Consider the following 115,343-nt stretch of genomic DNA (forward strand, 5'->3'; position numbering starts at 1 on the left):
CCAACTGCCAACTGCCAACTGCCAACTGCCAACTGCCAACTGCCAACTGCCAACTGCCAACTGCCAACTGCCAACTGACTCTTTACGTTGGGGCTAACTCTTTTTTTGTCAACTCGGTGTACCGAGCTACAATTTGGCGGAATTCGTCGCCGTCGATCGTTTCTTCATCCAACAGCGCTTCGACAAGTTTGTCTACCAAAGCGCGGTTGTCGCGGATAATTCGGCGAGCTTCTTCGTAGCACTCAAAGGCAATTTCCCGGACTTGGCGATCGATCTTGATTGCCATGTCTTCGGAATACTCACTTCGGGAATTCCAGTTCTGCCCCAAAAACACCTCATTGTTCTGACTTTCAAAAGCCACAGGCCCCAAATCCGACATTCCATAAAGCGTTACCATCTTCCTAGCGAGGCTGGTGACTTGTTTGATATCCTCGCTGGCACCGAGAGTTACTTCGGCAGCGCCGTAAATTTCAGCCTCCGCCGCCCTTCCCCCCAAAGCTACTGTAATCCGGCTTAACAGCCAAGCCCGACTCATCAAACCTTCGCTGTCGATCATTTCGTCGTCGTACACATAGCTAACAAAGCCTGCGATGCCGCCGGAACGGGGGATAATCGTCACTTTATCTATTGGGTCAGTATTTTTGAGCATCGTCCCGACTAGGGCGTGTCCGATTTCGTGGTATGCTACCATCCACTTTTTCTTGCTGTCCAGCAGCGGGTTAAGGGTAAGCCCGATCGTGATCCGGTCGATCGCGTCGTGAACTTCTAAGTTACTAATCGTGTCTTTGCGACGCCTCGCTGTGAGAATAGCTGCTTCGTTGAGCAAGTTGGCCAAGTCGGCGCCGGAAAAGCCGGGAGTGCGGCGGGCGATCGTGTCTAGGGCAACTTCTGGGTCGAGTTTTTTGTTGCGCGCGTGAACTTGCAAAATCCCCAAACGCCCTTTGTAACTGGGCAAATCTACCGTTACTTGTCGATCGAACCTGCCGGGCCGCAGCAGGGCGGTATCGAGCACGTCGGGCCGGTTAGTAGCTGCAATCACAATCACGCCGCTGTTACCCTCAAACCCGTCCATTTCTGTCAGCAACTGGTTGAGAGTTTGTTCGCGTTCGTCGTTGCCGCCGCCGATACCAGCGCCGCGCTGCCTTCCTACGGCGTCTATTTCGTCGATGAAGACGATGCAGGGCGAATTTTCTTTAGCTTTCTTGAACAAGTCGCGGACGCGGGAGGCGCCAACTCCGACAAACATTTCGACAAATTCGGAACCGGAGATGCTGAAGAAGGGGACGGCTGCTTCGCCTGCGATGGCTTTTGCCAGCATTGTTTTGCCGGTTCCTGGAGGCCCGATTAACAGAACTCCTCTAGGAATTTTGGCGCCGATGGCGTTGAAGCGTTCGGGTTTTTTGAGGAAGGTTACGACTTCTTGCAGTTCTTCTTTAGCTTCTTCGATGCCTGCTACGTCGTCGAACATCACGCCGGTTTTGGCTTCCATTTGGAAACGGGCTCTGGATTTGCCGAAGTTCATGGCATTTCCTTGAGATTGGGTCGATCGGCGCAGGATTGCCATCAGCACTGCCAACACTGCAAAAATCACTAGCAAGTTTACTACTAAACTGACTGCGGCGGCGTTGTCGGCTGTTTGTTTAACTTCAAAGTCAATTTTTTTGGCGCGGATTTGCGAGTACAGTTCTCGGTTGTTGTAGTCGAACAGACTAACTGATTGGGTTAGATCGCTTTTTTGATTTTTCAGCTTAACCTTGGCAGTTTTTTGAGTTTCGTCTACTTCGATTTTACTGACTTGCCCTTTTTCTATGTTGTCGATCAGTTGGCTGTAACTCATGGTGTTTGGCGCGCTGTCGGCAAACACCGGGGTCGAGAGCAATATTCCTTGAGAAATCACCAAACTGCCCAGGATGCGCCAAAGATTCCGTCCTGGAATTGATTTTTTAGGATTCTGGCTCGACTTGTCTTTGTTTACAGCTAGATGCCCCAGCCATGCGTGTTTCCAAGAATTTTTCATATTGCTTTGCCCAAGGTTGAAGACTGCCAAGATTGACCGCTTGTGGTTTGCTACGTTCATTTATTTTAACAAGATGGCGGGTGTTGAATGGGTTTATCTCTCGCGGGCATCTTAAGATGCCCCTCAAGAGGGGGGGTTTTGAATCCACGGCTTCCTCAAGAAACCGGGTTTTTTACGTAATCTGCGGGCTATAACCAAGGATTTTGCTCAAAAAACCCGGTTTCTGGGCCCCCTTCACTGAACTTACCCACGCATCCTCAAGAAACCGGGTTTTTTACGTAATCTGCGGGCTATAACCCAGGATTTTGCTCAAAAAACCCGGTTTCTCGGCTCCGTCGGTAAATCTCAAATCTCAAATCGATGGATTTTGCTCAAAAAACCAGGTTTCTGGGTTCCGTCCGTAAATCTAAAATCTAAAATCGATTGATTTTGCTCAAAAAACCCGGTTTCTCGGCTCCGTCGGTAAATCTAAAATCTAAAATCTAAAATCTAAAATCGATTGACAGTTGCCGATCGAACTTGCTATGTTAATCATACTCGTAATGAGTACGTTTTAGTAAAGTAGTTATTGTTTTTAAGCTTTATGGTAAAAATTGTCGGCATTGGTGGAAGTTTGCGGGCTGGCTCCTACAGCCAGTTAGCGTTGAAGGTGGCAGCAGAACGGGCCGAGGCCCTGGGCGCGGAAGTTGAAATATTCGATTTACGATCGCTCAATCTGCCCTTCTGCACTGGTGAGAATGATTATCTCGATTACCCGGATGTGGAAAAGCTGCAGAATGCGGTTAAGCAAGCCGACGGCTTGATTTTGGCAACGCCGGAGTATCACGGTAGCGTCAGCGGTGCCCTCAAGAATGCCCTGGATTTGATGAGTTTTGAGCATTTGGACGGGAAAGTTGCGGGTGCGATTAGCGTTTTGGGAGGGCAAGTTAACAGCAACGCACTCAACGATTTGCGCGTGATTTTGAGATGGGTGCACGCTTGGGTAATTCCCGAACAAATTGCGATCGGACAAGCTTGGAAAGCTTTTAGTCCTGATGGTAAATTATTGGATGAAAAACTGTCTGAAAGGTTCGACGAATTTGCTCGGAGTTTAGTAGAAAATACGCGGAAATTGCGAGGAATTCCGTAATTGTATTTCAGGAAAAACGCACTCTTGGACGCAACTGGCATATTATTCGGATGCGTCAGTTGCCATAATTGCTCGATTTGAAGAGGTTTTTTCTCTAGTAGAGCACCCTACAAGCTGTCATACTAACTGTTAACAGTCAACAGTCAACAGTCAACAGTCAACAGTCAACAGTCACCAGTCAACAGTCAACTGAGTTAAAATGGCATATCGATCATGTCTCCGAAAGGATGGGGTACGTCGATCGGCATTCTTCCGGGTTTTGACTCATATTTGTCTATCCACTTTTTGGCCAATTCCAAAGCTTCCTCCTCTGTCTTGGCATTTTGGACGGCGACGTGGCGGTTGCCGCGGCTATCCCAAACCTCGACGTAGAAGACTTTCTGGGATTGAATAATCCAACCTTTATAAGTGTCTGCTGGTTCCATAGTTAGAATCCTAAAATAATCGGGCGGGGAGTTCCACTGGCGAGCTAATTGTAAATATTGCCCTGCATAAAATGAATTTTACGGGGGTTTCTATAGTATTTTTGGAAAAAAGTCAGTTTTACGGTTAACCTCATGACCAGACACCTGAAGCAATTATTTAACTGGAGAAAATATCTCCAACCTTTAGCCGCGGCGATCGCGATCGTCCTAATCGCATCCCAGATGGCGGTATTGCCGGCATTGGCGACTGGCGTTTACGAAATACCGGTGTTGTCGGCGGGCGATCGAACTTGGGTGTTCGACAAAGGCGACGTGCTCAGCCGCAGCAGCGAAAGCAATATCAGCAGCGTGCTCGACAACCTGGAAAACAAAACAGGGAAACAAGTCCGATTTGTCACCATCCACCGCTTAGACTACGGCGAAACGACAGCCACTTTCACCGACCAACTGTTTGAACAGTGGTTTCCCGCAAAAGAAGACCAGACTAATCAAATTTTACTCGTTCTCGACACTGTTACCAACAGTGCGGCAATTCGGACGGGGGAAGGGGTGAAATCCCTGCTAACCGATGAAATTGCCCAGAGTGTGGCTGGGGAAACCGTGCAAGTGCCGCTGCGGGAAGCCAATAAATACAACGAGGCATTTGCGGCTGCAAGTACGCGCATTGCAACTGTTTTGTCGGGCGAGCCCGATCCGGGTCCTCCTGAAGTTGTTGACAACATTCAAGTTGAAGGCACGTTTAAAAAAGCTGAAGAAACAGACCAAGGTAATGCCACAGTTGTTGTGGTTGTGCTGTTGGTATTGGCGACAGTGATTCCGATGGTGACTTATTTCTGGTATCAAGGTTTTTCGTAATCGGTGCTGCTAAGTCCGATAAGTTGCCATTTTGTCCAGAAATTCTGGCAGGGCTGCACTAATCTTGAACGTATTCTCGATCGCTCAACAAAGCAATTTCTGCCCGTACAAATTCCCGTCCCAGATAAGCCGCGTGATCTAACATTGTCACCGGGCTGGGGCGGGTTTCTTCTAGAATTTTGACACAAAGTTCTTTGGCGGTTCTGCCGGTAAAAAGTGTGACTTCAGTGCGTTCTACTTTGCCGCGGGCGGGGATGGGTTTACCAGTTTCTGGATCGACGGCGAGGCCTCGATCGTCGATGATGTTGGTGAAATGTTTGGCACAGATTAAGCTAGTTTCGCGATCGAGATAAATGATGAAGTAGCCGCCCGGATCGAGATCCAGGTGGCGTTTGGATAGCTTGTCATCGATTGCGGTGAGATTTTCCAAGGTTTGACTCATGGTTGGTGAAAGGAAGTAAACAATAACTGTAATTTCTTCTGCTATTTCTAGTTTAGTCGGCTACGGGACAAGTTTGGCAGGTTGGTTGGTTGAATGCGGGGGAAGTTTCGGGCGATCGACATTCTATCCGATATCTGTGGGGACAGGGCATTGCCGTGTCCGGCGCTGGCTGCTGCGACTTTTAATGAGTGGTATAAGATTGAGGACTGTCACAAGACTGGTTGAACTTGATAGAATGAACCGCAGAGAACGCAGAAAACGCAGAGTGAAATAAGAGAGAGAAACAAAATATGTTATCACTGAGATATTGCACCATTTGCAATCAGCTTTTCAATGCCGGGTTGTCCTGCCCACCACCAGAAATTCACTCTTTGTGGAACAGGCATCTTGCCTGTTATTGAGAATAGTGCTCTTCGGTGAGTTATCATTGGGGTGAGTAATTTTGGGATTAAATTATAAATGAAATTTATAGATTTATTTTCAGGAATTGGAGGTTTCAGACAAGGGTTTGAAAAATTTGGCTTTGAATGCGTTTTTTCCTGCGAGATAAACAGCAAATGCCGACAAGTTTACACAGAAAATTTCGGTGAGGTTCCTTTTGCCGACATCAGTAACATCAATCCCACCGATTTAGCAGACTTTGATATTTTAGTCGCCGGGTTTCCGTGCCAACCTTTTAGCATCTGCGGCAAAAAGCTAGGTTTTGAAGATACTAGAGGCACGCTATTTTTCGAGATTTGTAAAATTATCACAATCAAGCAGCCTCAAGTTATCGTTCTCGAAAATGTCAAGCACTTAATCCATCACGACAAGGGAAATACATTAAAAGTAATTATTGCCAGTCTTGAAGATTTGGGATACAGCGTGAATTACAAAACGCTGAATGCTAAAGACTTTGGAATTCCTCAACATCGTGAAAGAATATTTATTATTGCAACTCAAGGTAAACCATTCAATTTTTCTCGGCTTAAAACCCAGTTGACTCCAAAACTCTGGGAATTTCTAGACGAGACAGGGGATTTTGAAATATTGGATAAATCCGAGTATACTTTAATTGAGTCTCCGAGAAAGCAAGATTCGGGACTTGTGTTTGTAGGTTACAGAAATAAAGGTACTTGGAAAACTGGCGTTAGGCCAAATACAGAACATTTGTCGAGAGTTCACAGACAGCCTAATCGCATTTATTCGGTAGATGGAGTGCATCCGACAATTCCTTCGCAAGAAACATCTGGCAGGTTTTTTATCTACATTCCTGAGCAAGATATGGTGAGAAAGTTGACGCTGAAGGAATGTTACCGTCTTATGGGTTTTCCTGAAGATTTTAAGAGTTATCCGAGTGCGGGGGAAAGTTACAAGCAAATTGGGAATTCGGTTTGTGTACCGGTGGTGGAGGCGATCGCCAAAGAAATACTGGGCGGTTGAAACCGCCCAGTATTATCAGGGGTTTTTAACCCGGATTTTATCGGACAACTTGCTAAGCTATGTTTGCGAAGGTTGCCATACCATGCTCGATCGCTCTGCTAACAAATCCGCCAATCTTTCAGCTCTGTCTCGGTCATCTTTCACGTGAGGTAAGCCGACAATCTGAGCGTGGGATGCTGAATCAGGTACTGCATCTAAACCTAATTCACGAATTTGTCCTACTTGCAGACTAGCAACTCCGTAACAATTGTTGAACTTTGCTGCACATTGTTCGGGGGAACAAACACTGGCAATTGTCACCGATAAACCCGGTTCATTCGCTCGCAGTAAATAAGCGGAAGATACAACTAAATTTGCTTCGTCAATCCATTGACGACGGAGTAAAGCTCTATAGACAATAGCACTGTCAGGTAAAGTATTGAATTGATATTTCGTACTCATAAGTTGTTCGTTATAACATATCATTCGGAGAGCAGAGCGGATAAAATCTGTCTACGAATAATAGATATTATAGCACTTTTTCACACTTATAAGAGTGTTTTACAAGAAATAGAGGAGCTACCTGGTATTTTACTTGCCACTGTAATGAATTATTAGATATTTATGACTACATCTGATTCCCTCCGAGAATATTTATCGGTCATACCTTATTAAACCACTCTAGCCAATGGGCTAAGGTTGCTGCTGAAGTAATATCTTCCGAGCCATACTCCTCACTGTTTTGATGATAAATGTAAGCTTTATCATCAGCATTATGCGGGCAGAACAAGCGTACTCTCCGATCGGCATTTACCTTTTGCCAAGCAAGTCTGATACTACCTAGCTCGTCTGTAGCAGTGGATGCTTTAGGAAAACTATCACCCAAAATATCATAGGCTTCTACAATCAATTTCATCGCTGTCCTAAAAGCATACTCAGTCGGTCTTAAAATTCCGTACTCATCCTCTTCTTCTAAATCTAAAAGCTCGATCAGACGTTCAACAGTAATTCTGAAATTCAATAAACCGCTATTGCTACTGCTCTCAGTAATCTTTTCTTTCGCTACAGTCATAAGATTCAATCCCTTTTAGGCGATCGCCAATTTCATTTTAACACAGCCTCATGCTGTGCAATTTGCACTCCAAACTCCGATCGTTGACCGTCGATCGATATTTGCAAGGACACAGCAGTTCGGTGTCCAAGTCCGAATAGGTCTGTAGGGATACAGCACTGCTGTGTCCGCGATATTTGCAAGGACACGGCAGTGCCGTGTCCCTACCGAAAACCACCATACAAGCATCTATCGGACGCAATCTTAATTCCCGACTGCCAACTTGTCTTAAGCTGGAACTTGGATTTTTTCGGTGCCGGCAAGTTCAAAGGCTGCGTGAATTGCCTTCAAAGCAGTTACGGCTTGTCCTTCATCCACAACGCAGCTAATTTTAATCTCGGAAGTGGCAATCATTTGAATGTTGATTTGCTGCCGGGAAAGCGCTTCAAACATCTTTGCCGCTACTCCTGGATGCGCTACCATCCCGGAACCGACAACGCTAACTTTGGCTATTTGTGTATCGACTGCTACTTCGCCCCATCCGAATTCTGGGGCGGCTTTTTCGAGGACTATTTTAGCAGATTCGGCGTCAATTTGTGCGACTGTAAATGCAATGTCGCGAGTTAATATGCCGTCGATATTGTGGCAGCGCTGCGACTGAATGATCGTGTCTACGCTGATATTTTCCTCGGCTAAAAGTCCGAACAGTTTTGCTGCTACTCCGGGTCGATCGGGCAATTGGCGAATTGCTAGACGCGCTTGATTGAGATCCAACGCAACGGCGCGGACTGCAGGCGGTTTGTGGGAGGATGAACGCAGCCCAATAGGGGAGTTGGCGACATCAAATGCTTTGCAGAGTTCAGCAACGGCCCGATCGCAATCTTCAGCATCGATCGCACAACTAACTTTCACCTCGGATGTGGAAATCATTTGAATGTTAATTCCCGCATCCGCTAAAGTCTTAAACATCTGCGCCGCTACCCTCGGACGACCGATCATTCCCGCACCCGCAATGCTAACTTTAGCTATTGGCCGCTCTTCTGCTTTCACTTCCGGTTCTCCCAATTCAGGGCGAGAATTCTTGCCGAGGGCGGGGATAATTGCATCTGCAACGGCAGTAGCTTGTTGCAGAGATTTTCGCGTCACTGTGAAGGCAATATCGTTAGTATTTCCTTCATGAATTGACTGAATAATTAAGTCTACATCGAGGTTTTGTTGGGCGATCGCACCAAACAACCGCGCTGCTACGCCGGGGCGATCGGGCAAACGCAGTAGCGACACCCCCGCCTGATCTAAGTCAAATTCCACCGCATCGACGGCTTTTGCGAGCTCCAAGCCCTCCAAAGGCCGGGGTTGCGGGGGTGGGGACACTACACGGGTACCGGGGGCGTCACTCCAGCTAGAAAGCACTACTAGGGGCACGCCGTAATTCTTGGCAATTTCTACCGCGCGCGGGTGGAGGACTTTTGCGCCCAAACTCGCCAATTCCAGCATTTCGTCGCAAGTGATTTCGTCCATCAATTGCGCGTCGGCAACCAAGCGCGGATCTGTAGTCAGAATTCCGGGCACGTCGGTATAAATTTCGCACCTGTCGGCCCGCAGCGCTGCAGCGAGGGCAACTGCTGTCGTGTCGGAACCGCCACGGCCCAAGGTGGTAATTTCCAATTCTCCGGCATCGGCTATGCCTTGGAAACCCGCAACCACAACGACTTTACCGCTTTTTAACTGGCTTTCAAGCCGATTCGGATCGATTCGCAAAATTCGGGCGCGGGTGTGGGCGGCTTCGGTGACAATGCCGACTTGGGCGCCGGTGAGGGAAATGGCGGGCTGTCCCATTTCCTGCAATGCCATGCTCAAAAGTGCGATCGAGACTTGTTCCCCAGTGGAGAGCAACATATCCATTTCCCGCTTGTTGGGATTTGCGGAAATTTCCTTGGCGAGTTTAACTAAACCGTCGGTGGTTTTGCCCATCGCCGAAAGTACGACAACCAGAGAGTTGCCGAGCTGTGCTGTTTTTACAACTCGTCGGGCTACTTCCAAAATGCGATCGACTGTACCAACCGAGGTTCCGCCATATTTCTGAACAATTAGTGCCATAGATTCTACACAAAGCTACAAAATACTTATCAAATAATACAAGCAGCTTCTGGATTAGAAGTGGTAATTTTTAAAATTCCCATACAACAAACCGGAGAAAAGAAAAAAATATCTGCGTAAACGATGAAAATATGTGGGTATGGGTGGGTTTTACCAGCCATTTAAGTCTCTCACACCAATATTTTAATAAACCCGCCCTCTTTATTCTGATTTTAGCCTCCTTCTAGCTCTCGCAAACGCGCTTCTAAAGCTTGAATTCGCTGCTCGGCTTCTATTCGCTTTTGCCGTTCTTGTTCTGCTTCTGACTGCGCTTGTTCGACTGCCAATTCCGCTTGTTCAACCCGTTCATCAGCGGCCAGCAGCCAATTCCCCTCAGCATCCCACCAGCGCATCCAAGGCAGTTCTACGCCCTGATAAACCCCTTGCCAAATGCCTAATTCCAATCCCATTGGCTCGATTTGGTAATGTCCGCGCTGATTTTCTGACATTAACTCAAATCTATCTTCTACCAAATGATAGCATTCTATTTTGGCTTTTTTAACTTCATAAATTCCGTAAAAAGCAGGTCGAATAATCCGCTCGTAAATCCAGAATTTGCCTTTTTTTGGAGTTTTATCTCTTTCTTCGCTGCCATCTCCAGAGACAAATTCTAGTATGATTAACGGCGGCATTAATTATTTCCACATTACATAGGAACGCCGCATATTTCCGTCGAGAGTTGGCGGCACGTCGGGGACGTAAAACCAATCGGGTGCTTCAGCTCCTCTGGCTAGGGGTTCTGGGGGTTGCGGGACTCGCCAATAAATGCCGGAATCTTGACCGATACAATATTGTCCGTCGGGATGAAGTTGGTCTAAAATGGGTCGAACAGATGTTGTTAACAGGATGCTTTGAGGGAGTTCTTGAAAGTTTTTTACAAAAGTACCGTCGGAATCTGGTAATTGAGTGTGGTCTGGGAAATCTGTAAAATCTGTTACTAGAAGTTCGGGTTTTTCGGTGACACTCATGTTGACCTCTTGAATGTTAAAAAATTATACTTATAATTGGTGAAGGAGAGATTAATTATGCTATTATGTCGTGGCAAACCTCCGATTGCTATATAGAATATTTTAAATAATATGAGTCAGTACAAGTTAATTGTTTTTGACTTCGACGGCACTTTGGCAATTACTCACAAAGCTATTGTATTTTGCTTTACCAAAACTTTTGAAAGTTACAATATTGCCCCGCCTGCTGCTGATACTATTATAGGTACGATCGGCATCAATTTACCAAATAGTTTTAAAATCCTCCATCCGGCGATCGCGGAAAGTGCAATTCCCGAATGGGTTGAAACTTACCGCTCTTATTATCGGACGGAAGGTGAAAAGCAGGTAGAGTTATTTACCGGGACAAAGCAAGTGTTGCAGTTGGCGCGTGAGTCGGGATTGAGCCTGGGAATTTTCAGCAATAAACACGTTAGTTTTGTGGATTTGTTACTGCAAAAACTGAAAATTCACAGTTTGTTTGATTTAATTTTAGGTGACAACGGAGAAATAATTATGAAACCAAACCCGGCTGTTTTTCACTCGATTATTAAACCGCTGTTCCCGGAGTTGGATAACAGTCAAATTTTAATGGTTGGCGATACAGCGATTGATTTGCTGTTTGCTAAAAATGCTGGGATAGATGTTTGTTGGGCGGCTTACGGATATGGCGATCGCGCTCAGTGTCTCGCCCTAGAACCGACTTTCGCGATCGACGATATTTCCGAACTTGCTGTGTTCGTTCAAAATTAATTTTTCCTCTGTTTGTTTTAGAGAAGAGTTTGACTCATTTAACTATAAAGTATTTAATTATTTTTTTTACTCAAGCCGGATAATGTAGTTTTTATTTAATTAAAAAAATAAGTGAACGAAATTGTAAGCCGCCCAAACTCGGCCAAGTAAACCATACCAGAGATAGAGTTATCGCTGGAACAACTATTATAAATTAACAACTAGGATTCCTTTGAAGGTAGAAGGCAGAAGGCAGAAGGCAGAAGGAAAAAAAACCGAGGGAAGCCAGATTTTATTTAGGTAGAATTTACCGCCCCAATTCTGCATGATAGCCTTTTAACTTCAGCCTTCGGAAAACAGACAATTTTGTTAAACTCTAGGGTGTGCTGGCAGTCGGTATCTACAATAAACTCAATTTATAGAAACTCATGCAGATAGATATAAGCATTCCTTCTGAAACGCTATCGCCGACTCGTACTGGCGGCACACCGAATTTAATAGAAGAAGTCTGGAGGCTGTACGATCGCGCCCTGGCAGCTACCAGCAACGGCATCGCGATCGCGGACGCTACCCGGCCGGACAAGCCTATAGTTTACTGCAACGGGGCTTTCGAGCGGATTACAGGCTACAATCGCAGCGAAATAATCGGGCAGAACTGCCGCTTCCTGCAAGGCCCGGATACCGATGGCGCTGCCGTCGATCAAATCCGCGTGGCCCTGAAAGAACAGCATGACTGCAAAGTAGTTCTGAAAAACTACCGCAAAGACGGCACCGCCTTCTGGAACGAACTCACCATCTCGCCGGTGCGCGACAGCAGCGGACTCGTTACCCACTTCATCGGCGTCCAATCTGATATCACCGATCGTAAACAAGCAGAAGAAGCCCTCAAACAAGCCGAGGCAAAATACCGCAGCATCTTTGAAAACGCCACCGAAGGCATATTTCAAACCGCCCCAGACGGGCGCTACCTCAGCGCCAACCAGGCACTCGCCCGAATGTACGGCTACGATTCCCCGTCAGAATTGATCGCAAAATGTTCGGCAAAAAACCTTTACACCGATCGCACCCGCCGCGCTTCCTTCATGGCAGAAATCAGCAAAAACGGCTCCCTGAAAGAGTTTGAGTCCTGCGTCCGCCGCCAAGACGGCAGCACTACCTGGATCTCGGAAAACGTGCGCGAAGTCCGCGGCGAAGACGGCGAAATCCTTTACTACGAAGGAACCGTCGCCGAAATCGCCGATCGCAAGCGCGCCGAAGCAGCCCTGCGAAATCAAGAATACTGGCTGAAAACCGCGATTAACGCCGTCCCCGACGCGATCAACCTCACAGACAGCGAGGGGCGCTGGCTGATTGCCAACGACTGCGCCCTTCAACTTTTGGGCTGGGAAACCGCAGACTACCAGGGTAAAACTACTGCCGAACTCGCTGCCACCGCCGATCCGAGAGTCAGAGAAATCCTGCTAACTTGGCAGGAAACCGACGAAACCACCTGGCAAGCAGGCACTCTTACCTCCAGCCGCCAAATTGTCCCCTTGCCCACAGGCGGCAGCAATTTGTTTGAAGTGCGAAAAGTGCCGCTGTTCAACCCCGACGGTTCGCGCAAAGGTTTGGCAGTCGCAGGGCGGGACATCACGCAGGAAGTGGCAGCGGATGCAGCTTTACGAGACAGCGAACAGCGGTTTCGGGCAATTTTTGAACGCGCTGCGATCGGCATGGTAGTCGCTACCCTCGAAGGTGTTGCGATCGCCACTAATCCGGCATTTCAAGCTATGCTGGGACGATCGGAAGCTCAACTGCGGGGTGTCGGCCTCGACGACTGCGCGCACCCGGAAGACGCACAAACTTCGCGTGAGTTGCGCCAACAGTTGGTCGCGGGTTCCCGCGAAGCATACCAAATCGAGAAGCGCTACCTCCGCCAAGACGGCAGCATCAGGTGGGGACGCCTCAGCACATCTGTCATCGACAGCAGTCAGGGAACCCCACAGTTTATTTTGCAAATGGTAGAGGATATTACCGATCGCAAACAAGCCGAGTCAGCTTTGTTCCAAAATGAGGCTAAGTGGCGATCGCTAATTCTCAACAGTTCCGACATCATTACTATTCTCGACGCCAGCGGTCGCATTGTTTACGAAAGCCCTTCTGTAGAAAGAGTTTTAGGCTACGAACCCGATGAAGTCGCCGGTCAAATTGCTCTCGATTTGATCCACCCTGACGACCTGCCCTCGGTGATTTCCGACGGCGAAAAACTGATCGCAAATCCAGGCGATCCGATCGCCCTAGAAGGTCGGTTCCGGCGCGCTGACGGTTCTTGGTGTTTTCTCGAAGGTGTCGGCATCAACTTGCTAGCAGACCCCGCTGTGAAAGGAATTGTGATCAACTCCCGCGACATGACGGCGCGCAGGCAAGCAGAGTACCGCCTCAGCAAAATCAACGAGTGCTTTTTGGGATTCACCACCGACGCCACTGATAACATCCAGCGCCTGACATCCTTAGCCGGCGAGCTTTTGGGCGGAAGCTGCGCCATCTACAGCCGCGTCGGTGACGGTCTGCTGCGCGCGATCGGGACTTGGCAAGCGCCGCCGGACTACCCGCTAGTCGATCGCGCCGAGGGTCACATCTGCACCGACGTATGCAGCAAAGGAAGCGATCGGGCTGTTGCCATTCCTGATTTGCAGAACACGATCTACGCCCAAACCGATCCCGCTGTCATCCGCTACCAACTGCGAAGCTATCTGGGACAAGCAGTGCGGCGGGGCGACGATTACGTGGGTGCGGTGTGCGTTGTCAACACTGAGTCGATCGCGCCCACAGAAGCCGACTGCAAGCTGATCGGAATTATTGCCGGGGCGATCGGAGTTGAGGAAGAACGGGCCGCCGCCGCCGATCGCGATCGGCAAAAATCCCAAGAATTGCAAACCGCTTTGAGCGACTTGCAGCAAACTCAAATGCAGTTAGTACAAACCGAAAAAATGTCTTCCCTCGGACAGGTGCTAGCAGGAATTGCCCACGAAATTAACAACCCAGTTGGCTTTGTCGCCGGCAACCTCTGCCACGTGCGAGGCTACGTTCTCGACTTGTTAGAAATCGTGCAAGTCTATCAAGAAGAGTACCCAAATCCCCCAGCAAAACTTCAGCAACAAGCCGAAGATATAGATTTAGAATTTCTAGCAGAAGACCTGCCCAAATTGCTCAATTCGATGCAGACCGGATGCGAGCGCATTGTAGAAATTATTCAAACTCTCCGAAATTTCTCGCGGGCGGACGAAGCGAAAATCAAGACTGCCGACATTCACGAAGGTTTAGAAAGTACCTTGTTAATGTTGAACACCCGGCTGAAAGCCAAGGCCAACTGGCAGGGCATTAAAGTGATTAAAGAATACGGAGAACTGCCCCAAATAAACTGTCATCCCGGACTCTTAAATCAGGTATTTATGAATGTATTGGCAAATGCGATCGACGCCTTAGAAGAAAGCTGCAGCCAAGCACAAGACACCGGAAATACTATCTTTCCTACTATTACCATTCAAACTGAAACGATTGATGACAAGAGCATTTTAATTCGGATTAAAGACAACGGTCAGGGCATTCCCGAAGATCAGATTGTGCGTTTGTTTGACCCATTTTTTACCACAAAACCCGTAGGTAAAGGCACAGGTTTGGGTTTATCAATTTCGCACCAAATTGTCGTTGAAAAACACAACGGCAAATTGCAGTGCCTCTCCGAACCCGGTAAAGGTAGTGAATTTATCATCGAAATTCCAATTAAGTAGAAGGAAAAAGGAACAGTGCTGGACGCAGTACGATATCCAGAAACCGGGTTTTTTGGAAAAACCCGGTTTCTTTTGGCTGCAACGTGGGTATCTTGTAGGGTGCGTCGCTACCAGATTTTCTATTTTAATTGCAGATGGGAGGGTAGCGACGCACCATACGGTATCTATTTATTCTGGAAATTAAAAACTAAACTGAGTCCGCAAATTCCCCACAAAAATTGTCGGGTTGTTATCGAAATTATTAGCATTCCAGATCGCATAAAATGCCGGTACGAGCGAAATATTCTCGGTGACAGGCAAATAATAAGTGGCTTCAATTTCGTACTGGTTGCCACCATTTCCCCCGCCCGAAACCAGAAACCTCCGACCGCCAGTAATGTCAAAAGGTACTAAAAATGAGGCTGTAAACACAGCTCCTTTTTTGAATAAATCAGGAAGTGCAAATCCTAACATATAAGATTGAGTTTTGATCGTGCCGTCGGGTCGGTCAGTCTTGGGAAATATATTGGTTTCGGCGTAGCCGTAGCGGCCGAAAAGACCGAAACGGCGGCTGAGCGACCAATCGAAATTAAAGCTATAAGTATTGGCAGTAGCATTGCCGAGACGGCCACCGAAACCGTCATCTGCCAAACCGTTAAGGGGCCTGCCATTCGGTGCTCCGATTAGCCCGCCAATTTGCTGGATGTTGGAACGGCTGTACAAAAACCGCAAATTTGCCCGATCGCTCGGACTGAATGTTAGTTCGGCGGTACTCGTATTTGTCCCACCAAACAAGCCTTGAGACGGATTGGAAGCGGAATTAAACACCGAACTGGGCAAAAATTCCATACTCTCGCCCAAATAGCCTAAACGCAGTTTCAATCGGCGGCTGATATCCCACAAAGCCAAAGCACCTGCGCCGCGTTTGGTAGCAGTTAACAAAGTGCTATTGTTAGAATTAAAACTGCTCGCACCGTCCACGAAAAAGCTAAAATTATTGTTGTCAAAGTAGCGGTAAAAATTAATTCTCGGGCCGATTACTAATTGCAACCTGTTGCTAACCGGGAACTGATAATAAAGTTCTCGCAGGATAACTTCATTGGGATTCACCCCAGCAGTCTGGTCGAGAAAAGGAGTGCCAAAGGTATTAAAAAGACCCGGAGAAGTATACTGATTTGCTGGTGAATTTCCGTTACCTACAGCTAGCTGTGTAACCAATTGGTCTTTGCCTGTAAAAGAAGTAGTGAGGGTTAACCAAATTAAGTGGCTGAAAGCAATTTCTGGGTCGTCCACTCTCTGCACGATCGGTCTGTTGGTGACAGGATCGCGTCCGGCTACTCGATCGAGCGGAGCAGCATTTCCATCTATTGCTTCAACTCGGACTCCCTCGCCCGCAAAAGCTCCACTCAGATTAAACCAAGCAAATCCGTTGAGTTTAGTAGTAGTTGAAAATTGGTTGGCCTCCAATTCGGCCGTGCGGGCTTCTAAAGCATCTACTCGACCGCGCAATGTAGCTAATTCTGCTGCAAATTCTTCTTGCAATCTTTGCAAAGCAAGTAAATCTTCTCGCTTGACTAGATTACCAGTAGAACCGCCAAGTTGTTTGGTAATTTGGTCTAAGCAAGCGTTTAATCCGGCGGCGAATTCATACCGAGTCATTGCGCGATTGCCTCGGAATGTGCCGTCTGGATATCCCGCAATGCAGCCGTATCTTTCTACTAGGGATTGCAAGGCTTGAAAAGCCCAATCTGTCGGCCGCACGTCGGAGAGTTGGGAAACAGAAGTGACTTGTGCTGCGTCTTCTTGTATGCTGAGGTCATCAGCGGTGCCCGTCTCGCTGCTGATGTCGGCAACTTTGCTGGCTTCAGCAACTTGTTGAGACTGAGGAGAGTTTGCAATTTCTAACTTCTGTGGAGGCAATTCGCGAATTGCCTCCGTTATTTCTGGGGTGGTTGTTGCACGATCGACTGTGGCTATATCTTGTTTGGGTAAAGCACGATTCACCCATGCTATATCTGTTTGAGGTAAAGCACGATCGACTGTTGCTGCATCTGTTTGGGGTAAAGCGCGATCGACTGTGGCTATATCTGTTTGGGGTAAAGCGCTATTTACCCATGCTGCATCTGTGTCGGGTAAAGCACGATTCACCCATGCTATATCTGTTTGAGGTAAAGCACGATCGACTGTTGCTGCATCTGTGTCGGGTAAAGCACGATCGACTGCTGAGTTAGTCTCTGCGGTAATCGCCGCTAACTGCGGTATCTCAATCTTACCTGCTGCCAGCGCTGCGTCTGGGGTAGCCGTAGGGACGGCACTCGCTTCTAGCGCAACTTCTGGAGTTGAGGTATCCTGAATTTGAGCTGTTGCGGAGATCGGCCCCAAAGGCACTGCCGCACCAGAAATCAAGAAAGACAGCCAAAAAGCTTTAACCGAGGTTGCATTATTCACCATAAAACTCACACCACTTGTTGAAAATTAAATCTGGCCAAGCTTAACCGATAAGCTTGCTTATAAATGTATTTTTTTTAACAAATTCTTATAAATAGTTAAAACTATTTTAGGAAGCGAGCGATTCCCAATCACTAATCACTGATGACTACTGACTCCTGACTAATTCCCCAAATGAAGTTTTTATTAGTTACAGATTTAGACAACACGCTAGTCGGAGATGACGAAGCAACTCAAGTTTTAAACCAGCGCTTGCAATCAAAATTGCGATCGCAAATTTGTTTGGTTTACGCTACCGGGCGTTCTTATGCTTCAACTTGCGAATTAATTGCCCAAAAGCAACTGCTAGCACCCGACTATTTGATCGCAGGTGTAGGCAGCGAAATTTACAAAGACGGCATCCTCGATTTAGATTGGGCGGAATATCTTTCTCAAGGCTGGGATAAAATGGCGATCGCCTCTTTAGCGCAGCAGTTTTCCCAGCTTAAACCCCAATCCCCAAAAGAACAAAATCCTTGGAAAATCAGTTATAGTCTGGAACCAGCAGCAGAAAATAGCTCGACTGTCCAGGCTTTGCAGGAAAAGTTAACTGAATCGGGACTGCCAGCTCAAATCATTTTTAGCAGCAATAGTAATGTAGATATTTTACCACAAACTAGCAATAAAGGCAATGCCCTTACTTATTTACAAAAGCGCCTACAAATTCCCTCTGAGGCAACATTAGTTTGCGGTGATTCTGGCAATGATATCAGTATGTTTGAACAGGATGTCCGGGGAGTAATCGTCGCTAATGCTCTGTCAGAACTCTTAGAATGGCATCGCGAATGCGGCACTGAAAATCATTATTTAGCTGGTTATGCTTGCGCTTGGGGAATCATGGAAGGAATGGCATATTTTTGGGAATTTTGATTGCCAAAAATTCCCTTTGGTTTGTAGTGAGCAGTCAAGTCCTCAGTACAAACGCACCCAAAGCACCCCAAGTCCTGCAAACCGTTAAAATCTGTTCAGGAATCTCAACCGCGTATCGATCGAACCTGCGAGTTGCGATACCATCACCCTGTACTGCTTGATCAAAACTAATCGAACTTAACTTTAGTTACCTCAAGCGAGTTGAAGTTTATTTCCTCGCCTGTTGGGTGGAACTGCTATGCAAATACTAGACAAGTCTAGACATTTGCTTCTTACTTCATCGGGAGCATGGGAGCGGCTATCCCTCGGTAAGCTTTCACGATTTAGCCAACCGTGATAACATTATCGCTGCGTTCAAATCTCTGTCCATCGAATGACCGCAACTTCCACAGTTATAAGTTCTTTCTTTCAGCGGCATATCTTGGATTAGTCCGCAATTTGAACAGGTTTTGGTTGACGAAAACCAGCGGTCGGCAACAATCACTTTACAACCAAACTTTTTAGCTTTGTATTCTAGCTGACGTTTGAATTCGTGGAATCCACAGTCAGCTATCACCATACCGCAAGTTTGTGGTTTTTTAGCATTCCACTGACATTCAAATCTTCTACTACTATCGTTGCGTGGTTTTTGCATAAGTAAGTAGTGATTTGATGGAGAGTATTCTTTCTGAGGTTAGCTATTTTTGCATGGTGCTTCGCTAGCTGAATTTTGGCTTTATGCCTATTGTTGGAGCCTTTTACTCTTCTAGCAAGAATTTTTGACAGTCTCTTGAGTTTTAGGATATGTGATTTGTAGTGCTTTGGGTTCGGAAATACTACGCCCGTTGAAAGTGTAGCCAACTCTTTGACGCCCAAGTCAACTCCTACAACCTCATGAGTTTTGATTGTCGGCTCATGACTTTGTTCGTAAGCGAACGCAATAAACCAACTATCGGCAGTGCGCGAAATAGTAATTGACTTGCAAGTTGTGTGAGGCAATCCTTCATGAGTTTTCACCCAGCCAATTGTCGGCAACTTTATAGACGTACCGCCCACAGGGATAGGCTTACCGCCTGCATCAACAGTAAAAGAGTCGTGATGCCCCTTCTTTTTGAACTTAGGATATCCACCTTTTTTTGAGAAAAATCTCGAGAACGAATCTCCAAGATTATCAAAGGCGTATTGAGTTATTTTCTGACAGATTCCCGTCTCTTTGATCCATGTCAATTCAGGCTTCACATGGTTGTTGAAGAATTTCTTGAGCAGATATTTGTTGGGCTTCAATCCATCTTGATAAAGGCTGTTCCAAGTAGCCAGTCCCCAATTGTAAGTAAACCTCGCTATACCAGCGTGTTTGCTCATAATTGTTGCTTGACTTTTGTTTAGCTTTAATTTTGTTTTGATGGACAAAAGCATTGTTCGACCTCAACACTGAATTTCTTTGTTGCCTGAGTTTGACAGATATTGTACGGGCTTGTCAATAGCATTTGTTAAATTATCTTTAATTTCTTTGGAATAGTTTCGTAGTCCATATAGGCGACAAGAGAAGCAGTGGATTATGGCCATTAAATCTTCCACTAATTCCTGCTGCGGAGACAGTGACTCCTGATTGGCGACGACAACTTCACATCCAACTGATGCAGCAAGTTCCTGGACGAACTCAAAGGCGAAGCGGCACATTCTATCCTTGTGTGCGATTACTATGGTTGATATTTCGCCTTTAAGCATTGACAACATAATTGCTAGAAACTTTTTTCGCTTGAAGTTCAGTCCGCCGCCGATTTCTGATATCCAGTCATCGACGACTAACCCTCTACCCAGACAGAAAGCTTCCATTGCCAGCATCTGATTTTTTAGTTCGGACCTTTGTCCGCTAGAAGAAACTCGACAGTAGACGATGACCTTCCTGTTGGCTTCTATGGGTCTGAGTCCGCTGGCTACTAGAAGGTCGTCTTCTGTGTAGAATCGATGACCTGACAAGGTGCGCTTAGCTGGTAGCTTCCCTGTTGCGTCCCAACGCTGGAGGGTTTTCACTGAAAGTCCAAGCTTTTTTGCAAATTCGTGGGGCTTAAACATGGTAGACTTGTCGTAGTTTGTCGATAAGTGTACCATTTTGTTGATTTAATCGCTAGCTAGGGTCAAGCTCACATCTTGCACCATTCTCAAGAAAAGGCTAATTGAGAATGGTGCAAGATGTGAGGTGGAACGTAGTGGAGGGAGTCGGCTATCCCAAGATAAGTCGCCTATTCCTCGATCGCCAAAGGTTCTATAGTTAAGTTGAGCGCCTAAACCTAAATTACTCTCTCTATAAAAACTTATCTTTCTAGATGAACAAGATGTAGGTTGAGTCAACTATTTGCCCCTTTAGTTCAGTTCGCCAACGCACCGCCACATGGAACAAAATACTTTACCCGTAGAGGTGATTCTCTCTCACCCCCGCCAATATTTAGGTAGCCTGCGGCTGGATTGGACGCCACAACCGGGGAACTATGTAGATTTAGAGGGACAAACCTACGCTGTTTTGGAACGCCACCACCGCTATCAACTCAAATCCGGCCGCTACCGACTGCAAAAAATTGCCCTGTACGTGCAGTCGGCCACACCGCCGACGGAAAGAACTTTTGTAAGCGGCATCTGGGTTATCGGAGATGCTAGCTGTCGCTTTAATGCTCGATCGGAAATTCTGCGCTGTGCTGTCAATCCCAATGGCCCGTGCAACGGCTGCTGCGATTACCAAAAGTCTTGAACCATCAAGTCAATCGATTTTAGATTTTAGATTTTAGATTTTAGATTTAAGCATTGACCCCACGGATAAATTCGGGGGCGCCTTTATCGGATACAGGTTTTTTATTTCACCGGTCCTGAGTCTGCTTTCGGAATGAATCCGGGGGCTTGTATCCTGGATGCTTTCGGTCAGTACACAATTCCACCTCGCCCAACCGAGAGAGCCGAGAATCTCGGCGTCTCCCTCAATTACAAGAAACTATTACAACCAACTAGCAACTCTGGAATCGAATTTAACTTCTTCAGGAACGCGGTAATCTATCTTCTGATAGCTGTGGAGCACGTCGCGAATGCCAGTATGAATCAAATTTTCTATGTGCAGCAACTGTTCTGAAGAACAGCGAACCTGAACTGTTTGGTTGGACACAGACTCGCCGGAGTCGATCGCAGTATATCTATTAGGAACTCGGCTGAGCACATAAGCAATTAAATCTTGTCTCAATCCCGAACACGAAAAAGCTTGTTGGTAGGGGTGCTTCGGATAAGACTCCAAGATTATTTCTACTTCCTCTGTGACTACAGCTAAGGTAATATTGACAAGATTTTTCTGCATTTTCCCTGTCCCCAAAGACTCGTTAACTAATATTTTTGTGGCCGTTCTCGCTCTCGTCTGATTTCTCATGAATTTTAACCCGCTAATACCGCCAATCGGTCTTCGGTCATCACCAGCTCGAACTCGGAACTTACCTCTTCTATAACCCGCAGCACGTAGCAGGGAATCTTGTCGGATAAAATAGCACTTGCCACCGTACCAGTGTGAATTTCTAAGACTGCTTCAGCAGGAGATTCAAACATCAGTCGCTGTCCCGGAAACATCACTCTTTCAAAGTACCAATTAGGAATGTTCCCAATCCGAACCACCTGAACTAGGTTGGTAACATTTGCGTAATAGCATAGAATCTGGTTGTTACCTTTATAAGATAGCTGATCGGACATTTAAAAAATCTCCACACTATTTCAAAAACTTACTGAGATTTGGCTTTGCCTGTTAGTGGCCATTGCGAGTTTGGCTCTTGATCAAACGACCGACTTATTTTTGGGGTGTTATTCGAGAGCGCGAATCACCTCTTCAGTTATTAATTTTTTTAGCATTGAGTTATCCTGCCAACACTGAGATGTCGGCCGCAGAATCCCCGTTTTTCCCGGTTAAAAAACCCGGTTTGTTTGGTATGCAGTGCGCCACTCCTGACTTATTTAGGTTAATTGTGCTGTGGCACGAGTTAATCGAAAGTACCGTCACTGCGCTGAACTCTCCTGACAACAGGTTGGCTCTTTGGCAGCGGAATGGTGCTGAGAGTGCGATCGACCTTGAGATCCAGAGCTAGGAGTAAACTTTATCTAAAAAATATGAGGAAATTATGAAGACCATCATTTTTTTTGATAAATATACTTTTGCTCAAGCAGGGATTACAACACTTAGGCAAAAACCGGGTTTTTTAGCCAAAAACTTGGCTGCATCTGTGCTCCGGGGTTAAAAAACCAGGTTTCTGAGGGAACTCGGCGTAAATCTTGGATTAGCAAGCTGAAACCGGGTTTTTTACCAAAAAACTTCGCTGCATCTGTGATCTCGGATTAAAAAAAATCGTTCTTGAGGCCCATCTGTGTAACTTCTGGAGGAGTTATTCTGCCTGTAAATATGGTATTAGCCGATCGGCTTTGCAGGTAACAAAAAACCCCGACTCCCTGAGATCATCTCTAGAACTTCTAGGGAATCAGAGTTTAAATTAACCAATCACCGATCCATCTCAAAGCTAAATCAAAAAAATGAGGAAATTATGAAAATAGCAGGAAAAACTAGAACTTTCCTGGACGCATAAACCCGGTTTAATAACATAATTGCGTGATTTTTGCAAGAATCAAGGGAATGAGAAAGGGGATTTTCGATCGTCATCCGGCTTTAATGCCCCTTTGATTCTGCCGTCGGGCTGGGCCGACTTTGTTTGTCTAGTAGCGGTTTCAAATGCCGAGTTTGATATCCTATCTGCGATCGCATTTTACCCAAGTTTAAAGCAACGGTTCCCAACCCAGAATTTCCGCCACTTGCTGTGCCAAACTCAAAGGATCGAAAGGCTTGGCAATCACCCCCGCTACCCCCAAATCAGCAAATTCGCTCAAATCCATCGCCTGCACCTTAGCCGTCAGGAAAATCACCGGAATCCCGCGAGTAGCCGCATTGTTTTGCAGCAAACCAAACAGAGTAAGTCCGTCCATATCCGGCATCATCACATCTAGCAGAATAGCGTCAGGGAGTTGAGTTTCAGCTAAAAGCAATCCTTGGCTGCCGTCGGGCGCGCTTAGTACCGTCCAGCCGCCTAAATGTTCCAGACACGCCTGAATCACGCTGCAGAGGTTTTTTTCATCATCGATTACCAGAATGCGCTTTGCTGACATAATTAAAACTCAAATTTTAAATTAATCATGGTAAACCGAAAAAAAACTTACGCACGCTGCCTCATCAACCGGGTTTCTTTACAGATATAGCAGAAGGAAGAAGCAATAAAATTAACAGTTTCAGCACTTAAAAACGTCCTAATCGTCGGGCGCGGTTGCTATATTATGCCGCTCACCTACTTAAACCGAGAACAGAAAAATCGATATATAGCCCTTGCAAACTCATTCTCCCCGCGTGCGTTGCGAGGAACGTTAGCTTTCGCGATGTCTTATGAAAGCAATCTCAAAACTCCAAACTTTTTCCCCCTTCGCCTTCCAACTGTGCGGGCACTGTGAAATAGAAACTGCTTCCTTCTGAGAGAACACTTTCGACCCAAATTCTGCCCCCGTGCTGCTGTACTATGCTGCGACAGATAGCCAAACCCAAACCCGTACCTCCTTTTTGGCGGGAGTCAGAAGCATCCACCTGTTGAAACCGTCCAAAGATAGTTTCTAGTTTATCAGCAGGAATCCCCCGCCCTCGATCTTTGACTTCAAATAAAACCCGTGAAGCGTAGCTATCCCGTAGGGAATCGCCCAAATCTTCAACCCTGACAGTTACTGTACTCCCTGGAGCCGAGAATTTAATCGCATTGCTCAACAAATTTACCAGGAGTTGAACGATTCTGTCGGGGTCAGCCCAAATTTTTGCTGTTTGGGGCAAAATCGACAAATCAATGTTATTTTCAGCAGCCAAAGAAAGTACAGATTCTGCAGACTTCCGCATCAAAACCTGGGCATCGCACCACTGCTTGACGAGGATAACTTGGCTTGATTCGAGCCGCTCTAAGTCTAGAATATCGTTTACCAAACGCACTAACCGTTCGGTATCGCTCGAAGCGATTTCTAACATCTGTTTGGCAGTTTCCGGTTTATTTTTTAGTACCCCAGCCGCCAGCAAACCTAAAGAACCGCGAATCGAGGCAAGCGGCGTTCTCAGTTCGTGGCTGACAATCGAAATAAACTCATTTTTCATTTTTTCAATTGCCCGACTTTCTGTGATATCTGTGACTGTGCCGACGTGACCAATTAGTTGATCTCTGTCGGAAAAAATCGGAGCTGTTTTAAGCCGACAAAACCGGATGGTTCCGTCTCGCTGGATGTGGCGGAATTCGCAGGAAAATTCCCCATCTAGCGATCGCGATTGGGGCCACTTAGACAGAATTAGTTTGAGGTCTTCGCGGTGAACAAACCGCATCCAGCCGTTTCCTAAAGCTGCTGCCGGTGTGAAGCCACCAATTGCTTGACAGCGAGGATTTGTATAGGTACATTTCCCCTCAGTATCGATTTTGAAAATACCCACGGGGGAACTCTCGCTCAGAGAGCGAAATAAAGCTTCGCTTTCCCGGAGTTCTGCTTGAGAGCTTTCTAGTTCTCTGGTTCGCTGCAAAACTCGCATTTCTAACTGTTCGTTGAGCTGTTGGAGGGCGGCTTCAGCAAATTTGCGATCGCTAATATCCCGGTGCACTGATACCCAGTGGGTAAACTCACCATTTTTGTCCGCTATGGGGACAATGCTCATTTCTACCCAAAATTCCGTCCCGTCTTTGCGGTAATTGATCGAGTCAACCCGCACCGGCTGCCAGGTTTTCAAAGCTGTCCGAACTCGATGGAGACTGGCGCGATCTGTTTTTTGTCCTTGCAAGATGCGCGGCGTTTTGCCCACAACTTCTTCTAGCGTATAGCCGGTCATCCGCGTGAAAGCTGGGTTGACATAAAGAATTCGCGGGCCCGGTTCCTCAATCGGTTCAGCTTCGGTAATTAACACGGCGTCGTTAGTGGTGGTGACTACTAATTCCAACAGGCGCAACTGTAATTCTCTAGCTTTGCGATCGGTAATTTCTGTAACTGTTCCCACCATCCGCACTGCATCGCCGGCTTCGTTGTAAAAAAACTTACCTTTCCCCTCCATCCAGTGAATGCTGCCGTCGGGCCAAACCACGCGGATTTCGTGACAGAAATCTCCTCGGTGGGCGATCGCCTGATTTATAGCATTCTCCATACTTTTTAAATCTTCTGGGTGAACGCAAGCTGCAAAACTTTGATAAGTTCCGGCAAAAGTGCCCGGGATCAACCCAAACAACTCTTCGTGTTCCCTCGACCAAACTATGCGATTTTTCTGCACGTCCCAGTCCCAAAATCCAATTTTGGTAGCCGACAAAGCTAAGCTGAGTTGCTCATTGGTTTTCCGCAACTCAATGCTAGTAATAGCAACTCGAAGTTCTCGGGCTATTTCGATTTCGCACGGCTGCCAAGGCAAAGATTTTGACCTCACAGTTTCTTGCCACAACTCAAAGGAAATGCGAGGAGACATCAATCGGCTGCCATCCGCTTTAAGTTCAATTTGCCCCTCTGGTGGACCTGCCCAGTTGACAGTTTGAAGTGCTTCGGGACGGAACCACAAAATGTAATAATTTTGCATCTCGGACATGGCAAGTACCAGCAAACCGCTAGCAACTTCTTTAAACTTCTCGGCGGGCGGATACAGTTTTGAGAGAGAATCTGTATAAAAAACCTCATTATTTATTTGAGTTTTTATCCAAGCAATTAAGTTTTCGATTTCTACCAATTCCGGGGTTTGCCCGATGGTTGTTAAACTTTCATTTGCACACACAACTCCACCAGTAGCACCCACTAAAGCCAGCAATTCATCTCGGTATGTTAGTAAACCTTCTACAAAGCAGTTTTTTTGATAAATTTCCGTAATAAATTTTTGGCAAAGTGCTTTTAAATAAATTGCATATTCCCGGTCTTCGCTATCTTTTTTGTAGCTGAGTTCTAGATTTACAAACTTGGCTAGCAGTTCGCAAGCGGTTCTTGTTTCGTAGTTGACATACTTTCGTGTTGGGTGGTGACAGGCGATCAATCCCCAGAGTTTTTTATCTTTGATTAATGTCACTGTCATGCTAGCGGCAACGTTCATATTTTTGAGATATTGAACGTGGCAAGGCGAAACTGTTCTCAACAAAGAGCCACCCATATCTAAAGGGCGACCCGTCAGCGGATTGCAGTGAGGAATTAGTTCTACAGGCTGACAGTTAATATCGGGAATAAACCGAATTAAATTCATGTGGAAGAGGTTTCTTGCCTGGGCGGGGATATCGGTAGCCGGATAGTGCAGTCCCAATAAAGGAGCCAAACTTTCTACTTTGTCTTCGGCTACAACTTGTCCCGCCCCGGTGGCATCAAATTGATAGACGATCGCTCGATCGAAACCGATGATCCTCCGCACTTCTTCAACTGCTGTCTGACACAGCACTTGCAGGTTTGGTGTTTTGTGGATTTTGTCGATCGGCTCTTGGACTAAATTATAACAATTGAAACAATCGCTCGTTTTTGGGGAAACCACCGACTCTAGTTCAACAATTAATGCTGAATTTGATTGATGTAGCGTCCCCTCAAAAAAAGACTGGCGGTCTTGACTTTTGAATGATAATCTGATACCGTTACGTTGTTGGTCGTTTTCAAATAAAGCTTTTTCAATAGCCTCAATTTCCTCAGTCTCGACAAATTCCTCTAAAAATTTATCCAAAAGTTGTTCGGGGTAAAGGCCCATCGCCTCAAAAGTATTGTTGCTAACTTGCAAAATTTTCAACGCCGGAGATTCCAGCACCAAAAGGATGCCGTGAGGTTGAATGGAACCCGGGGCGTAAATTAGTTCGCAGTCGCTGTTATTGAGAGTGCCTGTGTCTGAGGACAATACCATTGCTTTCATCTGATTAATACTTCTCTAAATTAGCCTGTGTTCTCGATCGGCGGGCAAGCATCAATCAACAGCACCGCGTCGCAATCACACAATCTAACAATCCCCAGTCTTGGCTAAGGCTTCCTGAGTTGTTTCGGACACGCACTGCATATTTGCTCCTAGTTATCCCATTAAAAAAAAAGAATACAAGTGTAGGTACGCGATCGAAACCCATATCTCATCAGTCATTCCCACTTCTTCAATTCTTTAATTCTTTAATTTTTTAAATCTAAAATGGGATTAGCGCTGTGCCTGAGCCAGTCTGTTTCTCAGTTGAGTCCGCTCCAAACGATTCAGGAGGCGAGCAATCAATTCCGGTTTCACGATCGGCTTGTTCACGTAGTCGTCAGCACCTGCGACAAACATTTGGCGCACTATTTCCGATTCGGAATGAGCTGTCAAAAATAGCACGGGGAGCTTGCTCCAGCGCAAATCGTTGCGAACTGCCAAACACAGCTCGATACCGCTGTAACCGGGCATCTCCACATCTAAAATTAGCAAATCGGGACAAGTCGTTTCGAGTACCTCCCAGAACTTTTCGGGATCGTCCAATGTTGTTACTTGAAATCCCCAAGGTTTTAGAATCACTTGCAGTGCAGCCAATAGATGCACGTCATCGTCTACCACCATAACTTTAGCTTCAGCAGGGCCGGTCTGGTCGAGAACTTGGGCGACTGCTTTGAGTATATCTGCTGGGGGCATAGATTTGTGTAAAAAGCCCGAAGCTCCCAAACGAGCAACTTCTATTCGATCGCTCAATTGATTGTGCCCGCTAAAAACCATCACCGGAATTTCGGGTTTTTCACGGAGGAGTTCGGCTAGGAGAGAAAGTCCGTTTTCCTGAGCTTTGGAAAATGTCAAATCCAGCAAAATCGCGTCGGGAGGCTGTTGAGAAATCGCATTTCTTGCCGCTTGCGGAGAGTTGGCGACTTCTATCTGGAAGCCGGAACCGGATGCTACTGTTTTGAGTCGATCGCTCCCAAAATTATCATCCTCAACAATCAGCATTCGGCGCTTTTGGGAAACCGCAGGAACCAAATCGCCTTCTGGTTCGGGCGACGGGCGATCGAATATCTGTTTGATCTGATGCAGAAAGCCTTCAATCTGCTGAGCCGTATCCGGTTTCCAGATGTTTTCAGGCTTGAACAAATGTTCTATCTGGCGCGCAACTTCCGAACCTTTCGGCAGCCCTAACGTTCCCAAAGAACCGACTAATTTGTGAGCTTGAGCCTGGGCTTCCTCGCGCACTTCGCCCTCCAAGCTTCCGTTTTTCAGTTGAGCGATCGCGCGATCGAATATCGCCACCTTTTCTATAAAATTAGCTTTTAAATTTTCCCGCATTTGGGCAATCGCATTCAAGACTTTGAGACGGCGCTCGTCTTTGTTTAATTCCTGGCTCGACTCGCTGGATTCAGGAGATAAAGTCTCTTGAGTCTTAGCAGTTTCTGCCGTTTCCTGCCCAACTTGTTGGCTCTCAATCTCCTCCGGCAGACTTTTGAGCCGATAGCCCAATCCGTACACTGTTTCCACTAAATCTACTGTCATCCCGGCTGCTTTCAGCTTCTGCCGCAGCCCCTTGATGTGAGCGGTAACGGCTTCTTCTTGAGGAAATTCGCCGGCCGACCAAATGCGATCGAGGATGGCGCTGCGACTGAAAATGCGCCGAGGATTTCTCAGGAAAAGTTCTAGCAAATTGTACTCTTTGGGAGTCAAGTGCAGCACTTTTTCGGCATAAGTTACTTCCGTAGTGTCCGGGTTGACTTGCAGTTTTTCCCATGTTAAATTTGTACTCGACAAAGTTGCCTTACCCCGGCGCAGCAAAGCCCGAATTCGAGCGATTAATTCTTCGAGATTAAAGGGTTTGACCACATAATCGTCTGCACCAGCCTCTAAACCTTGGACTCGATCGTTGCTGCTATCTAGCGCTGTCAGCAGTAAAATCGGCATTTGGCAGCCGGACGATCGCAATTTCCGACACAAACTAATGCCGTCGAGTTTAGGAATCAGCACATCCAAAACAATCAGGTCGTAATCGTATGCCTGCACCAAATGCAACGCTGTTTCACCGTCGGCTGCCGCATTCACATTGTAATTGTGAGACTCCAGCGCTTGAGTCAGCAAACTGACTGTAACTGTGTCATCTTCTACCAGCAGGATTTTCATAAACCTCACCTGTCATTCCAACTATTCTTAGAACTTTTTATCGGTTTTTGGGGCTAATTAAATAGCCTTTATACAACCCCCTTTAAAAATTCCCCACCTTCAGTATAACAAATAGTCTTTGACAAAGAGGATAATAGTCAATTATTATTTTTATTTTGTTTGTTTTCCTCTCCAAATATTTCATTAGATTCACGCTGGAATTTTATGGCTTTTTGGACTTCAGCGCCTGCTGAATCTTTTGAATCAGATATTGCGAGGAATCTTGATGTTTAACTAAGTCTTCCAACTCGGAAACCGTAACCTCGGCGTGTTCTGTCTCTCGAACTAAAGAATCAGCGGTAACACTTTTTATGCCTGCCAAAGGTTCTTGGATAGCGGTCAAGGAATTGAAATTTTTTTCCGCTATTAATTCTTCCAACTCTAACAGGGCCATTTCTGCGCGATCGATCTTGATCGTCACGGATTTAGCCACATTAGCACCCGCTCTTGCTGCCTCCGTGATTTCGTGAACTCGAAGTTTAAACCGGCTGGCAATTTGCTCCATTTGAGTCCCCAATTCAAAAGTTTTACTTGCCAGCCTGCCAATTTCTAGACTCACTTTGCTCAGACCGCTGGGCTGACTTCCCATTTGATTGGTCACTACAGCCACCTGTACTGCTAAATGCCTGACTTGTTCGATCGCCTCCCGGATGGTTCGGGAAGTGCGATTAACCGTTTCTAAATCATTAGCTATTGCTTTGCCCACGCCCAAAATTTTATCTGTATTGTTGCAAATAGAATTAGCGCCTTGAAAAGTAGCTTGAAATGCTTGGCGACCTTCGGAAGAAATCAGTTTCGCAATCCTCACAAATCGCTGATTCATTTGAGCAATTTCTTCAGCTTGTTTGACCAGTGCCACTTGCTGGGAACTGGGATTCGTATGCAATTTTTCTGTTTGACGTTGTTGGATTTTTAAAAGCTCATTATATTCGTGAACCTTAGCCTGTTCTTGTTGAAGTAGCGCCAAATACTTGTGTCTTTCTACTCGGTATTTTTGAATAACTTTGTTAGCTTGCGCTAAAAGTTTTGACTGGGCAATCACCAGAGTATGAACGTCCAAAAGGTGGTGGCTCTGGTCTTCCCTTACCACAATAATCGGTTCATAAATCAAGTCTTTGTGCCTGTGGAAAGACGCTTGGACGGCATCGTCAACTTTCCAGTTTTCCGAAAGCAGCAAAGGCGGAATTCTAATAAAATCTAACAAGGCTCGAATCGGGTGTGACCCGTAAAGTTCTACGCGATCGGGAAAACTCATTTGCTCTCGAAATTTGACGCGAGAAATCATGCCCAATACCTGTGATTCATGAGTAATAATGACTCCCGGCAGGTCTGGTTCTTGCTCAAATCTTTCAGCCACTACCTGTCCTAGAGTTGTAGCGCTCACTTGGAAGTCGTGACACGGCAGATGTCCGATCGTGAAATCGGGGGTGAGTTGAGTTGGATTGCTCATTTACCCGGATAGTGTTAAGTACAAGTTAACAAATTATATATTAATATTATACTGGAATAAGATTGTTGAAAGTAGTCAACGACCCAGCACGGAAGTGACTGGGCTTCGCGCCTAAAACTTCATTTTCAGTTGACCAGCCTGACAGTAATGACACCAAGCGGATACGTAGCTAGTCCCATGTTCTGTCGTTAAGGGTTAAACATTTTTATTTGGGTTAAGGACGTGCCATTAGCCGAATCAGCTCAGAAAACAAAGGCGCGTGCTAACTTCACCCCAGCAATGGGAGTGGAATTGCTTAGTTTCCATCAACAACCCAGTTCACAAACACAACCAGAAGCGATCGATTATACAGCCGTATCCCTTCCCCCCGTTTCCTCCTACCGCTTTCGCGCTCGTAAAGCGCTGAAGCGGGGGTCACTAGCCCAGAAGAAAGAGGACAACTAAGTAACCACACAAAATTAATTACATAAAGACTCCTTGCTAGGCAAGGGTTTCAGTAGAAATATTGTGTAATTAATTCGGAACTACTACTTATAGGGAGAAATTAGCTCTCGGACCCTGGGGCCTTCTATTACCTACTTTCTGACTACTGTCATCTCAACTTGTTGGATCGGCCACGCCTGTTGTGCCCCAGGTTCCGTCCTCACAACAGGGGCATTCAAATTTTGTTCTTTAACTGTCAACCGGGAAAATATTTAGATTGAAACCAAAAACCTTAAATCGGACTTTGCCGCTAGCAACCTTTGAGGCTGCTTACCAGTTGTTACAGCAAATGGCTGAAATCCCAGGGGCGATTTGGCTCACCGACGATGCGATGGCTGATTCTCAAAATCTGGAAAATTCGTCGGAAAGGTTTGCAGCAGTGGTATCAGAGCATTTTAGCGCCCTGCTGCGGGGCAATCTATTAGATGAGTTCGCAACCAACGGACACAAGCACAGCGAAAAAAATCTCCATTCGCAATTGAATGTGCAGTTGACTTTCGACCCCGGGGCGATCGCCAATTTCCTGTCTCCCCTCGCCGACAAACTCGCAGAAATAACGCCCGCACCCTCGTGGCAAATTGACATTCCCGCCCTCAAACAAGCAATTAAAAATATACAGCCCAACTCGGCAGTTCTCCAAAGCGAATTCACCCTAAATTTGCTGGATATTCTCGCTGCCAATGCCAGCCCAAATAATCGCCCGCCCCTACACAGCCAAACAGAAATAGAGGGAAAATCCGCACCCAAAGTTATAGATCCCGAAACACTACAAAGCCAGATTGCCGAAGCCGTCAATCAATTACAAATTGCCAGTCCCTGCATTTCATTTTGTCAGCCAGTGGAAGATGCTTTGCAGCAACAGCTTGAACAAGAGCGACTTTTGAATCAGGTGACAACTCAAATCCGCCAGAGTTTGGAATTGCCTGTAATTTTGTCAAAAGCAGTCGAGCAAGTGCGAGAGTTTTTGGAGGTCGATCGCCTGTTAATTTATCAATTTGAAAAAGTGTCCGCGCCGCACAAGGGCGAGTTAGCTAAAGAAATACCTGCGGCGGTTTCTGGACCTGGCGAACTCCAAGAAAATTCCGCGTCTTACTTGTATTTAGGTCGCGTTACCTACGAAGCTTTAGCCAACGATGCTATCTCGTCTGTACTGAATTTTACTGAAGACGCGCAGTGTTTTACCCAGGGAGTCATTGACCGAGAGAAATATCGCAAAGGTTTGGCTTTGTGCGTCGCGGATGTGGAAACAACTTACTCTTCACAGCCTTGTTTTTTAGAGTTGATGCGACGGGCGAAGGTGCGGGCAAAGTTGCTAGTGCCGATCGTAGTTCAAGACGACTTGTGGGGGCTGCTAATTGCCCACCAGTGTACTTTTTGGGAGTGGGAAGAAAGCAAAAAAACATTTTTGCGACAAATAGCAGAACATTTGGCGATCGCCATTTACCAAGCCGAACTTTATGCACAAGTCCAGCAGCAAAAGCGCACCTCAGAACAGCGCGTAATAGAGCGCACGCGAGAACTGCGCGATGCACTGGTTGCCGCCCAGTCTGCCAGCCTCGCCAAGAGCGAATTTTTGGCAGCTATGAGCCACGAATTGCGGACTCCTCTCACTTGCGTCATCGGCATTTCCGACACGCTGCTGCGGTGGTCTTACGGCAAAGTTGGCAGTAAAGAAGTGCCAGTGCAAAAGCAGCGGCAGTACCTGCAAACTATCCGAGACAGCGGCGACCACTTATTAGAATTAATCAACGATATTTTAGATTTATCGCAAGTAGAAGCGGGAAAAGCAGTATTAAAAATTAGTGAATTTTCACTTTCTAAATTAGCTTCTCAGAGCCTGCACGCCCTCAAAGAAAAAGCTGCGGCTAAAGGCGTGGAACTGCTGCAAGAACAGCGGATAAAACAAGAGTGCGATCGCTTCATCGCTGACCCGCGCCGCTTGAGACAAATTCTCTTCAATCTTTTAGGAAATGCGATTAAATTTACTCCCGAAGGCGGGCAAGTCATCCTGCGAGTTTGGGTGACAGAAGATAAAAATCGAACGCCTGCAGTGCGGCAGCCCGGTACGGCACCTGCTGGCAGCACCGCTGTTTTTCAAATCAAAGATACCGGCATTGGAATTCCCGAAAATCAGCGATCGCTGTTGTTTCAAAAATTCCAGCAGTTAGATTCTCCCTACCGCCGCGAATACGGCGGCACCGGTCTGGGATTGGCTTTAACTAAACAGTTAGTAGAGCTTCACGGCGGTGCGATCGAAGTTAACTCTACAGTTGATGTCGGCTCTACTTTTACCGTTTTTATACCAATCCAAACTCAAAGCAAAGATGAATCCACAAAATTTAAATATGAAAAATCGAATTCATCTTTACCGCTGCATTCTTCCTCCTTGCGGGGCAGCCTCGTGCTCGTCGAAGAAGATGAAGAAACTGCCATGCTGATTTGCGATATCCTGACAGTCGCAGGAATGCAAGTGGTGTGGATGATTGAAGGTTCGGCGGCGGTGGAACAAATTGAACTTTTGCAGCCCAATGCTGCGATCGTCGCTATGCGTTTGCCCGGTATGAATGGCTGCGAAATAATTCACCAACTGCGCGAAAAACCCGCTACTGAAAATATCAAAATTCTGGCCTTAAGCGCTAATGAAATCCCCGCCGATCAGATATCTTTCGTGACGGCGGGAGCTAACGATTGTTTGGCTAAACCGATTCACCCTGAGCAATTGCTGGACAAAATTATTTCTTTAATGGCTGGGATTGGTAATGGGTAATACAATTTTAGATTTTAGATTTTAGATTTTAGATTGGGGAATGACCACTAATTTCAAAGGTGGTACCCGCCACGTGATTTATCCGTGGAATCAATCCAAAACCGAAAATCGAAAATCACTTATTGCCCCCGCATTTATCCGTGGGGTCGCCTCTAAAATCTAAAATCTAAAATCTAAAATCGATTGACTCATTGGATATAGGTTGGGATATGGTCTACAGTTACATTCTTTTTTTGAACTGGTATAATTTGTAATTCCCAATTACCAATTCCCCATCCGCAATTCCCCATGATTAATTGTCAAATTCCTACAGGATTAATTGTTTCTTGTCAAGCACCTGCTGATTCGCCGCTGCACGATCCGATCGTAATTGCGGCAATGGCTCGAACCGCTATCAATCGAGGTGCATCGGGCGTGCGGATTGACACTCCGGCTCACATTGCAGCGGTGCGAAAACAGATATCCGCTCCCATAATTGGGATTTGGAAGCAGCAATTGCCGGGATGCGAGATTTACATTACTCCTCGGTTTGAAGACGCGCGGGCGATCGCCGCTTCTGGAGCCGATATTATCGCCGTTGATGCTACTCTGAGAAACCGTCCTGCTGGCGGCGAAGATTTAAAGACATTAATCGCGCAAATTCACAGCGAATTGGGTAAATTAGTGATGGCGGATGTAGATACAATAGAAGCTGCGATCGCGGCAGCCGAAGCTGGTGCAGATACTGTAGCAACTACTCTTTTTGGCTACACTGCCCAGACGGAAAATTTGTCGCCGCCGGGATTTGATTTGGTTGCGGAAATGGTAGAAAAGCTTAAGGTTCCCGTTATCTGCGAAGGCGGGATATCGGGGCCGGAAATGGCTAAAAAAGCCTTGGATTTAGGAGCGGTGGCTGTTGTTGTGGGGACAGATATTACTGGGATCGATCTTAAGGTGACAGCCTATAAGTCGCTGATGGGGAAGTAAGTTCGGCAACGGATTCGCTCGACGGATGTAACGGATGTAACCGATTGAAGGAAGTTCGGCAACGGATTGTTTAACGGATGTAACGGATTGAAGGAAGTTCGGCAACGGATTCGCTCGACGGATGTAACGGATGTAACGGATTGAAGGAAGAAGGGAGAAGAAATATTCAGCGATAGAAATCGGTTGTAGGCACAGGAAACGCGCCAGCTAAGGGTGGGAAATATCGGGCGATTTCAATCGCCCTTTATCCGGGGAAGTTGCTAAATCAGTGCGCCGTTGATAAAGCTGCTAACTACAGCTAAGGCGATCGCCCCCAGTACCGCGCTCCAAAGACCCATCCGCAAGCTAAATCCTTCAACTAGCTTCGCAGCCGAGGCAAAAACAATCACGTTTATTACAAAAGCAAACGCGCCAGAAAGCAATCCCAGCGTCAGCAAGTTCGGCACGAAAAAAACTGCTTTCAGAATTGGCAAAATTAAAACATTCAACATTCCCAAAACCGCAGCGGAAATTACTGCTTTCGGTGTGCTGTCAATTTCTACGCCGATCGGGAGTTGAGAAATTAGCAGCAAGCTGCTGCCCGTCACCAGCCAAGCAATCAAAAAATCGATCGGTTCCACAGCGCCCCTACCTCCTTAACAGTTGAATTGTCAGAAAAACCTGATATTTAACATATATCTTATATACCTTAATTAAACAATCCGGCTGATTCGTCTGCCAATCGACAGAATTTATGTCTGTTACTAAAGAGTTAGAAGTTATAATCCCTGTAATCATCTGCCCAATCATCCGGATGGGGCCCGTATCAACCTGTTAGTTGAATAAAAAGAGCAGATTAATTAATATGGCTGGCGATTTTTCTTTTAACTCTAAAGTCCGATTCGACAAAAATGGCTTGGACAATGCTTCACGGCAACGCAGCCGATCGCTCCAAGTTATGATTTTTATGCTGCTCGTCACTACCTTGATGGCGCTACCAATATTTCGTCTAGCCGAATTGCAACTGGTACAGGGAGCCTACAACCGACAGCGGGCGGAAAATAACCGCATTCGCCCTGTTTCAGTCCCAGCGACTCGCGGTCAAATTTTAGACCGCAACGGCAAAATTTTTGCGGCCAGCCGCGTATCTCGATCGGTCTATGTGTGGCCAAAAGAGCGATCGGCCAAGGAGTGGCAAGAGATCGCCGCTACACTGGGCCCGATCGTCAAACTTCCGGCAGCCGAAATTATCAAAAAAATCGATGCCGCTGGCTACAGATCGGCCCTGCCAGTGCGAATTAGTAAGGATATCGATGTCGGTACTTTCGTCGCGTTGGGAGAACAAGCTAATACTTTGCGGGGAGTTGAAATTCGCGTAGAATCGAGCCGAGACAATCCCAACCAGCAATTAGCAGCTCACCTTTTGGGGTACGTCGGCGAAGCTAGTTTAGATCAATTAAAAGCTAATCCTGCATATCCTATGGGAATGATCGTCGGTCAAATGGGAGTGGAAAAATTAGCCAATTCAACTTTAGAGGGCGTTTGGGGAAACCGTTTAATCGAGGTGAATGCTAAGGGCGAAGAAATCCAAGATTTAGGTGTCAAAGACCCTATTCCCGGCAAACCGGTGCAGCTAACTTTAGATTTAGATATGCAGAAAACTGCGGAAAAAGCTTTGGGCGATCGCCTGGGTGCAGTTGTCGCGATCGACGTAAAAACCGGAGCTCTTTTAACAATGGCTAGTTGGCCGACATTTGACCCCAATATTTTCACCCGCAAGGTGACTCAAACAGAATGGGATCGACTGCAAGGGCCAGAAAAACCGTTTTTAAATCGAGCCGTTCAAGGTTATCCAGTCGGTAGCACTTTTAAAATTGTCACTGCTATAGCGGGGATGGAGTCGGGCAAGTTTTCTCCTGACTCGACTTTGGCCACTTCTTCTTCAATTAACATCGGCGGAATTTCTTTTAACGAACACAGTGGCGGTTACGGCGTTATCGGTTTCCGCGATGCTTTAGCCTACAGCAGCAATACGTTTTTCTATCAAGTAGGTATGGCTGCAGGTCCCGAACAAATGGCGAAATGGGCTAAAGCGATGGGCATTGGCGGTACTATTAATTTAGACCTTTTGGGGTTGGAATCCGCCAATCACGGTCAAGTTCCGATACCAGCAGAGAAACAGAAAATGTATGGTGAAGATTGGTACGTTGGCGATACAGTAACAATGTCGATCGGTCAAGGTTTGGTACTTTGTACTCCCCTAGAATTGGCTGTGATGGTGTCAACTGTTGCTAATGGCGGTTATCGAGTTCAGCCGCATTTATTGGCTTCTCAAACCAACACTCCTATTACCAAAAAAGTTCCCACAGGTATTAAGCCTGCAACTTTGAATGTTGTTCGCCAGGGATTGATTGACGTGGTGAAAAAAGGTACTGGCAAACGCCTGAATGATGGTACTATTCCTTTAAGTGCTGGTAAGACTGGGACGGTGGAAATGCCCGGTCATCCTGACAATTCTATGTATGTGGGTTTTGCTCCCGCTGACAAACCGGAAGTGGCGATCGCAGTTATAGTTGAAGGCGGCGGATTTGGTTCTGTATCGGCGGCACCAATTGCTCAAGAGGTATTCCGAACCTATTTTCAAAAGCAGGGCTTTAAGCCTACTAATAAGCCTCTCTAGTCATTAGTTAATTGTTGACTGTTGGCTGTTGACTGTTGACTATTGACTGTTGGCTGTTGGCTGTTGACTGTTCTCAGTTTGTCCCATACTTCGATCGCACTATCCTTGATATCTTGGGAAAGTGCGATCGATCAAAAGTTTTCCCCTACCAATCGTCTCACTTCCACGGTTGATAAATTCATCATTTGCGCTACCTGTTCCAGACTCATTCCAGAATTTAAGAGTTGAGTTACGAGGGGGGAAACGGCATTGTCGTGTCCGGCTCTTGGGATGCCAACGAAAGATAATTTGTATAAAATTGATAATTGTAGCAAGACTTTTCAAGATTGGCCTAATACAAGCAGAGGCGCGATCGCTCCTGCGTGAATAAAGTATGATGGATAGTGTAAACATAAAAGACGTTTACTAGGATAGTTATGGACGCTGAAGAATTGCTCAGACGCTATGCCGATGGCGAGAGAGATTTCTCGGGAATCAGCTTAGTCGATGCCAATCTAGCAAACATGAACTTAAGTGGCATCGCTCTCAGTGGCGCTGATTTGAGAGGTGCTAATTTGAGAGAAACCAATCTCAGCGGAGCCAATCTAGCTCAAGCTAACCTGAGCACTGCTAATCTCAGTCGCGCTAACTTAAGTAATGCTTGCTTAGAAGAAGCTGACCTCAGTGATGCTGACTTACTAGAGGTTGACTTGGAGGGTGCTAATCTGGCTCGCGCTAATTTGTGGGGAGCTGATTTGAGTGATGTTCAGTTGATTGATGCTAATTGTACATCGGCAAATTTTAGCATAACATTCTTGGTTGACGCGAATATTGAAGGTGCTAACTTTCAGGGAGCGCAGATAGATACCGCTATTTTCCAAATGCAAAGGATTCTGTTTACAGATATCATCAATCGTTATGCGGCTGGGGAAAGAAATTTCAGCGGCTTGATAGTAGAGAGTCCCAATTGCAGCCGGGAACGCAGGTCTTGGGATCTCGGACAATTAAAAGGATTGGATTTGAGCGGTATTATTTTGCGTAATAGTAGTATCCTAGAGCTCGGACCCTACATGAATGGAGTGATTTTGCGGGGGGCTGACTTGACTAGGGTTGATTTCGATCAAAGCAATTTTGAAGGAGCAGATTTGAGCAATGCTATTTTGCGGGAAACCCGTTTCTTCCAATCAGTTTTTGCCCATGCCAATTTGAGCGGAGCCGACTTGACGGGAGCTGGGTTCTCTGAGGGGAGTTTTTGGTGTGCCGATTTCAGTAGAGCCAAATTTAATAAGGCAAGAATAGGCAGTTTCAGCTTTATCTGCAATAATTTGACGGAGGCAACCTTCAAGAAAGCTAGATTGCACAGTGTTTATTTTGAAAAAGCCAAGTTGACCAGAACTGACTTCCGGGAAGCCGATTTTGGTGTGAAAGATAGTGTTTTCGGGGGCGACTTCCGAGATTGCTATTTTGAGGAAACCCTGATGCCCGATGGCAGCGTGCGAAACAATAGCTAAAGTAAATAGACTTCTCCTCAAACGTGAGTTCGACGGTCAATCCGACGGGAATTGCGATTTCAACAAAGTCTATTTCAGCCAGCAGGTGAGCTATTGTGGAAGAACCTTCTGCACTTTCTTGAGCTGTAGGGTGCGTCGCCACCCTTAAATTTTAAATAATATCCACAATCTTTGAGCGACGCACCTTACCGGAAGCGTGAGCGTAAACAAACCAAAAACTCATAATAGTTGCAAGAGTTTGGAGAATTGGTATAAGTATTTGCTGTTTTTCAAAGATTGAGCTATTTTAGTAATATCAACATTTTTATTCTCAACAGATTCTAGAAATAAAGTCATGAACGAAGAAGAAGCAGAATGGATGAGAATATGCAACAGTAGAAAACAGTTGTGGTTGGAAGAAGTGCTGAGGCGCTATGAGGCAGGGGAGAGAGACTTTTCTCTGATTCAAGTGAAGTTGAGCCACGAGCAGTCTAATGAGCGCTACTTAAGTGGAGTGAACTTGAGTGGAGCTAACTTCAGGGAAAGTGACTTGGAAGCCCTGGTTTTTTACGGACAAGGAATCAATTTTAGTGGCTCAGATTTGAGCGACCTTGACTTGGCCTACGCACATTTTGAAGATGCGGATTCGAGTGGGGCTAACCTGAGCGGAGCTTGTCTGTGGCGGGCTAACTTTCGCAGAGCGGATTTGACTGGGGCAAATTTCAGCAGAAGTGACTTACAGGAGACTGGTTTTCACATGACTAATTTGAGTAGATGCAAATTTAGTGGAGCCGAAATGATTGACACCGGGTTTGGTTTTTGTGACTTAATTGATAGTGATTTTAAGGATGCTAAGTTTCAAAAGGGGGTGGGTTTTTATAAGTGTGACTTGACGAGAGCTAACTTCTTTGGCACTGACTTTGAAATAAGTGAAGTTAACGATCACAAACCTGGAAGGGTTGTTTTCAAAGACGTTTACTTTAAAGATACCATCATGCCTGATGGGGCTATTTGGAACAGTGAAGACTAATTCATAGCTACTATAGCACGTCAAAAGGGCGATCGACTAATATTGCTCTTTAGTAAATGCAGTATTAATGAAGATGAAGATTAGTTCAATTTTATTAAAAGTCAAGAGCCTGGTAGGCCTAGCAAGTTTTCCCGCCTACGTTGGTTGATTTAATAATATAAAGAAAGTTCACGAGCCGCTGTAACAGGGGCTCCAAGTGAATTAAGAGACACAAATACCTAGACGTTGGCACCCATCATTCCTCTCACTGCCATCGGGCATAATAGTGTGGCAGAAAATACATTCTTGTTCCAGCCAGTATTCGATGTCTACACCAGAAGCACCGAACAAATTACAGCGATACAAGTTGGTCTTCTCCACCAGGGTTTCATCTAACTCGGCACGTACCAACCTAGCATGGGTCAAGTCAGCTCCACTGAGGATCGATTGAGCGAGGGTAGCTCCATCCAGGCGAGTATGTTGCAGGATGGCGTCCTCCAGAGACACTTCAGCCAATTCGGCTCCAATCAGGTAACTTCGAGTGAAGTCAGTTCCAATCATCGAACCCTCCAGAAAAGCCCCGCAAAAATTGGCATTGCTCAAGATGGCTCCTTCCAAATATATGAACGCACTAACACGAATCCCAGCAAAGTTTCGATCCCCAGCAGCATAACGATCGAGCAATTCGGAGGCACTCATTTCTCTCCAGAATAGTCCTGGCATAGGTCGTCTTCTCCTAAATCTCAATTACTAAAAAATAAGTAAAGTAGTAGGGTGCGTCAGCTTAGATGATTTTGGATGCCCATTGAATCGCTACAAACTGACGCACCTTACTGTTAAAGGAACTGTAATGTGTTGAATATTTAGATATGTGCCAACCTATTTCATAATAGTTCTGCTAATATTAACTAATATTTCCTATGGAAAAAAACAGTGGTGGACGAAAAAGAGTCAACGAGAATCTACGACCTGCGAGAATTACGGAGACGGTATATAGCTGGAGAGAGAAATTTTTCGGGTTTCGATCTGAATAATTTTCATCTCTCCGAGTTTTTCCTGGTTGATATCAACTTGATCGGTGCTAATCTGGAAGACGCTAGTTTGGGGGGGGCTAATTTAATTAATTCTAACTTGAGCCATGCTAACTTAGAAAGAGTATGGCTGGATCAATCCTTACTGATTAAGGCAAAATTGAGCAATGCCAATCTCAGGAATGCTAAATTGGTTAATGTTGACTTGACTGGTGCCGACTTAACAGGTGCCGACTTGACGGGTACCGACTTGACGGGTGCTGTGCTGATTGACACTAATTTGACTGATGCCAATTTGACGGATATTAAAACAACAGAGCAGACTATTTTTCATCAAGTGACTATGCCTGACGGCAGGATTCAAAACGATTTAAACAGAACGTTGTCTGCTGAAGAATTGCTCCGGCGCTATGGCGAAGGCGAGCGAATTTTTCAGGATAAAATATTGCATCGTGTAGATTTGAGCGGTGCTGACTTGCGTGATATTGACCTGAGTCGTTCTCGCTTAAGCTATGTCAACTTTAGTTGTGCTTGTTTGGAAAATGTTGGCTTGGGAATGGCTATATTTTCTGATTTCAGAAATGCTCGATTTAGTCGGGATGAAGATTGGTTGGGTGTCTATTTTTTTTATTGCGATTTGAGAGAGGCTAATTTATCAGGAGTTGACATGAGTTATTCTCAATTCATAGGAAGCAACTTTTCGGGAGCTAAAAATTGTCTTTCTGGTGGTCTCCAAGGAGATGTATTCTTTTACCAGACTACTTGGACAGATGGAGAATTTATCCAGGGTCCAACGAGTGCTACTTACCACTGGCGTGGTGAGATTAGGGAGGGTGAATTTTAAATTGTAATAATTAGTCGTAGGAGTTACATCTGTTTCAAAAAACAGGACTTACGCAGAGCATTGAGAAAATTGTAATGTTTTGAACATTTAGATATCTCCCCAACCTATTTCATAATAGTTCTGCGTAAATCCTGAGCAAGTCGGACTTAGGGAGGTGGTGGAAACGAGAAATCGCTCTGTTGTTTAATTCGATTGCGAACATCTTCAGGAAGATTTGACAAAAAGTTAAAAACCGTGTCAGAACCCTGAGTATTCAGAAGATTTTCAAGCTGATCGATAGAAATCTTCCATGTATTAGGTCTTCGCCATTGTTCAGCACTTGTTATAGGCTCGCGGTTTTCACCTAACAGTTGATTAAGTGGGTTCGGGACTGCTGGTTGCCCGTTCCAGTCCGTGTAAGGTTCTGGTATATTGGGCGTAATGTATGTGTAACTGCCAAGAACATCTTGTACCCCAAAACTTGATTGATTGGAAACTAAGATTGTTTTCCATGCCCACCCAGGAATGCGAATTCCGTTAGCTTCTAAATTTGTAGGATCTGTATTTCCTTGATTGGGCGCTTCCGTAAGTAATTCAGGTGCTCTAGTTTTTGGCTGGATAGACCAATTCTGTTCTTTAGTATCAAAAACACCAGCAGTAATATCAAGTTTTTTGTTGTAATCAAAGATTAGCTGCTCAACTAATTTTGATTCAATTCTAGACCATGCAGGCGAAATATCTGGGTCTAATCTACCTCTGTTATTGGGGAAAAGTCGGTTATTGTCGAGCGCTTGCGGGATTAAGTTTGTGCTTAGGTAGGTAGCCTGAGCATCTTTCTCATTTCTGTTTCTATCTTGGTTAGGGATAAGATGACCTCTATCCAAACCCGTTCCTGTATACATTATCCCATCAATTCTAGGCCAGCTCGGAACTTGAGGACTACCAGGCAAGCCTGGATCGGTTATGAATGGAGTATTTGTTCTTCCCTCAACTCGATTTCTCCAAGAGCTGTCAACTTTCCAACTTACCCAGTTAGGAAGCCCAGTAACGGCATTATAAGATGAGGAATACTGAGGTTTTTCAAGCAACAAATTGGTTTGATATGGATTTTGCTCCGGGGCTTTAATATCCCATCTTGCTTCAGTTGGATTTCCCAATCTCAGGTGGTCGCTCTTAAAGAAGACATTATCTATGAAAACATGGTCTCCTCCTTCTAATTCAAACTTCAAAGTAGCTGGTTGCCCTCGGTAAAGCTGTGTCACTTCATCAGGAGTTTGCAAGTTAAGCTGGAAAGTTTCAAAACCTTCTCCACCAAATCCAATCTTATTAGCATTACCTAAGTAGATATTAGTAGCCAGATCGAGCTTTTCTGGGGTATTGACATTTTCGTTGCGGTTGAAAGGGAGTTTTTGCAAATTGCTTTTCAGGTCTATTGTGGTTTTTGCGATCTCTGTACCTGTTGTCGTTTCCAACGTGACCTTCAGGTTTCCTTTTTTGACAGGAGCATGAACATCAAAGCGTAAATTTCCCCAATCGGGAACAACAAACCGATTGTGAACAATTTCTTTGACTCCGTTGGCTCCTAGTTTAAAGGCATAGTCTGTTTCGCTTTTTCCTTTAATGGACTTTACGTCCTCCAAATTTTGAACCAAATCAATATTTGGATTTTGTTGACCGTTGTGGAATGACCACCCAGGTAGCGCGTTAGAAATAGTTCTGCGAACCTGGCTCAAATTCCCCCCAAACGGATCGGTAACAGCATCAAAATTGCCATTAAAAAGAGTCGGAACACTAGCATCGCCGCGCATTCTGGTGCTGTAAGTATTGTCAAAACTTAGCGGCACTCGCGGCTGCGTTTCTGGCCGCAAACGTTCACCGCCACCATTTATAGAATAAAACCATCCAGTCCCAATTCCTTCCCAAGGAGCCTCAGCGCTACCTTGGACAAAGTTTGCTGCTGTATGATCTGGGGTGTACCAAGGATTGACGCGGTTGGGATTGGTATCGTAGAAGTCGGCATCGAACAACACCTCGTAACCTCCATCGCTGCGGCGGCGGTAAACTGGATCTTTGAGCCAATCCACCGCATAGCTGGGTTGCGACTCCGTTAAACCCAGATTCGCACTGCCGGAATACCAATTGAGAACTCGTCCGTGAGTAGCGCCTAAGCCACCCCCAATTACCGGAATAGCATCGGTTTGTCGGCTGAAGCCAGCCCGACTCTCAGCATAGTCCGTTTCCCTAGAACGAGTTCCCAGAAATTCGACTACATCGGGGACACCGAGGAGATTGCCATTTGCATCTTTGGGAAACTGAAGTCCGGGTTGATTGCTAGTATCTTCTGGTGGCAGAAGGTCAGGAATATTTCGACCGTTCGGAGTAAACGACCCCAAACCACTCGGATCGGCTGTAGTTTGGTAGTAATTATCGGCAAATGTAATGCCTTCCCAAGTCTGCACCTTGGGTTCGTAGAAGTTCCTAAACCCTCCAATCCCCACCAGCGAAAGACTCTCCTGATCGAAGTCGTGGGGGTCGATTGTTGTCACTTGAAAATCACGGCCGAATTGATTTGTTCCGCCTGCATTGGGGAATGCTGTCAGCAAGCGCTGCACAATTTCACTATTAACAACTGTGCCCCGACTGAAGCCAATAAAGTGCATGGGGGAACTCAACAAGTCTCCTTGGTTGCGAATTAGATTGCCTTTGCTGTCGTAAAGACTCACCAGATTCCCTTGAGAGTCGCGCTGTCCAATACTTCCTCCCAAAGCCTGGTCTAGCTGTACTAACGATGCGTAGAAAGCATCTGCTGCACCTTCTGTAAAACCAGAATCAGGAACACTTGACTCATTGTTTTGAGCCCAATCAGGCAGCAGCACTAAAGATTTGTCGCTGTAATTGTCAGATATGTAAGTAGCTAATTGTTCGAGGTAATTTGTTGTGGTTTCTGGATTTTGACCTGCGGGGAAGTCTTGCATCACAGCCCCATATTTATCCACAGGAACCCAGAAACCTGTACCCTTATCGTAGCGAATAATCAAACCCCCACCCCCTGCATCCGCGATGTTGTTTGCGATGTCAAAAAAGTTAGCGGGAATTACTGCTTCTGTAACTATCGGAGGTGTAAAACCGTGAGTGAGAACAGTGACGCTTCTGAACGGAGAAAGAGAGCTTTCTAGTTGTGTATTAAACTCCCCAAAATCAAGATTGCGCTCTCCCTCAGCGTTTATTGCTTCGACAGCCCAATAATAGGTTTGACCTGCTGTAAGAGTCCGGTCTGGATCGAGGGTAAAATTGTTGTTATCTCCAAACCTGTCACCTCCATTCCAAACCCAGCCACCCGAAGGCTTCCAAGTTGCTGTTAGAATGCGGTTGGGATTAAAGTCATCAAACTCTTGCCACGGAGAACTCAAAAATTGTCTTTTTTCCTCTTGAGTTAGGTTGGAATTGGGCAGCACTTCCGATAAATTGACAACTTGGTCCCAAGGCAACAGACCCTCACCTTCTGGGAAGGTACTTACAAACAAATTAACTTCGCGTATTTGGGAATCAGGAATGCTGAAGTTCCAGTCAAAAGTCGGAGTCAAGTCATTTATTGTATTCTCACCTGGCCCAATTAAATCCAACCAATCCAGCGGTGTCGCAGCCAAACCGCGAGAGTTAGTCGCAGAAACAGGAGCTCGCTTGCTACCAGGCGGCACGCCGTAAGTATACTGGCTGTTCGCATCAATCAGAATCTGGAAGTCAGCAGCAACACTAACCGCTGGGTTAATATTATCAATGGGCACTGTGGAAAGGTCAGCAACCGTAGCAGTTCGTGCGGTAGTGCTGTCGAACAAAGGCAGCCCGACACCCCGACCTTTAGCATCAATTTGAAATTGACCGGGGTTGGTCACTGTTTTCACGAATTCTTCAGTGTCAAAGACATACACCTTGCCATTAGCACCGCTCAAATTGGGATAGGAAGCATAGAGGTACTTGCTATTACCTGAAAGCGCTAAATCAGTAGCAAATCCGTCGGGAATTGGTCTTGTTCCCGCCACTAATTGCGGATTGGTCAGCGGGTCTTTGATAATGCCGATATTGCTACCGGCCCGCGGGTCTCCATCCACGCTGGGCAATTCCTGACCGAAAAATTTCGTGTCCGCATTGCGACCCACAACAAACGCATAGCTAGCATCCGGTAAAACCGTTACCGAAACTCCCTCATTCACATCAAAGTAATCAAAACTGGAACCCAGCCCTAAACTTGCATATCGGGTGGTAGCAGCAAAACTCACCGGGTCATTATTAGTAATGTCCAATACCCCAAATCCGTTGCTATCTTTGCCGCTGTTCGTAAAGGTCATGGCTAAGGGATTGACGGTGCTTGCTATTCCTTCTACTCCTTCATCGGCTGTGATACTTCCGATTAATTGATTCCACTTTTTGGGGTTCTGACTGGGGTCGCTGGGTCGGTCTTTGGGGTCGATGTTAACAGCGTAAATTTTGCTGTTCGAGCCGTTTGGTGCGGTAACAAACAGCTTTTTGCCGTCGCTGCTAATGGCTATTTGTCGCAAACCGTTCGGGGCTGTACCGACTGGGATGGTTTGGGTGACTTGGTGATAGGTTGAGGAAAACGGGTTGATATCGAGAACGTAGATGGAGTTGCTGCCGATTTTTCCGTCTGCGATGTAAGCGTATTGGTCGCGGGGGTCTATGACTATGGATCGAGGTTCTGCACCGCTGGGCAAATTTATCGGGTTAATACCAGCGGTATTCGGCTGAGTGTCTACCTGTTGCCTGGTCATCGGATCGACTAAAGCAATGCGCCCGGAACGATCCATCGCTACATAAGCACGGTTGCCGTCACTGGTTACAGTTAGTTCTCGCGGTCGATCGAGTATACCATCCGTGCCTACAGAAACGCTGGCAATCGACAAGTCGCTGCTATTAGTAGCTGTGACGACTGATTCGGGATTTGCACCGTTAATAATTGCGATTTTATCTGTTGTCCACTGCGCGCCAAAGATGTATTCTGTATTGTTTTCTATTCGGTAAGGACTGCTATCGTATTTAACTTCTTTGGCTGGTTCTGAGGGATTTGGGCTAACTTTTTCGTTTTGCTTGCGGCTGATGACGATGCGGGATTCACCTAACGGTAAGGTGTTGGGAACTTGAACGGCGATTTCAAATTGATTGTTTGCCAATTTGCGACTTTTGTCTGTCAAAACTGTTCCTTCGTAAGCTTGTCTGCCTACGATAAATTTAACGGTTAAGTCGCTGAATCGGCTGCCTAACGGGTCGCTCAAGTTATCTACTAATACATTAGTACCCGTGATGAAGAGAACGGGTTGATTGTTGGGAAAAGATTGATTGTTGCTGTCTGTAAACTTAAGTTCGGCACTTTGGATGATGGGAGGTGCTTTGGGATTAGAAGCTGTTGGTGCGAGTTGGGATGCGCGTCTTTCGCCGATTAAAGCATCTTTGTCTGAGTAGTCGAGATCCCTTTCACCTATAAGTTCCCCAGTCAGAGCATCCAGTGCGCTATTTTTTGCGGGGGGGGGTAAAATCTGTGTTGGGGAAGCTCTGACTCAAACTGAGGGAGTTGGAAAAGCTGGCGATGTCTTCAGCGCTATTGTTGTCAGCCGCCCGAAGTGGAGGGAGTGTTTTTTCTGAGATGTTGCTGGCGTAAGCTTGACTATTGAGTAAGTTTTTGGTATCAATCTCGAATTCTGGGGCGAGGAAATTCTGAAACGGATCTTGAGAGTTAAAAGGTGAATCTTTAACAAGTTTCATGTTTAATTTCCGTAGATGCGAGTGAGCTGTTTGCTTGTGATAGTTTCAAACTAACTAATTGATGCGCTTCACCCTTCATTCAAGAAGAATGTGTGGATTCGGACTTAATCAAGTTTTTAGTGCGTGATTTTTAGTGAGCTGCCAAGCTTTTATTAAGAATAATGTTCCCGTATTTTCGGCAGCAAGTCAATCACGGAAATTACTGATATTTTCCGTCGGGTACTGGAAAACTGGCAGTGTCCGCAACAACTTAATAGCAGAGCATATGTGAAGGTTGCTGCGCTAGTTAGTTTGTTTGACTGATAAATTGTGATTGAATTGTTAAATTTTTACAGATTCTTTATCAAAGTAATGTACGTTACTCAGCCAAAATACTTAGATTGTTGTAGGCTCGCATTTCAAGCCTACTTAAATTTACTGACTGGAAATTACGGAACAACGGGAGCATCTCTCTTTGGCTTTTATAGTGCGAGATATTCAATAGTTCGCACTGTAAAAAAAAATGCTTTTTGCAAAAATGAAATGCTCCCTGTTGTTCCCTTGTTCATAATAAATGAAAGAATTAGCTGACACGTAAACATCAGAACGTTCTTGAAAGTAAAGCTTGACAGCTTGGGAGCATCTCACCTTTGCAGCCCTCCGCTAGAAATTGGAGTTTTGAGGCAGGAGGCAGGAGGCAGGAGGCAGAAGGAAAGAGGAACAAGGAAAGAGGAACAAGGAAGGAGCCAGAAGAAGGAAGGAGCCAGAAGAAGTATTTTTACAAATACAAATATGAGATGCTCCCAACAGCTTCAACGCTGTAAGTCATGTAATCGCGCGTGATGTCGCTTTCAGCCATCCGCTCTCCGTCGCTCCTGGGATATTGAATTTCTAATTGTTCGGCTTGAGTTAAAATTGTCATTTTTCAATTTTCCTCAAACTTAATTAATTTAATGCCAGCATTCTGTAGGAGTTGGGAAAAGTTCGATATTCCTCAAAAACATCAACAGCCGTAAGGTACGCAGGCATCACGCTACATAATTATGTTATGCGTCCTGGACTTTAAGGCTGGTAAGATGGTGTACAGATACAGACTCTTTAAATTCTAATTAATCCCTCTCTCTAAAATAATCATTTCCGAACCAACAACCGGACTTCTAGCTATTAACTTGCCTTCCATATTCGCAATTTCTAACTTGCTGAAATCGAGTGAGTTAGCCTCCTTCCACATCTTCGTTGCTAGTTGATTTTGCTCAAGTTCGCTGAGTTTGTACCAATCTTCAGCGACTTTTACTGTCAAAATGCTGCTGGCAAAATTAGCTTGAACAGACTCAACTAAGCCGCCTCCCAGTCGATTCTTAATGTCAGTAACTTGATTTTGAATCGCAGCAATCAGAGACTGTTCGGGCGTCAGCGGTGGCGGTGGGATAATTTCTACTGGTTGCGGTTTTTCCGGCGTCACTAAATCGGGCAACTTGCTTTTGAATTTAGCAGAGATTTGCCCAGACGGTACGATCGCCTCTGGGGATTTCGGCGTTCCCGATGCCAGAAAATCATCAAAAGTTTGCGGCGACTGCTGCGCTGCTGGCAAAGGCACTTTTGCTACTTTCTCCGGCGGTTTTGGGGAGAAACTGTTGAGAGTTAAACCGACTGCAACGATTAGAATTGCTGCTATGGCGGCGTTTAAAATTGGATCGGACAGCTTCTGGTTCGTAGATGGTGGCAGTAGCGATCGCACTAGGCGCACAATACTTTGCCAAAGTATACCGACGTTCTGTAAAAAGCTCCCTTCCCTGCGTTGGGATACAGGCTTTTTATCAACTTTTACAGCAACTTTTGGTGGCACGCTGTTAACTTCCGCAGCAACAGCCGCAGGAGTTACTGTTGCTGAGTCAGAAGCGGTGGGCGCGATCGGCTTTTCTTGCTGCAACGCGGGTTCGGCTGGTAATTTTTGGCCTTTTTTTCCCAGATTCCCAATCGATGCCATCAAAGTTTTGATTCTCTGATTTTTGGGAACCGCGCTGCTGGCCTTTTGAGTTTTGCTGCCAGTGGGGGCAGACTTTGCGGCCGAATCAACCGCCGGTGTCGGAGATTGAGAGGGTTCTGGAGTTGACTGGTTTAGTTGTTCTTCTGACATTTTCTCTGCCTTGGGGCGTTGCAAATATATCTAAAAGCGATAAATTTTTAGTTGAGCCATCTCAACCTTAATTTATCATTTCATTAGTTGTAACTGAATCAAAATGAGCATCAAACGCCGTCACTTTCTAATTTTAGGCAGTCTCAGCAGCTTAGGTTTTGCCGGAGTCTGGAAAATGTTTCAGCTTCGGACTGCCTGGGGTACAGATGCCAACGCTGCTGTCCCTTCTAACGTTGAGGCAGAAAGGGCGATCGTCCCTTTGCCGGCCTCACCGCCTATTTTACGCTTTATTTCGGTAGCCGACACCGGTACCGGGGCTGAAGGTCAGTATGCTGTCGCTGAGGCGATGGCGCAATATCACCGGGAAAACCCTTTTAATGTTACTGTTCTCGCCGGCGACAATATCTACAATAACGGCGAAATTGAAAAAATTAATGCTGTTTTCGAGCGACCTTATCAGCCCTTATTACAGCAAGGTGTAAAATTTTATGCTTGTCTGGGAAATCACGATATCCGCACTGCTAACGGCGATCCGCAAGTTAAATATGCGGGTTTTAATATGCAAGGTCGCTACTATACTTTTCGGCGCGATCCGGTACAGTTTTTTGCTTTAGATACCAATCACAATGCGGATTGGAAAAATCAGCTTGTTTGGCTGGAAAAAGAGTTGAGTCAGAGCACCGCACCTTGGAAAGTTGTGTTCGGCCACCACCCGATTTATTCCTCTGGCGTCTACGGATCTAATCAATCTTTTATTAAGACTTTCGCGCCTTTGTTTCAAAAGTACGGCGTGCAGCTTTATATCAACGGACACGAGCACAGTTACGAACGCACTCGCTCGATTAACGGTACGACTTATTTAATTTGTGGGGCCGGCGCGGGCACTCGTCCGGTGGGGCGTTCTGAGTGGACGGAGTATTCTGCTAGCCGCCTAAGTTTTGCGACGTTTGATGTCTATGAAGACCGGATGTTTGTCAGTTCTATCGGTACTGACAAACGGGTTTTTGATAGAGGGGTGATTCAAGTGCGATCGGCTTAATTCAAATTATATTCAGGAGGAAACAAAATGAATAGGGGTTTTAGAGCCAATAAAACTGGTTTTGTTTTAGAAACAACTGTAGAAGGTACGTTGAGAGGCCACGGATATCTCGAAATATGCCCCCAGTTGCCGAAAAAGCGCAAGCGAGATTGGCTCTTAATCTCTACTGAAAATCCCAAGCGATATGCTAAACAGGTTTATATCGGGTCTAGTATCTATGAAACTGAAATAAATGTCGATTTTTATATTGTTGGTTGCGGTTTATTTCCTCTGGGTCTAATTGTTGAGTGCAAGTGGCAAGAAGACAAAGGTTCAGTAGACGAGAAGTATCCTTACCTCAATTTAAATATAAAAAATTGCTATCGGGTTCCTACTATTGTTATAGTGGGCGGTGATGGTATGAGACAAGGTTCGATCGACTGGTTTAAAAAACAAATTCCTGACAATCAAAATCTGTTGGCAGTTCACAAGCTAGAAGGTTTTATTACCTGGGCTAACAAATATCTGTAACAGAAATTACGCAACTTTGCCGCGTCTGGCGAAACTAGGTATTGCTCCTACAAAATATGCTTAGGATCGCGAATTAAATAATTTACACTCTTGAAAGTGGGGAGTAGGGTTGGGCTTATAGCCCGCCCTTTCTGGACGGGCGGGACGCCCATCCCACAAGAACCATCACGCATTGTAAGTTATTTAATTCTCATTCCTTAATTATAGACTTGGCTTAAATAATATTTAAAATGAACGTATTAATAATTCCTTGATTTTCCCGCGCTTCAAACTATTAGAATTAATTCCCCTAGATGCTGAGATTTCAATGAGTTTTGGCAGAGATTTATTTGGGAAAGCTTGAGTATCGCGGTAGATTTTTTCGATAAAATCGCAGTTGGAATTAGACAGCATAACTTTCACGCCCCGTTCTGCAAGTTGGGCAAAAATATCTCTCAGTTTAAGCTGTTCCGATTCTTTGAAATTATCCCGGCTGTAAGTGGTGAAGTTACTGGTGGCACTGATTGGATAATAAGGCGGGTCAAAATAAACAAAGTCTTCGCGGCTGGTAGCAAAATCCAAAATTTCATCGAATTTTCTGACTTCAATTTGAGCGGGCGCGAGTAAAGATGAGACCGATCGCAGTAAATCGGCTTGACAAATGTTAGGATTTTTGTATCGACCTATGGGAACATTAAATTCACCTTTTGAGTTTTCTCTGTAGAGGCCGTTGTAACAAGTTTTATTTAGGTAAATCAGGCGTGCTGCTTTTTCTGTATCTGTTGTGTAGGAGCGCGATCGCACCGAGTAATAATAATCTTTATTGTCCTTGCTGTGTTCTGACTGGTGATCGAACAAAAGCTCAATTAGCTCCTCAACTTTATCCCTGACACAGCGATAAGCATTAATCAACTCAGGATTAATATCTGTTAAAACAGCTTGCAAACCAGGGTGCTGCTGTGCTAAGTAAAAAAATACAGCTCCGCCGCCCAAAAAAGGCTCGTAGTAAGTTGTGAACTTTTCAGGAAAATAAGGTTGATATTGTCCAATCAACCGAGTTTTGCCTCCTGCCCATTTCAGAAAGGGACGTGGCAAGACGAAAGAAGGTGCGGCAGCAGACATTTATCTAGAAATAACGGCCCTCTAATATTTATCACAACTAGAACTCAATAGAAATACTTCTGAAGTTCTTACCGGAGGTCGCGTGGCATTAAACAGACAGTGCCGGAGCGATCGGCGAAAAGTTTTCGTTAGAATTATATATGTCAGCTAAGCCTAGGCAAAAATGCCCGAGCGCCCGATCGGCAGATTTAGCTCCGGCTGTGCCAAAATTGTCTAACTCGCTCACAAGTGTTACCAGTCAAAGATTGTGCTGTAACACTTTACCCCACCAAGCTCATGCAAGATTTTATTAATAACGTCTCTCGCTACCCGCGCTTTTTCATTACGATATGTCTGGGAATTTTCTTTTTCCTGTTCGAGCGACTCAAGCCCCTGCTCGATCGACCGGCAACTGCGATCGCCCTGATTAGTTCGATTGTAGCGACTTTTGTCTTTCTAACTTTTACACTGCGGGCTATGTTAGGCCTGAGTTCGGTTTAAAGCCTGCGCTTGAACGCAAACACCAACGGCAAATTCAGTTAACACACTAATTCCCCAAGTAACTGCCAACTCTTGCAGGCGATCGCACACTTGACAATAGTCGTTGCGATACATTGGAAGAGGAAAAAAATTGCGCTAGTTACGCCCGCGCTGCTCAACCAAGGGGCAGGCAAACATTACCGAAGTGCAGGACAAGCGTTTGGGGCTATCAACATTCACTGGGGAAATACTGCACCTCTGTTTCCCCGGTGTCCCACTTAATCATTAGGAAGCGGCACACCCCGCCCCGCTTTCCTCTCCCGTTAACCTGACGGTATCACGAGAGTTTCCAGCGGACAAGACAGATGAAGTTTGAACATATCTATCAATTTTTTCAAGACCCCCCTCCTGTTTATCTAAACAAGGAATTAGCTGTGTGTTACATTCTCTCCGTGTTATTGCGCGGAGATTCCTACGGTACAGAACTGATTGGCCAACTAGAGAGGGAATTCCCCATCTACCGACTTTCTGATACCGTTCTCTACAGCGCTCTGAAATTCCTCGAAGATGAAGCCGTAATCACCGGTTACTGGAAAAAAGTAGAAGGACGCGGCCGCCCCCGCCGGATGTATCAAATCCTCCCTGAGTGGCGGCACCAAGCTCAAGACCTCGCTCGTCTCTGGCACGAGTACATTGGTCAGGGAAACGGCGCGTCCGAGCGTCGTTCCCGCGCCTTAGAAACTGGTCAGACGGGTTAGCCGAGTTGGAATCGGATGCCTAAACCCTGGAGATGCTGGCGCTACTTGCAAAGCGATTTGCCTGATTGCCTTCGCTTTGCTCGATCGCCCGCCGCACACCGATTAAAGCAGCTACACAACGTCAGGACTTACGCACGGTCACTTGAGAATTAGGGATGATGGGGAGATAGGGGAATTGGGTGATGGAGAGCAAAACGCCTTGCAGAAGAAGCTTTCTGCGAATTTTGATAACAAAGTGTCTGCGTAAGTCCTCGATCGCTTTCGTATGTAAAGTTCTGTAAAGTAATAGTAGATCATTTAAATTACACAAACTTCTACCGATGGATACTGCTGTTCTTCCTTCTACCTTTGTGCTAACGCTACTGCTGGCTGTTGGCTTGTTTTTCTTCATCAAGGCTTCAGTCAAAGATCGAATCGAACAAGTCAAGCTGGCTTCCGAGAGCGCCCAAGAGTCACTGTTAACCGAGCTACAACAGTATTTTGCCCAGAGAGCTTACCGAGTTGCAGCCGTCGATGCCCCCAACTATAAAGTCACGTTTGAGGGTTTTGTGCGGCCGAGTTGGTTTCTAGCTATTTTTCTAACTCTGCTGAGTGCAGGCGGCGCTCTGTGCTTGGGACTGGTTTTGGGAATGCTAGTTCCCCAACAAGGTCAAATTTTCCTAGCTTTGGTACTGCTGTCCCCGCTGGCGGGGGTATTTTACTGGAAAAAAGCTGGACGCTCTGAGCAAGTCTCGCTCAAACTCGAATCAGTTGCTGAGTCGGGAAGCCCAACCAAGAGCTTTGTTACTGTCAGAGCTCACCGGGATGAACTAGCAGCCATGCAAAAAGCTTTAGATTTGAAACCGATCGATTAAAAGTTTGACGCGGAACGTTTTTTGATATGCTAGATGCCGTAGTTAGACTTCTAGCTGACAAACCGATGGCTCAAGAGCGGCTTTCTCGTTGATAAACCCGTGGCTGTTTTTTTGATCCACTTGTTTGATCGACAAATTTGATCGACAAAACCGTCAAAAAAAAACCATTATCGTGAAAGTGCCAATTGTGGCGATCGCCCTTGGGCTGCGATCGAGCCTGTTGCGATGGCTCCTTATACCCTAATTTCTAAGGACTTTTCGCATAAATTTCAGTTGGCACTCTCCAGACAATGAGAAATCTCGCGCTTTTGTTAAAAGAGTTAGAAAAACATTGCTGTCACTGTTTTGAGCTAAACCTTTTGAGCTATGCGCGGCTGGCTGACACCACAGGAATTTTTTCCGTGGTAGCTTCCAACATCACCTTTAAGCTGGGAAACAAGAAATGGTTTTCTTCTACGTATTGGGCTCCAAATAAACCTTTTTCAGCCCAGAAGTATCTGTCAGTGGTATGCTCGTTACGCTTGACTAACAGCAAAGCTGGGGGAGCAATGCCTTCTGCATGGATGAACTTGCGAGCCGCTGTTACGGGTTTATCTTCGCCGCTCTCGATGCTATATTGAGGCACACACTCTAAAATTCTGCGTCCTTCTTGTCGGCGGCGACTCTTGCGTTTGCGTCTCCTGGCCAATTTCTTTACCTCCTCTGTGAGCAGACAGTATGAGCAGACAGGTTGTAATGATAGCTACCAAATCCGAGGCCAGTATATCCGTTCTAGCTCAAAAAATCAACTGTTTTTAATATATCGACATAATCTTAACATTCGTGCCGATCGACAAAACTGTAGCGGTTGTGGTATGGTTGGCCGCAAGTTCCGGCAAGAGCCAAGCTTGGGGATCGGTGGAAGCTGCGCCGACGGCGAGGCGGGGCAATTTTGGTTCATGAAAGCCCCATGCCTTCAACATAGCTGTCTTCTATCAAAGGGAATAAATCTGAAATCTAGAAGTCTCTCATCAGTAATCGGTGGCCGATCATTTGTAATTTACTTAGAATTCCGTTAGATATCTTAATGATGTGGCGCTCATGTTAATGCCAGCCAGTTCAGAATTTGTCAAACTTTGCCGCTCGCAGGTAGCCATCGCCGTTAGTTTGGGAGCGAAATTCAGCGCGGTATACCTGACACAAGAGCTCGTAGAAGGCAGCGAAGCAAAGTTGGTGCCGATCTCCGTTTACCCAGAAACCTCAGCCGAATCGGAAGAAAATCAGGGGTTGAGGTTGCAATCTTCCGAAAGCTCGACAGTGAAACCGGTACCGCGACTGCTGGCGCCGCCTGTTGGGCCTGGGGAAGAATCAACGGTAGGGGCGATCGCACCCGATCGACTTCCGGGTAAGGAGCGCACTTCCCATCAGTGCCAAGGCCCGGAGAATGTGTGGCAGCAGCGGATGCAAATTGTGACGCCTCTGATACACGAGGGAGCTGTAATGGGACTTCTAGTCAGCGGTAGGCAAGACAGGCCTTGGAACGAGCGAGAGGAGGCTCAAATACAACAAATTGCTCGCACCTTAGCCCTAGCCTGCATTTTAGACCAGCGATCGCAGTGGATGCAGCAGGAATTGGGTACGAGTCGGCAAATCCAGGCTCAGGTTTACGACACGATGCACAATTTGCTGCATCAGTTCAAAAGTCCGCTGACAGCGTTGCGAACTTTTGGCAAGCTGTTAGCGCGGCGGCTGGTACCGGAAGACAAAAACCGCAATGTGGCTTTTAGTATTGTCCGAGAGAGCGATCGGCTGCAAGAGTTGCTCAGCCAGTTCGATCGAACTGTTGACACCGGCGAAGCACATCTAAAACTGCGATCGGGCACTTCAGAAAAAGCAATGTCCAATGTCGAATCAATCCGGCATTCTCCCCTGTCGCTGTCACCTGCGGCCAATTTGCAGGAATCCTGTTGTTTTGTGGCAGAAGTCTTAAAACCGCTGTTAATTTCCGCCGAGGCGATCGCATCTGAAAGGAATCTGAAATTGGTAGCCGACATCGAGGCGGATTTGCCACCAGTCTCCGCGAACGATCGAGCTTTGCGCGAAGTTTTGAGCAATTTAATTGACAATGCTTTGAAATATACCCCTGCAGGTCGCCAAATTTATATTAAAGTAAGGTACAAAGCAGCGGATGGCGATCGGGAAGGATACAGCCAATTGCCAGCCATAGCAGTTGCCGTCAGCGACACAGGTTCCGGCATTCCCCCCCAAGATTTAGAGCATTTATTTGAGCGGCACTACCGGGGAGAAAAAGCGCAGACCGAAATTCCCGGCACAGGATTGGGTTTGGCGATCGCCCGCGATTTAGTCCGCCAAATGCAAGGAGAAATAGAAGTATTTTCCCCAGTCAATCCTGAATGGCTGCCCTCGGCGGAAACTCATTTATATCCAACCAATCGCGGCACTACCTTTGTGGTTTGGCTACCCGTGAATAAGTAACGAACTCTATTGCTTAGAGACATTTTTTATGAAGCCTCTACCTTTATTTGATAAAAATTCCAAGTTTTCAAAATCTTTAAAAGTTTTCAAGAAGAACCTTTTGGGTGTACCGTTTTTAGCTACTTTTAACATTCTGACTGTTCTGATTTTGGGCGCGCTGAGCGTATACGCCAAACTCTACAACCAGGGAGACGGAGTTGAACGCCTGTTTAGCGATCCTTTTAATTTCTGGTTCCCTTACGAAGGCATTCTCACCGGAGTTTCCGAAGTCCTATGGTGCATCCCAGTCGCAATTTGTGCATTTACTTTCGGAGTGGTGCGCCAAAAAGACCCGCGGAGTCGATCGGCGATCTTCTTATTTTTTAGTGCTTTACTACTCGGAGTCTTTTTCCTGGATGACAGGTTTCGGATGACTTTGATTCTTTCTCGATTGGGAATATCTAGCAAATTAATTAATTTATGTTATGGTAGTGCTGTTTTCCTTTACGGAGTTAAGTTTTGGCGATACATCAAAACCACTCCTTACCTGCCATTAGTCGCAGCATTCCTCTTGTTTGCTATCTCGCGGTTTGCGGATCCTTTACACTTGCGAAATCAAGGAGTACACGCGATGTTAGAAGATGGCACTAAATTATTAGCTCTTCTGAATTTAGCCCTGTATTTTTGGTACGTCTGTCATCATGAAGTTTGGCGGCATTTGCAGCAGAGGGAAGAACGTTGAGCGCCTCGATGATATTACAAAAAAAGGCCTGGCTGAATTAGGGTATCACTAAGCAACGCCGGCGATCGCCTAAAAGCCAAATAATTTATTTTATTTTGATATGGAATTGAAAGAGCGGCAGATTTTAGATAGTGAATTAAAAATCGAAGGGAATGTCTTAGCAACAAGTTGCCTGAGTGAGAATAACAAATATTTTTTGGTTTCACACGAGCTAAATAATGTCTTAACCTTGTATTTTCGCCCTCAACTCTTGTGATACAGCATATTCCATGTAGATGTAGATCGCGAGAAACCGGGTTTCGAGCAACAGAATCAGTAATGATACGAGAACTGTAAAGAAACCCGGTTTCTGGGGTGCACTTCATAAACCTAGAATACGCTGTATATGGAATAAGCTGTCGCGCATTTAAACTGTATATTCAGGGCGGGCGGGACGCCCAACCCCTACTCCCCACAAGACTTTAAATTTTTTTGACATACAATTTAAAGGCAGAACAGCTTATGCTGTATTTTTACGACACAGTTGGTAACGTCTGCGAACATATTGTTAAGAAATATAGCGGTTCTCAAGCGTTGTGAGGTATGGGGGCGAGTCCTATGCCCTATGCCCTATGCCCTATGCCCTATGCCCTATGCCCGCGTGAGCAGCTCATGTTACTGAGAAAGGCTATATATTGAAAACCAATACAATTACAGCGTATCCCAGCTTTATGAAGTGCAGCTTTAGACACGGCAATGCCATTCCCCTACGGGGATTGAGCCATCAGGGGTTTACTTCATAAACCTGTAATCTGCTCTAAGTTAGAAGAATGTGGCTAAAGCCCCAGCGGCTATCCCGACCCCAGAAGGGGGGGACTTGCTGCGGGGAAAAATTCAGTCATAATTTTGATTAATGAGCAATTACCAATTAGCAATTACCCTATTCTCATGCAACTGAAAAACGGTATACGATCAATTCAGCCCGATGAGTTTTCTAGGCATTCGCTAGGGCGGCGATGTTAGTGCATTTACAGATAGTCGGCAGCTCAATAATAAACTGCGTGCCCTGCTCTGGCTGAGAAATACACTCCAATTGACCACAGTGCTTTTCTATTAGAATTTTTCGGCTAATTGACAATCCCATGCCTGTACCTTTTCCTATGGGCTTAGTAGTAAAAAAGGGAGTGAAAAGTTTAGCACGAACTGTTTCTGTCATGCCCAAACCATTATCAGCAATTGTTATCAGGATGCGGGAATCCGAGCTAATGTTGTCATGGGAATTGCCTGGTACAACTTCAGTCCGAATCAAAATCTGGGGGTGAAAAGCTGCACCATCTTCTCTTTCTCTACTTAGCCGCTCTTCTAAAGCATCTATAGCATTCGCTAAAAGGTTCATAAACACCTGATTGAGCTGACCGGCATAACAGTTCACCAGCGGCAATGCACCATAGTCTTTGATCACATTAATAGCAGGGCGATCGGACTTAGCCTTTAGTCGGTGCTGTAAGATCATCAAAGTGCTATTAATGCCTTCGTGGATATCGACTGATTTAATTTCAGTTTCATCCAACCGAGAAAAATTGCGTAGAGAGTGAACAATATTGCGAATGCGTTCGATCCCTAACTGCATGGAAGAAAGCAATTTTGGTAAATCATCTATGATAAATGGCAACTCTCCATCTTCTATTTCATGGATAATTTCTGCTTCGGGTTGCGGGTAATACCTTTGGTAAAGATTCACCATATTAATGAGTTCTTTAATATAGTCGTTGGCGTGGGAGAGATTGCCGTAAATAAAGTTAACCGGATTGTTAATTTCATGAGCCACACCTGCAACTAATTGACCGAGACTAGACATTTTTTCACTTTGAACTAGCTGGAGTTGTGTTTCTTGGAGTTCTTTGACAAAATGATCTAAGGCAACAGATTTTTGGTGCTCTTTTTCTTCACTGAGACGGAGTGCTTTCTCTACTTGTTCGCGTCGCTCTATTTCAGCCTGCAAACTCTGACTCAGAGAAAAACTTCTCAAAGCTGTTAGAATCGTAGTGTATAGCTTTGATGTCGTTAATTCAGTTTTAGTTTTATAGTCATTAATATCGTAATTGATAATAATGCTTTTTTCAGGTACTTGTCCGGGTTGACCCGTGCGTAAAATAATTCGCACTAAATGATTGCCTAAAACTTCTCGGACATATTTAACAAAGTTTAAGCCAGCATCATCTGTTTCCATAATTACATCAAGTAAGATGATGGCAACATCAGGATTTTCTTGGATTAGCTGTTTAGCTTCACGAGCGGAGTAAGCATTAATGAAGGTTAAAGATTTATTTTCAAAGACAAACTTCCTTAGTGAAATTTCGGTAGCGGTGTGAACTTGAGCCTCATCATCTACAACTAAAATTTTCCAGCTTTCACTCAGTTTTTCTTCTGTGGTTTCATCTGCAAATAATATCTCGTCATCCGAGTCCATTACTTCGGCAAAGTATACTGTTTCTGGAGATGGTGGAGTTAAGAAATCGTCAAAATCACTTTTCATTGCTGTACACCTTTATTTTTTACTAATGTGTAGGTTTGAAGTTAGAAAACCTGTTAAGCAAAAGGCAGAAGGGAGAAGAGTTAGACAGCAACCTTTTCAGTCATCCTTATTTTACTTTTAATGAGGTGAACTTACTTAGTTATCTTGGCCAGGAAATCGGAATTGTAACTCTACATTGGTGAATCAAGTTGCATCGGTAATTTAATAATAAACTTGGTTCCTCTTCCCACCTCACTTAGACATTCAATTTCACCTTTTAGTTTTTGGGTGACTAAATTGTAAACAATATGTAACCCTAACCCACTGCCACCTTGACCACGCTTAGTGGTAAAGAATGGATCAAAAATTTTACTTAAGTTTTCTGGGGGAATACCTTTACCTTCATCGGCGTATTCAAACCTTAGCCGATTGCCTTCTTGCTCCCAAGCAAAGATTAGTTCCCCAGAAATCCCTGGTTCGTAGGCATGAATCAGAGAATTGATTAGCAAGTTTGTCACAACTTGGGACAAGGCTCCTGGATAAGAATCTATAGCAATTTTGCTATCTCCCTTAATTTTAAGCGAATGTGGGCTATTTTTCAACTTTGGTTTTAATTGTAATAAAATTTCATCAAGATAAGGTCTGATCTGGAAAGTACGCCGTTCTTCGCTAGAGCGATCTACTGCTACTTGCTTAAAGCTTTGAATCAAGGCTGCCGCGCGCTCTAGGTTAATTAGAAGTGCCTTACTGCTTTGGGTAGCAATATCGACAAATTCTTCTAAATCCGATCGCTTCATTTTGCCACTTTTATAAAGAGAGGCAAATTCTGTGGTATTTTCTGCCAAAGCTGAAGCAACCGTGACACCCACTCCGATGGGAGTATTAATTTCATGGGCAACACCAGCAACTAATCCTCCCAGAGATGCCATTTTTTCAGATTCGACTAGCTGAGTTTGGGTGGCTTTTAAAGCCTCTAGGGTGTTCGATAATTGTTGAGTCCGATCGCTCACTAATTGCTCTAAGTTTTGATTAAACTCCTGTAAATTTTTGTAAAGTTGAGCATTCTCAATGGAAATAGCAATTTGGGCCGATAAAAGTTTTAACAATTCTAGGCGATCGGTAGTAAAAGCCCCTTCAGTCAGGTTATTTTCCAAATAAAGAATGCCTGTCAGCTTACCTTGGTGCAGCAGAGGAGTGCAAAGAATAGATTTCGGTTGAGTGGCTGCAATATAAGGATCGCGGGTAAATTGTCCCTCTTGGGCCGCATTATTTAACACCACATTTTCCTGAGTGCGAATCACATAATTGGCGATCGCACAAGCCAGCAAAGGAGTTCCCCCAGAAGCTGCTATCGGATTGAGAGGAAGCGATTGCAGCACACTAACTTCATCCTCCTGCACCGAACCTTCCGCCTCTAGCGCCCAGTTTCCCGCTTTTTCTAAAATCAAAAAACCTTTTTGCGCCCCCGCATTCTCGATCGCAATTTTCATCAATCTTTCCAGCAACCTACTCAAAACTATTTCACCCGAAATCGCTTGAGAAGCTTTCATCACCGTAGCTAAATCTAGCGTCTCACCCAAATTGCTGCTAGTAGTCGCCGTCGTTGTGCGGTTAACCTTTGTTTGAGTAGTTGTCTTCCCTGAAGTTCTCACTATTAATTGGGGATATTTTTCCTCCAAACTCTCAACTTTACGTTTAGCCCCCCAGTATTGGTAGCCATAGTGGGCTTTAGTCAAGTAGATGTGGGCAAATTCTTCTTTATCTTTCCCCAACCAGAACTTAGCAGCCAGTTCCGCCGCCAGCGCTTCATTCTGAATAAAATCATGCTCTCTAGCCTCAGCTATCGCGCGATCGTACAAATCCATCGCCTCCAAATCTCGACCTGAAATTCTCGCCATTTCTGCCGCCACCAGCGAGAACTTATGTGCAAAACTTTCCGAGCAGTTGTCCGCCCAAACTTTGATTTGTTTCTGATTAGCTTCTAATTGCTGCCAGTAATCTTTTCGCTCCGATTCAGAAACCTCTGAATACAGAGCAGTTAAAATCAGACAACGGTAAAAATAATGATGAGCACTAGAAATATGACCCATCAAATAATCGATCAGCTCTGCCGCGCGTTCAGATGCTTCTAGCGCCTCACTATACTGTTCGTAAAGATATAAAGTCTGCGCTTTTAAAACATAAAACTCGCACAGCGCTGCCATGCTTTTACGGCCCTGAAAATTTTCTAAATGCTGTTTTTCGCTAACTTCATCCTCTTCGCCCATCAAATTTAAAATTGCTATCTTATTAGCAATAATAATATCAATAGCCCACAAATTTTTAGTATGATAGCAGAAATGGAGCGACTTGCCAATATCTTCCAAAAGGTTATTCAAATTCATGCCTTGGAAGAAATAGGTAATAGTTTGAAACATCCGGTTATAACCCGTCCATTGCAAATTACCAGATTGCAAGCCAACTTTATAACCTTCGTTATTAATTTCCGCCGTAGTTTTGAGCGGTCTCACCCAGCAGTTTAAGTAATTGGCAAAAATCACACTATCTTGGCAGTTTTGAGACAAGTTATTTGAATTTTCGCTGAGAGTCAGAGCGAGTCTGCCAAACTCATAAGCCGATTGGTAATCCCCTAAAATTGAATTCAGGATAATTCCATAACATGAATAGCAGTAAGACCCTCCCGCTACAAAACCGTACTTGAGAGAAAGGTTAATCGCTTTGATCACAGTCAACTTCCACAGTTCTTGAGATGAAAAGAACGTTAGCGGCCCCATGTTACCCAATAATTTCATAGCCATTTGTTGAGCCGGCTCTTTCATCTTTTCGGCATTAATTAATGCAGCAATTTCTTGGTTAGCCAAGTTGGCTTTAGCTGCCGCCATTTCCGCATTAACCGCCTCGCTTAAATTATCTTCATCCAAGTCTATGCCCAGCAATTGAAGGGCTTTTAATCCAGATTGAATTGCTTCTTGATATTTACTTAGCAGAGTGTACTGCACGATCAAAATGTTGTAAATTTCGGCTTTTTCTAGCTCTGATTTAGCCTGGGCAAATGCCACTTCTATTAAAGCTTCTGATTCTTCAAAATTGCCGTTTAAATATTCGGCTTCGGCTAGCTCCTTATGAAAGGTAAAAGCTAGTTCGTAGGATTCTTGCCAAATATCGCCCGGTAAAATTTCTAGACCGAATTTTAAGTAATCTCTGGCAGCAGCATAAGCCGTTGCATCTTTGGCTTTGCGAGCGGCTGTTAAATTTAAAATAGCTAGTTCAGTTTTCTCGCGTTCATCAATGATTAAATTCCGACCCGAATTTAAATGATCGGCAATTTCAAAAATTCTTTCGGCGCGTCGCTCAGGAGAAATATTTGCCAGTAACAGACGACCAATTTGTAGGTGAATTGCTGTTTGCAGTTTTGAGTCAATCAAAGCGTAACCTGACTGCTGCACGCGGTCGTGCAAAAATCTATAAGTAGTAATTACCAAGTCGGAGTTAATTATTTCTGATTCGGTAGCACCTAACTCAGAAGTAGTTAAGATTAATCCCTCTTGGATGGCTGGCAATAGTTCTTGAAACGTGGCTCCCCAAGATTTCTCATTAATAATTGAAAGAGTGTTTAAGTCAAAACTATTACCCACGCAAGCAGCCAACCGCAAAACTTGCTGAGTTGATGCGGGCAGTCTTTTCAATTTCCCAATCATCAATTCAATGACGTTATCAGTAATACCTACGGATTCAATTTCGGAAATATTCCAATCCCAGTTTCTTTCATGAAAATTGAATCTCAGCAGGTTTTCTTGATAGAGAGTTTTGAGAAACTGATTGACAAAAAAAGGATTGCCTTGAGTTTTACTGACCACTAACTCGGCGAGGGGGAGCGCTGATTTTTGGTCTTTACGCACGGTATCAGTAATTAAGTTAACTATGTGGTGAAGGTGTAAGGGAGCTAAAGTAATTCGCTCGATGCTTGCACCTTCATTTTGCAGCTCGTCCAAAGTCATCATTAAAGGATGAGATGGGTTGACTTCGTTGTCTCGATAAGCACCAATTAGAAAGAGATAGTTGGTTTGCTCATCGGCGAGCATTACTTGTAGCAATTTCAATGTAGCGGCATCAGCCCATTGTAAATCGTCGAGAAAGATGACTAAGGGATAGTCAACTGAACAAAAGACGCGGATGAATTTTTGAAATACTAAATTAAAGCGGTTTTGTGCTTCTGTAGCGCCTAATTCTTGTACGGCGGGCTGTGGGCCAATGATTAATTCTACTTCAGGAATGACATCGACAATGATTTGACTATTAGCGCCAACAGCAGCTAATATTTTTTCTTTCCAGGTATTGAGTTGATTTTGGCTTTCTGTTAAGAGTTGCTTGACTAATGATTGAAATGCTTTGACAACGGCGGCGTAAGGGATATTTCGTTGAAATTGGTCGAATTTTCCGGCAATAAAATAACCTCTGGCTTTAGTAATTGGTTTATAAACTTCTTGTACTAAGGCGGATTTACCAATGCCAGAGTAACCGGATACTAGCATCATTTCGGTGCTGCCTCTGCTGACTCGCTCAAAGGCTGCTAATAAGGTTTCAACTTCTGTTTCTCTGCCGTAAAGTTTTTGAGGTATTTGAAACTTATCTGTAATATCTTTTTGGGCGATGGCAAAATCTGCAATTCCTCCCGTAGTTTTTAATTGTTCTAGGCATTCTTCTAAGTCAGCGATAATTCCCCAAGGGCTTTGATATCTGGCTTCAGCGGTTTTCGCTAATAGCTTCATCACAATATTAGAAACAGCTTTAGGAATTTCTAGATTGATTTGGTGGGGCGGTACTGCCTGTTTGGCAATGTGACAGTGGATTAATTCCATTGCATCGCTGTAATCCCAGGGCACTTGCCCCGTTAGCATTTCGTAAAAAGTTACTCCTAATGAGTAAAAATCAGTGCGGTAGTCTATCGCTCGGTTCATTCTGCCTGTTTGTTCCGGCGATATATAGCTCAGAGTGCCTTCTAAAACATTAGGATTTTTCAGGCTAGGATTTTCGCGCTTTAAAACAGTAGAGATGCCAAAATCTATAATTTGAACTCGCCCTGTGCTTGAGTTGATAATAATATTGCTGGGATTGATATCTTTATGAATAATTTTATGTCGATGAATTTCACCTAAAGCCCTGGTTGTTTTAATAGCTGTTAATAAAAACTCTTCTAAGGTAAGTTGGTGAGAAGCCAACCAGAGCTTTAATGAGTCTCCACCACAATCCTCGAAAATGATAGCCAAACTGTTATGGTATCTTTCTAAGCTGTAGGTTTGAGGGACACTTTCTAGGTTAAGATTGTGTGTGATTTCGTATTCCTGCTTGTATCTGACTAACGAAGCTGGCATCGGATAATCTTGTTTGAGAAATTTGATAATTACCGGTTTTTTGTCTTGCTTCCTCAGTCCCCGGTAAACTAAAGAATTATTACTTTCATGGATTTGGTTGGTAATGTCGTAGCCCGATAAGTTAATCATTCTTACATCCTCTTGTCAGTATTAATACTCAATTATTTTTTAGCAATTGTTAATTAATTAAGTAAATGTATCCTCTAATACATAATAATATCCGAAAATTTAAGAAAAACTTCAGTGTAAAAAGAAAAGTTATTTTTTATTAACATTTCTTAAAAATAAGAGGGCTAAACATTCCGGTCAGGAGTCCGATCGCTCCACAGTTTCGTGTAAAATTCGGCAAAACAGAGTGAAGTGCGATCGCCGTTAGTCTTCATAGGAGATTTGGGCCTTGCATAATTAGAGTATAAATAGGGGGAATCACCATACAATGAAAGCGAGTGCAAATTAACCCATATCCGTAAAAACACTAAGAAAAAAGGAAAACAGAACCACATTTGTGTCAAATGTAGCTGTCAATCGATCGCTGATTATGAGTCCCACGCCTTGTTACAGCAAGACTGTGAAACCGGAATGCCTAAAAATGTATGTCAATCGTATAGGTTTTCGGGCAATTAACGAATCAAGGTAGTTCACTACACCACCCTAATAAATTCGGTAACACTTGTGGGAAAACTATTAGGATGTCATAGTTTCGAGACATTTGAGAGGGTTTCCGGTTGCATCTGAGATATTGCACCCTTCTCAATTAGGTTTTTAGGAACAGGCAAGATGCCTGTTCCACAAAAGATCAATTTTCTTGTGGAACAGGCCGGAAAGCCTGTTGCTGACAATGGTGCCTGTTCCACAAAAGATAAATTTTCTTGTGGAACAGGCCGGAAAGCCTGTTGCTGACAATGGTGCGCCTCTTTTTCCTTCTTCATTCAACATCCCATTACCAAGGATTGCCAATCATTGTAAAGGCGGCCCAATAATAAGGATGCGAAAGCACTCGATCGCCCCGCGCCGCAATTTCTGGAGGCAAAATTAGATCCCCAGAAAGCCCTTCGACTCGCAACATCCCGTCTTGAATCCGCACGCGCCCCCGCAGCATCTCCAATTGCGCGCGGCGCAAAGCCTCCGCTTTAATCATCAAATTGCCACCGCCTCTGGGGGCCCGCAACTGCCGATAAAACTCAGTCATCAGCCCCAAAGTCCCATCATCGCTGACTTCCCACAAACTCGCTAAAGCGGATCTAGCACCGCTAGCTACCGCCAAACCCGCAAACCCCAACTCCGCCTCTTCGTCGCCCAAAGCGGTACTGCACGCGCTTAAAACTAACAGATTCACCGGCGGTTCATTCCACCGCAACTGTGCCATTTGATCGATACGTAATTTAGTATCCCACAACTGAATGTAAGAATTTTTCGGTTCCCCAGGCAGGAATTCGCTGTGAGTTGCTAAGTGAATGATTCCAAAAGGCCGATTTGCCCGCTGAGCTTGCAAATTTCCCAGAGTAAAATCTTGATTCAAAAATAATTTTCCTTCACTTGGCGGCGCGATCGACTCTAACTCCACCGGTACCGCTGGTAATGGCGCTTTATCTTCAAATACCGACGCCCCCATTGCCAAAACTTCATCATCAGCAATATTGTCGTAGCCGATATCAGTCAAACTCAGACTCGGCATCACGCTAATACTGTATTGCTCAACTAAAAATTGTTTGCCATTGTGAAGAGCAGCAAAGGGCACACTCCGCAAACCTGCTGCCGGAATTACAATTAAATTGTCAATCTTTAAAGCGGCCAATTCTGGGGCCATTGGCGCAATTAACCAGCGATAAAGTTTTTGAGCCGAATCCAAATAACTAATGCTGCTTCTTCTTCTGGGATTAGTTATTTCGGTTTGCAGGGCATCCGCCAATTGCAACACCTGCCACCGCGTTGTCGCCGGAACTACAACGCGCATCGGTTGAGCGTTAGCTGTGACTAACACTAATTCTAAAAGCTCCCCGTTAGGAACATCGGGAATTTCTTGGCTCAGTGGCGACAACCTCTGGGCCAACTTATCTTCTAAGGGGCGATGGGGCCCGGAGGTGAGGTTATTTCTCACAGGCAATAGATTAGATAAATCCTGACTTGCCACCAGCACAGAACCATTTTCTTTGGCTGCGGCTGCATCCGATCTCCTGAGCCAATTCATATAAATAATTGCAGATTTTATCCCACTAATTTGTTCGTTTTTGCGAAGGGTTTCGTAAATCACCGAGAGATTAGTAATCGGCTTTCTTGGGGGCAAATCTAGATATTTTTCGTACTCGCGAGTAAAGGTTTGTTCAAATTCTAAAACTCCCGAACCTGCCGCATCTAATCTGCGAGAAGGAGCGAAAATATCCTGGCTAATTGGGGAATTTCGGTCTCGATTGGGCGATCGCAATTCTACTTGCAAAGATGCAGGAAATGACTGCTCCGGATCGGGATTTACGGACTCTAGAGGCGGTGAGGGAATTGGTGAGGGAATTGGTGAGGGAATTGGTGAGGGAACTGGTGAGGGAATTGGTGAGGGAATTGGTGAGGGAATTGGTGAGGGAATTGGTGCAGGAGTAGAGGGCGCGGCCGGTGTAATTAGGGAAATCTGATTTGGTAAACTTCCCTGGGTGTAAGTTTGCCCGAAGGAAAAGCTGGGCAAAATGGCGTTTCCCGCCCCAGCATTAATGCTTCCTCTGGTTCCATTGTCGATCGCGCCGCCAACTACAAACGGTCGATCGATACCGCCTCCGTGGCGAATTGCGATCCTCCCCGCCCCCGCACCTCCGGTAGTAGAAATACTGGAAACATTGCCCGATATATCATCGTTGAAAACATTGTTCGATCGAAACAAACCGAGGGTTCTCACATCAACGCTGCCGCCAGTACCACCAGTGCCGCCTCTAGCGTTGATAAAGCCCAACTGAATGTCAGCAGTCGCGTTCAGGGAGACGCCCCCGCCGTTGCCGTTTGAAGTGCCGCTGGAGTTGAGATCGAGAGCGGAAATCCCCGCTCCCGAAGTAAGGGCAATATTTCCGCCGATCGCCCCCGAAGCGTTCAAAGCTCCCGCAGTTAAAGGGCCAGCATTGGTTTGGAGAGCGATCGCGCCTCCTGTGCCCGCCGATGACGAGTCGATCGCACCTGCAGCAACAGTATTTCCCTCAACCCGAATCCTCCCACCGTTCGAGGTAATATTGCCCGTCCGAACCTCGCCGCTTCCTTGCAGGTTCACGCTGCCACCATCCGTCCTTAAATTACCCCCTAGGAGGACGTTTTCTGCCTTGATATCGGCTCCCAAAGCGGCCGTGCTGTCCCCCCCGAAGCGAGCGGAATCTCGCGCGTTAACGCTCAAACTGCGCGCTGTAATTGTGGAAGCAGCCGTCACGCTAGCAGCGTCAGCCGAGAGCTGGCCCAACCTCTGAGTTTGACCGACTAGGCCGTCAAAAGTAATGTTGCCGCCAGCGCGCAGCGTCAAATTATTAGCCCGGCCCGGCGTGCTGTCGAGGGTATTGGCAAAAGTGATATTGCCGATAGTGGCGGCTAGGGCGGCGGTGCGATCGACTGTAACGTTACTATTGAAAGTCATGTCGCCAGATGTCGCCATATTGCCCGATACCTGGGTACTGCGGGCGTTGACAGTTAAACTCGCCAGCGGTGCAGCTTGACCGACTTTAGCGCCGAACAGCACTCGCCCAGCGTCTAGTCTCAGGGCGTGAGATCCGTCTAGGCTACCGGAGAACAGAATGTTGCCGGTAGCTTCCGTGCTCAAAGCTACGTCAGCATTGAGGGATGCGTTTCCTGTAAAAGTGAGATCGCCGCCGGATGTCGCAATGTTGGCGTTGAGATCAGTTTGGGGCGCGTCGAGAGTCAAGCTAGCGCTGCCGCTTGTATTCAGGGGATTGTCGATCCTGATCGATCTGCCTTGAAGTGTCAGCGGGCTGTTGAAGGTAATGGGTGCGACGATCGCGATCGACGAGGTGCTACCGTTTTCGCGCCCGATCGCGATCGAGCCGAAATCCCCCGCCAAAGCGCCGAGATCCGTTGCCGTCAAGTCTAAAAGGCCCAAAATATCGCCGGTGCCACCGATTTGAATTCGTCGGTTGTCGTTGGGCTGCAAGCGAATTGTTCCCCCCGCACTGCTGACAGAATTGCTGCCGCCTCTGAAGTCAATGCCGCTAGCAGTGAGAGCGATATTGCCGCTGTTAGCATTGAGTCCGCCCAGAGAGATGCTGCTGGCGAAAATGTTGATGTTGCCACCTTGAGTCTCGATTACATCCTTGGGGTCATTGACAACAAACACTCCGCCGGATCTAAAGGTTACGGTGTCTCCCGTTCTTGCTTGCAGGGAAAGTTTGTTATCGGGCAAGTCTTGGACGGTGATATAGCCGGGGGTATCTAGAACCACGTTGCTGCCGGCTGTCATCTGTTCCAACTGCACTTCTGAGATCGATGTTTCGTTGGGTTCTGGTGCCGGTTCGAGTTCCCCGCCAGTCGAACCCCCGCTGCTGGAGCCGTTACCGCTGACGATCGTAATATTTGCCGGATCGAGCCACAAATTGCCGATCGCACCGTTAGTCGCGCGGGTATCGACCTCTCCTTGGAAAGTTAAAGCATTTTTGCCGGAAACTTCTACTCTGCCGCCGTTACCTGCGGCAGTGCCCCCGCGAGCACTAATATTGCCCAAGAAGCGAGTTATATTGTCTGACCAAATTACCGCAGTGCCGCCATTGCCGCGGTCGATCGCGTTTGCTGCGATCGTAGAATCAGGACTAACATAAGTTACCTGGGCGTTTGGCACTGGTTCCATCCCCTGGAAACCGCCTCCGACGCGCACAGTACCTCCGCCGTCCGTCCCGGAAGCATCGATATTTGCGCCGAAGAGTCCGACTTTTTCCCCTAAAATATTGACTGTGCCACCAGCATTTCCAGAAGGGCCAAATACATTTACAGAACCGGAGACGATCGCACTTCCGGCAACTGCGGGCACAGTTTGCCCGCCAGTCAGTACCAATTGACCTTGTTCGTTAGTGGTTAAACCTGTGGCTGACACTACGCCGGAGCCCGTCAGCAACTGAGGCAAAGAAACCGGGGCGATCGCCGAGTTTTCTGACTGCAAAGACGGAGTAATTTCTAAACTTAATAAATTGCCAACTTGACTGATGCGAACTGCATTTTGTCCCGGAACAGCAGCCACAGTAATTTGACCGTTGGGAGCGGATAATTGTCCTGTATTAATAACGGTTCCACCGAGCAAAGTTAAACTTTGCCCGCTGCCAACTGCCAAGTTTCCGGCATTGACAATTGCACCGAGTTGTGAGTTATTAAAATTAAATTGATTGGGATTTCCCAGTAAAGCTTTGTAATCATTAATTCCGGCCGAATTGAACCAGCGATCGCCGAAACCAATACCTGTAGCAGTTGTCGCGAAAAAAGACCCCGGCACGTTTAATCTAGCATTTTGACCGAAGACAATTCCCGCCGGATTCATTAAGAATAAATTTGAGTTGCCGCCGCTTACAGAAATCAGACCGTTAATGATGGAAACATTGTTGCCGGAAATCCGCCCTAAAATATTTTGAATATTTGGATTAGTTAGAAAATTAGCGATTTGACCTTCGCTGAGATTAAATTGGCTGAAGCTGTGAAACAGATTGGCGCCGTTCCCTGACAGTTGTCCGCCACTAATGTCTGTGCGGTTTTGCTCGGAGTTAACAACAGTATTAGTGCCGTCATTTGCAGGAACGACAGATTGCGATCGAACTGCTAGCGGTAGCAGCCAAAAACCTAATGTCAAAATTAGAGCAGAACGAAAATAGGTCATTAGTCAGTTGTCAGTTGTCAGTTGTCAGTTGTCAATAGTCATTACTCAATAGTCATTAGTTAGTGGTTATTTTTCTTATATTTGTTGTTATTTGTTGGTTCCAATGACCAATGCCCCATGCCCCATGCCCCATGCCCCATGCCCCATTCTAATCTCTTATCGTTTTGATTTTTTTTGAGCTGTAATGTTCCGCCAAAGTGCCAATAAACTTAAAAAGGTCGATCGAACACTACCACCGCCGGGGTCGATCGCACTCCCAAACCACCCGTTGCCAGAATGTCGGAAATACAATGCAGATTTTATATCGATCTGTAACGAGTGTATTGACAAAATCCCCCCAGAGTCCTAGGATTGGAGCACTGATTGGGTGGGAAAGTAAAAACCCACACAATAACTGGCTCCTCTAATAAAGTTAAAAGCAAAATATTGATGCTTTTAGAGACCAACCATGCAAACTCAAACTTCCTCATTTCTAACTGAACAAATAGTAGAGCAGATATTTTCTTCAGGCGAACTGACTCGCGAGGACAGACAGCGAATTCAGTCAATGCTCTTAAATGAGTCTATCGGAGAAAACGAATTGAGCTTAATTGAAAGAGTCATGGAAGGCGTAGTCAAGGGAATACTTGACGTGCTCGATTAGTTTAGAAATGGCGCTAACCTATCTAAATGTAGGGTGCGCCGGGCCGCGCACCTTACCCTAATTTTAAATATAGCAACCGCCAAGAGGGTTAGGACATTCTTAATCGCTGAAACCCTAGCTATTACTGCTTTTTCCTTCTTCCTTCTTCCGACTTCCATCGGACTTCTTCCGACTTCCATCGGACTTCTTCCTTCTGCTATAAAATCGAAAATCGAAAATTCTGTCACCGTTCTAAAAATCATCATCGGGGCCCTCATCCGGGCCGTCATCCGAGCTCTGATCGCGACGCACAAGTTCAGAAGGAGGCCTATCGTTACTCCAGGCCCACCACACGCCGCCGCACTGGCAGCGGTAAAATTCTTGCCACTTGCGGCGGTTGAACTCGGTGTAGACTGGCGATCGGCGATTAATCCAGACCTCAGCGGCATCCGTGCAACTAGCGCCACACTTGGGGCAGCAAAACTCATTAGCGTGAACCGCCGTCGCAGTCCATTCAGGAGGATGTGGAGCAAAAGCTTCCATGTGTTAGAGTTTCTATCTAAACTGCTGGTAATTACGGCAAATCAAGGGTTGCTAAAGATCCGCAGAGTTCGGAATGACCTAAGCAATGACATAAGTACGCTGTTGAGTGCGTAATTCATCGGCCCGTTATTTTTTTTAGCATTTGCCGTCAGATGAATAGTATAACTGATGTGGTGCAAGCCGTCGATCGGCATTCTTAAGTATTTCAAGGACTAGGCTCATGTCTATCTACAATCTTATCTCGTTTCTGGGCATTTTTGGCTTATGTGCGATCGCCTGGATTTTTTCCGAAAACCGACAGTCCAAGTATATTCCCTGGCGCGTCATCATCTGGGGCATTGGTCTACAATTAGTCTTAGGATTTTTAGTATTCCTGTTCCCCCCAACTCGCATCGCCCTAGAGTGGTTTACAGGCTTACTGGATGGAGTATTTACCGCTGCTGACGCTGGAGCGAGGTTTGTATTCGGTAAAAACATTGTTCCAATACCCGGTCAAGACCCCCCAGTTAATTTAGGATATATTTTTGCCTTTCGAGCTTTACCGACAGTCATCTTTTTTTCTGGCCTCATGGCTTTGCTTTACAACATCGGTGTGATTCAAATTATCACCGAAGTTTTTGCCAAAATCTTTTATATGACAATGCGGTTGAGCGGCGCCGAAGCCCTCAGCGGCGCTGCTAATATTTTCGTAGGAATTGAAGCGGCAATTGTTGTCAAGCCTTATTTGCCGAAAATGACTCGTTCGGAACTTTGTGCAATCCTCTCTTGCTGTTTTGGGACTGCCGCTTCTTCAACTTTAGCAATTTATGTGAGTTTTCTCAAGCCAGTTTTTCCCAATATTTTAGGGCATTTAGTTTCCGCCTCAATTATCGCCATTCCCGCTTGTTTTGTCCTCTCCAAAATCTTAGTACCAGAAACAGACAAACCCCTGACAATGGGTGGCATTCCCAAGGAAGAACGGAAGCCTAAAGGCCGCGAGTTTGTGGGCGAAGAAATTTCGGACATGGATCGCGAAGAATTCAAACAAGAGACTGTTGGGGGAGAACCCATCGAACGAGTCAGCCCTCTCGATGCAGCGATTATTGGTGCATTGGACGGTGTAAAAATGGCTGTGGCCATTGCCGCTGTTTTGATTTTAATCTTAGGCTTAGTTTCGTTAATTAATCAATTCTTTGGTTGGCTGGCAATTTTGCCCGGCCCCATTGGTGGTTTTTTCAAAGTTGTCACCTTAGCCAACATTATGGGATTTTTATTTTATCCCCTGACGCTATTAACAGGAGTCTCCATTGACGACTCTTGGCAAGCATCAGTAATTATCGGTCGCAGGCTATTAGAAACAGCCATTCCGCCCTATCAAAGTTTAGCAGAAGCATCGGCAAAAGGACTGGTGAGCGATCGTACAGTTTTGATTGTCAGTTACGCCCTTTCCGGCTTTGCCCACTTAGCCTCCGTCGGCATATTTGTCGGCGGCACAATCGCCCTAATTCCATCCCGCCGTAAAGACATTTCCGAACTCGGTTGGAAAGCATTATTTGTCGGCACTTTAGCGACAATGATGATCGCTTGCATCGCGGGCACTTTCGACACAGGAGACGCCAGCATTTTAGGCGCTAAAACAGCCCCTGCTGCCCCGTTAACAGCCCCTGATTCTCCGAAACCGCTGCCATCCCCAGCCGCGAATTCAAAGCCGTCAGTTGCCCCAGCAATTGCCAGTCCGAAGCCTTCGGCTAACACCGAAAAAGCGTCTCCCAGAGCTCAAGAATCTCCCTCTCCCGCATCCAAGAAAAACCCTTAATTATATTCTATTGACTTGTAGGGGCGGGTTTTTCCAAGAATATTTAACTCCCGTTAAAAATCTACATAAACCCGCCCGCACACAACCAATAACCTACCTCAACTTTGCTTTCGATAAAACAAGTTAGGAACGGACTCTGACCCAAGAAACCGGGTTTTTCACCAAATCTGTGGCTGTAACGCATCTTCTCAGCAAAAAACCCGGTTTCTGGCTACCCGTGCATCAGTCCTAAGATTGTCAATTATCGACAAATATTGTAGGTAAAACTAGCCCTTGGGTGGGGGCGGGTTTACGAGATTGTAGGTTTTAGGCAATTATTGTAGGTAAAACCCGCCCCTACGAAGCCGTGACCGATATTATTGTTTTTTATCCAGATGTAATTACCCCTTACCAATTATCAATTACCCTAAAATTTATGAATCCCGAACCAGAAATTCGCCGCCTGTTAGATGTGATGCCCGCTTCCGGCCGCATGATGTGTAAAATTATTAATAAGCCACAACAATCAACGGTAATTGACTGCGATTTTCCTTTGCCTTGGAATCAATCTCGCCCGATTTATATTAATTTTGATTTGTGGCGGCTGCTATCTAAGCCGCAGCGGGATTTACTGCTATTGCGGAATGTAAGTTTTCTGTGCAATTTTAAGTGGTTTAAACCGGATATTTATCAAGGTGCAGCTCTGGCGGGAATTGTCGGGACTGTTGTAGAATTGTTGCAAGGAGATGCGATCGGCACTGCGATCGCGGGCGGTTTGACGGGACTGGCGATGACTCGAATTTGGCGCGACAACCGCAGTTCCCAAGTAGAGTTAGATGCTGACGAAGCGGCGATTAGAGTCGCGGGAAGGCGTGGTTACAACGAAGCGGAAGCGGCCGGACATTTGCTGGGGGCGATCGAGGCTGTGGCGCAAATTGAAGGGCGCAGTTTGGATTTTAATGAGTTGATTCGGTGTCAAAACTTAAAGGCGATATCGGGTATTTCTGCGGTGGGCGTACCCGATAGTGTGAGGCAAGAGTAATGCGATCGCAAATTATAACCATTCATCTCTGTACAGACAAACTAACAAGTTGCTTGAGAACCCGCATAGCTTCATTGAAGCCATTATTGCGACTATTGCAAATACTAAATAAATCTGACAGCGCATATTGATTTATTTCCCCACGCAGCAGCTTCAGGAAAATATATTCTTCGCCGTTACTTATCATCCCAAAAGTAGAGTTTTAGGGGTAAGGATTTCCCATCATGTATGCTAAAATCTGGGGAATAGCCCGCGAAACACTGAAACCATATTCTTTACTTTCAATTACCACTATCCAAAATTGATTTTGAATGACTAAAGCATCAATTTGTGTAGACGCGGTTGCAACCGCCGATTCATAAACAGAATAACTTATTCTTCTGCTCGCTCGACCGCCAGCTTCGCATACTTCAAATTATTTTGATATTCTACAATCTTTTGCTGGCTAATTTTGTATTTAGGACTACTAGCAGGTATTTTTTTCATCCCAGCAATTGCTTGTGCCCAGGCAACAATCACCTGTTGCCACTGTTGTTTTGTTGTGGCAGTTTGAGTTAAAGAAGCTGCACGAGTTGCTTGATTTACTGCTTGCCGAAAATCATTGTCAGCATTGGTTGGAGTTGCTGGCGGAGTTACTTTTGGATTCGCTGGTAAATTTGTCGGCGGAGTAGTTTTTCTGGGAGTGCGATTCGCAGGTAAGTTGGTCGGTGGAGTAGTTTTGTTGGGAATTGGAGACGGAGTTGCTGTTGGATTCGCGGGTAAATTTGTCGGCGGATTAGTTTGTGAAACAGCAGGCCCAGTAGCAGGTAAATTAGCTGACGGAGTTTGTAGTGATGCCCCGGCAGTTGCTGGCTTGAGTGCGATTAGCATCTCATACCTCTGCGTCAATTTATCTACTTCTGCATTTGTCATGGCTATGCCGCGTACAGAATTAAGAGCCGCGATCGTCCGATCGAATTCTGCTATATTTTCTTTGGGTACAGATGACTCGATGAAATTTTTAGATGCAGCAGAATTGACCAGGGTCAGAATTTGTTCAAAATTGAAATAACCGTAGCCGCTGTTAGGCTTTGGTAAAGAACTCGTAATTGTTTGAAAGTTTTCGCTTTGTGCTAAAGTTGGATTTGATGTAGCTGCGATCGCTGGTAATGTTTTGGCATTCCCTACAGCGATAAATACTGAATTTGCATCTAACCAACCGTGTCCCAATACCAAGTCTTGACTGGGCACTTGCCATTCAGTTATAGCTCGATCGGCAATCTGTTTTTCAGATACGGCTATACCATTACCTCGGGCAAGCACATTCAATTTAGCAAACGTGCTTTTAGCTGCTTCAAGATTGCTGGTTTGAATTACTATTTTTACCCCGATCGCACTTTCTAAAGATACGTCTGGCAGTGAAATTACTCCGAATCCGTATTCTCCATCCATCCAGCCAAAAATATCTTTATCTAAATCGAGATTTAATGCTGCTAAATTTCCTCTAAATTGAGTAAGTCCCTGGCTGAATTCTGGAATATTTTGTGTTTGGCTGACAAAATTACCCCAATTATTATTGATGCCTTTACCCGTAAATAAAGCAACTGTTTGCTGGGTAAAATAACTAATTATTTTTTCAGTTGCGGGCTGAAAGTTGGTTTGAGTGGTGGCATTCGGCTGTAAATTGGCAACAGTATTAATCCGAATCCCAGCATCATCAATGCCAATACCGCCGCTTAAAGACTTTATCGGATATAGTTCGGCTCGATCGAGCAGTGGTGCGTTTTGAGCTTGAGGAGCATTTGCGACACTCTCCTTTATCAAGGCTAAACTATCAAAAATATAAAATTGAGCTACTGGATTGTCAATTTTTAAATCGCTTGATAATACTTTGGCAACTTCTGGCTTGCTTGCTAAGGATGGTTGTCCTTTGTAGATATCAATAGATTTTTGGACATTTGGCTCCTTGTCACTGCAAACAAGATAACGCTTCACGATCGCGCAGTAGCTTTTATCGCCTTTGTTAGTAGTAGACTCCTGTATTTTAAATCCTTTGTAATCAATCTCTTTAATTTTTTCGTCAGGATTAATTTTGCTGAGCTTTTGATTTAATTGCCACATACTCAGCTTATTTTTAATCGTAATTACCCCGATAAATTCAGGAGTAGGCGATTGCTGTCCTTGGGTTTTAGCTGATGGTAATGCAGCCCAGACAACAGTACCCAGCCAAGGTTTGATATCTCGATCGTAATTCAGTTGAGGACTTTCCTTAGCAAATTCTTTCTCAAACTCTTTCCAAGCTCGATCGAAAAGTTCCCTAGCTTCTGGTGTGCCAAATTTCTGTAACTTTGACCAAGACTGAGGGTTGAGATCGATCGTGCCGCCCACTAAAGCGTCACTCGGAATCAGTTTAGCATTATCTAGGGGTTTACTATCAGCTCCTAAATAACCATCCGAGTACAGATATGTTGCCGCGCCGCCGATCGCAAGTAAACTCAAAACAGCAACGGTGGTTTTAGCGAATTTGCCAGCCATAATGTTTTTTTAAATAAAGATTGTTTGAGACGATATTAACTTCCAACTGTTTGTAGTGCGGACTTGGTGTCCGTAATTTCGGAGCGGACACCAAGTCCGTACTGCGAACTAATTTTTGAGAAACTAATTTTTTGACTGTCGATCGAGCGGACATTGCATAATACAATATTGTACTTTTCTAATTGTGGAGCGTCAAGATCGGCAATCTAGCGGCAACAATTCTTATTAGGTTGTTTGAAAACTTACATGAATTTGGAACTGAATTGTTTGTATAAAGTTACGATCGATCTATCCCCCTATGACTCATCCTCATCTACTCGCCGACTGAGATAATCCGGCAAGTCATCAAAACATACTCCCACCAAACGGCAAAAATCCCTCATTTGCCGAACAGTCATCGTAGGTTCGTCTCCCTTTTCCCATCGCCGCACCGACGAAGCCGACACCCCCATCCGCACAGCCAACTCTTCTTGGCTCAAGTTAGCGTCCTCTCGCAGTCTCCGAAAAGCCAACTCATTTTCTGGTTGCCGTTGACGTTGCCTTTTTTTTACCATATTATTATAACAGATTAATTTAAGCGCTTAATTTAAGCGCTTAACTAGCTTGTGATAGGCACAGCCATAGCCAGAACAGACTGCACTAAAAATAAAAGGTGCAATTCTGTCACATTCCTATGGGCAAACATACCCAATTTACAATACAGCCATGAACACCCCAGAAACTGCGAATGCCTGGATTATTTACCGACTCCTGCCCAACTTTCAGCGCTTACCCGTCGCGCAATTTCGCAGCCGCAGCGAAGCAGAATCTTCCCTGAAAGTCATCCGGCAAATGCTACCCAATACCGAATTAATACTTGCTTTCGAGGTTGGGCCAGAAAATCCAACTACCGAACTCAATCAGCCCCCTGCTAAAGAACCAAACTTGCAAACTTCAGTTAACCGAGAACTCTTGAAACTTTTCATTATCAGTTCTCGTCCTGTTGTTTCCCGCGTCATTCATTCTTTTCACCGCGATAATTTTGCCTGCGTTTCTGACTGGAGTCCGCTTGTCCCAACTCAAAATCCAGGTGAAGTGATGAGCGTCTTGATTAAATATTTTGCCACTAACTCTTAGCGTTTGATTGAACAGTCTCGATCGTATTGATAACGGTAAGGTGCGCCCAGCGCACCCTACATCTACATCAGCGGGGTGATGCTTATTAGACCTCTTGCAAAAATAGCTGGGACGGGCTCTCCGGCCCGTCCCACAAAAAGTTTTTTCTCTTGTGGGATGGGCCGGAGAGCCCGTCCGAAAATTTGATCGAAAGGACTTTTGCAAGAAGTCTATTGGTAATAGCTTTAGCAATGTCCGTTTATTGATATCATGTCCGGTCGATTACCCTGATTCCTGTAGGGGCGGGTTCACAAATAATATTTGCCAAAAACGGACAATCTCACAAACGGGCCCCGGCAATTGTATTATGGGCGATCGATCGGACATGATATGAGTCCTAAATTTATCGATCAATCTCCCTAATCGATCGGACTGTCGTTGCGGGCGATCGCCAAATCAGGAACAATGATAAACTTGATATTCATACCCATCAACAGGCGGCAAATCGCGCGATTCAACCTGACATTTTTGTGCTGCTAAATTAACAGGTGCGCGAAAATTAACCAACCACAAATCAAGCGGGCGTTCTAATTGACTGAGTGTTTTGTCAAGTGTCCCTGCCGCTATTTCCGGCCCATCCCTTCTCTGATTAGCCAAAAGAAACAGCGGAGAATCAAAGGCTTTAACTTCTTCTTTCTTCCTAACATCCGTAACATCCGTTACATCCGCTACAAAATCCGTTGCCGAACTTCTTTCCCATTCCCACCCTATCCCCATCAACTCTCCTATTTCTACATGAGTCTTTTGAGTAGTAGCAATTAACACGGGAACTTTCGATAATTCGCGGATAATCGGAATTAAAAGGTCTGGTTTGTAATATTTGCGATAGCCGAGATTGGAATTTACTGTGACACCGCTCAAAAAACCCATTGCTAAAATTAGCACCACTGCTTTTTTGCCAGGAACTTCGATCGCCCGTAAATTAAACCATTGACTTTTGGCTGTAGGTGTGTTATAAATAACCGCCAAGGTTGCTCCTAAAAGCAATATCACCCCCGGAAAGTAGACGAAATTGTATCGTGCGCCGCGAGTTAGGTCAATCCCTAGAATATATGCAAAGCTGAAAAATAGGAAAATTGCTCCTAGCACAAATCCGCCGAAAATAACAGTACCTAAACGAGTATCGGGCGTTGTTAAGGAATTTTTAAGAGCGCTAAACAGGATGGGAAGCACCAATATAAAAAATATTGTCATGGCGATCGCCGATGCAACTACTACTGCCAAATTTGGCGATTCCACCGGCAGCAGAGACATGACAGTGATCCATCCAGCTAAAGCTTGAAAAATCGGCGCGATCCAATCTAAAAATGTGCCATCGCCACTGACTATCCAATTAGTTAGTTCGCTGCCGTATTTATTGGACAAAAATACCGGCAACCAAACTAAACCGCCCGCCAAAGTGCCCATCGCTACTGCGAAAAACCGCCAGAGGATTGGAAATTGCCAAATATTAGGCTGCTGGCTGTTGGAACTTGGCAATTTTCCATTAAAATGCTGCCAGATTACCGCAATTAATGCTATTAATTCCGCACACAAAGTTAGTGTAAAAAAGTAGTGAACCGCAATTCCCAAACAGTTAACAACTACCCAAAGCAGCACCGCCCAAATAGGCAGGGGAGCGCGCTGTTGCAGCTTTTTTGCAGCTAAGCTGAGGCAAAAAAGAGAGGCAATAACTAATAAGATTCCTAAAGTGTAATGGCGAGCTTCTTGAGCGAGATAAATGCCGTAGGGAGAAACTGCCATCATCGCAGCAGCACATTGACCGACTAAACGAGAACTAAAAGCAAACTTGCCTAAAAAGTAGATAGCTGGAACTGAAATCACGCCCAATAAAGCAGGGAGCGATCGCCCAATCCAAACTAAACTATCCTCGGTCGGCCCAAACAGTCGCATCCACCAGTGGGCGAGCATAAAATATACTGGTGGATGATTGCTTTCTAGCAGCAAATTGCCTAGCACGTCGGCGGTGTCAGCATCGGGGCGCAATTGTAGCGGTTGTAATAATGTAGAAAGATCGATCGCGCGATCGATCGGCACCCCTCGAAAACTGTTGCCCAAACTAAAAACTAGAGTAGAAAACTCGTCTGTCCAGAGCGGTTTCGAGTTTAAATTGGCAAAGCGCAAAATAAAGGCGATCGCCGTCCACAGAAATAGCAACAACAGTTGTTTGTTCTTAATCATTAATTGAGTCAGCAGTCAGTTGTCAGTTGTCATCACTCAACGCCGTCAACAGTCAACAGTCAACAGTCAACAATTCCCCATTACCTACTTCACGTCGGTCACCCGCCAACTCAGCTTCATATTGATCCAGAAATTCCACAGAGTCACAGTCGCGATCGCGATTAAATTAGCAAGATATTTATTGATTCCAAAAAGATTAAACAGCAAATTAAACAGCAGCAAATTCAAAATCAAACCCATCAAGCAAATCGTGTTAAATTTTAACAGCCGTTTCAATCGCTGGCGCTTTCTTGGCTGCAGCTTAGAAATGTCCCCAAAAGTCCACAAATCATTCCACAAAAAGTTACTGATAATTGCCAATTCAGCAGCAACGATCAGACTGCCATTCACCTCCAAATGGAGGATATCGGACAGCACGTACAAAACCCCCATATTCACAAATACGCCGCTGAAACCCACAAGGCCAAACCGCAGAAACTTGCCCATCGGCCAGCGGGCAAACCGCAACCTCAGCAAATGCCGCAAATAGTCAATATACTGTTTCCAGGTAACTTTGCTCTCGCCTTCTTGCCGCTCTTGAAACACGTAACCAACTTCTCCAATCCAGCCGATATCGCCCCTACCGAGCACTTCAATCAATATTTTGTAACCAGCAGGATTCATGGTTTTGCCGGCTATGCAACAGCGGCGCACCATAAAATAGCCGCTCATCGGATCGGAAACTCGGCCCACCACTCCCGGCAGGATCACCAACCCCAGGGTTTGAGCGCCCCGCGATAAAAATCGCCTGACAACGCTCCAGTCGCTCACCCCGCCCTCGCCCACGTGGCGACTCGCAGCGGCCAAATCGGCTCCCCGCTGAATTTCTGCTAAAAGCTGCAACAGCGTCTCCGGGGGATGCTGCAAGTCGGCATCGATGACGCCCAAAACCTCACCCAGAGCGACCTGCCACCCGCGAATCACCGCTGTGGAAAGTCCCCGCTCGTCTTCGCGGCGCATCACCCGCAATTGCGGATATTCCGGTGTCAGGGACAGGGCGACTTCCCAGGTGCGATCGGGGCTGTTGTCATCGACTACAATTAATTCGTAGTTGCCGGGAATACTGCCATCTAGCAAGTGGCTCAATTTTTCCACAATACTCTTGACATTCTTGCACTCGTTGTAGGTGGGAATGACCAGGGAAAAATAAATTGGCGGTGTGCCTGCGTCTACAAAAGTTGAGCCGAAAGTCTGTATAGCAGGAATTTGCAAAGGCCCCGACGGCACTGGCAAGACCTGATTTGGTTGGTTTATGCCCATAATTTCAGTGTTCAGAAAGTCCAGAATAGTTTCGTAGCACTTGAGATTGTAAAATATCGTTCCTCCATAATTGATTAGTTAAAATATAAAAACGCCTTAATTCTAGTCAGTAATTCTGTAATTGAGTTAAAAAAAAACTGTGGATGCAATTCTCGATCGAGCTTTACAAGGTTATAACATCTCTACAGCAGAGGCATTGGTTCTTTTGCAGCAAAGAGATCCCGATGCGCGAGCTTCTATTCAAACAACCGCTGACTTGCTCCGCCGCCGACAATCAGGGGATACTGTCACCTACGTTATCAACCGCAATATTAATTTCACCAATATTTGCGAGCAGCATTGCAGTTTTTGTGCATTCCGCCGCGACGAGAAAGATGAGGGCGCTTTTTGGTTAGATGCAGCTCAAATTCAGGAAAAGGCAACTGATGCAGTGCAGCGGGGTGCGACGGAAATTTGTATGCAGGGCGGCTTAAATCTTCAAGCTAAGCTCAACGGCGCATTTTTACCTTATTATCTGCAATTGGTGAAAACCATTAAGGATAAGTTTCCTCAGTTGCACTTGCACGCTTTTTCGCCCCAAGAAATAGAATTTATTGCCAGAGGAGATAATCTTAGTTTCAGCTATGTAATTTCGGCTTTGCAGGATGCGGGAGTTGGTTCGATGCCAGGAACCGCTGCGGAAGTTCTCGACGATGCTGTGCGACGGGTGATTTGCCCGGAAAAACTAAATTCGGCAACTTGGCTGGAAATTGTGGGAACTGCTCACAGTCTGGGTTTGCCGACAACCAGTACGATGCTTTGCGGGCATATTGAGACAGCCGAACAGCAGGTTTTGCATTTAGAAAAAGTGCGAGCGCTCCAACAAACTGCGATCGACCAAAACTATCGGGCACGCATCACAGAATTTATTTTACTACCATTTGTCGGACAGCAAGCACCGGCTCCTCTGCGGAGTCGAGTCGGCCGCGACCAACCAATTTTAGCAGATACATTGTTACTCACCGCAGTATCGAGAATCTTCTTAGGCAATTTGATTTCCAATCACCAGCCGAGTTGGGTAAAATTAGGTTTAGATGGAGCTACTGAAGCGCTGAAATGGGGCTGCAACGACATCGGCGGCACTTTGATGGAAGAACACATTACGACGATGGCCGGTGCGGTTGGCGGCAGTTGTCAATCTGTGGAAGATTTGCAAAATGCGATTCGTTCTTTGGGGCGGGATTATCAGCAAAGAGATACAATTTATCGACCTTTAGGGGTTGACAATTTGGCAGCTATTGTGTAACTTTTAGGATGCGAAGCGCGAAGTGCGTAACCTGTTCTACGAGTTTAGCCGTTAGCGAAGCCCTAGGAGAGGATCGCACTTTCAAATTCTTCTAGCGCTTGCAAATTTCCAACCTGCCAAGCACGTTCCACTGTAGCCGGAATCATCTGGGCGATCGCGATTTCTGGAAAATTCGGACTCATATCGGATTCTACATACTCTCCATCTTGCAGCAAATAAATGCGAAGTCTGCCGCTGTCATAAACCCATACTTCTGGAACTCCAATAATTTTATAGGCATCGATCTTAGTTTTAGAAGTAACATCCGTCTCAATTGCCAAATCGGGCGGCGGATCGTCCGGTAAAAGTCGGCGGCGGCCGATCATCTGTTGATAATTTAGAATGTAAAAGCAAGCATCAGGTTCAACTCCTGCTGCACCTTCCCGTTTGAAAGTAGTAGAACCAAAGGGTTCATATCTTCTGCCCGCAGACTTGAGTAAATTTTTTACTAGATCGGAAATTAAATCTTTCGGATTTTCCCGATCTAGTAAGGGAACCCTAATTTATAAGGTACTGTTGCTGTAGGCAATTCTGGTTCTTCGCTTTTCTCCTAATTCCTGCAAAATAGACTCGAATTCCAGCCAAGTGATATTGGGAATAGTTACGACACTGCCGGGAGAAAGCGTTATTTTGCTAACGGGTTTTAGGACGGGGGTGATAACAATCATAAGCTGAATTGGGAGCTAGTTGTTAAGTTTGTGCCAAGGGCAGGCAGGATGCCTACCCCACAAGAGTTTTTGGATATATCTGTTGAGTTTAGCACGGGCAACGAGAAGAGATTTGCGATCGCACTTTTGACTCAATTCTAGAAACATCGATCGCACATTTATGACTTCATTGCAGGCGGATTAATTTGACTAACAGACTCATGATTTCTCCCTGATCGGGTGTAATAATGATGCGATTGTCGGGAATCGCGATCGGATGAGTCCAACGAACAGCTTCTTCGTAGCGCAATGCGTGCAGTTGGTGGATAGTTCGCCGTACCCCCAGCGGCGAACCGATGATGACGTGACGGACTGCTTCGCGATCGGCCTCAAAGGTTTGGTTGGTTAAAACATTGGGCGATGTTTGGTTCGATGATGAATCTTGCAACATAGCTTTGACCAATAATTTTGGATAGGTTGGATGCTTTGTAACGGTAAAACCGCGTACAATAACAAGTTGAAGAAAAGACAGCAATTCCCCTACAGCACAAGTGTCTTAGCTGGTGCTGTCTAATCTCTATTGGGTTAAATCTAAATTAATTTAGGGTAGATGTCAATCATTTTAGGCAAAACTCAAATAAATTAATATAACTTAACAAATAGCCTATGGAAACCTCAGAAAGAGCCGATCGATCGCCCCTAATGCGACTGAGAGTTCAGCGGTTTATGACTCAAAAGCAGCTCGCAGAAGCGCTTGGCGTTACGGAAGCGACGGTAAGCAACTGGGAAGCTGGGCGATCGGTACCGAAGCTAACGCCTGTTCAATACAAGAAGTTGCTAGAGATTCTGCAAATTACCTCTGCTGAATTACCAGACCAATTTGGTTTTCCTAGCGATGCTGATGGATAGAAAATGGAATATTATAATTGAGGCGTTTTATCTAAATAAACCAACTCATACAATGTTTTGAAAAAAAAAGGAATATGAGACTTAACATCGCTACTTTGCTCTGAGTAAAATCTCCCCATTTTTAACGAGAGTTGCTCTCTAAATACCCAATCTTCCCGGCTAAAGTCACCGGATGGCTCAATTTGATGCCAATAATCTTTAGCTTTTTTAATTGTGAGCAAAGCCATAATTAATTGATGCTTGCACGTTTCATCGGAGGTATTTTGAAACTCATTTTTCCATGAATCTTGTAATTTATTTAAGTCCGCACAATTTAAACAATGATTTATGCGAGCGAGCGCTCTCTGTATGTTAAGGTTATTATTCAAGTCTGGATCGCTACTAATTTGATCAGCCATATCCATATAAATACTATTCAGTTCAACAGGATTATCCTGATACATCGGAGGATGAGGATAATCATCAAATATTGATTGAAGCTCAGGTGTAAGAAAATATGCTTCTTTATGAATTAAACCTGTAATCCATATCCGGTGCCGTTTTGCATTTTGCGATCGCACCTCCGATTTTTCGTAAAGATCGCAAAAAATTGCTTCTGTATCGGGAAAAGGGTAATCATTAATCTTTTGAGGGTAATCATTAATCTTTTGCAGGTGCAAGTCCAAATCTATCATTGCAAAAAGTCGATCGGGATCTAAATATGAATTCTTCGTATCCTGTGTCTCCTGTTCGTGTAATATTGGAAGAGTAAAGTAGGTGTTTATTACATCTTCGCGATCGCCGCAGTTGAAAAATTCTGGCCTATACTGTTTGGTCTGTCTCCACCATCTCGGAACGCAAGCTTTATAAAAATTGGCATCGGGCATTTGCTCCCTTTTTTTATAAGATTGAGGTGAGTTTCTACCTATATGAATGTCACCTTCGCACAAGACAACAATTTTGTTTTTAATGTCCCGAGACTTAAGAATTATCTCGCAATGTTGTTGTAGCTGTTCTGGATTAAGACTCATTTGTAATATTAGATTCTTGTTTGATCAGTTTTGGCTCAATTTCTTTAACATGAGCTGGTGTCAGAGCTTCACACAATGCGTAGGAGTGAGTTGCCAGAATATATTGATTGCTGGGAGTCCACTCTTTGAGGTCTGATATAATTTGATATTGCCAATCGGGATGAAAAGCAATTTCAACTTCATCCATCAAAACAATAGCATCTTTTATGTTCCGGAACTTGAGCCATACATAAATGCTAAGTCTTTTGAGTTCGCCGTGACTTAAATCTTCGGGATATAGTTCTATGTTTTCACCATTATTATACAATTGAAAGTTGACACCAGAAAAATCTTCATCTAAATTTATCGTTTTATTTCCCAACAGCAGATTTAATTCCTTAATTAGAGCTTGATAGCTGTTTCCATAATGACCTGTTTTTATCGCTTCTTTGAAATCGCGATCGCGAGCATTTTTAAATACTTCAATAAGTAGCTCTACAGCAAGGAAGTCATATGTAAAAAAGCCTTTTAATTCAGATTTTGCAGAGTCGAGTATCCCGTAATAACCACCATCTGCCTTACTTGAGCCTCTAAATAATAATTTTTTATAGTTTTGTGGTAAAAATAAAAAAACTTGTGTTGAAGGAGCTGCTAGAAAAATTTTATGCGATATCTTCTCTAGGAATGATTTTGCTTGCTCGTGGCTTTGATTGTTAAAAAGACACTTTAACACTGTGATTGTTAGTCTTGTTTCGTCGTGAAATATTTCTTCTCTAAAATTTTCAACATAACATATTTCTATGATATTTTCGGAATTTATATCTTCCTCAAGTGTACCTGCTACAAAAGAAAATTTTTGACAATAAAATTCAAGTTGGACAATTTTTTTTCCATCCCAAATATCAATGATTGCTAAAATTTTTTCTTCCCCGTCCAAAATTTTAAATCCCTGAAGCACAGCCTGTACAAACGGTTTTTTATGCTCATCAACCGAACAGTGCAGCAACACAAAAATCAACTGCAACAGCGTACTTTTCCCGCCACCATTTTGACTACCCAGCGGAAAAATCTTAGGAACAAAATCCTTTTCAAAAGTGATGTCAATGTCCTTTAAACCGCGAAAATCAGGAACTTGAACTCGTAACAGGTGCATAAAAAACTCCTGGTGTTGGGTTGCATTTTTTATTGAAACGCTGAGCCACAATCATTTTAGATTATAACTCACATTTTTTACTATTTTCATGAACAGGCTTTCCGGCCTGTTCCACAACATATTCAATTAATCCTCTTTCGCTGATTCCGGCAGTCCGCCAGGGGTTGAAACCCCTGTCTCAAAGCTAAAGTCCTCTGAAGAGGACTGAAGAACTCATTAGTCCTCTTCAGAGGACTTTAGCTATTAGCCAGGGAATTTATTCCCTGGCGGGCTGGCGGGCTTTCGGTTTAAGCAGGAGATGAGATTAAACCTTAAACTTCTCCACAATCCGTCTCATCGCTTCTTCCACATTCTCCCGACTATTAAACGCCGAAATGCGGAAATAACCCTCACCCGCCGCACCAAAACCAGAACCAGGAGTTCCCACAACATTGCAAGTTTCCAGCAACTTCTGAAAGAAATCCCAACTCGACAAACCGTGAGGCGTTTTCACCCACACATAAGGCGCATTTTCGCCACCAAAAACCTCGATTCCCGCGGCTGTCAATTTCTCGCGAATAATCGCAGCATTTTCCATGTAAAAATTGACTAATGCCTGAATTTGTGCCTTGCCCGCCTCCGAATAAACCGCCTCAGCACCGCGCTGCACGATGTAAGAAACGCCGTTAAACTTAGTAGATTGGCGGCGGTTCCACAGCTTCCAAATTTCGACATCTGAACCATCTGCTGCTTTTCCAGTCAAAGTCTTCGGTACAACTGTTAGCGCACAGCGAGTACCCGTAAAACCAGCATTTTTGGAAAAAGAACGAAATTCGATCGCACAATCCCGCGCCCCTTCAATTTCGTAGATAGAATGCGGTAAACTCGGATCGGTAATATACGCTTCGTAGGCCGCATCGAAGAAAATAATCGAACCGTTAGCTTTAGCATAATTTACCCAAGCTTGCAAGTGTTCCTTGGTTGCCGTTGCCCCCGTCGGATTGTTCGGAAAACACAGGTAAATTAAATCGACTTTTTTGTCAGTGGGAATTTCCGCAGTAAAATTGTTTTCTGCTGTAATTGGCAGGTAAACTAAGCCGCCGTATTCGCCATTTTCGTTGGCATCTCCCGTGTGTCCAGCCATCACGTTAGTGTCTACATACACCGGATAAACGGGATCTGTAACTGCGATCGTGTTATTGTTGCCAAAGATATCGAGAATATTGCCACAATCGCACTTAGAACCATCAGAAATAAAGATTTCCGAAGCATCAACATCGCATCCCCGCGACTTGAAATCGTGCTCGGCAATTTTCTCCCGCAGCCACTCATAACCTTGTTCCGGGCCGTATCCTTTAAAGGTATCCCGCGAGCCCATTTCTTCCACCGCCGCCACCATCGCCTCTCGACAAGCAGCCGGTAGCGGTTCAGTCACGTCGCCAATCCCCAGCCGGATGATGGGCGCTTGGGGATTCGCCTCTGCAAAGGCTTTCACCCTGCGCCCAATTTCGGGAAACAGGTAGCCAGCTTTGAGTTTGAGGTAGTTGTCGTTGATAGTTGCCATAGTTCGATCGCTACAGAATGTCGTAGAATAGCTTACTCTCTATCGAAGGAAGAAGGAAGAAGCAAGAAGGAAGAAGCAAGAAGCCTTTAGTTATCTACGAGAGAAGGAAGAAGGCAACCCCCGCCCCAAGGTGGGAAAGCAGTTGGGTGTTTTTACTTAGTCGATCGACAAATACAGGGCATTGACCAAAAAATCAAACTATCTTGTATAATCAAAATAGTGTGCAGCGCAGAAACAATTATGGACGAGATCGAGTACGCCAAACTCTATCAAGAACTGGCGGCAATTCTGGATGAGTTTAATTTGGGTTGGGTAGTTCAACAAGTAGCCGATACTGTAGAGATAGGCAAAGTAATTGAAGAGCGATCGCTCAAAAGAAAAACACCTCTGCTCAAGATAGAAGATTATACCGCAAAAGAACAACTTTTGCTGTTAATTAATGCTGTCGAGCAAGCGACTGTGAACACTTCCGAAATGGAAGACGAAATTGCTTATTTCTTGAAAGTAGAATCAGAAACCTCTCCCCTCGGCACAAAAATTACCTTTGCCAATTCAGGTGGCGAAACTGCCAAAACAATCGAGTTTACCTCCAGCGTCACAGCCCCCCGTCACAAACAGGCGATCGCCCTCAAGCACTTGCTGGAAAAACTGCCCTCTGGGCCGAGCAACTACGCCATCAATTCCGAAATTAAAAGCAAATTAAAAAGCTCGATCGATCCCGATTTTAACACAGCGGCAGAACAAGCCAGAATTTTTGACACTTACCTCTTCACTATTCTGCTAAAAGCAGTTGCTAATGAAGGCGGGACTATTTATTACAACAATGTTTTAGACGACGAAACACCGAAATATTTAACATTTAGAAAAACGGCGGGGAAAATCCACGGAAGTGCACATCCCTATACTCATGCTGTTGTGGAATTTCCCGACAAACCAGCCCTGGAAGTTCACCTAGGAGTAAAAGTCCAAGGTAGAGCCGGAGTTCTGCACAACTGCAACGTTTTAATTTTGTACCAAAAAGAAGCAAATATCTGCCGCTTGCTCAACCGCGAACCCCGACACTCGCAGGTAATTTTAGCAGTAAACTCTCAGCACAGCACCTCAGAACTTAAACTAGAAATGGCTGGTGCTTTTATCGGCTTAGCGTCAGACATTCGCTACGAAGGCGGCAGCTATTTCATTTCTAACAGTTACTCCCAACCCGTAGCAAAACTGCTAACTACCGCTCGCAAAAAATGGGAACTAAACATTTTTCCGAGAGCCACAAACGATGTCCATCGACTGATGTACTCGTTTCAAACTATCTTTAAAGACTTTAAGGCCAGAAACTAACATCAGGGAATTGGGAATTGGGCATGGGGCATGGGGCATGGGGCATCGGGCCTTGGGGATAGTTAGTGTAGGACTTCGCGTAAATACGAAATAAACCGGGTTTTTCACCAGTATTAAAGGCAAAAATGCACTATTTAGTAAAAAAACGGTTTCCGTATCTAGGACTATAGTGATTAGTGGTTAGTGGTTACTGGTTAGTAGTTTTTCTAATAACAAATAAAAAACAACAAATTACCAATGCCCTGTTTGGCCCATGCCCCATCCCCCATGCCTCATCCCCCATGCCGCATCCCCAATATAATTTATGATGTTGCGAGCACCCGAACCTTACGAATAATGTTTAAGAAAGATAAATCTTCCCTGCTGTTTACGATCGGAGCCGCCACACTTCTGATCGGTTTAGGCTTTGTCACCTACTACCTCGTCATTTCCCGTGGGCCCGCCAAAGATTTGCCGCCGGGGGCAACGGTTGTCCCCCAAGATACGATGATGGCCCTATCCATCACCACCGATGAATCGCAGTGGAATAGACTGCGAGAGTTTGGCACGCCGGAGTCAAAAGCTTCGTTTGAGAGGTTTTTAACGGAAATGCGCGATCGCCTCCTCACAAGCAACGGCTACGCCTACCAGCAAGACATTCAACCCTGGGTGGGTAACACAGCAATGGTAGCCTTTCTCCGCAACAAAATAGCTATACCAGCCCCCTCGCCGGCACCCAACACGCCCCCATCTCCGCCAATTCAACAGTCAGTGGCAATTATCCTGCCAATTGCCAACCCGGTCAAAGCCAAAGAATTATTAGCAAAACCCAGGCCTCTGAGCCAAGGAAAAATAGTTGAGCGTAATTATAAAGGCGTGCAAGTCACAGAAACTCAAGGCGTACCCGATCGCAATTTCTCAGTTGCGGTACTCGGCACAAACTATCTAGCAGTCACCACAGATCCTAGCGCTACAGACAGAATAATCGACACCTACAAAGGCGAACCTTCCCTAGCCAAAACCCCTGGCTATGCAGACGCCATAGACAAAATAAAAAGTCCGGGTGCCTTCGGTCAAATCTACGTCAATATGCCCGTTGCCGCCGCCTATGCCGCCGCCAACTCAGCCCGCGAAATTTCGCCAGAAAGCCTCGAAAAACTGCAACAAAATCAGGGATTTGCCACCACAGCGACGCTGGATGTAGAAGGAATTGCCTTCAAATCAGTCTCTTGGCTAAAACCCGATTCTACCAGGAGGATAGCAGTAGAAAACAATGCTCTAAAAATGGTTAACCGCCTGCCCAGCAATACAATAATGATGGTATCCGGTGGCAACTTGCAGCGTTTGTGGCAAGACTACGTATTAGGAGCCGATGCCAACCCGATTTCCCCGATTAATCCCCAAGTTTTACGCACAGGTTTAAAATCCACTACCGGCCTGGATTTAGATAAAGACTTGATGAACTGGATGGCGGGAGAATTTTCTCTATCATTAATACCAGCCCCCGCCCAGAATCCCAGAGACAAATTTGCTGCCGGATTTGTATTTATGGTGGAAACAAACAACCAGGGCGCTGCCAACAAATCTCTGAAACAGCTTGATGAAACGATGAAAACTAAAGGGTTTAGAGTGGAGGAAATTCAAGTCGGCGGCAAATCGGCGATTAAATGGACATCGCCGTTTGGAGGGATTACGGTAACTCGCGGCTGGATGAACGATGTAGCGTTTATGACAGTAGGAGCTCCAGTGGTTGATGCGATCGTGCCGGAACCGAAAAGTCCGCTTTTAAGCAGCGAACTGTTCCAGAAAACAGTCCGATCGGAACTTAAACCCCACAACGGCAATTTCTTCATTGACACCGAGAGTGCGTTTAACCCGAAAAACCTAGCTTTGCCGGAGTTTCCTCCCAGCCAAAAAATGTGGATTGACGCCACGCGGTCGATCGGCGTTACAGCTGCCGTCATTGGCGATCGTACCACCCGTTATGACGCTTTTGTCGGTCTCAAAAAATCCACCCAATCCACTCCTTCTGCAAAGCCTTCACCGCGCCCTGCTTCACCGCGCCCTGCTTCACCCAGTCCCTCGCCCACTGTCCAAACTTCACCCAATTAACTCTTAAATCCTTCCACAAATCCGCCTGCACACCCCCTTAAACACCCACAGGGCGATCGATTAAAACCCAAAAGCAGGCGATCGCAATCGGCAATAGTGGAGTTGATTATAAGAGGGAAATTGAGCCGGATTTAAGTAGTTTTCCTTCACAAAACCTCACACAAAAAAACCAAAAAACCCGGTTTTTTATTTAAATAAACCGGGTTTTTGAACACCCTAACAATTTGACTTATATCATGTCCGGTCGATTACCCTGATTCCTGTAGGGGCGGGTTCACCAATAATATTTGCCAAAAAGGGACAATCTCACAAACCCGCCCCGGCAATTGTATTATGGGCGATCGATCGGACATGATATTACTGAAGAATAATTCAGAATTAAACAGCCAGAATCCAGAAGGGATTCTGTGCGACAGGATGGAGAATCGAGGTTTAAAGCCCCCGATTTTAATCGTGGATCACAAAAAATTCTTTCCGTGACCGTTAACCCTCACTTCAGGCATGGGGTATTGGGAATTCAGAATTCTGTCTTCTGACAATCAAGCATCCACGATACCCGCCACGTGATTCATTCGTCCAGAAATAAAAAACCTGTATCCGATGAAACTTACCCCCCGAATTTATCCGTGGGGTCAATGCTTAAATCTAAAATCTAAAATCTAAAATCGCTTGACTCCTTCTCATTTCTGCTTTTCTTAATTTTAGTTTTCGGCAAGTGTATACTATTTCTTATTGGTAGGAAAATATTTTGGGATGTTTCCGGGTCAGTCTTGGACGCAGAAACCTAGTTTTTGAACCCCGATCCTTCCTTCATACTCTCAATAATAGTTAAACAACCCGGTTTCTAGGGGTGGGAGGGCCTCTAGAAAAACCGTTTTTGTTTTTTTTTAATATGTCATGGGGAAGATACAGATCCGAGGCATTTCGAGTTATATTTAGATCGTGGAAAAGATACGCTGATAAAATTGCCAAGGCAAAGGCAAATTCTACCCATTGACTCCTGAATGCACTTGCAGTCAGAAACCCGGTTGCTTCATAAATATAGCGTCTTCAACCGTTCCGAAAAACCTATGCAGATATTGGCCTTCCTAGTCAGCACCTGTACAACATCGGAACGTGCAGTCAAGCGTCTTAACTGACTACGTTCATCTGGTCATAACACCGTGATGTAAACGCCAGCATTATGCACTGTCGAAGGCGATTAAGGAACGAGTGAACAGGTTTATAGACAAGCGTATCGCTTTCCTAACCAGGGAACCTGAACATTTACCAGGTAAACCTTACTTAGCAATAAGACTGACTGAATAGCTCACAAATACCACCTCTGAAAATGAGGGGGAAATTTCCAATCTTCTACGCACCTTGACCAGACACAGCACAGAGGTGCAAATATTTAGTGACACAGCCGTCAACCAAGTTTTTTCTACAAAGTTGGTTTCTTTACCTAATTTCTGTGATTTATATATTTTACCCATTAAAAACCTATGAAAACCGTCAAAAATATTCAAAAAACGTCTAAATTCCTCTCAAAACCAAGAATAAGCAAACTGACACTTGCTCTGCAAATAGTCTTAATAAATCTTTACTTTGTGCAAGCCAAAGCAGAAGGTCAAACAATTGTTCCAGCGGCGAACGCAACAGGCACTACCGTCACTCCCGCAGCCCAAAACGGAACTCCTGGGCAGCCAACTCGCTTCGATATTCAAGGCGGACAATTATCGAGCGATCGACAAAATCTTTTCCACAGCTTTAAAGAATTCGGCTTGTCGGAAAATCAGATTGCCAACTTTATATCAAACCCCAACATTCGCAACATTTTAGCGGGCATAGGCGGCGGCAACCCGTCGATTATTAACGGCTTAATTCAAGTAACCGGCGGCAATTCTAACTTGTTTCTGATGAATCCATCCGGCATCATATTTGGCAACAGTGCCAGCTTAAACGTGCCGGCTTCTTTCACAGCAACCACCGCCACCGCTATTGGATTTGGTTCAAACTCGTTTAACGCTGTCGGTAGTAGCACCTACACATCTCTGACAGGCGCGCCCAATTCCTTTGCTTTTGGGGCCGATCGAGCAGGGGCAATTATCAGCACGGCAGACTTAGCAGTCAAGTCAGGGCAGAACTTAACCTTGCTCGGCGGCACCGTTGTTAGCACAGGCAGCGTTTCGGCCCCAGACGGTCAACTTACCGTAGCATCAGTCTCCGGGACAAATTTAGTGCAGATCCGCCAGCGAGGCAATTTACTGAGTTTGGAAATCGAGCCGCCCTCAGCGACTAGCAGCACTGAAAGATCCAGCACAGCTTCGACATTCTCGATCGCAACCTTGCCCGAACTGCTCACAGGCATCGGTGAAACAAACGCTACAGGCCTCAGCGTCAATGCCAGCGGTGAAGTGGTACTCACGGCGTCTAACCGAGCAGTAGCTGCGGGGGACGTTGCAGTAAAAGATGCAAACGCTGGGGCGATCGAAATTCAAGCAGCCAACAGCATTACAGTCAGCGGAAACCTGACAAGTTCCCAAGGCGGCCCAATCGCCCTAGAAGCTAGTGGCGACATTAGCACTGTCGATATCAACTCCGACTCCGACACCACCGCAGGCGGCAACATCACCGTCACCAGCCGTACAGGAAAAGTAGAAACAGGCAATATCAACGCAGGGTCGATCGACAAAAACCGTAACGCCGGAAACGTTAGTATTGCAGCACCCTCAAGCAGCATTCAAACAGGGTTCATAGACGCCAACTCCGAAGAAAAACAAGGTGGCGCAGTCACCCTCAACGCCCGCAACGACATACAAGTAACCCATATCAACACCGAAGGCCGAACAGGCGGAGGAGATATTGGCATTAAAGCCGGCGGTAATTTCCGAGCTACAGGCACTTTCACCAACGATAACAACTGCTTGTCGCAACCTTGCAGCATTTCCGCATCCACTACTGGTAGCGCTAATGGTGGAAATATCACCATTGGCTACGGTGGTGGCGAAGCCTCGAACACTCCTTTCAGCGTCGGGCCCGACTATAACAAACTCAACGGTACTGCTGGCAGCATTGCCACTGGGGGTCCAAAGAAGGAAAATGTTATTACACAGGGAAGTTATTTCAGCCCCACCCCTCAGATAGTACAGCCGACCCAAATTAACATTACGGCTTCTTCAGTATCGCCAGCACCGACACCAGCACCTGCAGCGACACCGACACCAGAACCTGCAGCGACACCAACACCAGCACCTGCAGCGACACCAACACCCGCACCTGCAGCGACACCAACCCCAGCACCTGCAGCGACACCAACACCAGCGCCGACACCAGCACCGACACCAGCGCCGACACCAGCACCGACACCAGCACCGACACCAGCGCCGACACCAGCACCGACCCCAGCGCCGACCCCAGCGCCGACACCCGCACCGACACCCGCACCGACACCAGCACCAACACCAGCACCAACACCAGCACCAACACCCGCACCGACACCAGCACCAACACCAGCACCAGCACCAGCACCTGCACCAGCACCTGCACCCGCACCTTTACAAACACTAACGCCTGCACCCGCCCCGGCACCGGCACCAGCACCAGCACCAGCACCAACACCAGCACCAGCACCAGCACCCGCACCAGCGCCAGCACCCGCACCCGCACCAGCCCCGGCACCAGCCCCGGCACCAGCACCAGCACCAGCACCGGCACCAGCCCCGGCACCAGCACCAGCACCAGCACCAGCGCCAGCGCCAGCGCCCGCACCAGCGCCCGCACCAGCACCAGCACCAGCACCAGCACCAGCGCCCGCACCAGCGCCAGCACCAGCACCAGCACCAGCACCAGCACCAGCACCAGCACCAGCACCAGCACCAGCACCAGCACCAGCACCAGCGCCCGCACCAGCACCAGCGCCCGCACCAGCACCAGCGCCCGCACCAGCGCCGGTACCCAATGTTTTGCCGATCGCACCCACAATTACTCCCAATCCAGCGCCGGTACCCAATGTTTTGCCGATCGCACCCACAATTACTCCCAATCCAGCGCCGGTATCCAATGTTTTGCCGATCGCACCCACAATTACTCCCAATCCAGTGGTTGCGCCTGCTGCTGCGCCGATAAATCTCGCACCGATACCGACACCGGAGCTCGCAGCCAACCAGCCGCCGAGCACAAATCGTTTATTTTCGCCCAGCTTGCAAGAGCAAAACCAGATATCTAATTCCTTGCAACAGCGCAATTCACCTCCCGCGTCTGCGAATCTTGACGCTTCCAAGTTGCCACCTAACCTCGGCGCTGTTATTTTTCCCGTGGAGGAGAGATTTACCAGCGAGTTTGTCGATTACCTAAATTTGCCATCAACAACTGCGCTCGCCACCCTAGAAGATGCCCAAATTACCCTTCGCAGTGTCCAACAAGCCACAGGCATCAAACCAGCTCTCATTTATATCAGCTTTGTACCCAGGGGTTCTACAGTCGATCGGCCTTACAGCAGTTCCCCCATCTTGCGCGTAGAACAGCAAATTCAAGCCTCTGACGAACTGGAAATGATGGTGATCGCCCCGGAAGGCGTGCCCGTTCGCCAGCGCATCTCTGGAACCTCTCGCGCCCAGGTAATGGAAGCTATGGAGAGATTTCGGGCTGAACTGACTAATCCGGTAAAGCGCAATACTAAAAGTTATTTGCCCTTGGCTCAGCAGCTCTACAAGTGGATAGTAGCGCCGCTCGAAGCAGAGTTGCAAGCCAAAGGCATTGAGAATTTATCTTTTATCTCAGATATGGGGTTGCGATCGATACCGATGAGCGCCCTGCACGACGGCAAAGGCTTTCTGGTTGAGCGTTACAGTGTTGGATCGATGCCGAGTCTGAGTTTGACGGATACCAGCGCCACCAATTTTAAAAATACCCAAGTTCTGGCAATGGGGGCGTCGCAATTTCCAGAGATGAGTCCTTTGCCTGCGGTGGAAATAGAAGTATCGACAATCACGCCGCAGCAGTGGCCGGGCAAGTCTTTCTTGAACGAAGCTTTCACCCTGGCCAATTTAAAATCGCAGCGCCAGCAGTATCCTTTTGGGATGATTCACTTGGCTACCCACGCCGAATTTCGAGCTGGAGAGCCCAGCCAATCCTTTATTCAGTTGTGGGATACTAAATTGCGTTTGGATCAGTTGCGGCAAATGGGATGGCACAGCCCGCAAGTTGAAATGTTAGTTTTGAGTGCTTGCAAGACTGCTGTGGGCGATCGAGAGGCCGAGTTGGGCTTTGGCGGGTTAGCCGTGCAAGCGGGGGTTAAATCGGCTATGGCGACTCTCTGGTATGTCAGCGACGAGGGTAGTTTGGGGTTGATGACGGAGTTTTACGGGCAGTTAAAAACTGCTCCGATTAAAACAGAAGCACTGCGGCAAGCCCAATTAGCGATGTTGCGGGGAGAAGTGCGAATTGAAGGGGGGATGCTGCACACTTCTGTTGGCAATCTGCCGCTACCCCCGGAATTGGCAAACACGACGAGTCAGAATTTCTCTCATCCTTATTATTGGTCTGCTTTTAGAATGATTGGCAATCCTTGGTAATAAGGTTTGTTTTAGTCGATCGATTGTTGGCTAATTGTGCGAGATTTCGATCAGCGGGGTTGGGGAATATGGGTATAATCGATCGCAATTTAGAGTGCTCCTTCGGCGTGTGTGCGATCGTTTCAGACCTGGATTCAGCAACGCCCGCTGATAATCTAATTGAAGACCTGCAAAAATCTGAATAGTCTGTTTGTAACTTTATTTAAATAAAGAAAGTGCGATCGCCTCTTGACAGGTTATAGTATTATACCTAGAGTCATAATTAAACAGTGCTGCTGTCAGCCCTCTATGAGTGGCGACTCAAATATGTTACCTAGAATACATATTCACTATAAACACCGGTATTGAACACATGAGTAAACAATTATACAAAGTTTTTGACGAAGTAGAATTCAAAGCTCAACTGCTTGCTAAATACTGGAATAATTTTTATACAGAAATTTCCGAGCATTTACCAGATACATATCAGCCTGAAATGCAAGAACTGTCTATAAAGTTAGACGAGGCTTTAAGCAATCTGGTTGATCAACTTCGTAATCCGACTCTGACTCTGGCGACTACAGGAACCACCAGTAGCGGGAAAAGCACTTTGGTAAATTTGTTGTGTGGAGCCGAAATTGTTCCTGTAGCCGTAAGTGAAATGAGCGCCGGGGCAGTCACTATCGAATATAGCAAGGAAAAGTCTCTAATAATCCATGAAACACCAGGAGCATTGTGGGAATGTGGAGAATGGAGAGGTATCAGAGAGGAAAAAATTTATCAGCGCTTATACCAAGTAATGATAAGTTATATCGAAAACCGAGAAAAACAACCGAATTTAGCTTGCCCATAATCTACAATTTTTTACCCTTTCCGGCTTGTCAAAGAGTCTAAACTGGAACTACCACAAGGAACAAGGGTAAAAATTCTTGATTTACCTGGTTTGGCGTATGTGGGCGACCAAGGTAACGCAGATGTTATTAAACAGTGCCGAGAGGCATTGTGCATAGTCACATACAATAGTGCAGAAACCGATGCACATAAAGTAAAAAGTTTACTGCAAGAAGTTGTACAGCAGGTAAAAGATTTGGGTGGTTCTCCTGCACGTATGCTCTTTACTCTGAATCGGATTGACGTTTTTCGAGCCGACAAAAATTGGCCTGAAACAGAAAATCGCTTTGTTGAAAAAGCTAGACGTGATATAAAAAACGAATTGACTGAACAATTACAAGAATATACAGAAGATATTGAGAAGTTACAAGTTGTCAAACTTAGTACATGGCCGGCTCTACTAGCTCTTCAGATCCAAAATAATGATGATATCTATAGTGCTGAAGCCTGTAAAAAGGCAGACAACAATTTTAATGGATTAATTGATGAAAATATATTAGAAGTCCTGCCACGTAACGTACAAAAATGGTCTAGACACGATCGAAACCGAGTTGCTGAAGCATTATGGAAAAAATCTTATGCAGAGGAATTTCAACAGAACTTAAGGGAACATATTACTCAACATTTCCCACAGCTAGTAATTCCACAAATTATAGAACGTTTTAATCGGGCTGCTGGAAATGCAGTAACGGAATGGGCAACACAAACAACAACAGCCATTCTGAATAGTTCAGAAGCACTTTATCAACAGGAATGTAAAAAAATATCAGACATTAGGTCATCACTTAAACAGTTCTTAGAAACTAGCGATGCAAACTTAAAACAGCCTTTTGAAAAACTAGATACAAAAGTTAAACAGGTTCTTGGAAAACAGTCAGAAGATGATGTTGTGAAGTATATAAGAACCATAATTTCGGAACTCCAGCAGGTCGAACCATACGATGAATTACGAGAAAAATTATTCCCACTTTATTCATGGGAAAATGAATTTCAAAAAGGAATTAACCAAGTATTAGAAGCAGTGGCAAAGTCTTTAGAAACTGGAAGGGTAGACTTAGACAGTCCGAATTTAAAAAGAGCAAATGTTTTAAATGTCAATTTACTAGCAAGAAACTTGAACCGTTTAGTTGGCTTAGGCTACAAGGCTTCCGTTGCTAAAGAAGGAAAAACAATGGAAGCAAGAACGGAGGCTGAGAAAAATAAACTCAAACAACTTAATGAGGAACTCAATGAACTAGCTATCCATCTTAACATTGTTATACAGGATGTATTAAAACAGATTTCTACTCAAGAATCAAATAGAATTCATGAGGCTGTGTCCGAATTGTTTCGCTGCCATTTGTCTTATTTTGAAAATGAAGCAAATGATATTGCACCTAACATAGCAATTAAATTTCCTGAATCAGAACTGATTAAAGTCGAAACTGATTTCACATTTAACTTTAGGTTTAAAGCAGGATTTCCTATTACAAAAGGGAATTGGGAGGAAGCAGTACAGGTTCCAAGACAAAAAAGAACTTGGTATACATTGTGGATAGGGAAGAAAACCATTTATGAAACCGAATATCGAACTCGTTCTAGCGATAATGCTGATCTACCAAGCGTAGACAATTTACTTGAAGGGTGGGTAATGCAGGCAAAAGGGGAAGACTCAGAAAGAGTAAATCAAGTTGCAAGCTGGTTTCTAGAACAAATTGATTGTCTAAAAAAAAATGTAGATAAAGTTCAGAGTGATATTCTTGACCGTTATCAAGAAAGGCTTGATAAGGCACACCAAGAGATTACTCTAGATTATGAAAAACAAAGAAACGTCTGGCAACCTATGCAACAAAAAGCTCAAAACCTAGCCGAAGAGTTTTCTAGCTTAGAACAAGTTTGGAAAGTTAAGTGAAGAATTGATAATTAGCTTTGTTAATTTAAAATTATTGCTCAATCCAAAAAATATAATGGCATGACTTCGCAAACCAACAATCCAGTAGCTCAAAACATAGAAAAATTGTATCAACCGATTTGGAAAGAGATTTATCCTAAAATTAAAAATCACAAGAAGGGAGTTCTGTCCACAATAATATATATAATAGTTGGAGGAGACAACTCACAAGCTCAAGAAGTTTGTCAGCGTTTTCAAGTTAAAGCATACGCATCAATAGAAGATGATTTATCTAAATTCGACGAGATTATTGAGCTTTTCATAAGGAATCCTAATAACACAACAGCGATAAATGATGATAATATAATTAAGCGGGCTGAGAAAATTGTTTTAAAAAATCTACGTAAGGTTAGGAATAATTTGGAAGGTAATGATATGGAATTATGGCAAATTTTTTTAATAGGATGTCTAATGGTAGGAACAGTTGTTTGTATAAAAAATAAAGGACGAGAATTAGAAGATAGTCGCGAAATTCAGCTATCAGATAGCCTTCCACTACGATCAAAAATCCCAAAACCTGTAGATTTGTGTCTTGTTGTACCAGCATCAGTGGTAGGAAATTTAACAAACAATAGCCCAATTAATGTGTCTGACATAGAAAAACTCATAGATAATTCCTTATATTTTCTATGTACAAGTCCTGAAGATGCAGATACTATCCAGCCACGTCTAGAATTAACAGGCGAAAATATTACAACTGTTAGTGAACAGAGAGAAATTTATGTCAGGATTAACATTACTGATGGAGAAGAGATGATAGGGAAGAAAGTCCCATATATTTTAAAAAGAAATCTCCCTTCTAATGGAGAAGGTAGGGTTACACAATTAGATTGTCTAAAATATCTATCTGTATCTGGTTTAGAAAACTTTAACCGGATTTAAGGAACCGCAAAATGGATTGGAAAACAGCATCTTCTTACTATGAGGCTCGTCTTAGCGACGCTCTCAACGTGCAGCGACACGCGCTTAACTTGGCTATGTTGCCCCAAGCTGAAGTTCCGGCTCGATTAAAAGAGGTACTTTTACAAGAAGCAGAACCAACTCGTCGCCAACTTGAAAGACTCAAAAAGCGCGAGTTTCGCATTGCAGTTGTCGGGTTAGAAAAAGCAGGAAAAAGCACCTTTATTAATGCTTGGTTGCAATGTGATTTACTTCCAGCAAAGGGAGGAAGATGCACATTTACCACAACACAAATTTATTCAGTTGAAAACGAGTCTGAACAAAGGCTGGAAGTACAAGCGAGAACTGAAGAAGAGTTTATAAACTTACTCAAGGAACTGGAGAAAGTTGGGGCGAAAGAAGACCTAAATACTATACGAACAAACGAAATAACCTTACAACAGGTAAGAAGAGAAGGTAATCTGACTTTTCCCTTTACTAGACTCGAAGATATTAGAGAACCACTCAAGAAGTATGTAGCAGATGAAAAGTATGCTCACGCTGTTTTAGAGGCGAGACTTTATACTAACAAACTTGCTCAGGCTGAAGGGATTGTTTTTTATGATGTTCCCGGTTTAGATTCAGGTTTAGCAAAGCACGTTGATGAAGCACAAGCAATGCTTTCTGACTGTGATGCGGTGATATTGGTACAGCGGTTTACTAGCCTCCGAGAAAAGGAACTAGAAATAATCAAGTTTACCGAACTTGGCGATAAAAACGTCACCGTTGCTGATAAGCTTTTTGTATTTTTAAGTCGGATTGATTCATTAGGTAGTGCAGAGGCGCTTAAAACACATATTGAAGAAGCATCTCAAGACTGGTTAAAGCGTGCAAAGCTTCCACCTGAACGCATTGTATATGGTTCAGCCGGAGCCTATCTAATTTTGAATGGTTTAGCAGGAGAACAGACTAAGTTAGAGATTGGGGATGCAAGTAATATCGAAGCTCAGTTGAAGAGACTGACTGGAATTACCGATGAAGAAACTCTGACTAAAAATGGTACTGGAATTCCAGAAATTAAGGAAAAAATATTTAACTATATCAACACTGAGCGTGTCTCGATTTTAAAGAAAAGATGCGAAGCGTCTATCAATAAGATTTTCAGCAATTCTGAACAGATTTATATTACAGTCAGCAAAAAGTATCCCGAAAATCCTGAAGAAGCCAAGCTATTTGAAGAAAATAATCGGCGGGTTTTCTTTACCGAATGGTGGAATCAAAAATGGGAAACAATCAAAGCTGATTTACAAAAATACTATGAATATTCTGTTATAAACAAATCCTTAGATAGTTCTAATGCTAAGTCATTCACTCAAATAGAAAAATTTAGAGAACGATATTTACAAATCGTTGACAATGAAATGCAGAAACTTAGGGAGGAAACATTTAAAAAGAAAGATACTATCTTTCTTGCTAACTCCAATCCAGAGTTTGACCGCATGAAAGCCAATTTTGCTTGGCGTGATAGTTTGTACGGTGATATTAGTAAGCTTCTTTCTGCAATTGCTCATCAACTTGCTTTAGAACTTAAGGATGAAGCATTAAAATTAGTTGAATATATGACAAGTTTATTATGGGAAAGTAATCAAGTAAAACCCAGGCTAATTGAAAATTCAGAGGAATATTTTTTAGCAAAACTAGAGAATAGCTTAAGCGTATTATTTTTACGCTTTGCACGTCCAGTGGCTGAAGCGCTGATTCGCGGCCCAGTTAATAGTGATACTCGAAATAAAATAATCAAAAGTTTAGGGGTAGATATTGAAATTATTGATAACTACTATAGTGGGGAAGAAGCTGCATTTAGGGTTCTCAAAAAATATGTAAAATATGGTTCAGATTTACTATTTAATTCGGAGATTCGGCAACAAGTATTAGGAGTTACAGGAATAGCAACACAAATTGCTGGGGTAGCAGCGCAAATAGTGGGAGATTTTTCTAATGACATAAAATCGCCACAAGAAGAATCTGTAGTTTTTGAGGTAGGAAATGATATTAGTGCGTTTGAAGAATACTTAATTTATGCAATTTTCAGTGCGGCTGGTTTTGAGTCATACTGTATCCAAGAACTGAAGGGTTTAGTTGATAGTTTCCGAGACAAAGAAGGTACTTGGACTGGCGTTGCTCTCAATGAGTGGTTGCAGGGAAATCCACTTCTGTTTGCTGAAATACCTGATAACTTGAAGTCACAAGAATCGAATTTAGAAGTTAGCGAACGATTGAGGCAATTATCTATTGCTTTAAAAAGAAGTCGTTCGCCGGAGGTACTGTGAGGGACTGAAACTACAGGAAAATAGACCTTTTGCAAAAGTCCTTTTAATGAAATTAAAGGACGGGATCTCCGGCCCATCCCACAAAAATTATCTTTTCTTGTGGAATGGGGCGGAGAGCCCGTCTTAGCTATTTTTTGCAAGAGGTCTAATTTAACATAAGTCTGCAGGTTCGATCGCCCAAAACATCTTCCACCATCATCAATCCGCTTCTAATCCCCCGGAATCATCCCCGATCGCACGCTTAACATCCTCTCAGCAACGGCGGATGCACCAAAAGAACCCCAAAACCCAGGAAGTAGAGGGGGAGTACGTTTGATGTGTTGGTGCGCGTAAATGGCGCGATCGCCCCCTCAAGTGCAATCCCTAACCTCGTATCAATCTCCCTGCGGCAAATTCTCCAGCCAAACCTCTAAATCCTCTATCGACTGAAAATCTAACAATTCCTCTGCTAGAGTTTCAATTTGCTCGATCGACAAATCAGCAATTCTAGTCGTGATAGATTCCGGTAATGTTCCAACTCGCCGATTTAACAGACGGCGATTTAACAGACGTAAAATCAAGGATCTTCCTTCTTGTTCGCGGCCTTGCACAATGCCTTGCACAATGCCTTGCTCAAGGCCTTCTTCCTTCGCTTCCCGATAAAACCGAGTTTCCTCAAGCGTAATCCCTAACATCGCCTCTGCCTCCCTTCGGTTCAAACTTGTAAACTTGTAAACCAGTATTGTCGTCAGCATCTCTATTATGGCGCGACTCGCTGCTTCAGATTCCTCCCGCTGCGATCGCGCCAGCAACAATCGCGCCACTTCCGGCGTACTCGCTTCGTCGATCGTTGTCAAAGCCATCAGCGCCACCCCCAGCGGCAACTGTTCAATATCCCCCAACTCATCCAAATATACGCGATGCACCTGATTGCAGTTCAAGAGCGATCTATACGGATGCGTTTCTGATTGTTCAGTCGATCGAGTAGGATAAATTACCACCGCTTCCCAATCTGTAAATCGCTGACGGTTGCGATAAAAATACAAAAACGACTCACCAAACAATCGCTCATAAAGCAATTCATCCCGCTGAAACTGCACCTCACAGAAATATACAACTCCAGGCTCAGCATCCGGTGGCAAAAACACCCCATCAATTTCAAACTTCGGTTCCTTCACCGCCACGGAGTCAAATCGATACTGTTCCGCATTCGATGGTGACTCTTCCAATAGCTCAAACAGCAGCGTCGGAGCTTCTTGAATTGACACTCCCTAGCCTAAAGGCGTAGGGATTCTTAATTCATCGACTGACCTTTAAGCGCTATGTCCTTTCGGCAATCTTTAAACTTTTCAACCGTGCAATTACACCAATTGACGAGCCTAATTCACAGCAACCCCAGAGGGTCTATCTCCAAAAGCTTACTAGGATACGAACCTAGAGTTCGGGTATGCCCTACCCTACTTAACAAATGAACTAAATTATTTGTTTTCTGGTAAAGAGAATGCGTCGATCCTCTAGCTGTTTTAAGAGTTTTCGCTGCTCTCGGTCCAACAATTTATGCCTAAAAGTGTGTCTCCGTTTCACTTCGGGCAAAGGAGTTTAACCTTGACTGTTCTAGTCTAGCACAAATACAAGAAATTTCCGGATTTTTAGGAATGGATTTAAGAAATTAAAGCCGTCCTAGAAGGACGGGGTTTTAAACCCTATTTTCTGATAACTTGTAAAATATTGAATCTCTACGCATTAACCCAACATCTCCTCTAACCTATGCAACTGCTCGAACCCTCAGTCGATTTTAGATTTTAGATTTTAGATTTGACTCGCCTTGATAAATCTGGGAGGTTGAGCTTTAGTCTAAAATTTGGGGAGTATCCACAACGATTGTCGGGGGCTTCCGTTTTTTGCTGGTTGCAAAAACAGCAAATGGGTAATCAGCTCAATCAATTCTAAAGGATTCCAGATAGCCCCAGATCAAAAAACATCCTATATTTTCAGTCCTAGACGCACTCCCGACAAAGAAACGGGGTTTTTTACTTAATCTCTGGGTAAAAACGAAGGATTTTCCTAAAACCCGGTTTCTGGCCCCCCGTGCGTAAGTCCTAATTTTGTTAATCGGCGATCGAATTTCGCCCATCAGCATTCCGTGTTTCCTTCCTTGGAACTCGTCCAACCACAAGCCCTCAGCCAGAATCAACAAGTGTGACTTGACGGGGTGACACTCGTCTGGTGGGTCAATAGTAGCTTGTTTGAGGCGTCCGCGCGATCGCCCACTCGCACATCAACAACCGCCAATCACTCATAATTGCCACAAAAATTCAAAATCTCAAACCCAAAACTGCCCAACCCCAGTACGATCGATCTAGTTAGCAAAAATAAGTAAAAACACTAGCGGAGTAATTTTTATGGATCTGGTCGTACTCCAGAACTGGCTGGACAACATCTCCTTTGCCGTTTTGTTCTCCACAATGCTCATTTACTGGGTTGGCGCAGCATTCCCCGGCATTCCCTACCTGGGGGCCCTAGGAACCGCAGGAATGGGCGTCGCCAACCTATCCATCGCCGCTTTACTCGGTTCTCGATGGATAGAAGCCGGCTACTTCCCCTTAAGCAATCTCTACGAATCCCTATTTTTCCTAGTTTGGGGAATCACCGCCATCCACCTAGTCGCGGAAAACATGAGCCGTTCCCGCTTAGTAGGAGTAGCCACATCCCCCGTAGCAATGGCAATATCTGCCTTTGCAGCCCTGACTCTGCCCGCAACCATGCAATCTGCAGAGCCCCTAGTACCCGCCCTCAAATCAAACTGGCTGATGATGCACGTTAGTGTCATGATGCTCAGTTACTCAACTTTAATGGTAGGAGCCCTGCTGGCGATCGCCTTTTTAATCGTCACCCGCGGCCAAAAAATCGAACTCACCGGTAGTTCCTTCGGCACCAACAGCAACCGCAACGGCAACTACCGCCTCCAACGCCCTCAAAACCCCGAACCTCAAATTGCAGAAACCAGTGGCGACAGCGCCTTAGTTTTCAGCGAACCCTCTTTCAACTCCAACAATAACGGTTTAGGCACCACCGCAGTGCTCGAATTAGCCACCGTTCAAACCGCATCAACCGCGCCAACTCAAACCGCAGAACTTCTCTCGCCCCAGCGCTTGAATCTAGCAGAAACTCTTGATAACATTAGCTATCGCATCATCGGTTTAGGATTCCCCTTACTGACAGTTGGCATTATTGCGGGTGCGGTTTGGGCTAACGAAGCTTGGGGATCGTACTGGAGTTGGGACCCGAAAGAAACTTGGGCGCTAATTACTTGGTTGGTATTTGCTGCCTACCTGCACGCCCGCATTACTCGTGGCTGGCTGGGAAGACGCCCAGCAATTTTAGCTGCCACAGGTTTTGTGGTAGTTTGGATTTGCTATCTAGGCGTTAATCTGTTAGGCAAAGGTTTGCATTCCTACGGTTGGTTTTTCTAATTCCTAATCCACCAATCAGCCAAAGAAGAACAGGATAAGTCAAAGAATCGGGATTAATCTCATCTCCGGTTGTAGGGTGGGCAATTCCCACCTTACTCAACCAGCGAGATTCTAATAATTAACTCCCTCTTCCTTCTTATAACTTCGGTCTTCCTCACATCCGTTACATCCGTTACATCCGTTACATAATCCGTTGCCGAACTTCCTTCATTAAAATAAGGACAATTAATATGGACGAATCCCCAATATTTCCCCAAGAAGACGATGTTGTCTCTGCCCCTACCAGCGCTTTGATGTATCAATGTACATTCAAAGTCAGCGAATTTATGGCCATTATGCAGGCGAAATTGGTAGACGAAAAATTATTCTCAGACGGCCTGGATTGCGAGCTATTAAGTGCTGGCAAAGACTGGACTAAAGGAAAACTTAGAATGCGTCTGGAGTTCATTCCGCTTGAACCTGAAATCAAAGAACAAAAAGCCCTTCCTGCCGCTGCCGAAAGATCGGACACCGTGCAAAACTACGCCGTAGCTAGCTCAACTCAAACCGATATAGATGAGCCATTAAATCAATGTGACTCAACAGAAATAAATAATCATTTTCCTATTTCTAGGTATCCAGACCGCGACCCCCAAAGTATAGGAATGTGGAGCTAGGAAGGCAAAGAATGAGAGATTGGGAGAGGGGAATGCTTCCCCTTCTTTGCTCAAAATCCATCGGTTAAATCCCGGACACTGCTCGTTTTTTAACTTCCTGATTTTTGCTTAATGAAAAACTGCTCTCATGGCTGAATCTTCCAATTGGACGCACCTCCACGCTCAACTGCACAAGACGCTGCTGTACCGACAAATATTGCCATCAAATCAGCGATTGCTAGTAGCAGTATCGGGCGGACAAGATTCTCTGTGTTTAATTAAATTACTGCTAGATTTGCAGCCCAAATGGGGGTGGAATCTAGGGATTGCTCACTGCGATCATCGTTGGCGTTCTGACTCGGAAGCCTCGGCCAATCATGTAGAACAATTAGCTAAAAACTGGGGAATATCCTACTATTTGGAAACAGCCTCGGACATCCCCAAAACTGAAGCAGCGGCCAGACAGTGGCGATATCAAGCTTTAACCGAAATTGCGATCGCCCACAACTACCCCTACATTGTTACAGGCCACACAGCCAGCGATCGCGCCGAAACACTCCTCTACAACCTGATTCGCGGCAGTGGCGCCGACGGACTTTCTGCCCTCACCTGGACACGGCCCCTGCTCGATTTTCGATTGCCGATTTTCGATTTTCGAGTGGGGAATTCCGGCGAAAATTCCAACTCCCAAATATCTGCCGATTTTAGATTGGAAAATCAGGATGAAAATTCCCAATCGAAAATCCCAAATCTAAAATCTAAAATCTATTTAGTTCGTCCTTTGCTGGAAATAACTCGATCGCAAACAGGTCAATTTTGTCAAGAGCAAAAACTACCCATTTGGGAAGATTCCACAAATCAAGACTTGCAATATAGTCGCAACCGGATTCGATCGGAATTATTGCCTTATTTGGAAACTCATTTCAACCCAAAAGCGCAACAAGCCCTAGCTCAAACAGCCGAACTCCTCCGCGCCGACGTAGAATATCTCGAACTTGCAGCCAGCGACTTGCTACAGCGAGCAATGTCTCCAATTGCAGACAGCCCGCAGGTGAATTTTCAACTTCCCGTCAAGTTAAATCGCCTGATTTTGCGGGAAGCACCCCTTGCCTTGCAGCGACGGGCAATGCGGCAACTACTGCAACAAATATTGCCCTCGGCGCCCAGTTTTGAAAGCGTAGAAAAACTAACCAGCTTAATCGTAGCGCCCAACCGATCGCAAACCGATCCATTTCCTGGAGGAGCGATCGGTCGAGTCGAACACCCTTCGATAATTTTAGATATTAAATTTTAACCTGTTATCAAACCCGAAAGGACTTGTCGCAAATCGGAAACTACCCGATCTTGCTCGTCTCCAGTCTCCTGCACCCGATCGAGTTCCCCCGCCGCCGCTTCGAGCTTTTGGCGTAGCGCAGTCAAATTGTCCTGCACCGGCTGCAACATTTCTTGATAAACATTCACCCTGCCCCAGAGTTGCGCCACTGCACCTTTCTGGTTGAACAAATTCTGCTCTAACTGCTTGAGTTCGTAGCGTTTCGCTTCACTTTCCCCATTTTGGCGGTTGACATTTGCCTCAGTTTGGGATATTGCTTCCCGCACCTGCTGAATTTCGTTTTGCAGTCTTTGCAATTCTTGGCTTTGCTGCTGCCGCTGAGTATTGAGCTGTGCCACAATCGGCCCCAAATCAATATTTCCTCGCTCTTGTTTTGGAGCATTAGCAGTACCCAGCCGCCGCCACAGCACCGCCTGATGCTGCTTTAAAACATCTTCCCGTTCCTGCAACCGGAGGCGCTGTCCCACCAGAGTTTCGTTTAACATCTGATAACTTTCGAGTTCATCTGCCATTTCATTTTCCAAAGCCATGCGATCGTACTCGCTAGCAGCTTGAATTTTCCCTTGCAGCTCCTCGATTGTCTCCCGCTGCAGAGTCAACTCCTCCTCTTGATCGTTAACAAACCGGAACACCTTTTCCAAATCCTGTTGCAGGTGTTGCACCAGCCCCTGTAACTCATCAACAGGCATCTTCTCCAAAGCTGACACATCTACTTTCTGCTCCGTACCCGCAGTACCCGAAGCAGATGCCAGCCTGGAAACTTGCTGGTAAAGATCCTCAACAGCCCGCACCTGCAAAGCCACGGACTGAGCCTGATCCTGCTTAGCGCTGAGGGTACTTTGCTGCCCTTTAAGCTCCGCCCGAGCCCCGGCCAAAGCATCTTGAGATTGGTACCACTCTTGCCAGCGGTTTTGGAGGCTCTGATTTTGTCGATCGACCTCTTCTTGTTGCTGTTGAGCTATGCTCTGTTTTTGCTCCAACTGCTGCCAGTGCTGATCCAGAATTGCCTGCTGAGCGCCCACCGCACCAAAAGACTGATTCAGTTGTTCCCGCACCCCTTGAGCCGAAGCAATTGCCCCTCCCAACTTCTGCATCAACTCCTGAATCCTCTGAGTCTGCTGCTCATCAATTACTGCCCCCTGGGGAACCTCAGACTGCTGTTGGGCCACCCGTTGCTGCTCGCCCCGCAACTGTTCCCAAGCCGTCTCTATTTCCACGCGACTGCGATCGACTTCTTCTCGCAGTCGGTTAGCTTCATCTCGAGTATTTTCAATTTCCGAGCGCTGAGCCTCCAGCCGCTCCAACTCCTCTTCCATTTGAGCCAACTGCTCTTCGCGGGCTTGCATTTCCATTTCCCGGCGATTGAGTTCCTGACTCGAAAACGTCAGAGAAGCCTTCCACTGTTCAATTTCCTCTTCCTTATCCTTAAACTTGTCCTGCAATCGCGAGAAATTTTGCAGAATGCTCACCAACTGGCGGGCCGCCTCCTGAATCCGCTGCACTTGCTTGCTAGCGCTCAACTCAACCAGCACCAGCGTGCCGTCGTTAAACTTATTAGCTTCCTCAACTGGGATCGCGTCATCGCCTGGTACGGCGCTCCAGTTATGTTCGCCCCGCTGACAAGCTAGCAGCTTCAGTTCAGCCTTACCGCCACCGAGACCAAAGCCGCTTCTCTGTTTTTGTACTTCCGCTAGATACAGCACACTAATAGTCCTCTGCTTCGTAAAACCTATCCCAACTTACTTTAAGTTACTTAAAGGCCTAAAAAATAAGTGGTGTTTACTTCCTACGCTGTTGGGTAGACGGCTAATCCCAACATAAGTAGGCTATCCCCCTTAAGCCAAAGGTTCTTTACTAAAGATAACATTGTGTGCGATCTTTAGTCAACTTCCCTAAAGTAAAAAAGTATAGGCAAGTAAGGATAACTTTTTGCCACTTAAGTCTTACTTTTTGGTATCGTTTGCCCAATCGGGGGATAGCATTTTTTCCTAACTATAGCAGCACTCACCCATAGCACGTCCTCACGGGAGAACTTCCAGAAAGTACGGCCGCCGGCACTTGTCTGGAGGAATGAGACAGCAGTATCAATGCCGCTTGATTCCAGACTAGCTCTCACTGCGGGGACTGCCATAGGCCAAACCTGAAAAAGGTCAGTCCTTGAACCTCCCCACCTCTAAAGCCGGGGGATTCTTGCCCACATTCAAGGCGACAACGGGACATTAAAATATCCCTCTACTCACTCAAAGAACTTTACTTCTCCTGGAGCGCATACTTGCTGAGTTCTTCCTATTTTTAAGGTTGAACGTGACCTATGCTGCAATTATTTGCCCTTTAACTATTCCGAATTAATCGGATTAGTGCGTTGCCGGGGCTGCTCGCCCTCTAGGATATTTCAATGGGTTGAAAGTTATTCTTACTCTGGCGAATTGCTCTTTGCCAATTATACCACCCTGGTTTTAGCAACACCATCGTTTCACGAGACTTAAAAGTCCCTACCGACTGATCCCCAAATCTAAATCCCCATGTCGTTAGCCCAGGGCTTGCCTCTGGCGTTTCGATCCAAAAGTTTCTATAGATTTTACAACGCTTTAGTTATGGGTCGATCGTCAGAAAAGCCATCGCTGCCCCCAAGCGGACGCCATCCTCCGGCGGACTAGGGATTTGAACCGCGCTGCCTTAGAATAGGGTAATGACGCGAGCCTATGACGGAGCCGCGGGCGAGGAAAAAGGTCGATCGGCACTGAGGGTTTTCCTGACAACTGCCAACCAAGGTTCATTTTGACTGCACCTGATTTTAGGGCTGTGGCAAACCCAAAAAAAACCTCGATCACAACTCATCCAACCCAACAGACTAGCCTCAAGTTCCCATCGGGGATTGATCGGCACTTGCTGCTGGTAGCAGCGGTAAAACCAGAGAATCCTTGGTATTTTGAAGTTGACCTACGCCAAGATGTGCTGGAGAAACTGACGGCATACTCAGCCAAAAACTTCAAAACTTTGGCATCGAAGGCTTGAATCCGTCGGGAATGCCAGCGTTGCACACTCGAAGAACCCGTGCCAGCGTGCGATGTGGATTCTACGAGTTTAGGCAATAGGCAACAGTGGGAATAGAAGGTGAAACTCTACACTTAGAGAATGCCGCGAGTTTCGCGGTTTCAGCTTGTGGACTGGTAGCGCGGCCGAGGAGTGGCAGCAAGTATCGCCCTTTCGTCAATTCCCAATTGTGAGATCAGCATCAGCGCGTAAATTATTGACGGAAACTAAAGTCAATCTTTTCGCCCGCACACAGTCTTTCCGAGCTCAGACGCCAACGGTTTTAAGGAGGATACTTTAGCTGCATGCAGGGAAATTTGAGTGAAATAGACATCCGCAGCATCCTGCAATTGATTGAGTTAGGTCAGCGAACCGGAGAACTGTTCGTAGAGGCCTACACCTCCACCGGCAGCAGCACGGGTACTCAACCTACGCCGCGCTCCCTTGCAGGACAATCCTGGTATGTCTTCTGCTTCAACGGTCAGATTATTTACGCTACCCAGAGTGCGGGCAGTTTGTTTCGGTTGCGCGACTACCTGCGCCGCTACAAAGCAGATACCGCCCTCGACAAAATCCAAGTTCCCTATATGGCATCTACCAATGCCCCAGAATACGGCTACCTATGGGCCCTGCTAGAAAACCACATCCTCACCCCAGCTCAAGGGCGCAACATCATCCACAGCATGATCCACGAAACCCTCTTTGACTTGCTCAGTCTCCACCAGGGTTCCTTCACTTTTGAAATGGGCCCAGCTTTGGCTCCTCAACTGACCAGCTTAGAAATTAGCTCGCTGCTGGCCAAGATTGTCAAACAGGTGCAGCAGTGGAAGCAGTTTCACCCTCACATTCAGTCGCCCAACCAATGCCCGGTGATTTCAGACCCCTCCGAACTGCGAGTCGCGCTGCCTGTCAATACCTTTAATACTCTCAGACGCTGGGCAGACGGGCACACTTCGATCCGCCAAATGGCGCGCTACCTCAACCGAGACGTACTCACTGTCGCTAAGGCGATTTACCCCTTTGTGCAGCAGGGATTGGTGCAAGTATTTTACGAACCCTCTGTTGCCCCCACCAACAACAAAAAAGAATGGTCGTCCCCAGAAACCAAGGTTCCCAGAGTTGTCTGTATTGACGACGACAATACTATTCGCAAAACAGTCGAGTCAATTTTAAATGAACACGGTTACGAAGCTACTACGATCGGCAATCCCCTCCAAGCGCTGAGTTTGGTGTTTCCACTCAAACCCGATTTAATTCTGTGTGATATCGCCATGCCGGAACTCGACGGCTACGAAATTTGCGCTATGCTGCGTAGTTCGAGCGCTTTCCGGCAGACGCCGATCGTTATGCTGACGGGCATCGACGGATTTATCGATCGCGTTAAAGCCCGCATGGCCGGAGCTACAGACTTTTACACCAAACCTTTTGGTGAAAGCGAGTTATTGATGCTGGTAGAAAAATATGTGGGTCCGGGCTACCCTCGGCTCAATCTCTCGGAAAGATTATTAGAGCGCTCGCTAGAAGACCAATTAGAAGAAAAATAACTTTCGCACTGATGCCATGATGGGAGCTTTTTTGTACCTGCGGTTAAATCGAGTCTCCGCCGCCCCAAACAGAAAGCTGGGGGTACTATTGGCGAGCGCCCCATAAACTAGAATGTATAAATCCGCGCGCTGGCATAAGCGCGTCGGTAAAACTCTGTTCAATTTCTAGACCCAAGTGGGTCTAACACGCTCAAAGTGCAAATATAATATACTTGTTCTCCACTTGCAGCCGCTCCGAAAAACTGATGTACAGAGCTACTGATGGCTAGGTATTTCTGTACAAAGTCAGAGATTCCAATTCTCAGTCTTAAGTGACTCCGTTCATGATTGTCGCGACACCAGCCATGTCAACAACTCCTCGCTAATCCGAGTATCGGTTTAGCATTCATCGCAGAAATTACCCAGAGTTTTACCAATTGAGACGGCGGTGGGAATACAAAGTGAAGCTTTAGGGGTTTCAAATTAATTGTTCGTAGTCGATTTGAGCTAACTTGCCAGCAAAAGTCGCGCGAATTTATTGATGGCAGTCAATTATTGACGGAGAAAATTTATTGCCAAGGGCCTGCTGCAGTCGGGCCATTCACCCCTTAGCTGTGTCAAGCTTGGCTGTGTCAAGTTTCGACCATCGAAGTTTCGATCGGGTTATTCTTGGCGGGAAACCTCAACAATTTTTGCTAGAAATGCAGGTGTCAGAATTATGATTAGCGGTAGCCCAGACTTTATATTACCAGGACTAGGCGTAGATCCGGCTCCGGAATTCCAAGAACTAGAAACTCCCGAAGGCGAGCTGCACCTGCGGTTCTACGTTCCTTCGGGGAACGAGTTCGCACTGCCAGCGACAGGGATTAGAGAGGTCCTATCCCCGTCCCCAGACCGCATGACACCGATCCCCAACGTTTCCTCTTTGCTTTTAGGTACGCTAAATATGAGAGGACGAGTGATTTGGGTGGCAGACCTCGGCCAATTTCTGGGAGACCAAACACCCCTGAACACAGATAGACCCGAAATCCCGATCGTGGCTGTGGAAGACCAAGACACGATTTTGGGGCTGGCAGTCGATCGAATTGTGGGGATGGACTG

The 115,343-nt window shown here is 45.5% G+C and carries 86 protein-coding genes and 3 pseudogenes (1 of these 89 running past the window's edge); 43 read left to right on the forward strand and 46 right to left on the reverse strand.

The annotated features are described in order from the left end of the window. Positions 1-82: 82 nt before the first annotated feature. Positions 83-2,017, reverse strand: coding sequence for an ATP-dependent zinc metalloprotease FtsH (ftsH, locus tag QUA00_RS01820; protein WP_333408511.1), 1,935 nt, complete (start codon positions 2,015-2,017; stop codon positions 83-85). A 583-nt stretch (positions 2,018-2,600) separates the two neighbouring features. Here ftsH and QUA00_RS01825 point away from each other — a divergent pair. Then, the gene (locus QUA00_RS01825; protein WP_333408512.1) at positions 2,601-3,146 is read left to right on the forward strand and encodes an NADPH-dependent FMN reductase; all 546 of its coding nucleotides are present in this window, start codon (positions 2,601-2,603) and stop codon (positions 3,144-3,146) included. A 194-nt stretch (positions 3,147-3,340) separates the two neighbouring features. Here QUA00_RS01825 and QUA00_RS01830 read toward each other — a convergent pair whose 3' ends face one another. Beyond that, a complete protein-coding gene (locus QUA00_RS01830) occupies positions 3,341-3,571 on the reverse strand; it encodes a hypothetical protein (RefSeq protein ID WP_006635545.1) in 231 nt (76 codons plus the stop codon). A 132-nt stretch (positions 3,572-3,703) separates the two neighbouring features. Here QUA00_RS01830 and psb32 point away from each other — a divergent pair, with 132 nt between their 5' ends. Next, positions 3,704-4,426, forward strand: a complete 723-nt coding sequence (gene psb32 / locus QUA00_RS01835) for a photosystem II repair protein Psb32 (protein WP_333408513.1) — start codon at positions 3,704-3,706, stop codon at positions 4,424-4,426. Between the two features lie 58 nt (positions 4,427-4,484). On the opposite strand, the gene QUA00_RS01840 is transcribed toward psb32, so the two are convergent. Next, complete coding sequence (locus QUA00_RS01840) at positions 4,485-4,868, reverse strand: DUF4346 domain-containing protein (protein WP_333162717.1); 384 nt, start codon at positions 4,866-4,868, stop codon at positions 4,485-4,487. Between the two features lie 459 nt (positions 4,869-5,327). Here QUA00_RS01840 and dcm point away from each other — a divergent pair, with 459 nt between their 5' ends. After that, positions 5,328-6,290, forward strand: coding sequence for a DNA (cytosine-5-)-methyltransferase (gene dcm / locus QUA00_RS01845; protein ID WP_333408514.1), 963 nt, complete (start codon positions 5,328-5,330; stop codon positions 6,288-6,290). Positions 6,291-6,347: 57 nt separating this feature from the next. On the opposite strand, the gene QUA00_RS01850 is transcribed toward dcm, so the two are convergent. From QUA00_RS01850 to QUA00_RS01870, 5 genes and pseudogenes are all read right to left on the reverse strand, one after another. Further along, complete coding sequence (locus QUA00_RS01850) at positions 6,348-6,731, reverse strand: hypothetical protein (RefSeq protein ID WP_333408515.1); 384 nt, start codon at positions 6,729-6,731, stop codon at positions 6,348-6,350. 199 nt (positions 6,732-6,930) lie between these two features. Beyond that, a complete protein-coding gene (locus QUA00_RS01855; protein WP_333408516.1) occupies positions 6,931-7,341 on the reverse strand; it encodes a hypothetical protein in 411 nt (136 codons plus the stop codon). Positions 7,342-7,608: 267 nt separating this feature from the next. Then, the gene (locus tag QUA00_RS01860) at positions 7,609-9,417 is read right to left on the reverse strand and encodes an aspartate kinase (protein ID WP_333408517.1); all 1,809 of its coding nucleotides are present in this window, start codon (positions 9,415-9,417) and stop codon (positions 7,609-7,611) included. 29 nt (positions 9,418-9,446) lie between these two features. Beyond that, positions 9,447-9,578, reverse strand: a complete 132-nt coding sequence (locus QUA00_RS01865) for a hypothetical protein (protein WP_333139550.1) — start codon at positions 9,576-9,578, stop codon at positions 9,447-9,449. Positions 9,579-9,629: 51 nt separating this feature from the next. Beyond that, a pseudogene (locus QUA00_RS01870) lies at positions 9,630-10,424 on the reverse strand (Uma2 family endonuclease). A 111-nt stretch (positions 10,425-10,535) separates the two neighbouring features. Between QUA00_RS01870 and QUA00_RS01875 the strand changes: the two are divergent. Further along, the gene (locus QUA00_RS01875) at positions 10,536-11,195 is read left to right on the forward strand and encodes an HAD family hydrolase (protein WP_333139554.1); all 660 of its coding nucleotides are present in this window, start codon (positions 10,536-10,538) and stop codon (positions 11,193-11,195) included. Positions 11,196-11,602: 407 nt separating this feature from the next. Then, entirely contained in the window at positions 11,603-14,944 is a 3,342-nt protein-coding gene (locus QUA00_RS01880) for a PAS domain S-box protein (protein WP_333408518.1), read from the forward strand. A 180-nt stretch (positions 14,945-15,124) separates the two neighbouring features. Here the strand turns inward: QUA00_RS01880 and QUA00_RS01885 are convergent, their stop codons facing one another. Next, positions 15,125-17,374: an iron uptake porin gene (locus QUA00_RS01885; RefSeq protein ID WP_333408519.1), complete on the reverse strand. Its 2,250-nt coding sequence runs from the start codon at positions 17,372-17,374 to the stop codon at positions 15,125-15,127. A gap of 171 nt (positions 17,375-17,545) precedes the next feature. Here QUA00_RS01885 and QUA00_RS01890 point away from each other — a divergent pair, with 171 nt between their 5' ends. Then, positions 17,546-18,280, forward strand: coding sequence for a sucrose-phosphate phosphatase (locus tag QUA00_RS01890; protein ID WP_333204470.1), 735 nt, complete (start codon positions 17,546-17,548; stop codon positions 18,278-18,280). 316 nt (positions 18,281-18,596) lie between these two features. Here the strand turns inward: QUA00_RS01890 and QUA00_RS01895 are convergent, their stop codons facing one another. The 3 genes from QUA00_RS01895 to QUA00_RS01905 form a co-directional block, all read right to left on the reverse strand. Further along, positions 18,597-18,914, reverse strand: coding sequence for a zinc ribbon domain-containing protein (locus QUA00_RS01895; RefSeq protein ID WP_333408520.1), 318 nt, complete (start codon positions 18,912-18,914; stop codon positions 18,597-18,599). Next, positions 18,833-19,621: a transposase gene (locus tag QUA00_RS01900; RefSeq protein WP_333408521.1), complete on the reverse strand. Its 789-nt coding sequence runs from the start codon at positions 19,619-19,621 to the stop codon at positions 18,833-18,835. The genes QUA00_RS01895 and QUA00_RS01900 overlap by 82 nt, the downstream gene beginning before the upstream one ends. A 63-nt stretch (positions 19,622-19,684) precedes the next feature. Beyond that, complete coding sequence (locus tag QUA00_RS01905) at positions 19,685-20,335, reverse strand: IS607 family transposase (RefSeq protein WP_333408589.1); 651 nt, start codon at positions 20,333-20,335, stop codon at positions 19,685-19,687. A 316-nt stretch (positions 20,336-20,651) separates the two neighbouring features. Here QUA00_RS01905 and QUA00_RS01910 point away from each other — a divergent pair, with 316 nt between their 5' ends. Beyond that, the gene (locus QUA00_RS01910) at positions 20,652-21,005 is read left to right on the forward strand and encodes a DUF6464 family protein (protein WP_333204468.1); all 354 of its coding nucleotides are present in this window, start codon (positions 20,652-20,654) and stop codon (positions 21,003-21,005) included. Positions 21,006-21,245: 240 nt separating this feature from the next. Here QUA00_RS01910 and QUA00_RS01915 read toward each other — a convergent pair whose 3' ends face one another. Then, positions 21,246-21,596 (reverse strand): late competence development ComFB family protein, encoded by a 351-nt coding sequence (locus QUA00_RS01915; protein WP_333408522.1) that lies wholly within the window; start codon positions 21,594-21,596, stop codon positions 21,246-21,248. Between the two features lie 74 nt (positions 21,597-21,670). Beyond that, positions 21,671-21,979, reverse strand: coding sequence for a DUF1830 domain-containing protein (locus QUA00_RS01920; RefSeq protein ID WP_333204464.1), 309 nt, complete (start codon positions 21,977-21,979; stop codon positions 21,671-21,673). A 179-nt stretch (positions 21,980-22,158) separates the two neighbouring features. On the opposite strand from QUA00_RS01920, the gene QUA00_RS01925 reads away from it, so the two are divergent. Next, the gene (locus QUA00_RS01925; protein WP_333204462.1) at positions 22,159-22,368 is read left to right on the forward strand and encodes a hypothetical protein; all 210 of its coding nucleotides are present in this window, start codon (positions 22,159-22,161) and stop codon (positions 22,366-22,368) included. A 679-nt stretch (positions 22,369-23,047) separates the two neighbouring features. Here QUA00_RS01925 and QUA00_RS01930 read toward each other — a convergent pair. From QUA00_RS01930 to QUA00_RS01945, 4 genes are all read right to left on the reverse strand, one after another. Then, on the reverse strand, positions 23,048-23,434 hold the full coding sequence (locus tag QUA00_RS01930; RefSeq protein ID WP_333106528.1) for a response regulator: 387 nt from the start codon (positions 23,432-23,434) through the stop codon (positions 23,048-23,050). A gap of 283 nt (positions 23,435-23,717) precedes the next feature. After that, positions 23,718-27,188, reverse strand: a complete 3,471-nt coding sequence (locus tag QUA00_RS01935) for a PAS domain S-box protein (protein WP_333204460.1) — start codon at positions 27,186-27,188, stop codon at positions 23,718-23,720. Positions 27,189-27,458: 270 nt separating this feature from the next. After that, complete coding sequence (locus QUA00_RS01940; protein ID WP_333408523.1) at positions 27,459-29,381, reverse strand: response regulator; 1,923 nt, start codon at positions 29,379-29,381, stop codon at positions 27,459-27,461. Between the two features lie 202 nt (positions 29,382-29,583). Beyond that, positions 29,584-30,870, reverse strand: coding sequence for a chemotaxis protein (locus QUA00_RS01945; protein WP_333408524.1), 1,287 nt, complete (start codon positions 30,868-30,870; stop codon positions 29,584-29,586). Between the two features lie 700 nt (positions 30,871-31,570). On the opposite strand from QUA00_RS01945, the gene QUA00_RS01950 reads away from it, so the two are divergent. Together QUA00_RS01950 and QUA00_RS01955 are read left to right on the forward strand one after the other, a co-directional pair. Then, entirely contained in the window at positions 31,571-34,120 is a 2,550-nt protein-coding gene (locus QUA00_RS01950) for an ATP-binding protein (protein ID WP_333408525.1), read from the forward strand. 288 nt (positions 34,121-34,408) lie between these two features. Then, the gene (locus tag QUA00_RS01955; RefSeq protein ID WP_333139584.1) at positions 34,409-35,086 is read left to right on the forward strand and encodes an N-acetylmannosamine-6-phosphate 2-epimerase; all 678 of its coding nucleotides are present in this window, start codon (positions 34,409-34,411) and stop codon (positions 35,084-35,086) included. Between the two features lie 260 nt (positions 35,087-35,346). On the opposite strand, the gene QUA00_RS01960 is transcribed toward QUA00_RS01955, so the two are convergent. Further along, positions 35,347-35,706, reverse strand: a complete 360-nt coding sequence (locus QUA00_RS01960) for a phage holin family protein (RefSeq protein WP_333231078.1) — start codon at positions 35,704-35,706, stop codon at positions 35,347-35,349. Between the two features lie 224 nt (positions 35,707-35,930). Between QUA00_RS01960 and mrdA the strand changes: the two genes are divergently transcribed. From mrdA to QUA00_RS01975, 3 genes are all read left to right on the forward strand, one after another. Beyond that, complete coding sequence (gene mrdA / locus QUA00_RS01965) at positions 35,931-37,745, forward strand: penicillin-binding protein 2 (protein WP_333408526.1); 1,815 nt, start codon at positions 35,931-35,933, stop codon at positions 37,743-37,745. Between the two features lie 416 nt (positions 37,746-38,161). Next, positions 38,162-39,235, forward strand: coding sequence for a pentapeptide repeat-containing protein (locus QUA00_RS01970; protein WP_333408527.1), 1,074 nt, complete (start codon positions 38,162-38,164; stop codon positions 39,233-39,235). A 334-nt stretch (positions 39,236-39,569) separates the two neighbouring features. Continuing rightward, positions 39,570-40,244 carry a pentapeptide repeat-containing protein gene (locus QUA00_RS01975; RefSeq protein WP_333408528.1) on the forward strand — a complete coding sequence of 225 codons (675 nt, stop codon included), beginning with the start codon at positions 39,570-39,572 and terminating at the stop codon, positions 40,242-40,244. Positions 40,245-40,445: 201 nt separating this feature from the next. Here QUA00_RS01975 and QUA00_RS01980 read toward each other — a convergent pair whose 3' ends face one another. Further along, the gene (locus tag QUA00_RS01980) at positions 40,446-40,946 is read right to left on the reverse strand and encodes a pentapeptide repeat-containing protein (protein WP_333408529.1); all 501 of its coding nucleotides are present in this window, start codon (positions 40,944-40,946) and stop codon (positions 40,446-40,448) included. Between the two features lie 210 nt (positions 40,947-41,156). On the opposite strand from QUA00_RS01980, the gene QUA00_RS01985 reads away from it, so the two are divergent. Then, on the forward strand, positions 41,157-42,098 hold the full coding sequence (locus QUA00_RS01985) for a pentapeptide repeat-containing protein (protein WP_333408530.1): 942 nt from the start codon (positions 41,157-41,159) through the stop codon (positions 42,096-42,098). Positions 42,099-42,244: 146 nt separating this feature from the next. On the opposite strand, the gene QUA00_RS01990 is transcribed toward QUA00_RS01985, so the two are convergent. After that, positions 42,245-47,365, reverse strand: a complete 5,121-nt coding sequence (locus tag QUA00_RS01990) for a DNA/RNA non-specific endonuclease (RefSeq protein ID WP_333408531.1) — start codon at positions 47,363-47,365, stop codon at positions 42,245-42,247. 64 nt (positions 47,366-47,429) lie between these two features. Here QUA00_RS01990 and QUA00_RS01995 point away from each other — a divergent pair, with 64 nt between their 5' ends. Beyond that, positions 47,430-47,552 carry a hypothetical protein gene (locus tag QUA00_RS01995; RefSeq protein ID WP_263053614.1) on the forward strand — a complete coding sequence of 41 codons (123 nt, stop codon included), beginning with the start codon at positions 47,430-47,432 and terminating at the stop codon, positions 47,550-47,552. Positions 47,553-47,600: 48 nt separating this feature from the next. On the opposite strand, the gene QUA00_RS02000 is transcribed toward QUA00_RS01995, so the two are convergent. The 3 genes from QUA00_RS02000 to QUA00_RS02010 all read right to left on the reverse strand — a co-directional run bounded on the left by QUA00_RS02000 (position 47,601) and on the right by QUA00_RS02010 (position 49,968). Further along, complete coding sequence (locus tag QUA00_RS02000; protein ID WP_333408532.1) at positions 47,601-47,852, reverse strand: hypothetical protein; 252 nt, start codon at positions 47,850-47,852, stop codon at positions 47,601-47,603. 757 nt (positions 47,853-48,609) lie between these two features. Further along, the gene (locus QUA00_RS02005; protein ID WP_333408533.1) at positions 48,610-48,753 is read right to left on the reverse strand and encodes a hypothetical protein; all 144 of its coding nucleotides are present in this window, start codon (positions 48,751-48,753) and stop codon (positions 48,610-48,612) included. 183 nt (positions 48,754-48,936) lie between these two features. Continuing rightward, a complete protein-coding gene (locus QUA00_RS02010) occupies positions 48,937-49,968 on the reverse strand; it encodes a hypothetical protein (protein WP_333408534.1) in 1,032 nt (343 codons plus the stop codon). Positions 49,969-50,071: 103 nt separating this feature from the next. Here QUA00_RS02010 and QUA00_RS02015 point away from each other — a divergent pair, with 103 nt between their 5' ends. After that, positions 50,072-51,007: a metallophosphoesterase gene (locus QUA00_RS02015; protein WP_333408535.1), complete on the forward strand. Its 936-nt coding sequence runs from the start codon at positions 50,072-50,074 to the stop codon at positions 51,005-51,007. 27 nt (positions 51,008-51,034) lie between these two features. Beyond that, positions 51,035-51,517 carry a PD-(D/E)XK nuclease superfamily protein gene (locus tag QUA00_RS02020; RefSeq protein WP_333139600.1) on the forward strand — a complete coding sequence of 161 codons (483 nt, stop codon included), beginning with the start codon at positions 51,035-51,037 and terminating at the stop codon, positions 51,515-51,517. Positions 51,518-51,742: 225 nt separating this feature from the next. Here the strand turns inward: QUA00_RS02020 and QUA00_RS02025 are convergent, their stop codons facing one another. After that, complete coding sequence (locus QUA00_RS02025; RefSeq protein ID WP_333139602.1) at positions 51,743-52,618, reverse strand: DNA adenine methylase; 876 nt, start codon at positions 52,616-52,618, stop codon at positions 51,743-51,745. An 88-nt stretch (positions 52,619-52,706) separates the two neighbouring features. After that, positions 52,707-52,844 (reverse strand): hypothetical protein, encoded by a 138-nt coding sequence (locus QUA00_RS02030; protein WP_333139604.1) that lies wholly within the window; start codon positions 52,842-52,844, stop codon positions 52,707-52,709. 50 nt (positions 52,845-52,894) lie between these two features. Here QUA00_RS02030 and QUA00_RS02035 point away from each other — a divergent pair, with 50 nt between their 5' ends. The 3 genes from QUA00_RS02035 (at position 52,895) to QUA00_RS02045 (ending at position 54,689) form a co-directional block, all read left to right on the forward strand. After that, positions 52,895-53,098, forward strand: a complete 204-nt coding sequence (locus QUA00_RS02035) for a DUF751 family protein (RefSeq protein ID WP_190657763.1) — start codon at positions 52,895-52,897, stop codon at positions 53,096-53,098. Between the two features lie 344 nt (positions 53,099-53,442). Further along, positions 53,443-53,835: a PadR family transcriptional regulator gene (locus QUA00_RS02040; RefSeq protein WP_333139606.1), complete on the forward strand. Its 393-nt coding sequence runs from the start codon at positions 53,443-53,445 to the stop codon at positions 53,833-53,835. A 320-nt stretch (positions 53,836-54,155) separates the two neighbouring features. Then, a complete protein-coding gene (locus QUA00_RS02045) occupies positions 54,156-54,689 on the forward strand; it encodes a cofactor assembly of complex C subunit B (protein WP_333319968.1) in 534 nt (177 codons plus the stop codon). 364 nt (positions 54,690-55,053) lie between these two features. On the opposite strand, the gene QUA00_RS02050 is transcribed toward QUA00_RS02045, so the two are convergent. Both QUA00_RS02050 and QUA00_RS02055 read right to left on the reverse strand, forming a co-directional pair. Further along, complete coding sequence (locus QUA00_RS02050; RefSeq protein WP_006635576.1) at positions 55,054-55,377, reverse strand: DUF3155 domain-containing protein; 324 nt, start codon at positions 55,375-55,377, stop codon at positions 55,054-55,056. Positions 55,378-55,483: 106 nt separating this feature from the next. Beyond that, positions 55,484-55,651 carry a hypothetical protein gene (locus QUA00_RS02055; protein WP_333288331.1) on the reverse strand — a complete coding sequence of 56 codons (168 nt, stop codon included), beginning with the start codon at positions 55,649-55,651 and terminating at the stop codon, positions 55,484-55,486. A gap of 118 nt (positions 55,652-55,769) precedes the next feature. Between QUA00_RS02055 and QUA00_RS02060 the strand changes: the two genes are divergently transcribed. Both QUA00_RS02060 and QUA00_RS02065 read left to right on the forward strand, forming a co-directional pair. Then, entirely contained in the window at positions 55,770-57,164 is a 1,395-nt protein-coding gene (locus QUA00_RS02060) for a HAMP domain-containing sensor histidine kinase (RefSeq protein ID WP_333408536.1), read from the forward strand. A 28-nt stretch (positions 57,165-57,192) separates the two neighbouring features. Then, a complete protein-coding gene (locus QUA00_RS02065) occupies positions 57,193-57,885 on the forward strand; it encodes a hypothetical protein (protein WP_333408537.1) in 693 nt (230 codons plus the stop codon). A 14-nt stretch (positions 57,886-57,899) separates the two neighbouring features. Here the strand turns inward: QUA00_RS02065 and QUA00_RS02070 are convergent. From QUA00_RS02070 to QUA00_RS02080, 3 genes and pseudogenes are all read right to left on the reverse strand, one after another. Further along, a pseudogene (locus QUA00_RS02070) lies at positions 57,900-58,142 on the reverse strand (hypothetical protein); the annotation flags it as partial. Positions 58,143-58,858: 716 nt separating this feature from the next. Then, a complete protein-coding gene (locus tag QUA00_RS02075; RefSeq protein ID WP_333408538.1) occupies positions 58,859-60,400 on the reverse strand; it encodes an ATP-binding protein in 1,542 nt (513 codons plus the stop codon). 170 nt (positions 60,401-60,570) lie between these two features. Beyond that, positions 60,571-65,880 carry an ATP-binding sensor histidine kinase gene (locus QUA00_RS02080; RefSeq protein ID WP_333408539.1) on the reverse strand — a complete coding sequence of 1,770 codons (5,310 nt, stop codon included), beginning with the start codon at positions 65,878-65,880 and terminating at the stop codon, positions 60,571-60,573. 376 nt (positions 65,881-66,256) lie between these two features. On the opposite strand from QUA00_RS02080, the gene QUA00_RS36730 reads away from it, so the two are divergent. Continuing rightward, on the forward strand, positions 66,257-66,388 hold the full coding sequence (locus tag QUA00_RS36730; RefSeq protein ID WP_445305714.1) for a hypothetical protein: 132 nt from the start codon (positions 66,257-66,259) through the stop codon (positions 66,386-66,388). 140 nt (positions 66,389-66,528) lie between these two features. Beyond that, the gene (locus QUA00_RS02090; protein ID WP_333408540.1) at positions 66,529-66,651 is read left to right on the forward strand and encodes a hypothetical protein; all 123 of its coding nucleotides are present in this window, start codon (positions 66,529-66,531) and stop codon (positions 66,649-66,651) included. Between the two features lie 40 nt (positions 66,652-66,691). Here QUA00_RS02090 and QUA00_RS02095 read toward each other — a convergent pair whose 3' ends face one another. Continuing rightward, a complete protein-coding gene (locus QUA00_RS02095; RefSeq protein ID WP_333408541.1) occupies positions 66,692-71,584 on the reverse strand; it encodes a CHAT domain-containing protein in 4,893 nt (1,630 codons plus the stop codon). A 448-nt stretch (positions 71,585-72,032) separates the two neighbouring features. Here QUA00_RS02095 and QUA00_RS02100 point away from each other — a divergent pair, with 448 nt between their 5' ends. Further along, on the forward strand, positions 72,033-72,227 hold the full coding sequence (locus tag QUA00_RS02100) for a hypothetical protein (RefSeq protein ID WP_333144755.1): 195 nt from the start codon (positions 72,033-72,035) through the stop codon (positions 72,225-72,227). Here the strand turns inward: QUA00_RS02100 and QUA00_RS02105 are convergent. Continuing rightward, positions 72,224-72,472 carry a hypothetical protein gene (locus tag QUA00_RS02105; protein ID WP_333144754.1) on the reverse strand — a complete coding sequence of 83 codons (249 nt, stop codon included), beginning with the start codon at positions 72,470-72,472 and terminating at the stop codon, positions 72,224-72,226. The two genes, QUA00_RS02100 and QUA00_RS02105, sit on opposite strands and share 4 nt — an antisense overlap. Continuing rightward, the gene (locus tag QUA00_RS02110) at positions 72,459-72,749 is read right to left on the reverse strand and encodes a hypothetical protein (RefSeq protein WP_333144753.1); all 291 of its coding nucleotides are present in this window, start codon (positions 72,747-72,749) and stop codon (positions 72,459-72,461) included. The genes QUA00_RS02105 and QUA00_RS02110 overlap by 14 nt, the downstream gene beginning before the upstream one ends. Before the next feature lie 220 nt (positions 72,750-72,969). On the opposite strand from QUA00_RS02110, the gene QUA00_RS02115 reads away from it, so the two are divergent. Together QUA00_RS02115 and QUA00_RS02120 are read left to right on the forward strand one after the other, a co-directional pair. Then, the gene (locus QUA00_RS02115) at positions 72,970-74,544 is read left to right on the forward strand and encodes a nucleoside transporter C-terminal domain-containing protein (RefSeq protein ID WP_333408542.1); all 1,575 of its coding nucleotides are present in this window, start codon (positions 72,970-72,972) and stop codon (positions 74,542-74,544) included. 415 nt (positions 74,545-74,959) lie between these two features. Next, positions 74,960-75,565: a DUF3318 domain-containing protein gene (locus tag QUA00_RS02120; RefSeq protein WP_333408543.1), complete on the forward strand. Its 606-nt coding sequence runs from the start codon at positions 74,960-74,962 to the stop codon at positions 75,563-75,565. Between the two features lie 372 nt (positions 75,566-75,937). On the opposite strand, the gene QUA00_RS02125 is transcribed toward QUA00_RS02120, so the two are convergent. The 3 genes from QUA00_RS02125 to QUA00_RS02135 form a co-directional block, all read right to left on the reverse strand. Continuing rightward, positions 75,938-78,079: a DUF3352 domain-containing protein gene (locus QUA00_RS02125; RefSeq protein ID WP_333408544.1), complete on the reverse strand. Its 2,142-nt coding sequence runs from the start codon at positions 78,077-78,079 to the stop codon at positions 75,938-75,940. Then, the gene (locus tag QUA00_RS02130; RefSeq protein ID WP_333144749.1) at positions 78,060-78,233 is read right to left on the reverse strand and encodes a hypothetical protein; all 174 of its coding nucleotides are present in this window, start codon (positions 78,231-78,233) and stop codon (positions 78,060-78,062) included. The genes QUA00_RS02125 and QUA00_RS02130 overlap by 20 nt, the downstream gene beginning before the upstream one ends. A gap of 142 nt (positions 78,234-78,375) precedes the next feature. Continuing rightward, complete coding sequence (locus QUA00_RS02135) at positions 78,376-78,633, reverse strand: helix-turn-helix transcriptional regulator (RefSeq protein WP_333408545.1); 258 nt, start codon at positions 78,631-78,633, stop codon at positions 78,376-78,378. A 151-nt stretch (positions 78,634-78,784) separates the two neighbouring features. Here QUA00_RS02135 and QUA00_RS02140 point away from each other — a divergent pair, with 151 nt between their 5' ends. Then, positions 78,785-79,195, forward strand: coding sequence for a hypothetical protein (locus QUA00_RS02140; protein ID WP_333408546.1), 411 nt, complete (start codon positions 78,785-78,787; stop codon positions 79,193-79,195). Between the two features lie 435 nt (positions 79,196-79,630). Here the strand turns inward: QUA00_RS02140 and QUA00_RS02145 are convergent, their stop codons facing one another. Beyond that, positions 79,631-81,415, reverse strand: a complete 1,785-nt coding sequence (locus tag QUA00_RS02145) for a glycosyltransferase family 39 protein (protein ID WP_333408547.1) — start codon at positions 81,413-81,415, stop codon at positions 79,631-79,633. Between the two features lie 84 nt (positions 81,416-81,499). Continuing rightward, a complete protein-coding gene (locus QUA00_RS02150; protein ID WP_333144746.1) occupies positions 81,500-82,714 on the reverse strand; it encodes a glycosyltransferase in 1,215 nt (404 codons plus the stop codon). 139 nt (positions 82,715-82,853) lie between these two features. Here QUA00_RS02150 and cofH point away from each other — a divergent pair, with 139 nt between their 5' ends. Beyond that, entirely contained in the window at positions 82,854-83,999 is a 1,146-nt protein-coding gene (cofH, locus tag QUA00_RS02155; RefSeq protein ID WP_333408548.1) for a 7,8-didemethyl-8-hydroxy-5-deazariboflavin synthase subunit CofH, read from the forward strand. 62 nt (positions 84,000-84,061) lie between these two features. Here cofH and QUA00_RS02160 read toward each other — a convergent pair. Together QUA00_RS02160 and QUA00_RS02165 are read right to left on the reverse strand one after the other, a co-directional pair. Further along, positions 84,062-84,706 (reverse strand): annotated as a pseudogene (locus QUA00_RS02160) (Uma2 family endonuclease). 166 nt (positions 84,707-84,872) lie between these two features. Further along, positions 84,873-85,136: a hypothetical protein gene (locus tag QUA00_RS02165; protein WP_190731698.1), complete on the reverse strand. Its 264-nt coding sequence runs from the start codon at positions 85,134-85,136 to the stop codon at positions 84,873-84,875. 215 nt (positions 85,137-85,351) lie between these two features. Here QUA00_RS02165 and QUA00_RS02170 point away from each other — a divergent pair, with 215 nt between their 5' ends. Next, positions 85,352-85,594, forward strand: a complete 243-nt coding sequence (locus QUA00_RS02170) for a helix-turn-helix domain-containing protein (RefSeq protein WP_190745066.1) — start codon at positions 85,352-85,354, stop codon at positions 85,592-85,594. Positions 85,595-85,605: 11 nt separating this feature from the next. Here QUA00_RS02170 and QUA00_RS02175 read toward each other — a convergent pair whose 3' ends face one another. The 3 genes from QUA00_RS02175 to QUA00_RS02185 all read right to left on the reverse strand — a co-directional run bounded on the left by QUA00_RS02175 (position 85,606) and on the right by QUA00_RS02185 (position 89,279). Beyond that, the gene (locus tag QUA00_RS02175) at positions 85,606-86,604 is read right to left on the reverse strand and encodes a hypothetical protein (protein WP_333408549.1); all 999 of its coding nucleotides are present in this window, start codon (positions 86,602-86,604) and stop codon (positions 85,606-85,608) included. Beyond that, positions 86,594-87,736: an AAA family ATPase gene (locus QUA00_RS02180; protein ID WP_333408550.1), complete on the reverse strand. Its 1,143-nt coding sequence runs from the start codon at positions 87,734-87,736 to the stop codon at positions 86,594-86,596. Before QUA00_RS02180 ends, QUA00_RS02175 begins: the two co-directional genes overlap by 11 nt. A gap of 304 nt (positions 87,737-88,040) precedes the next feature. After that, positions 88,041-89,279 (reverse strand): LL-diaminopimelate aminotransferase, encoded by a 1,239-nt coding sequence (locus tag QUA00_RS02185; RefSeq protein WP_333408551.1) that lies wholly within the window; start codon positions 89,277-89,279, stop codon positions 88,041-88,043. Positions 89,280-89,519: 240 nt separating this feature from the next. Between QUA00_RS02185 and QUA00_RS02190 the strand changes: the two genes are divergently transcribed. From QUA00_RS02190 to QUA00_RS02220, 7 genes are all read left to right on the forward strand, one after another. Further along, positions 89,520-90,611, forward strand: coding sequence for a hypothetical protein (locus QUA00_RS02190; protein WP_333408552.1), 1,092 nt, complete (start codon positions 89,520-89,522; stop codon positions 90,609-90,611). A gap of 336 nt (positions 90,612-90,947) precedes the next feature. Beyond that, the gene (locus QUA00_RS02195; protein ID WP_333408553.1) at positions 90,948-92,702 is read left to right on the forward strand and encodes a DUF3352 domain-containing protein; all 1,755 of its coding nucleotides are present in this window, start codon (positions 90,948-90,950) and stop codon (positions 92,700-92,702) included. Between the two features lie 1,484 nt (positions 92,703-94,186). Further along, on the forward strand, positions 94,187-98,257 hold the full coding sequence (locus tag QUA00_RS02200) for a CHAT domain-containing protein (RefSeq protein ID WP_333408554.1): 4,071 nt from the start codon (positions 94,187-94,189) through the stop codon (positions 98,255-98,257). Between the two features lie 352 nt (positions 98,258-98,609). Continuing rightward, positions 98,610-99,089, forward strand: a complete 480-nt coding sequence (locus tag QUA00_RS02205) for a dynamin family protein (RefSeq protein WP_333408555.1) — start codon at positions 98,610-98,612, stop codon at positions 99,087-99,089. A gap of 99 nt (positions 99,090-99,188) precedes the next feature. Then, complete coding sequence (locus QUA00_RS02210) at positions 99,189-101,018, forward strand: GTPase (protein WP_333408556.1); 1,830 nt, start codon at positions 99,189-99,191, stop codon at positions 101,016-101,018. Positions 101,019-101,078: 60 nt separating this feature from the next. Further along, positions 101,079-101,939 carry a hypothetical protein gene (locus tag QUA00_RS02215; RefSeq protein ID WP_333273108.1) on the forward strand — a complete coding sequence of 287 codons (861 nt, stop codon included), beginning with the start codon at positions 101,079-101,081 and terminating at the stop codon, positions 101,937-101,939. A gap of 11 nt (positions 101,940-101,950) precedes the next feature. Next, a complete protein-coding gene (locus tag QUA00_RS02220) occupies positions 101,951-104,266 on the forward strand; it encodes a dynamin family protein (RefSeq protein WP_333408557.1) in 2,316 nt (771 codons plus the stop codon). 374 nt (positions 104,267-104,640) lie between these two features. On the opposite strand, the gene QUA00_RS02225 is transcribed toward QUA00_RS02220, so the two are convergent. Then, entirely contained in the window at positions 104,641-105,513 is an 873-nt protein-coding gene (locus tag QUA00_RS02225; protein ID WP_333408558.1) for an Rpn family recombination-promoting nuclease/putative transposase, read from the reverse strand. A 1,134-nt stretch (positions 105,514-106,647) separates the two neighbouring features. Between QUA00_RS02225 and ccsB the strand changes: the two genes are divergently transcribed. From ccsB to tilS, 3 genes are all read left to right on the forward strand, one after another. Further along, the gene (gene ccsB / locus QUA00_RS02230; protein ID WP_333408559.1) at positions 106,648-107,718 is read left to right on the forward strand and encodes a c-type cytochrome biogenesis protein CcsB; all 1,071 of its coding nucleotides are present in this window, start codon (positions 106,648-106,650) and stop codon (positions 107,716-107,718) included. 230 nt (positions 107,719-107,948) lie between these two features. Beyond that, the gene (locus QUA00_RS02235) at positions 107,949-108,374 is read left to right on the forward strand and encodes a KGK domain-containing protein (RefSeq protein ID WP_333288385.1); all 426 of its coding nucleotides are present in this window, start codon (positions 107,949-107,951) and stop codon (positions 108,372-108,374) included. 127 nt (positions 108,375-108,501) lie between these two features. After that, positions 108,502-109,647, forward strand: a complete 1,146-nt coding sequence (gene tilS / locus QUA00_RS02240) for a tRNA lysidine(34) synthetase TilS (protein WP_333408560.1) — start codon at positions 108,502-108,504, stop codon at positions 109,645-109,647. Here tilS and hmpF read toward each other — a convergent pair. Then, positions 109,644-111,389, reverse strand: coding sequence for a pilus motility taxis protein HmpF (gene hmpF, locus QUA00_RS02245; protein ID WP_333408561.1), 1,746 nt, complete (start codon positions 111,387-111,389; stop codon positions 109,644-109,646). The two genes, tilS and hmpF, sit on opposite strands and share 4 nt — an antisense overlap. A gap of 1,075 nt (positions 111,390-112,464) precedes the next feature. On the opposite strand from hmpF, the gene QUA00_RS02250 reads away from it, so the two are divergent. The 3 genes from QUA00_RS02250 to QUA00_RS02260 all read left to right on the forward strand — a co-directional run. After that, a complete protein-coding gene (locus QUA00_RS02250; RefSeq protein ID WP_333408562.1) occupies positions 112,465-112,701 on the forward strand; it encodes a hypothetical protein in 237 nt (78 codons plus the stop codon). 323 nt (positions 112,702-113,024) lie between these two features. Further along, on the forward strand, positions 113,025-114,263 hold the full coding sequence (locus QUA00_RS02255) for a response regulator (RefSeq protein WP_333103151.1): 1,239 nt from the start codon (positions 113,025-113,027) through the stop codon (positions 114,261-114,263). A 700-nt stretch (positions 114,264-114,963) separates the two neighbouring features. Further along, positions 114,964-115,343: the 5' portion of a chemotaxis protein CheW gene (locus QUA00_RS02260; RefSeq protein ID WP_039887356.1), read on the forward strand. Its footprint extends 154 nt past the window's final position; 380 of the gene's 534 nt are visible here — the first part of the coding sequence; its start codon is at positions 114,964-114,966; its stop codon lies beyond the right edge, outside the window.

This window comes from Microcoleus sp. T2B6, from assembly GCF_036700475.1.
Lineage (GTDB): Bacteria > Cyanobacteriota > Cyanobacteriia > Cyanobacteriales > Microcoleaceae > Microcoleus.

Coding starts and splice junctions, on each gene's coding strand:
- ftsH (WP_333408511.1), bottom strand. CDS start 2,017: ATGAAAAATTCTTGGAAACACGCATGGCTGGGGCATCTAGCTGTAAAC.
- QUA00_RS01825 (WP_333408512.1), top strand. CDS start 2,601: ATGGTAAAAATTGTCGGCATTGGTGGAAGTTTGCGGGCTGGCTCCTAC.
- QUA00_RS01830 (WP_006635545.1), bottom strand. CDS start 3,571: ATGGAACCAGCAGACACTTATAAAGGTTGGATTATTCAATCCCAGAAA.
- psb32 (WP_333408513.1), top strand. CDS start 3,704: ATGACCAGACACCTGAAGCAATTATTTAACTGGAGAAAATATCTCCAA.
- QUA00_RS01840 (WP_333162717.1), bottom strand. CDS start 4,868: ATGAGTCAAACCTTGGAAAATCTCACCGCAATCGATGACAAGCTATCC.
- dcm (WP_333408514.1), top strand. CDS start 5,328: ATGAAATTTATAGATTTATTTTCAGGAATTGGAGGTTTCAGACAAGGG.
- QUA00_RS01850 (WP_333408515.1), bottom strand. CDS start 6,731: ATGAGTACGAAATATCAATTCAATACTTTACCTGACAGTGCTATTGTC.
- QUA00_RS01855 (WP_333408516.1), bottom strand. CDS start 7,341: ATGACTGTAGCGAAAGAAAAGATTACTGAGAGCAGTAGCAATAGCGGT.
- QUA00_RS01860 (WP_333408517.1), bottom strand. CDS start 9,417: ATGGCACTAATTGTTCAGAAATATGGCGGAACCTCGGTTGGTACAGTC.
- QUA00_RS01865 (WP_333139550.1), bottom strand. CDS start 9,578: ATGGCTGGTAAAACCCACCCATACCCACATATTTTCATCGTTTACGCA.
- QUA00_RS01875 (WP_333139554.1), top strand. CDS start 10,536: ATGAGTCAGTACAAGTTAATTGTTTTTGACTTCGACGGCACTTTGGCA.
- QUA00_RS01880 (WP_333408518.1), top strand. CDS start 11,603: ATGCAGATAGATATAAGCATTCCTTCTGAAACGCTATCGCCGACTCGT.
- QUA00_RS01885 (WP_333408519.1), bottom strand. CDS start 17,374: ATGGTGAATAATGCAACCTCGGTTAAAGCTTTTTGGCTGTCTTTCTTG.
- QUA00_RS01890 (WP_333204470.1), top strand. CDS start 17,546: ATGAAGTTTTTATTAGTTACAGATTTAGACAACACGCTAGTCGGAGAT.
- QUA00_RS01895 (WP_333408520.1), bottom strand. CDS start 18,914: ATGCAAAAACCACGCAACGATAGTAGTAGAAGATTTGAATGTCAGTGG.
- QUA00_RS01900 (WP_333408521.1), bottom strand. CDS start 19,621: ATGAGCAAACACGCTGGTATAGCGAGGTTTACTTACAATTGGGGACTG.
- QUA00_RS01905 (WP_333408589.1), bottom strand. CDS start 20,335: ATGTTTAAGCCCCACGAATTTGCAAAAAAGCTTGGACTTTCAGTGAAA.
- QUA00_RS01910 (WP_333204468.1), top strand. CDS start 20,652: ATGGAACAAAATACTTTACCCGTAGAGGTGATTCTCTCTCACCCCCGC.
- QUA00_RS01915 (WP_333408522.1), bottom strand. CDS start 21,596: ATGCAGAAAAATCTTGTCAATATTACCTTAGCTGTAGTCACAGAGGAA.
- QUA00_RS01920 (WP_333204464.1), bottom strand. CDS start 21,979: ATGTCCGATCAGCTATCTTATAAAGGTAACAACCAGATTCTATGCTAT.
- QUA00_RS01925 (WP_333204462.1), top strand. CDS start 22,159: ATGTCGGCCGCAGAATCCCCGTTTTTCCCGGTTAAAAAACCCGGTTTG.
- QUA00_RS01930 (WP_333106528.1), bottom strand. CDS start 23,434: ATGTCAGCAAAGCGCATTCTGGTAATCGATGATGAAAAAAACCTCTGC.
- QUA00_RS01935 (WP_333204460.1), bottom strand. CDS start 27,188: ATGAAAGCAATGGTATTGTCCTCAGACACAGGCACTCTCAATAACAGC.
- QUA00_RS01940 (WP_333408523.1), bottom strand. CDS start 29,381: ATGAAAATCCTGCTGGTAGAAGATGACACAGTTACAGTCAGTTTGCTG.
- QUA00_RS01945 (WP_333408524.1), bottom strand. CDS start 30,870: ATGAGCAATCCAACTCAACTCACCCCCGATTTCACGATCGGACATCTG.
- QUA00_RS01955 (WP_333139584.1), top strand. CDS start 34,409: ATGATTAATTGTCAAATTCCTACAGGATTAATTGTTTCTTGTCAAGCA.
- mrdA (WP_333408526.1), top strand. CDS start 35,931: ATGGCTGGCGATTTTTCTTTTAACTCTAAAGTCCGATTCGACAAAAAT.
- QUA00_RS01970 (WP_333408527.1), top strand. CDS start 38,162: ATGGACGCTGAAGAATTGCTCAGACGCTATGCCGATGGCGAGAGAGAT.
- QUA00_RS01975 (WP_333408528.1), top strand. CDS start 39,570: ATGAACGAAGAAGAAGCAGAATGGATGAGAATATGCAACAGTAGAAAA.
- QUA00_RS01980 (WP_333408529.1), bottom strand. CDS start 40,946: ATGCCAGGACTATTCTGGAGAGAAATGAGTGCCTCCGAATTGCTCGAT.
- QUA00_RS02000 (WP_333408532.1), bottom strand. CDS start 47,852: ATGAAACTTGTTAAAGATTCACCTTTTAACTCTCAAGATCCGTTTCAG.
- QUA00_RS02005 (WP_333408533.1), bottom strand. CDS start 48,753: ATGACAATTTTAACTCAAGCCGAACAATTAGAAATTCAATATCCCAGG.
- QUA00_RS02010 (WP_333408534.1), bottom strand. CDS start 49,968: ATGTCAGAAGAACAACTAAACCAGTCAACTCCAGAACCCTCTCAATCT.
- QUA00_RS02015 (WP_333408535.1), top strand. CDS start 50,072: ATGAGCATCAAACGCCGTCACTTTCTAATTTTAGGCAGTCTCAGCAGC.
- QUA00_RS02020 (WP_333139600.1), top strand. CDS start 51,035: ATGAATAGGGGTTTTAGAGCCAATAAAACTGGTTTTGTTTTAGAAACA.
- QUA00_RS02025 (WP_333139602.1), bottom strand. CDS start 52,618: ATGTCTGCTGCCGCACCTTCTTTCGTCTTGCCACGTCCCTTTCTGAAA.
- QUA00_RS02035 (WP_190657763.1), top strand. CDS start 52,895: ATGCAAGATTTTATTAATAACGTCTCTCGCTACCCGCGCTTTTTCATT.
- QUA00_RS02040 (WP_333139606.1), top strand. CDS start 53,443: ATGAAGTTTGAACATATCTATCAATTTTTTCAAGACCCCCCTCCTGTT.
- QUA00_RS02045 (WP_333319968.1), top strand. CDS start 54,156: ATGGATACTGCTGTTCTTCCTTCTACCTTTGTGCTAACGCTACTGCTG.
- QUA00_RS02055 (WP_333288331.1), bottom strand. CDS start 55,651: ATGTTGAAGGCATGGGGCTTTCATGAACCAAAATTGCCCCGCCTCGCC.
- QUA00_RS02060 (WP_333408536.1), top strand. CDS start 55,770: ATGTTAATGCCAGCCAGTTCAGAATTTGTCAAACTTTGCCGCTCGCAG.
- QUA00_RS02065 (WP_333408537.1), top strand. CDS start 57,193: ATGAAGCCTCTACCTTTATTTGATAAAAATTCCAAGTTTTCAAAATCT.
- QUA00_RS02075 (WP_333408538.1), bottom strand. CDS start 60,400: ATGAAAAGTGATTTTGACGATTTCTTAACTCCACCATCTCCAGAAACA.
- QUA00_RS02080 (WP_333408539.1), bottom strand. CDS start 65,880: ATGATTAACTTATCGGGCTACGACATTACCAACCAAATCCATGAAAGT.
- QUA00_RS02090 (WP_333408540.1), top strand. CDS start 66,529: ATGCCTGTTCCACAAAAGATCAATTTTCTTGTGGAACAGGCCGGAAAG.
- QUA00_RS02095 (WP_333408541.1), bottom strand. CDS start 71,584: ATGACCTATTTTCGTTCTGCTCTAATTTTGACATTAGGTTTTTGGCTG.
- QUA00_RS02100 (WP_333144755.1), top strand. CDS start 72,033: ATGCAAACTCAAACTTCCTCATTTCTAACTGAACAAATAGTAGAGCAG.
- QUA00_RS02105 (WP_333144754.1), bottom strand. CDS start 72,472: ATGATGATTTTTAGAACGGTGACAGAATTTTCGATTTTCGATTTTATA.
- QUA00_RS02110 (WP_333144753.1), bottom strand. CDS start 72,749: ATGGAAGCTTTTGCTCCACATCCTCCTGAATGGACTGCGACGGCGGTT.
- QUA00_RS02115 (WP_333408542.1), top strand. CDS start 72,970: ATGTCTATCTACAATCTTATCTCGTTTCTGGGCATTTTTGGCTTATGT.
- QUA00_RS02120 (WP_333408543.1), top strand. CDS start 74,960: ATGAATCCCGAACCAGAAATTCGCCGCCTGTTAGATGTGATGCCCGCT.
- QUA00_RS02125 (WP_333408544.1), bottom strand. CDS start 78,079: ATGGCTGGCAAATTCGCTAAAACCACCGTTGCTGTTTTGAGTTTACTT.
- QUA00_RS02130 (WP_333144749.1), bottom strand. CDS start 78,233: ATGTCCGCTCGATCGACAGTCAAAAAATTAGTTTCTCAAAAATTAGTT.
- QUA00_RS02135 (WP_333408545.1), bottom strand. CDS start 78,633: ATGGTAAAAAAAAGGCAACGTCAACGGCAACCAGAAAATGAGTTGGCT.
- QUA00_RS02140 (WP_333408546.1), top strand. CDS start 78,785: ATGAACACCCCAGAAACTGCGAATGCCTGGATTATTTACCGACTCCTG.
- QUA00_RS02145 (WP_333408547.1), bottom strand. CDS start 81,415: ATGATTAAGAACAAACAACTGTTGTTGCTATTTCTGTGGACGGCGATC.
- QUA00_RS02150 (WP_333144746.1), bottom strand. CDS start 82,714: ATGGGCATAAACCAACCAAATCAGGTCTTGCCAGTGCCGTCGGGGCCT.
- QUA00_RS02165 (WP_190731698.1), bottom strand. CDS start 85,136: ATGTTGCAAGATTCATCATCGAACCAAACATCGCCCAATGTTTTAACC.
- QUA00_RS02170 (WP_190745066.1), top strand. CDS start 85,352: ATGGAAACCTCAGAAAGAGCCGATCGATCGCCCCTAATGCGACTGAGA.
- QUA00_RS02175 (WP_333408549.1), bottom strand. CDS start 86,604: ATGAGTCTTAATCCAGAACAGCTACAACAACATTGCGAGATAATTCTT.
- QUA00_RS02180 (WP_333408550.1), bottom strand. CDS start 87,736: ATGCACCTGTTACGAGTTCAAGTTCCTGATTTTCGCGGTTTAAAGGAC.
- QUA00_RS02185 (WP_333408551.1), bottom strand. CDS start 89,279: ATGGCAACTATCAACGACAACTACCTCAAACTCAAAGCTGGCTACCTG.
- QUA00_RS02190 (WP_333408552.1), top strand. CDS start 89,520: ATGGACGAGATCGAGTACGCCAAACTCTATCAAGAACTGGCGGCAATT.
- QUA00_RS02195 (WP_333408553.1), top strand. CDS start 90,948: ATGTTTAAGAAAGATAAATCTTCCCTGCTGTTTACGATCGGAGCCGCC.
- QUA00_RS02200 (WP_333408554.1), top strand. CDS start 94,187: ATGAAAACCGTCAAAAATATTCAAAAAACGTCTAAATTCCTCTCAAAA.
- QUA00_RS02205 (WP_333408555.1), top strand. CDS start 98,610: ATGAGTAAACAATTATACAAAGTTTTTGACGAAGTAGAATTCAAAGCT.
- QUA00_RS02215 (WP_333273108.1), top strand. CDS start 101,079: ATGACTTCGCAAACCAACAATCCAGTAGCTCAAAACATAGAAAAATTG.
- QUA00_RS02220 (WP_333408557.1), top strand. CDS start 101,951: ATGGATTGGAAAACAGCATCTTCTTACTATGAGGCTCGTCTTAGCGAC.
- ccsB (WP_333408559.1), top strand. CDS start 106,648: ATGGATCTGGTCGTACTCCAGAACTGGCTGGACAACATCTCCTTTGCC.
- QUA00_RS02235 (WP_333288385.1), top strand. CDS start 107,949: ATGGACGAATCCCCAATATTTCCCCAAGAAGACGATGTTGTCTCTGCC.
- tilS (WP_333408560.1), top strand. CDS start 108,502: ATGGCTGAATCTTCCAATTGGACGCACCTCCACGCTCAACTGCACAAG.
- QUA00_RS02255 (WP_333103151.1), top strand. CDS start 113,025: ATGCAGGGAAATTTGAGTGAAATAGACATCCGCAGCATCCTGCAATTG.